Source organism: Streptomyces coffeae, assembly GCF_016741875.1.
Lineage (GTDB): Bacteria > Actinomycetota > Actinomycetes > Streptomycetales > Streptomycetaceae > Streptomyces > Streptomyces coffeae.
In genome coordinates this window covers 115,343-230,685 of the sequence record NZ_JAERRF010000007.1, presented here as the reverse complement: position 1 = coordinate 230,685, position 115,343 = coordinate 115,343, and the positions used below count along the sequence as shown (strand labels likewise).

At 70.0% G+C, this 115,343-nt stretch carries 89 protein-coding genes and 4 pseudogenes (2 of these 93 running past the window's edge); 54 read left to right on the top strand and 39 right to left on the bottom strand.

All coding sequences use genetic code 11. The annotated features are described in order from the left end of the window. The 3 genes in view from JK363_RS14200 to JK363_RS14190 are tightly spaced (at most 7 nt apart) and all read left to right on the top strand, a layout consistent with a single transcriptional unit that may run on beyond the window. Positions 1-1,103: the 3' portion of a polysaccharide pyruvyl transferase family protein gene (locus tag JK363_RS14200; protein ID WP_201875223.1), read on the top strand. The gene continues 145 nt to the left of window position 1, outside the view; 1,103 of the gene's 1,248 nt are visible here — the last part of the coding sequence; its start codon lies beyond the left edge, outside the window; its stop codon occupies positions 1,101-1,103. After that, positions 1,100-1,651 (top strand): dTDP-4-dehydrorhamnose 3,5-epimerase, encoded by a 552-nt coding sequence (gene rfbC / locus JK363_RS14195; protein WP_201875222.1) that lies wholly within the window; start codon positions 1,100-1,102, stop codon positions 1,649-1,651. The genes JK363_RS14200 and rfbC overlap by 4 nt, the downstream gene beginning before the upstream one ends. A 7-nt stretch (positions 1,652-1,658) precedes the next feature. Then, the gene (locus JK363_RS14190) at positions 1,659-2,984 is read left to right on the top strand and encodes a glutamate-1-semialdehyde 2,1-aminomutase (RefSeq protein WP_201875221.1); all 1,326 of its coding nucleotides are present in this window, start codon (positions 1,659-1,661) and stop codon (positions 2,982-2,984) included. A 17-nt stretch (positions 2,985-3,001) separates the two neighbouring features. On the opposite strand, the gene JK363_RS14185 is transcribed toward JK363_RS14190, so the two are convergent. Next, positions 3,002-3,688, bottom strand: a complete 687-nt coding sequence (locus tag JK363_RS14185) for a phosphatase PAP2 family protein (RefSeq protein WP_201875220.1) — start codon at positions 3,686-3,688, stop codon at positions 3,002-3,004. 248 nt (positions 3,689-3,936) lie between these two features. On the opposite strand from JK363_RS14185, the gene JK363_RS14180 reads away from it, so the two are divergent. Next, complete coding sequence (locus tag JK363_RS14180) at positions 3,937-12,105, top strand: type I polyketide synthase (protein WP_201875219.1); 8,169 nt, start codon at positions 3,937-3,939, stop codon at positions 12,103-12,105. Between the two features lie 83 nt (positions 12,106-12,188). Here JK363_RS14180 and JK363_RS14175 read toward each other — a convergent pair whose 3' ends face one another. Further along, the gene (locus tag JK363_RS14175) at positions 12,189-13,409 is read right to left on the bottom strand and encodes an FAD-dependent monooxygenase (protein ID WP_201875218.1); all 1,221 of its coding nucleotides are present in this window, start codon (positions 13,407-13,409) and stop codon (positions 12,189-12,191) included. After that, positions 13,406-14,803 carry an MFS transporter gene (locus JK363_RS14170; protein ID WP_201875376.1) on the bottom strand — a complete coding sequence of 466 codons (1,398 nt, stop codon included), beginning with the start codon at positions 14,801-14,803 and terminating at the stop codon, positions 13,406-13,408. The genes JK363_RS14175 and JK363_RS14170 overlap by 4 nt, the downstream gene beginning before the upstream one ends. Positions 14,804-15,084: 281 nt before the next feature. On the opposite strand from JK363_RS14170, the gene JK363_RS14165 reads away from it, so the two are divergent. The 4 genes from JK363_RS14165 to JK363_RS14150 all read left to right on the top strand — a co-directional run bounded on the left by JK363_RS14165 (position 15,085) and on the right by JK363_RS14150 (position 19,434). Continuing rightward, a complete protein-coding gene (locus tag JK363_RS14165; protein ID WP_201875217.1) occupies positions 15,085-15,717 on the top strand; it encodes a TetR/AcrR family transcriptional regulator in 633 nt (210 codons plus the stop codon). Between the two features lie 388 nt (positions 15,718-16,105). Further along, on the top strand, positions 16,106-17,245 hold the full coding sequence (locus tag JK363_RS14160; RefSeq protein ID WP_215910906.1) for an FAD-dependent monooxygenase: 1,140 nt from the start codon (positions 16,106-16,108) through the stop codon (positions 17,243-17,245). 246 nt (positions 17,246-17,491) lie between these two features. Next, on the top strand, positions 17,492-18,433 hold the full coding sequence (locus JK363_RS14155) for a VOC family protein (protein ID WP_201875216.1): 942 nt from the start codon (positions 17,492-17,494) through the stop codon (positions 18,431-18,433). 20 nt (positions 18,434-18,453) lie between these two features. After that, entirely contained in the window at positions 18,454-19,434 is a 981-nt protein-coding gene (locus JK363_RS14150; protein WP_201875215.1) for a helix-turn-helix transcriptional regulator, read from the top strand. A gap of 706 nt (positions 19,435-20,140) precedes the next feature. Here JK363_RS14150 and JK363_RS14145 read toward each other — a convergent pair. Beyond that, positions 20,141-20,353, bottom strand: a pseudogene (locus JK363_RS14145) (transposase); the annotation flags it as partial. Between the two features lie 190 nt (positions 20,354-20,543). Here JK363_RS14145 and JK363_RS14140 point away from each other — a divergent pair. Next, complete coding sequence (locus JK363_RS14140) at positions 20,544-21,047, top strand: SgcJ/EcaC family oxidoreductase (RefSeq protein ID WP_201875214.1); 504 nt, start codon at positions 20,544-20,546, stop codon at positions 21,045-21,047. Positions 21,048-21,059: 12 nt separating this feature from the next. Here JK363_RS14140 and JK363_RS14135 read toward each other — a convergent pair whose 3' ends face one another. From JK363_RS14135 to JK363_RS14115, 5 genes are all read right to left on the bottom strand, one after another. Next, on the bottom strand, positions 21,060-22,451 hold the full coding sequence (locus JK363_RS14135) for a sensor histidine kinase (RefSeq protein WP_201875213.1): 1,392 nt from the start codon (positions 22,449-22,451) through the stop codon (positions 21,060-21,062). After that, positions 22,448-23,149, bottom strand: a complete 702-nt coding sequence (locus JK363_RS14130; RefSeq protein ID WP_201875212.1) for a response regulator transcription factor — start codon at positions 23,147-23,149, stop codon at positions 22,448-22,450. Before JK363_RS14130 ends, JK363_RS14135 begins: the two co-directional genes overlap by 4 nt. A gap of 212 nt (positions 23,150-23,361) precedes the next feature. Next, positions 23,362-24,033, bottom strand: coding sequence for a trypsin-like serine protease (locus JK363_RS14125; protein WP_201875211.1), 672 nt, complete (start codon positions 24,031-24,033; stop codon positions 23,362-23,364). Between the two features lie 627 nt (positions 24,034-24,660). Continuing rightward, positions 24,661-26,001 (bottom strand): sensor histidine kinase, encoded by a 1,341-nt coding sequence (locus tag JK363_RS14120; protein WP_201875210.1) that lies wholly within the window; start codon positions 25,999-26,001, stop codon positions 24,661-24,663. A 16-nt stretch (positions 26,002-26,017) separates the two neighbouring features. Further along, positions 26,018-26,671: a response regulator transcription factor gene (locus tag JK363_RS14115; protein WP_201875209.1), complete on the bottom strand. Its 654-nt coding sequence runs from the start codon at positions 26,669-26,671 to the stop codon at positions 26,018-26,020. A 266-nt stretch (positions 26,672-26,937) separates the two neighbouring features. Here JK363_RS14115 and JK363_RS14110 point away from each other — a divergent pair, with 266 nt between their 5' ends. The 8 genes from JK363_RS14110 to JK363_RS44185 all read left to right on the top strand — a co-directional run bounded on the left by JK363_RS14110 (position 26,938) and on the right by JK363_RS44185 (position 37,159). Continuing rightward, a complete protein-coding gene (locus tag JK363_RS14110) occupies positions 26,938-27,381 on the top strand; it encodes a hypothetical protein (protein WP_201875208.1) in 444 nt (147 codons plus the stop codon). Between the two features lie 209 nt (positions 27,382-27,590). Next, entirely contained in the window at positions 27,591-28,730 is a 1,140-nt protein-coding gene (locus JK363_RS14105; RefSeq protein ID WP_201875207.1) for a peptidoglycan-binding protein, read from the top strand. Next, positions 28,727-29,464, top strand: a complete 738-nt coding sequence (locus JK363_RS14100) for an ABC transporter ATP-binding protein (protein ID WP_201875206.1) — start codon at positions 28,727-28,729, stop codon at positions 29,462-29,464. Before JK363_RS14105 ends, JK363_RS14100 begins: the two co-directional genes overlap by 4 nt. Positions 29,465-29,466: 2 nt before the next feature. Further along, positions 29,467-30,690, top strand: coding sequence for an ABC transporter permease (locus JK363_RS14095; RefSeq protein ID WP_307821729.1), 1,224 nt, complete (start codon positions 29,467-29,469; stop codon positions 30,688-30,690). Positions 30,691-31,244: 554 nt separating this feature from the next. Next, positions 31,245-33,899, top strand: coding sequence for an AAA family ATPase (locus JK363_RS14090; protein WP_201875205.1), 2,655 nt, complete (start codon positions 31,245-31,247; stop codon positions 33,897-33,899). Between the two features lie 23 nt (positions 33,900-33,922). Next, positions 33,923-34,075, top strand: a complete 153-nt coding sequence (locus JK363_RS44655; protein ID WP_201875204.1) for a helix-turn-helix domain-containing protein — start codon at positions 33,923-33,925, stop codon at positions 34,073-34,075. A gap of 333 nt (positions 34,076-34,408) precedes the next feature. Next, the gene (locus JK363_RS14080) at positions 34,409-35,515 is read left to right on the top strand and encodes a nitroreductase family protein (RefSeq protein WP_201875203.1); all 1,107 of its coding nucleotides are present in this window, start codon (positions 34,409-34,411) and stop codon (positions 35,513-35,515) included. 141 nt (positions 35,516-35,656) lie between these two features. Beyond that, positions 35,657-37,159: a SagB family peptide dehydrogenase gene (locus JK363_RS44185; protein ID WP_201875202.1), complete on the top strand. Its 1,503-nt coding sequence runs from the start codon at positions 35,657-35,659 to the stop codon at positions 37,157-37,159. 62 nt (positions 37,160-37,221) lie between these two features. Here the strand turns inward: JK363_RS44185 and JK363_RS14070 are convergent, their stop codons facing one another. From JK363_RS14070 to JK363_RS14055, 4 genes are all read right to left on the bottom strand, one after another. Then, positions 37,222-39,213 carry an ATP-binding protein gene (locus JK363_RS14070; RefSeq protein WP_201875201.1) on the bottom strand — a complete coding sequence of 664 codons (1,992 nt, stop codon included), beginning with the start codon at positions 39,211-39,213 and terminating at the stop codon, positions 37,222-37,224. Between the two features lie 465 nt (positions 39,214-39,678). Then, positions 39,679-40,683: an ABC transporter permease gene (locus JK363_RS14065; RefSeq protein ID WP_201875200.1), complete on the bottom strand. Its 1,005-nt coding sequence runs from the start codon at positions 40,681-40,683 to the stop codon at positions 39,679-39,681. Between the two features lie 4 nt (positions 40,684-40,687). Then, the gene (locus tag JK363_RS14060; RefSeq protein WP_201875199.1) at positions 40,688-41,569 is read right to left on the bottom strand and encodes an ABC transporter ATP-binding protein; all 882 of its coding nucleotides are present in this window, start codon (positions 41,567-41,569) and stop codon (positions 40,688-40,690) included. 17 nt (positions 41,570-41,586) lie between these two features. Beyond that, on the bottom strand, positions 41,587-41,991 hold the full coding sequence (locus JK363_RS14055; RefSeq protein WP_201875198.1) for a GntR family transcriptional regulator: 405 nt from the start codon (positions 41,989-41,991) through the stop codon (positions 41,587-41,589). Positions 41,992-42,564: 573 nt separating this feature from the next. Here JK363_RS14055 and JK363_RS42370 point away from each other — a divergent pair. The 3 genes from JK363_RS42370 to JK363_RS14040 are packed head-to-tail and all read left to right on the top strand — an operon-like array spanning position 42,565 to position 47,688. Next, positions 42,565-42,771 (top strand): SseB family protein, encoded by a 207-nt coding sequence (locus JK363_RS42370; protein ID WP_307821719.1) that lies wholly within the window; start codon positions 42,565-42,567, stop codon positions 42,769-42,771. Next, positions 42,758-43,315, top strand: a complete 558-nt coding sequence (locus JK363_RS14045) for a hypothetical protein (RefSeq protein ID WP_201875197.1) — start codon at positions 42,758-42,760, stop codon at positions 43,313-43,315. The genes JK363_RS42370 and JK363_RS14045 overlap by 14 nt, the downstream gene beginning before the upstream one ends. Continuing rightward, on the top strand, positions 43,312-47,688 hold the full coding sequence (locus tag JK363_RS14040; protein ID WP_201875196.1) for a DUF6531 domain-containing protein: 4,377 nt from the start codon (positions 43,312-43,314) through the stop codon (positions 47,686-47,688). Before JK363_RS14045 ends, JK363_RS14040 begins: the two co-directional genes overlap by 4 nt. 302 nt (positions 47,689-47,990) lie before the next feature. Here the strand turns inward: JK363_RS14040 and JK363_RS14035 are convergent, their stop codons facing one another. Beyond that, positions 47,991-48,215 carry a hypothetical protein gene (locus JK363_RS14035; protein ID WP_201875195.1) on the bottom strand — a complete coding sequence of 75 codons (225 nt, stop codon included), beginning with the start codon at positions 48,213-48,215 and terminating at the stop codon, positions 47,991-47,993. Between the two features lie 447 nt (positions 48,216-48,662). Between JK363_RS14035 and JK363_RS14030 the strand changes: the two genes are divergently transcribed. The 7 genes from JK363_RS14030 to JK363_RS14000 all read left to right on the top strand — a co-directional run bounded on the left by JK363_RS14030 (position 48,663) and on the right by JK363_RS14000 (position 57,254). Further along, positions 48,663-50,093: an MFS transporter gene (locus tag JK363_RS14030; RefSeq protein WP_201875194.1), complete on the top strand. Its 1,431-nt coding sequence runs from the start codon at positions 48,663-48,665 to the stop codon at positions 50,091-50,093. 136 nt (positions 50,094-50,229) lie between these two features. Further along, complete coding sequence (locus tag JK363_RS14025; protein ID WP_201875193.1) at positions 50,230-51,807, top strand: FGGY family carbohydrate kinase; 1,578 nt, start codon at positions 50,230-50,232, stop codon at positions 51,805-51,807. A 73-nt stretch (positions 51,808-51,880) separates the two neighbouring features. Then, a complete protein-coding gene (locus JK363_RS14020) occupies positions 51,881-53,554 on the top strand; it encodes a glycerol-3-phosphate dehydrogenase/oxidase (protein WP_201875192.1) in 1,674 nt (557 codons plus the stop codon). Further along, positions 53,551-55,104: an FAD-binding oxidoreductase gene (locus JK363_RS14015; RefSeq protein WP_201875191.1), complete on the top strand. Its 1,554-nt coding sequence runs from the start codon at positions 53,551-53,553 to the stop codon at positions 55,102-55,104. Before JK363_RS14020 ends, JK363_RS14015 begins: the two co-directional genes overlap by 4 nt. A gap of 42 nt (positions 55,105-55,146) precedes the next feature. After that, on the top strand, positions 55,147-55,809 hold the full coding sequence (locus JK363_RS14010) for a glycerol-3-phosphate responsive antiterminator (protein WP_201875190.1): 663 nt from the start codon (positions 55,147-55,149) through the stop codon (positions 55,807-55,809). Positions 55,810-55,815: 6 nt separating this feature from the next. Beyond that, positions 55,816-56,118 (top strand): putative quinol monooxygenase, encoded by a 303-nt coding sequence (locus JK363_RS14005; RefSeq protein ID WP_201875189.1) that lies wholly within the window; start codon positions 55,816-55,818, stop codon positions 56,116-56,118. Further along, a complete protein-coding gene (locus tag JK363_RS14000) occupies positions 56,115-57,254 on the top strand; it encodes a zinc-binding dehydrogenase (protein WP_201875188.1) in 1,140 nt (379 codons plus the stop codon). Before JK363_RS14005 ends, JK363_RS14000 begins: the two co-directional genes overlap by 4 nt. Positions 57,255-57,333: 79 nt before the next feature. Here JK363_RS14000 and JK363_RS13995 read toward each other — a convergent pair whose 3' ends face one another. From JK363_RS13995 to JK363_RS13955, 9 genes and pseudogenes are all read right to left on the bottom strand, one after another. Then, positions 57,334-58,167 carry an MBL fold metallo-hydrolase gene (locus JK363_RS13995; RefSeq protein WP_201875187.1) on the bottom strand — a complete coding sequence of 278 codons (834 nt, stop codon included), beginning with the start codon at positions 58,165-58,167 and terminating at the stop codon, positions 57,334-57,336. An 85-nt stretch (positions 58,168-58,252) separates the two neighbouring features. Continuing rightward, positions 58,253-59,584 (bottom strand): MFS transporter, encoded by a 1,332-nt coding sequence (locus tag JK363_RS13990; RefSeq protein ID WP_201875186.1) that lies wholly within the window; start codon positions 59,582-59,584, stop codon positions 58,253-58,255. 64 nt (positions 59,585-59,648) lie between these two features. Then, positions 59,649-59,891: pseudogene (locus JK363_RS13985) on the bottom strand (4-hydroxy-2-oxovalerate aldolase family protein); the annotation flags it as partial. A gap of 32 nt (positions 59,892-59,923) precedes the next feature. Then, the gene (locus JK363_RS13980) at positions 59,924-60,949 is read right to left on the bottom strand and encodes an amidohydrolase family protein (RefSeq protein ID WP_201875185.1); all 1,026 of its coding nucleotides are present in this window, start codon (positions 60,947-60,949) and stop codon (positions 59,924-59,926) included. A gap of 41 nt (positions 60,950-60,990) precedes the next feature. Next, positions 60,991-61,566 (bottom strand): 3-hydroxyanthranilate 3,4-dioxygenase, encoded by a 576-nt coding sequence (locus JK363_RS13975; RefSeq protein WP_201875184.1) that lies wholly within the window; start codon positions 61,564-61,566, stop codon positions 60,991-60,993. 3 nt (positions 61,567-61,569) lie between these two features. Beyond that, a complete protein-coding gene (locus tag JK363_RS13970) occupies positions 61,570-62,019 on the bottom strand; it encodes a RidA family protein (protein ID WP_201875183.1) in 450 nt (149 codons plus the stop codon). After that, the gene (locus JK363_RS13965; RefSeq protein WP_201875182.1) at positions 62,016-62,822 is read right to left on the bottom strand and encodes a 2-keto-4-pentenoate hydratase; all 807 of its coding nucleotides are present in this window, start codon (positions 62,820-62,822) and stop codon (positions 62,016-62,018) included. The genes JK363_RS13970 and JK363_RS13965 overlap by 4 nt, the downstream gene beginning before the upstream one ends. Further along, complete coding sequence (locus JK363_RS13960; protein WP_201875181.1) at positions 62,822-63,628, bottom strand: 2-keto-4-pentenoate hydratase; 807 nt, start codon at positions 63,626-63,628, stop codon at positions 62,822-62,824. Before JK363_RS13960 ends, JK363_RS13965 begins: the two co-directional genes overlap by 1 nt. Further along, the gene (locus JK363_RS13955; protein ID WP_201875180.1) at positions 63,628-65,112 is read right to left on the bottom strand and encodes a 2-hydroxymuconic semialdehyde dehydrogenase; all 1,485 of its coding nucleotides are present in this window, start codon (positions 65,110-65,112) and stop codon (positions 63,628-63,630) included. The genes JK363_RS13960 and JK363_RS13955 overlap by 1 nt, the downstream gene beginning before the upstream one ends. Positions 65,113-65,261: 149 nt before the next feature. On the opposite strand from JK363_RS13955, the gene JK363_RS13950 reads away from it, so the two are divergent. The 11 genes from JK363_RS13950 (at position 65,262) to JK363_RS13900 (ending at position 77,515) form a co-directional block, all read left to right on the top strand. After that, positions 65,262-65,411, top strand: coding sequence for a LysR family transcriptional regulator (locus JK363_RS13950; protein ID WP_201875179.1), 150 nt, complete (start codon positions 65,262-65,264; stop codon positions 65,409-65,411). Between the two features lie 465 nt (positions 65,412-65,876). Further along, positions 65,877-67,913, top strand: a complete 2,037-nt coding sequence (locus JK363_RS13945) for a S53 family peptidase (RefSeq protein ID WP_201875178.1) — start codon at positions 65,877-65,879, stop codon at positions 67,911-67,913. A gap of 221 nt (positions 67,914-68,134) precedes the next feature. Continuing rightward, positions 68,135-68,659 (top strand): SigE family RNA polymerase sigma factor, encoded by a 525-nt coding sequence (locus JK363_RS13940; protein WP_201875177.1) that lies wholly within the window; start codon positions 68,135-68,137, stop codon positions 68,657-68,659. Beyond that, positions 68,646-69,383: a hypothetical protein gene (locus JK363_RS13935; RefSeq protein WP_201875176.1), complete on the top strand. Its 738-nt coding sequence runs from the start codon at positions 68,646-68,648 to the stop codon at positions 69,381-69,383. Before JK363_RS13940 ends, JK363_RS13935 begins: the two co-directional genes overlap by 14 nt. Positions 69,384-69,547: 164 nt before the next feature. Next, a complete protein-coding gene (locus JK363_RS13930; protein ID WP_372444751.1) occupies positions 69,548-70,207 on the top strand; it encodes a L,D-transpeptidase family protein in 660 nt (219 codons plus the stop codon). A 405-nt stretch (positions 70,208-70,612) separates the two neighbouring features. Then, positions 70,613-72,193 carry a sensor histidine kinase gene (locus JK363_RS13925; RefSeq protein ID WP_307821718.1) on the top strand — a complete coding sequence of 527 codons (1,581 nt, stop codon included), beginning with the start codon at positions 70,613-70,615 and terminating at the stop codon, positions 72,191-72,193. Next, positions 72,190-72,867: a response regulator gene (locus tag JK363_RS13920; protein ID WP_201875175.1), complete on the top strand. Its 678-nt coding sequence runs from the start codon at positions 72,190-72,192 to the stop codon at positions 72,865-72,867. The genes JK363_RS13925 and JK363_RS13920 overlap by 4 nt, the downstream gene beginning before the upstream one ends. A 257-nt stretch (positions 72,868-73,124) precedes the next feature. Next, complete coding sequence (locus tag JK363_RS13915; protein ID WP_201875174.1) at positions 73,125-73,901, top strand: ABC transporter ATP-binding protein; 777 nt, start codon at positions 73,125-73,127, stop codon at positions 73,899-73,901. A gap of 53 nt (positions 73,902-73,954) precedes the next feature. After that, entirely contained in the window at positions 73,955-76,525 is a 2,571-nt protein-coding gene (locus JK363_RS13910) for an ABC transporter permease (protein ID WP_201875173.1), read from the top strand. A 202-nt stretch (positions 76,526-76,727) separates the two neighbouring features. Then, positions 76,728-77,282: a DUF2975 domain-containing protein gene (locus tag JK363_RS13905; RefSeq protein ID WP_307821717.1), complete on the top strand. Its 555-nt coding sequence runs from the start codon at positions 76,728-76,730 to the stop codon at positions 77,280-77,282. After that, positions 77,282-77,515, top strand: a complete 234-nt coding sequence (locus JK363_RS13900) for a helix-turn-helix domain-containing protein (RefSeq protein ID WP_201875171.1) — start codon at positions 77,282-77,284, stop codon at positions 77,513-77,515. Before JK363_RS13905 ends, JK363_RS13900 begins: the two co-directional genes overlap by 1 nt. A 146-nt stretch (positions 77,516-77,661) precedes the next feature. Here JK363_RS13900 and JK363_RS13895 read toward each other — a convergent pair whose 3' ends face one another. Further along, positions 77,662-78,339 carry a GntR family transcriptional regulator gene (locus JK363_RS13895; RefSeq protein WP_201875170.1) on the bottom strand — a complete coding sequence of 226 codons (678 nt, stop codon included), beginning with the start codon at positions 78,337-78,339 and terminating at the stop codon, positions 77,662-77,664. A gap of 222 nt (positions 78,340-78,561) precedes the next feature. Between JK363_RS13895 and JK363_RS13890 the strand changes: the two are divergent. The 5 genes and pseudogenes from JK363_RS13890 to JK363_RS13870 all read left to right on the top strand — a co-directional run. Beyond that, positions 78,562-78,781: pseudogene (locus JK363_RS13890) on the top strand (formate dehydrogenase); the annotation flags it as partial. 192 nt (positions 78,782-78,973) lie between these two features. Continuing rightward, positions 78,974-80,656: a thiamine pyrophosphate-binding protein gene (locus JK363_RS13885; RefSeq protein ID WP_201875371.1), complete on the top strand. Its 1,683-nt coding sequence runs from the start codon at positions 78,974-78,976 to the stop codon at positions 80,654-80,656. A gap of 12 nt (positions 80,657-80,668) precedes the next feature. Then, the gene (frc, locus tag JK363_RS13880; protein WP_201875169.1) at positions 80,669-81,916 is read left to right on the top strand and encodes a formyl-CoA transferase; all 1,248 of its coding nucleotides are present in this window, start codon (positions 80,669-80,671) and stop codon (positions 81,914-81,916) included. A 2-nt stretch (positions 81,917-81,918) separates the two neighbouring features. Next, complete coding sequence (locus JK363_RS13875) at positions 81,919-84,054, top strand: acetate--CoA ligase family protein (RefSeq protein ID WP_201875168.1); 2,136 nt, start codon at positions 81,919-81,921, stop codon at positions 84,052-84,054. A gap of 76 nt (positions 84,055-84,130) precedes the next feature. Further along, a complete protein-coding gene (locus tag JK363_RS13870; protein ID WP_201875167.1) occupies positions 84,131-85,522 on the top strand; it encodes an OFA family MFS transporter in 1,392 nt (463 codons plus the stop codon). A gap of 472 nt (positions 85,523-85,994) precedes the next feature. Here the strand turns inward: JK363_RS13870 and JK363_RS13865 are convergent, their stop codons facing one another. The 6 genes and pseudogenes from JK363_RS13865 to JK363_RS13840 all read right to left on the bottom strand — a co-directional run bounded on the left by JK363_RS13865 (position 85,995) and on the right by JK363_RS13840 (position 92,729). Beyond that, on the bottom strand, positions 85,995-86,921 hold the full coding sequence (locus JK363_RS13865) for an aminoglycoside phosphotransferase family protein (RefSeq protein ID WP_201875166.1): 927 nt from the start codon (positions 86,919-86,921) through the stop codon (positions 85,995-85,997). A 472-nt stretch (positions 86,922-87,393) separates the two neighbouring features. After that, a pseudogene (locus tag JK363_RS13860) lies at positions 87,394-87,711 on the bottom strand (transaldolase family protein); the annotation flags it as partial. A gap of 12 nt (positions 87,712-87,723) precedes the next feature. Then, positions 87,724-89,805 (bottom strand): transketolase, encoded by a 2,082-nt coding sequence (gene tkt, locus JK363_RS13855; RefSeq protein ID WP_201875165.1) that lies wholly within the window; start codon positions 89,803-89,805, stop codon positions 87,724-87,726. 104 nt (positions 89,806-89,909) lie between these two features. Next, positions 89,910-90,374 carry a ribose 5-phosphate isomerase B gene (gene rpiB, locus JK363_RS13850; protein WP_201875164.1) on the bottom strand — a complete coding sequence of 155 codons (465 nt, stop codon included), beginning with the start codon at positions 90,372-90,374 and terminating at the stop codon, positions 89,910-89,912. Positions 90,375-90,456: 82 nt separating this feature from the next. Further along, complete coding sequence (locus JK363_RS13845; protein WP_236075760.1) at positions 90,457-91,281, bottom strand: triose-phosphate isomerase family protein; 825 nt, start codon at positions 91,279-91,281, stop codon at positions 90,457-90,459. Between the two features lie 173 nt (positions 91,282-91,454). After that, positions 91,455-92,729: an MFS transporter gene (locus JK363_RS13840; RefSeq protein ID WP_236075759.1), complete on the bottom strand. Its 1,275-nt coding sequence runs from the start codon at positions 92,727-92,729 to the stop codon at positions 91,455-91,457. 337 nt (positions 92,730-93,066) lie between these two features. On the opposite strand from JK363_RS13840, the gene JK363_RS13835 reads away from it, so the two are divergent. The 4 genes from JK363_RS13835 to JK363_RS13820 all read left to right on the top strand — a co-directional run bounded on the left by JK363_RS13835 (position 93,067) and on the right by JK363_RS13820 (position 98,025). Beyond that, the gene (locus JK363_RS13835; protein WP_201875162.1) at positions 93,067-94,863 is read left to right on the top strand and encodes a dihydroxyacetone kinase family protein; all 1,797 of its coding nucleotides are present in this window, start codon (positions 93,067-93,069) and stop codon (positions 94,861-94,863) included. Between the two features lie 46 nt (positions 94,864-94,909). Next, on the top strand, positions 94,910-95,920 hold the full coding sequence (locus JK363_RS13830; RefSeq protein ID WP_201875161.1) for a zinc-dependent alcohol dehydrogenase family protein: 1,011 nt from the start codon (positions 94,910-94,912) through the stop codon (positions 95,918-95,920). Between the two features lie 95 nt (positions 95,921-96,015). Further along, positions 96,016-96,852, top strand: coding sequence for a DeoR/GlpR family DNA-binding transcription regulator (locus JK363_RS13825; RefSeq protein WP_201875160.1), 837 nt, complete (start codon positions 96,016-96,018; stop codon positions 96,850-96,852). A gap of 147 nt (positions 96,853-96,999) precedes the next feature. Beyond that, on the top strand, positions 97,000-98,025 hold the full coding sequence (locus JK363_RS13820; protein WP_201875159.1) for a proline racemase family protein: 1,026 nt from the start codon (positions 97,000-97,002) through the stop codon (positions 98,023-98,025). A gap of 25 nt (positions 98,026-98,050) precedes the next feature. On the opposite strand, the gene gap is transcribed toward JK363_RS13820, so the two are convergent. From gap to JK363_RS13790, 6 genes are all read right to left on the bottom strand, one after another. Beyond that, a complete protein-coding gene (gene gap, locus JK363_RS13815; protein ID WP_201875369.1) occupies positions 98,051-99,049 on the bottom strand; it encodes a type I glyceraldehyde-3-phosphate dehydrogenase in 999 nt (332 codons plus the stop codon). A 108-nt stretch (positions 99,050-99,157) separates the two neighbouring features. Further along, positions 99,158-100,114, bottom strand: coding sequence for a GlxA family transcriptional regulator (locus tag JK363_RS13810; RefSeq protein ID WP_201875158.1), 957 nt, complete (start codon positions 100,112-100,114; stop codon positions 99,158-99,160). 327 nt (positions 100,115-100,441) lie between these two features. Next, entirely contained in the window at positions 100,442-101,158 is a 717-nt protein-coding gene (locus JK363_RS13805) for an acetate uptake transporter family protein (protein WP_201875157.1), read from the bottom strand. A gap of 75 nt (positions 101,159-101,233) precedes the next feature. Then, a complete protein-coding gene (locus JK363_RS13800; RefSeq protein WP_201875156.1) occupies positions 101,234-101,848 on the bottom strand; it encodes an FMN reductase in 615 nt (204 codons plus the stop codon). Then, positions 101,845-102,942: an LLM class flavin-dependent oxidoreductase gene (locus JK363_RS13795; protein WP_201875155.1), complete on the bottom strand. Its 1,098-nt coding sequence runs from the start codon at positions 102,940-102,942 to the stop codon at positions 101,845-101,847. Before JK363_RS13795 ends, JK363_RS13800 begins: the two co-directional genes overlap by 4 nt. 273 nt (positions 102,943-103,215) lie before the next feature. Next, positions 103,216-103,794 (bottom strand): Dps family protein, encoded by a 579-nt coding sequence (locus JK363_RS13790; protein WP_201875154.1) that lies wholly within the window; start codon positions 103,792-103,794, stop codon positions 103,216-103,218. Between the two features lie 239 nt (positions 103,795-104,033). Between JK363_RS13790 and JK363_RS13785 the strand changes: the two genes are divergently transcribed. Together JK363_RS13785 and JK363_RS13780 are read left to right on the top strand one after the other, a co-directional pair. Beyond that, positions 104,034-105,401: a dihydrolipoyl dehydrogenase family protein gene (locus JK363_RS13785; protein ID WP_201875153.1), complete on the top strand. Its 1,368-nt coding sequence runs from the start codon at positions 104,034-104,036 to the stop codon at positions 105,399-105,401. Between the two features lie 50 nt (positions 105,402-105,451). Continuing rightward, positions 105,452-106,579 carry a low temperature requirement protein A gene (locus JK363_RS13780; protein ID WP_215910903.1) on the top strand — a complete coding sequence of 376 codons (1,128 nt, stop codon included), beginning with the start codon at positions 105,452-105,454 and terminating at the stop codon, positions 106,577-106,579. 166 nt (positions 106,580-106,745) lie between these two features. Here JK363_RS13780 and JK363_RS13775 read toward each other — a convergent pair whose 3' ends face one another. Next, positions 106,746-107,717 carry an alpha/beta hydrolase gene (locus tag JK363_RS13775; RefSeq protein WP_201875152.1) on the bottom strand — a complete coding sequence of 324 codons (972 nt, stop codon included), beginning with the start codon at positions 107,715-107,717 and terminating at the stop codon, positions 106,746-106,748. Positions 107,718-108,146: 429 nt separating this feature from the next. Here JK363_RS13775 and JK363_RS13770 point away from each other — a divergent pair, with 429 nt between their 5' ends. From JK363_RS13770 to JK363_RS13750, 5 genes are all read left to right on the top strand, one after another. Next, positions 108,147-110,033, top strand: a complete 1,887-nt coding sequence (locus tag JK363_RS13770; RefSeq protein ID WP_201875151.1) for an amidohydrolase — start codon at positions 108,147-108,149, stop codon at positions 110,031-110,033. A gap of 129 nt (positions 110,034-110,162) precedes the next feature. Next, complete coding sequence (locus JK363_RS13765) at positions 110,163-110,825, top strand: hydrolase (RefSeq protein WP_201875150.1); 663 nt, start codon at positions 110,163-110,165, stop codon at positions 110,823-110,825. A gap of 48 nt (positions 110,826-110,873) precedes the next feature. Then, a complete protein-coding gene (locus tag JK363_RS13760) occupies positions 110,874-111,398 on the top strand; it encodes a DoxX family protein (protein WP_201875149.1) in 525 nt (174 codons plus the stop codon). Next, a complete protein-coding gene (locus JK363_RS13755; RefSeq protein WP_201875148.1) occupies positions 111,379-112,116 on the top strand; it encodes a YoaK family protein in 738 nt (245 codons plus the stop codon). The genes JK363_RS13760 and JK363_RS13755 overlap by 20 nt, the downstream gene beginning before the upstream one ends. A gap of 180 nt (positions 112,117-112,296) precedes the next feature. Then, the gene (locus JK363_RS13750) at positions 112,297-113,955 is read left to right on the top strand and encodes an MFS transporter (protein WP_201875147.1); all 1,659 of its coding nucleotides are present in this window, start codon (positions 112,297-112,299) and stop codon (positions 113,953-113,955) included. Between the two features lie 102 nt (positions 113,956-114,057). Here JK363_RS13750 and JK363_RS13745 read toward each other — a convergent pair whose 3' ends face one another. Together JK363_RS13745 and JK363_RS13740 are read right to left on the bottom strand one after the other, a co-directional pair. Further along, on the bottom strand, positions 114,058-115,086 hold the full coding sequence (locus JK363_RS13745; RefSeq protein WP_201875146.1) for an AraC-like ligand-binding domain-containing protein: 1,029 nt from the start codon (positions 115,084-115,086) through the stop codon (positions 114,058-114,060). Between the two features lie 128 nt (positions 115,087-115,214). Next, positions 115,215-115,343 carry the final stretch of an ATP-binding protein gene (locus JK363_RS13740; protein ID WP_201875145.1) on the bottom strand. Its footprint extends 2,619 nt past the window's final position, so only the last 129 of its 2,748 coding nucleotides appear in the window; its start codon lies beyond the right edge, outside the window; it ends in the stop codon at positions 115,215-115,217.

Below are 115,343 nucleotides of genomic sequence, written 5' to 3'. Positions count from 1 at the left end.
GCGGACCCGAGGCCGTGACGACCCGGTTCGGGATCCCCGCGACGCGGCTGCACTGGTACCGCGGGGAGTACCGCACCGCGTCGCGTGCGGGCGCGATCGCGGCGAAGGGTCTGGGCAAACTCGTCGACGCCGTCCGCACCGCTGCCTGGGTACGCCGGCACGACGTGGTGATCGTGCCGGGCATGGGCGTCCTGGAGGCCACGCTGCCGCTGCGGCCGTGGGGCTTCCCGTACTCGCTGTTCCTGCTCTGCGCGACCGGCCGGCTGTTCGGCACCCGGGTCGCGCTGGTCGGCGTCGGCGCCGCCGCGATCGGCAACCGGCCGACCCGAACCCTGGTGCGCTGGTCGGCGCGGCTGGCCGCGTACCGGTCGTACCGGGACGCCCCGTCCCGCGACGCGATGCGGGCGATGGGCGTGGACACCGCGCGCGACGAGGTCTACCCGGACCTCGCATTCGCCCTGCCGACGCCGCGGGCAAGCGCGCCCTCGGACCCGTCGGCCCCGCCGGGCCCGGTCTGCGTCGGCGTCATGGACTTCCACGGCGGCAACGACGACCGCGCCCGGGCCGATGAGATACACCGGCGCTACCTCGACGGGACGATCCGATTCGTCCGCGCGCTCGTCGAGGAGGGCAGGGCTGTCCGGCTGCTCACCGGTGACGCGTGCGACGCGTCGGTGGTCGCCGCGATCCTCGACGCGGTGGACTCGCCGCTGGTCACCGCAGCCGAGCCGTCCTCACTGGCCGACCTGATGAAGGAGATGGCGGCTGCCGACACCGTGGTGGCGATCCGATACCACAACCTGATCTGCGCGCTGAAGACCGGTACGCCGGTGCTCGCTCTCTGCTACGCGGCGAAGAGCGACGCGCTCATGGCGGAGATGGGCCTTGGCGCGTACTGCCACCCGGCGCGGGAGGTCGACGCCGACCGGCTGCTCGAGCAGTTCCGGGCACTGGAGAAGAGATCGGCGGAGCTGCGGCGGACCCTCACCGAGCGGAACCTGGTCGCCGTCCGGCAACTTGAGCACCAGTTCACCGCCTTGACCTCGGCCCTGTTCCCGGCGACCGACGACGCCAACGCCCACGCCCGGCAGGAGGCTTCATGAAAGCGACCGCAGTCCCGGAGATCTCCGGCGCGTACCTGTTCGAGCCGACGCCGTACGCCGACGAGCGCGGCTTCTTCTGCCGCACCTTCGACGCCGACGTGGTCCGCTCGGTGGGCCTCGACCCGGACGCCTTCGTTCAGGACAGCCTGTCCCGCTCGGTCCGGGGCGTGCTGCGCGGCCTGCACCTGCGCTCCGGCGCAGGCGAGGCCAAGCTGGTGCGGTGCTCGTACGGGAGGATCTTCGACGTCGTCGTGGACCTGCGGCCCGAGTCGCCGACCTACCGCAACCGGGCCTTCTTCGAGCTGTCCGGCGAGACGCAGGTGACCCTGTACATCCCGGCGGGGTGCGCGCACGGTTTCCAGGCGCTGACCGAGACCGCCGACACCTCGTACCGGATCGACCGCCCGCACGATCCGGCCGAGGACGTGACGATCGCCTTCGACGACCCGGAGCTCGCCATCCCCTGGCCGCTGCCGGTCACATCGATGTCCGAGCGGGACCGGAAGGCGCCGGGACTCGCCGAGGCCCTGAAGCAGAAAGAGAGCTGAAGTCAGCGTGGACACCGAAGAGTTCCGGCTGCCCCGGTCCCGGACGGCGAACGAGCGGCTGCACGCCATGATCCCCGGGGGCGCGCACACCTACGCCAAGGGCGACGACCAGTATCCCGAGGACCTGGCCCCGGTCATCAGCCACGGCCGCGGTGCCCACGTGTGGGACATCGACGGCAACCGCTACATCGAGTACGGGTCCGGCCTGCGGTCGGTCAGCCTCGGCCACGCCCACCCACGCGTGATCGAGGCGGTACGGCGGGAACTCGACCGCGGCAGCAACTTCGTCCGGCCGTCCATCGTGGAGGTCGAAGCCGCGGAACGCTTCCTGGCCACGGTGCCGACCGCCGAGATGGTGAAGTTCGCGAAGAACGGCTCCGACGCCACCACCGCCGCGGTGCGCCTCGCCCGCGCCGCCACCGGGCGCCCGCGGGTGGCCATCTGCGCCGACCATCCGTTCTTCTCCGTCGACGACTGGTTCATCGGTACCACGCCGATGTCCGCCGGTGTTCCGGCGGCGACCAACGAGCTCACCGTGGCGTTCCCTTACGGGGACCTGGCCGCCACGGAGGAGCTGCTCACCCGGTACCAGGACGAGGTCGCCTGCCTGATCCTCGAACCCGCCACCCACACCGAGCCGCCGCTCGGGTACCTCGCCGGCCTGCGCGAGCTGGCCGACCGGCACGGCTGCGTACTGATCTTCGATGAGATGATCACCGGCTTCCGCTGGTCCGAGGCGGGCGCCCAGGGCCTGTACGGCGTCGTCCCCGACCTCTCCACGTTCGGCAAGGCGCTGGGCAACGGATTCGCCGTCTCCGCGCTGGCCGGGCGCCGCGAACTGATGGAGCGGGGCGGGCTGCGTCACTCCGGCGACCGGGTGTTCCTGCTGTCCACCACGCACGGTGCGGAAACGCACTCCCTGGCAGCCGCGATGGCCGTGCTCACCACCTACGTCGAAGAGGGCGTCACCGCGCGGCTGCACACCCTCGGCGAGCGGTTGGCCGCCGGTGTCCGCGCCGCCGCGGCCGACATGGGCGTCGGCGACCACATCGTCCTCCGGGGCCGGGCCAGCAACCTGGTCTTCGCCACCCTCGACGAGAACCGGCAGCCGTCGCAGCAGTACCGCACCCTGTTCCTGCGCCGACTCCTCGCGGGCGGGGTGCTGGCCCCGTCGTTCGTGGTGAGCAGCGCGCTCGTCGACGCCGACATCGATCACACCGTCGACGTGGTGGCCCAGGCATGTGCGGTGTACCGGAAGGCGCTGGACGCCGCTGACCCCACCCCCTGGCTGGCCGGACGACCGGTGAAGCCCGTATTCCGCCGCTTGGCGTGACGTGACGTGACGTGACGTCAGCGATGCTCCCGCCGACCGGCGTCGGCCGTCCGATGGACCAGCCGGTCAGCCATCCGGTCGACCAGCCACGCGGTCACCGGTACCACTGCCAGCGCGGTGCACCAGCCGCCGAGGACATCGGTCGGATAGTGCGCGCTCAGGGCAACCTGCGCCCAGCCCATGGCGGCGCCGGCAACCAGCGCCGCGGCGAGCACGAGTAACGTGCCGGCCGTCCTGCCGAGGCTGAGCCGGCCGGTCGCGAGCAGCGCCACCACGAGGGCGAGCGCGGTGACGAAGGCGGTGTGCCCGCTCGGGTAGGACAGGTTGTCGGCGCCGTGGATAGTGCGTCCCACCAGGGACTTGAGCAGCGTCGCCGTCACCACGGAGATGCCGGCCCCGGCAACGACGAACACCGCCGCGCGAGGACTCCGAAGCAGCAGGCAGCCTGCCACGGCGGCCACGACCAACATCGCCGCTCCGGCGGGCTCCCCCAAGAAGTCGATGGTCAGAGCGACGTTCCGCCACGGCGGCCGCACACTGTCCGCCGTCGGCTGGATGATCCACCTGTCCACCCTGCCGGGCCGGCTGTGGCCGGCATACAGGACCCCGAGCACGATGACCGCCAGCGTGGCGAGGGCCGCGATCAGCCCGAGCCACGCGCGCAGCGATGGGGGCAGCACCGCGGGCGCCGACCGGCCGGTCACACGCCCACCGCGTCCGGTCGGCCTGCGGTGCTGTGCCGTGATCGGTAGATGGTGTTCCGGATCTTCCTGTCCAGCACTCTGGCCAAAGGCATGTGAAATCAACCTACTTGCCACCCTAACCAACAATGCGGTCGCGGCAAACCGCGCCCCCTTGGCCCCCACGAACACCGTCCCCGCGGACTGCGGCGGTCGGTACAGTGTCCTGGCGGGAGCGCTGCCGTTCGCTCCGGGCCCGAAGGTGGTGGCGGATGGCCGAGGTTCGCGGCGAGCTGGTCCGGGCGCTGCCCGGCGTATTGCGGGCCCACGCGGTGCGACGAGGAGGAAGGACCGCGTTCCAGGATGCCCGGCGGACCGTGACCTACCGCGAGCTGGAGCAGCGCACCGGGCGGCTGGCCGGCCATCTGGCGGCGCTGGGCGTCCGGCGTGGGGACCGGGTGGCGCTCCATCTGGGCAACCGCGTGGAGTCGGTGGAGAGTTGCCTGGCGGTCCTGCGGGCGGGGGCGGTGGGGGTGCCGCTCGACCCGGGGGCGGCGGACGCGGAGCTGGCGTACTTCCTCGACGACAGCGGCGCGGTCGCGGTCGTCACCGAGGAGGCGCTGCTGCCCCAAGTGGCCCGGCTGGCCGCCGGACGACCTCAGTTGCGCATCGTGGTGGTGGCGGGCACGGACGCCGTGCCGAACGGGGCGCCCGCGGGTACGGTCGCGTTCGAGAAGCTGGCCCGGACGGAACCGGACCTTCCGCCCCACGACGACCTCGGCCTGGACGAGCCGGCGTGGATCCACTACACCTCGGGCACCACCGGGGCCAGTAAGGGCGTGGTCTCCTGCCAGCGCGCCTGGCTGTGGTCGGTGGCGGCGGCCTACGTCCCGCTGTGGGGGTTGGGAGCGCAGGACCGGTTGCTGTGGCCGCTGCCGGTGTTCCACGCCTACGCGCACTCGTTGTGTCTGATGGGCGTGGTCACGGTGGGGGCGGGCGCGTACCTCCTCGACCGGGGCGCGAGCGTCGCGGAGGCGCTCGCCGAGCAGCCGTTCACCGTCCTGGCCGGGGTGCCCGCCACGTACCACCTCCTGGTGGAGTCGGTGCGCGAGGGTCGAGGGCCGCTGCCCGGCCTGCGCCTGTGCGTGACGGCGGGCGCGCCGTGCCCGCCGGCACTGCGGGCGGACGTCGAGGAGTTGCTCGGCGCGCCGCTGCTCGACGCCTACGGCTCCACCGAGACCTGCGGGAAGATCGCGGTCAAGGGGCTCGGCGGACCCGGGGGCGACGACTCCAACGGCCCGCCGGTGCCCGGAGTCGAGGTCCGGCTGACCGATCCCGGCAGTGGTGAGGAGGTCGCCGACGGGGACGAGGGAGAGATCTGGGTCCGCGGTCCGAACCTGATGATCGGGTACCACCGCCGCCCGGACGAGACCGCACGGGCGTTCCGGGACGACTGGTACCGCACCGGGGATCTCGGCCGCCAGGTCCACCACGGCCACCTGCGGGTCACCGGCCGCGTCAAGGAACTGATCATCCGCGGGGGCGAGAACATCAACCCGGTCGAGGTCGAGCAGGTGCTGCTGGCCTGCCCCGGCGTCGCGGACTCGGCCGTCGTCGGCAGGCCGCACGACGCGCTGGGCGAGGTACCCGTCGCGTTCGTGGTCCCCGGCCCACACGGCGTCGACACCGATCGGGTACGCGCCCTCTGCCAGGAGCGGCTGTCGGGCTTCAAGGTGCCCGACGAGGTGTACGAGACCGACGCCGTGCCCCGCATGGCCACCGGCAAGACCGACCGCCCTGCGCTGGCCCGGCAGTTGGCCGAACGGCTGGCGGCGGAGCGTGTGGCCGCCGCATCCGCTCTGCGCGGGCGGCTTCTGGACCTGGCACCGTCCAGGCGGTACGACGCCGTACTGCGCATTGTCCTCGACTGCACGGCCCGGACGTGCGGTGAGCCGGCGCGGACCCTGGAGTCCGGCAGACCCTTCACCTCCTTCGGGCTCACCTCTCTCGGGGGCGTCCTGCTGCGCGACCGGCTCGGTGCGGCCACCGGTCTCGACCTGCCCGCGACCTTGGTGTTCGACCACCCGACACCCGCCGCCGTAGCGGAGTTCCTGTCCACCGCGCTGCTTGGCGGCCCGGTCCCGGCAGCCCGTACGAGCGGCACCAGCCCGCGTACGCCCTCCGAGGAGCCGGTGGCCATCGTCGCCATGGCGTGCCGCTACCCGGGGCACCCGGAAGACGTGGCCTCCCCTGAGGACCTGTGGCGGCTGGTCGCTGACGGCACCGACGCGACCTCGGACTTCCCCGCGGACCGCGGCTGGGATCTGGCCGGGCTCTTCGACCCCGACCCGGACCGGCTCGGCACCTCCGTCACCCGCCGCGGCGGCTTCCTGCGCCGGGCGGCCGACTTCGACGCCGCCTTCTTCGGGATGTCGCCGCGGGAGGCGCTGGCCACCGATCCGCAGCAGCGGCTGCTGTTGGAGACCACCTGGGAGCTCTGGGAGCGGGCGGGCATCGACCCGGCGGCGCTGCGCGGCAGCGACACCGGCGTCTTCGTCGGCGTGATGCACACCGACTACGGCGGGCGCCTCCTGCACAGCGGACCGCACGAACTGGAGGCGCATCTCGCGCTGGGCTCGGCGGGCAGCGTGGCGTCGGGCCGTATCGCGTACACCCTGGGCCTGTGCGGGCCCGCCGTCACGGTGGACACCGCGTGCTCGTCGTCGCTGGTGGCGATGGACTCGGCCGCGCGGGCGCTGCGGTCCGGCAGGTGCGCGCTGGCCGTGGCCGGAGGTGTCACGGTGATGGCCACCCCGGCGCCGTTCGTCGCGTTCAGCAGGCTGCGCGGGATGGCGCCGGACGGCCGGTGCAAGCCGTTCTCCGCCACGGCCGACGGCACCGGCTGGGCCGAGGGCGTCGGAATGGTCCTGCTGGAACGGCTCTCCGACGCCCGGCGCAACGGCCACCCGGTGCTGGCGCTGCTGCGCGGCTCGGCCGTCAACTCCGACGGCGCTTCCAACGGGCTGACCGCGCCCAGCGGCCCGGCCCAGCAACAGGTGATCCGCCAGGCCCTGGCAGACGCCGGGCTGTCCCCTGCCGACATCGACGCGGTCGAGGCGCACGGCACCGGTACCGCGCTCGGCGACCCCGTCGAGGCCCAGGCGCTGCTGGCCGTGTACGGGCGCGAACGGCCCGCCGACCGGCCGCTGTGGCTCGGCTCGCTGAAGTCCAACATCGGGCACACGCAGGCTGCCGCCGGGGTCGGCGGTGTCATCAAGACCGTCCTGGCCATGTACCACGGACGGCTCCCGCGCACCCTGCACTGCGAGGAGCCGTCGCCGCGCGTGGACTGGTCCTCGGGCACCGTACGGCTGCTGACACGGGAGCGGGAATGGGGCCCGGCGCCCGGCAGCCCGCGCCGCGCCGCGGTCTCCGCGTTCGGCATCGGCGGGACCAACGCCCACGTCATCCTGGAGCAGGCCGCATCCGAACCAGCCCCCGACGCCCCCGCTCCGTGGAAGGCGGCGCCTCCGCTGCTGCTCTCCGGCGCGGACCCGGAAGCTCTGCGCGCGCAGGCCCGGCAGACCGCGTCCCTGTTGCGGAGGCAGCCCCAACTGTCCCCGTTGGACGTCGCGTTCTCCCTGGCCACGACCCGTGCCGCGCTCGCCCACCGGGCGGCGGTGCCCGTCGGCGACCGCGCGTCGCTGCTGACCGCCTTGGACACATCGGCGGCGACCGGAACCAGCGGCATGCCGGAAACCACCGAGGCGGTCGCGCCCGCCGGGCGGCTGGCCCTGCTGTTCACCGGCCAGGGCGCGCAGCGGCCGGGCATGGGCCGGGAGCTGCACATGGCCTTCCCCGCGTTCGCCGCCGCCTTCGACGCCTTGTGCGACCGGTTCGATGCGTACGACGGGTTCGGCGGCAGCCGCCTGGACCGGCCGCTGCGCGCGGTGCTGTGGGCGGAGAAGGGCACGCGCGAGGCCGCCTCGCTGGACCGGACGGATGTCGCGCAGGCGGGCTTGTTCGTCTTCGAGGTCGCGCTGTTCCGGCTGCTGGAGTCGTGGGGAGTGCGGCCGGACGTGCTGGCCGGGCACTCGGTCGGCGAGCTGGCGGCGGCCCACGCCGCGGGCGTCCTGTCGGAACGGGACGCCGTGGAGCTGATCGCGGCCCGGGGCCGGCTGATGCGTCAACTGCCCGGGAACGGGGCCATGGTGGCCCTGGACGCCACCGAGGACGAGGCGGCGGAAGCACTGGCGGACGTCTCCGATCCGGCGGACCGGGTCGGGGTCGCGGTCGCGGCGGTGAACGGCCCGCGGTCGGTGGTCGTCTCCGGGGAGGAGGCCGCCGTACTCGCCATCGCCGACCGGTTCGCCGAGCGCGGCCGCCGCACGACGCGGCTGCCGGTCGGCCATGCCTTCCACTCGCCCCTGGTGGAGCCGATGCTCGCCGAGTTCGGTCGCGTCGCGTCACGGTTGGTGTACCAGGCGCCGCGCATCCCGGTGATGTCGGCGCTGACCGGGCGTCCGGCTGTCGGGGACGACCTGCGCTCGGCCGCGTACTGGGTGCGGCACGCCCGCGAGACCGTGCGCTTCGGGGACGCGCTGCACCGGCTGGCGTACGACGAGCGGGTCACCGCCTTCGCGGAGGTCGGGCCCGGCGCGCAGCTCACCGCGGCGGCCGTGGCCGACCCCGGCCTGGCCGGGGAGGGCGAGGGGCCGCTGTTCACGGCCGTCGTACGCGCCGGGGAGCCGGAGACGGAGACGGCCCTGACCGCGCTCGCCCGGCTGCATGTACACGGCCTGCCGGTGGACTGGCAGCGGGTGTACGCGGGCAGCGGAGCCCGGCGGGTGGAGCTGCCGACCTACCCCTTCCAGCGGCAGCGCTACTGGCTGGCCCACACCACCGCCCCCGCCCCGGCCGGGGACGGCCGCGGCCACCCGCTGCTGACCCAGACAACCACCGTGCCCGGTACGGAACGCCTGCTGTGCACCGGCCACTTGTCCGACGCGGCCCAACCGTGGCTGCGCGACCACGTCGTCGCGGGGCTGACGCTCGTACCCGGCGCCGTGTTCGCCGAGATGGTGCTCCACGCGGGCGAGGCGTGCGGGCTCGAGGTGCTGGAGGACTTCGCACTGGTGACTCCGCTGGTCCTGCCCGGCTCCGGCCGCCGGGTCCAGGTACAGGTGGTCCTCGGGGAACCGGACGGCGCCGGCCGCCGCACCGCTGACGTCCACACCCGCCCGGAGGAGTCGGGTGCGCTCGGCGCCTGGGCGCACCACGCGACCGGGCGGCTCGGCCCCGCCGCCGGTCGGCGGGGCCAGGACGCCGACACCGCCGCGTGGCCGCCCCCGGGTGCCTCGCCCGTGGACCTCACCGGTGCCTACGAGCGCCTGGCCGGCGCCGGTTACGCGTACGGCCCGGCGTTCCAGGGCGTCGCCGCCGCCTGGCGGCTGGACGAGGAGCTGTTCGCCGAGGTGCGGCTGCCGGAGGCGGCGACGGCCGACGCCCGGCGGTACGCCATCCATCCCGCGCTGCTGGACGCCGCGTTGCACGCCGAAGTGCTCGCCGACCCACCCGCCGGTCCCGCCCGGCTGCCCTTCGCCTGGCGCGGCGCGACCGTCTACGCCACCGGCGCCATGGCGCTGCGCGTACGGCTCCGCGCGACCGGCACGGACACGGTCACGGTGAACCTCGCCGACCACACGGGCAGGCCGGTGGCCCGGGTGGAGTCATTGACCACACGGCCGGTCCCGGAATCCATCGACGCCGTGGCCAGGGGACTGGTCGCGGCCGGAGGGCTGTACCGGCCGCGGTGGACCGGCATTCCGGTCGGCGGGGACGGTCCGGCGCTGACCGTGGCCGTGCCGGACGATATGGGTCTGCGCGCCACGCTGCCCTCCCCGCCCGCCGACGCAGGCGCCGCCCGCGAAACGGTCGTCGTCTCCCTGTCCGCCCCGTCCGCAGCCGCCGAATCCACCGATCCGGCTGCGGACACCCACACCATGACCACGCGCGCCCTGGAGCTGCTGCGAACCCGGCTGTCCGGTCCGGCGGCGCCCGGAGCGCGCCTGGTCGTGGTGACCCGTGGCGCCACCGGCCCGGTGCCGGACCTGCCCGCCGCCGCGGTGTGGGGCCTGATGCGCGCCGCGCAGTCGGAGTATCCCTGCCGCCTCACGGTGGTGGACACGGACGGCAGCCCCGAGTCGCTGCGCCTGCTGCCCGCCGCCATCGCCACGGGCGAACCCCAACTCTCCGTCGCGGAAGGCGCGGTGCGCGTCCCCCGGCTGGCGGTCGCCGAGGCCCTGTCCGGCGTCGGTGACGGTTTCTGTGAGGGCTTCGCGGGCGGCGGCACCGTACTGCTCACGGGCGGCACCGGCGCCCTCGGCAGCCTGCTGGCCCACCACCTGGTCAGTAGGCACAAGGTCCGGCACCTCGTCCTCATCAGCCGTCGCGGCCCACGGGCGGCGGGGGCGCGGCGACTGCGGACCGCGCTGGAACAGGCCGGTGCCCGCGCGGACATGATCGCGTGCGACGCCGCCGACCGCACCCGGCTGGCCACCGTCGTCAGTAAGTACGCGCCCGGCCTGACCGGCGTCGTACACGCCGCCGGGGTTCTGGACGACGGTGTACTGGAGGCGCTGACGCCCGAACGGCTCGCGGCGGTGCTGCGGCCGAAGGCGGACGCTGCCTGGAATCTGCACGAGCTGACGAAACATCTGCCCCTGTCGCACTTCGTGCTGTTCTCCTCGGCGGCCGCCATGCTGGGCCATCCCGGCCAGGCCAACTACGCCGCCGCCAACGCCTTCCTGGACGCTCTCGCGTACCACCGCGCCGCCCTGGGCCTGCCCGCGCTCTCCCTCATCTGGGGGCCGTGGGCGGACCGGGACGGGATGGCGGCCCGCACCGACCGGGCCCGGGCCGGCGTGCTGCGCGCGGTCTCCCCGGAGCAGGGCCTGGCGATGTTCGACGCCGCGCTGGGCAGCGGCGAACCGGTACTCGCCCCGCTGCTGCTCGACCATTCCCGGCCGTTGGCCCCCGCCGGCCCGCCGGTTCCACCGCCGCTGCTCGCCCTGCTGCGCCCGGCCCGCCCGACCGTCCGGTCCGAGGACGACGGCGGCATCAGGGCAACGGGGACCACGGCCGACAATCCGGGGAGCGCGACCGGGACCTGGCGGGAACGGCTGGCGGCGCTGCCCGCACCCGACCGTGCGCCCGCCGTGCTGGAGCTGATCCGCGAGGAGGTCGCCACGGTGCTCGGCCACCCGGACGCGACCGCCGTGGCCCCCGGCCAGCCCTTCACCGCGCTGGGCTTCGACTCCTTGACCGGGGTGCTGCTGCGCAACCGCCTGAGCGCGCTCACCGGCCTACCGCTGCCCGCCACCGTCGTGTTCGACCAGCCCAGCGCCGCGCAGTTGGCCGCCCATCTGTACGAGGAACTGAACGCGGCACTCCCCGAAGGCGCTGCCGCCGAGCCGGAACGGCCCGAGCCCGAGCCTGAGCCCAGGCCCGCGCCCGCGCCCGCGCCCGCGCCACACAGCACGACACGGCCACCGCAGACCCTCGCCTCCCTCTACCGGCGGGTGTGTGAGACGGGCGATGTCATATCGGCGATGCATCTGCTGGTGACCGCCTCGCTCGCGGTGCCCGCCTTCGACCGCGCCGACAGCACCCGGCACACGCTCGCGCCGCTGCGCCTGGCCGAAGGCGCCGGCAATCCCGCGCTCGTGTGCTTCCCCGGCTTCGCCACCAACCTGGGCAGACCCTGGTACGCGGCGATGGCCCCCTTCTTCGGCGGCGAGCGGGACGTCTTCGAGATCCAGCACCCCGGCGTCGACCACGGGGACACCGTCCCGCGCGACTGGGGGACACTTGTGGACCTGCACGCCGCCACCGCGCGGGAGCACCTCGGCGACCGCCCGTATGTCGTCCTCGGCTATTCGATGGGCGGCTACCCCGCCCACTCGGTGGCCGCCCGGCTCGCCGCGACCGGCACGCCGCCGGCCGGCCTCGTCCTCGTCGACACCTACCACGTCACGCCGGACCGCGAGGACGAGCCGTGGCTGCTCGCCCTGCCCGCCCGCCTCCCCCTCCAGATGGGCGAGCGGTTCGACACGGCGGTGGACGACATGTCCATGGCCGCACTGGGCGCCTACACCCGCATGGCCCGCGGCTGGCGACCGGAGCAGACCGACGTCCCCACGCTGCTGGTCCGTGCCACGGAACCGGTGCCGCAGATGCGGACCCACGGCGGGCGCGAGGCACGGGGCGGCGGTGACTGGCGGACCTCCTGGCTGGAGCCCCACGACACCGTGGACGTCCCCGGCAGCCACTGGAGCATGAACGAGGAGCACGCGGGCACGACGGCGGAAGCGATCCGGGCATGGCTCGGCACGCGCGCTGACCGGACGGGCCCTCGCATGCCGGACTGCGGGGGCGGCTGACGGACCGTCTGCTCATCCTCGGCCGTCACCAGCGCCGGGTCCGGCCCGCCGGTGACGCCCGTCATCGGCGGGTGTGCCCGGGCTCACGTCATGGGCATGAATTCGGGCAGGGTGAGGGCCGAATGGGCCGGTCGTCCCTCCGCGGAGGGCATGGCGCTGAGATTGCGCAGCATGTCGTTGCGCTGCTCCAGGGCCCGAGCGGTGGTCGGGAAGAGGGTGGCATCGCCCTCGCCGACCTGCTCCTGGTTCACGGTCACAAACTCACGGGTGTGGTGTTCGTAGGCAGCGAAGCCCGCGGCGTGGTCCCCGTCGGCCAGGGAACCGGCGAGCATGTACGCGCCGACGAGCGCGAGGCTGGAGCCCTGTCCGGTAAGGAACGAGGGCGCGTACGCGGCGTCGCCCACCAGCGCGACCCTGCCGCTGGACCAGCGGGGCATGCGGATCTGGCTGACCCCGTCGAAGAACAGGTCATCCGCGTCGCGCATGGCGGCAAGCATGCCCGGGACCTCCCATCCCGCGTCGGCGAAGGCCGCGGCGACCAGGTCCCGTTGGGCTTCCGGGTTCCGGAACGCGTCGAACGGCGGTTCCGGGTGGGCGAAGTTCAGGAAGGCGTGCACGTCGTCGTTGTCCCCCACGGCGTAGAGCGCCGCGGCCCTGCCCGGGGTGTTCCACATCATGGTCTCGTGGGAGAGCCCGAAGGTGTTGCGCATGGTGAATCCGGCGAAGCAGTAGCCGAGGTATCGGTGGAACCGCTCTTCGGGGCCGAACAGGAACTCGCGGGTACGTGAGTGCAGACCGTCCGCGCCGAACACCATGTCGAACGTACGCCTGCTGCCCCCGCGGAAGGTGACGTCGACGCCGTGGCCGGACTGGTCGAGGGTGTCGATGGAGTCGTTGAACAAGAACTCCACGTCGTCACGGACCGCCGTGTAGAGAGCGCCGGTCAGATCCCCGCGCCGCACCTCCAGGTCCCGTCCCGCGACACCGCCGGTGACGGTGTGCGGGTTGACCGAGGCCACCTCGCTGCCGTCCCCGTCGAGGAAGGTCAGCCGGCGCAGGTCGATGTGCGCGTCCCGCAGCCGCGGCAGGATTCCCATCCTCCGGACGACCTCGAGTGCGGTGCCGCGCACGTCGATGGGGTAACCACCGTCACGAAGTGTGCGCGCCTTCTCGACTACCGTGACCGCGAATCCGTAGCGGTTCAGCCAGAACGCGAGGGCGGGCCCCGCGACGCCGGCCCCGGATATCAGGACCTTGCGCCTCGGCGCGGTACGGATATCCCTCAACAGATCAGTGCGGGTCATTCCTTGACTCCTTTGCTCATGGTGCGGGCGACAAGCAGGGACAGCGCCGTGACGGCGCCGGCTATGACGAAGCCGGTGACGAAGGCCGATTCGGCCGGGACATCCGACCCGGAAGGGGTCCCGGCGGTGAGGAGCGCACCACCGACCTGCGAACCCACGGCGTAGCCGATCACGCGAGTCACCAGGACCAGGCTGGTGGCGATGCCGGTGTCACTCTGATCGACGGAAGTGGCGGTGCTGGTCACCATCGCCGTAACGCACAGGCCGTTGGCGAGCGAGATCATCACCTTGCCGACGATGAGGTGCCAGACCTCGGTGTGCACGGCTGCCAGGGCGATCAGGGCGGCGGCCATGATGAAGATCCCGGTGGTGACCACGGCACGCGAGCCGAAACGCCGCGCCCCGATCCCACTGATCGGCCCGGCCAGCGACGCGGCCACGGCGCCCGGCAGCAGGAAGAAGCCGATCTCGGTGGCGCCGGCCCCGAAACCGTACTCGTCGGCGGACACCGCGAACAGCTGCGGGACGAGATAGACCGCCACCGAGGTACCGACACACATCACGAACGTCAGCACACACGACTTCCACATCGCAGGCCGTGCCAGCATGCGCAGATCGACCATCGGCGAGGCCGCACGACGCTCAACGGCTGTCCATCCGGTCACGAAGGCGGCCAGAACCACGATGAGGGCGCCGAGTACGAGTGGCTGCGAGCCGATGTCGGGCGCCAGCGCGAGCACGAGCATGAGCGTGATCAGCGTCCCGCTCAAGAGAACCAGCCCGGGCCAGTCGACCCCGGCGCCGTCCGACCGGTCCGGCGGATCATGCGGCATCAGCCTGTTCACCAGCACGGTGGACCCGATGACCGCGATCGTCGGCAGCGCGAACATCCAGTGTCGGGACAGCCCTTCCGCCACGGGCCCGGCCGACAGCGTTCCCGCCATCCCGCCCCCCACGAATAACCCGCTGACCACCCCGATGGCCACCTTCGACTCTCCCGCGGGGAGGTGTTTGCGCACCAGGATGAACGACAGGGGCAGCGCGCCCACCATCGCCCCCTGCAGTACCTGACCGAGCAGCAGCACCGGCAGGTTCGGCGCCAGGGCGGACACCAGACCACCGGCACAGACCACGGCCATCAGCCGGATCAGGACCCGTTTCCCGCCGTAGCGGTCGCCGAACTTGCCTGCGACCGGTGTGACGAGCGCGCCGGTGATGAGGAGCACGATGCTGAGTAACGCCCCTTCGGCGGGGCTCATATCCAGCTCGCGTTGCAGGAGCGGGAGCGTCGGCGTCACCACCGACTCCAAGGCACCGGTGGCGACTGCCAGCATGCCGAGGGCCCCGACAGCGGCATTCCCGATGCGGACCGGGGGAGCCAGAGTTGCGGTCATGGTCGTCCTTTCCGTCATTTCCGGGCGAGTAAGGAGTCGGCCGTACGCGTAGCGCCGCCGCCTTGCCGGCCCGGCGCGGACACGGCGGCCATTCACGCGGGGCGCGGCGTGCATGGTGCTTCGTGGACAGGTCCGAGGTCGTCCGGCGGGGTGAACCCGGGGAAGCGGTACCCGAGGTGGCGCATGCACGGCTCCGCCGGGCTGAGCGGGTGTACGAGTGCGGGCCGTGGCAAGCCGATACTACACTACACCGTGCAGTGTAGAACGGTTAAGATGTGCCCATGCCGACCACGAAGACACTGCGCGAGGGGTCCACGCGGAAGCGGGCCGCCATCCTCTCGGCGGCCCGGGAACTGTTCCTCGCCGACGGCTTCGACCGGACCAGCGTCGACGCGGTCGCCGCCCGGGCCGAGGTGTCCAAGCGGACGGTCTACGACTACTTCGGCGACAAACAGACGCTGCTGCAAGCAGTCGTCGACGCCATCGGCCAGTCACTGATCACCACGATCCGGCACACCCTCGACGACACCCTCACCGACCTCACCGAGGTCGCCGACCTCGAGGACGCCCTGGTCACGTTCTCGATGCGCATCGCGACCGACATGCTCGACTCGGCGGAGTACGCAACGCTGCAACGACTGGTCCGGGCGGAATCCGGCCACCTGCCGCACCGGGGCTACAACTCCATGGCCGACACCCCCGACGAGGCACTTGCCGAGCGGTTCGCCGCCTTCGCCGCGGCCGGGCTGCTCGACGTCCCCGACCCCCGACTCGCGGCCGACCAGTTCATCGCGCTGACCTTCGGCGTCGCACTGGACAGGCTCGGTTCCGCGAATGCCGCGGAGGACACCCGCGTCCGGCCACTCGTCGTCGAGGGAGTGCGGACCTTTCTCCGGGCATACCGCACCATGTAGGGCTGGGGCAGCACGAAGGAACAGTGCGCCGTCAGCCCACATTCCTCCCTCTTCTCCTCCCCCTCCGCGAGTATGAGTTCATCTCAGTGGCGCTCGCGCCAGGGCTCGGCGGTCTGGCGTTCACCAGGATTCCGGTCCGGATCGTTGATCGGCGGGGGCCGTGGTCCCAGAGGTGAGCCCTGGGCGAGGACGCGGTGCGGGCGATGGGTGTTGTCCATCACCGATCCGGCTCATGCGCGCACACAAAGAGAGTTGACGTCGCCCAGCAGCTCCCGCGCCGGAATGTGGCAGCCGATTGCCGACGGCGGATGGTCACCGCCCGATTCGGATATGACCCAGTGCCGACGGAGCCTACGGTTTCGAAGAAGTCAGCGCTCTGGAGGCGTACATGAACAGGTGTCGCACTGCGCGGACGGCCGTGATCGTGGGTGCGGGCGTCGCTGGGCTCATAGCGGCCACTGCCCTGGCACGCGCGGGATGGCGGGTTGAGATCGCCGAGGTCAGCCCGTCAAGGGCGACGTCCGGCTGGGGGTTGTGCCTGACCGGTCCTGCGCTGCGCGCGCTGAACGAGCTGGGTCTCGCGGACGCCTGCCTGGCCGCGGGCTACGGCATGACCGGGATCACACACGTCGACGTGCGGGGCGAACCCGCGGGCGAGGTCCCGTTGCCGCGCCTGCTCGGTGCGGGGCAGCCGGGGATGGTCGGCATCGCACGCCCCGTACTGCACCGCGTCCTGCACGCGGAAGCCGAGCGGTGCGGTGTGGTGGTGCGCCACGGACTGACCGTCGTGGCCGTGGACCAGGACGGGGAGCTGGTCCGCGTGCGGTTGTCGGACGGGACGGCCCGGCAGGTGGCGCTGTTGGTGGGCGCGGACGGGATCCGCTCGTCGACACGGAGCCTGCTCGGTCTGAAGACCTCGCTCGACTATCACGGTCAGATGGTCTGGCGGGCACTGGTGCCCCGCCCGCGGTGGGCCACCGGGATCCATCACTTCGCCGGGATGACCGACACCGCGGGCCTCGTGCCCATCTCGACCAGGCAGGCGTACGTGTTCCTGACGGAGAACGGAGTGGAGCAGAGCGTCCTGCCCGAGGCCGACCTCGCCCCACGCCTGCGGCAGTTGCTGGAGCCCTTCCCCGGCCGGGTGGAGGAGATCCGGCCTCTGGTGTCCGGAGCGGAGTCGGGGGCGCCATCGGTGGTGCGGCGTCCGGTGCGGACGACATTTCTGGAGGGCGCCTGGAACCGGGGCAACGGCGTGGTCATCGGTGACGCCGCGCACGCACCCGCGCCACAGATGGCCAGCGGCGCGGCCTTGGCCATCGAGGACGGTCTGCTGCTGGCCCAGGAGCTTGAGCGGCACGAGTCGGCCGGGTCGGGGCTGGAGGCGTTCATGAGCCGGCGCGCGCAGCGGTGCCGCACGCTCGTGGAGACCTCGGTGGCCATCGCGGGCCTGGAACGGGCGCAGCGCCACCACGATGCCCATCCGCTGGTCGATGCCTGTCACCGGCTGATGGCCGAGCCCGCGTGACCATCCGGCGCGAAGAGACGACCGGCAGCGACCGGTGACGGACGAGGAGAGACAGGTGCCCGCCATGAGTTCCATGACTTCCCGCACCCTGCCCGAGGCGCGGCAGTGGCAAGACGGCCCGGATGTTCCCCGGCGGCAACATGGGCGAGGGACCCGTGCTGCCCACTGTCCTCGACTGGCTGACCGAACGACGGAGCTGAACCACTCGCCTGGCCGAGCTGAACCCCGTACCCAAGGGAGTGCCCCATGAGCAACAGCAGTCTGATCACACACCTGCGGCACATCGACGTTGCCATGCCCAACTTCGCCGAACAGCGCCGCTTCTACACCGAGTTGTGGGGCTTGACGGAGACCGCCGCCGACACCGGAGTCTCGTTCCTGGCCGCCGAAGGCTCCCCGGAGCAGTACGTCGTGCGGCTGCGCGACGACGCCCACAAGCGCACCGACCTCATCGCCTTCGGGGCCGCCGGCGCCGACGATGTCGACGCCCTGGCCGTGCAACTGATCGCCCAGGGCGTGACGTTGGTCCATGAGCCGAAGCCGCTGGACACACCCGGAGGCGGCTACGCGGTCCGCTTATTCGACAACGAGGGCCGTGTGGTCGAGGTCTCCGCCGACGTCACCGCGCGTCGGCACCGCAAGGTCGAGGCCCGCGAGTCGGTCCCCGTGCGCCTCTCCCACGTACTGATGAACTCCCCCACCCCCGAGACCACGGTGGCCTGGTACATCAAGCATCTGGGCTTCCGCCTCTCGGACACCATGTGCCTGGGCGATCGCGGCGAGATCATGTGGTTTCTGCGGTGCAACACCTTCCACCACAGCTTCGGCATCGTGCGCGGACCGCACGCGGCCTTCCACCACGCCTCCTTCGAGATGCGCGGAATCGACGAGTTCATGCGCGGCACCGGAAGGATGCGACGCCTGGGGATCGAGCAGCTGTGGGGGCCGGGGCGGCACCGTGCCGGTGACAACTCCTTCAGCTACTTCCTCGACCGGGCGGGCAACACCGTCGAGTACACCACCGAGCTGGAGATCCTGGACGAGGACACCTGGCACCCCCACCTCTACGACCTGCGCGACCCCGCCAACGCGGATCAGTGGGGCACGGCCACACAGATGGACGAGTGCATCGCGGCCAAGTCCCACAACGACGTCGACCCCGGACTGTTCGTCGCCCCACCCATGTGAGCGAAGGTGAACCCGACAGCGTGCCGACGCCCCTGCGCAACCACCTCATCACCACGTCCCAGAACCCCGCCGACCTGCTCAACGCCGCCACCCGTCTGTTCGGCGGCGCGATCACCACATCACCCCTGGACGAGCTGTGCGGTGGAGATCACGAACTGCGCGGCGTCGCCGCTCACGACTTCGCGGTGGGCTACTTCGCCTCGCCGCTCGATGTGCGCGTCGCCTCGGCCAAGGGCCGTGGCCGCGGCTCCTACTTCGTCAATATCGGTGTATCCGGTGCGATCTCGGCAGCGTGCGGCGGCCTGCGGGCGACCCTCGACGAGGCGACGGCAGGCGTCGTCAACCCCGGTGATACCCAGGAGCTGCGGCCTCTGCGCGGCCGGAGGACGCGGTTCTTGGGGCTGCGGATCGACGCCGCCCTGGTCGACGAGGCATTCGCCGCGCTGACCGGGCATCCGCCGGTGTCCACCGTGTGCTTCGATTTCGCCCTCGACCTGGCCGAACCCAAGGGCCGGGCCGTGCGGCTCCTCGTCCGTTCCCTCCTGGAGCAACTCGACTCGGACGACCCCCTGTTCCAGCGCACAGAGCTGCAACGCAGCCAGCTGCGATCCATCGTCACCGCCCTGCTCCTGGCCCAGCCGCACTCACACACCGGCGAGCTGCGGGACGGTCCGCCACCCGGCCATCCGCGCCCTTTGCGCGCGGCCCTCGCGTTCATCGAGGCGAATCTCACCGAGCACATCAGCCTCGGCGACATCGCTCGTGCGGCCACCTGCTCCCCCAGGACCGTCAGTTCCGCATTCCGCGACCGGCTCGGCCTGTCGCCCATGTCGTACGTACGCAACCTGCGGCTCGACCGGATCCGTGCGGACATCCTCGCCTCCACGGACCCCGTCGGCGAGATCGCCTACCGGTGGGGCGTGGTCCACCTCGGCCGCTTCGCCGCCGCATACCGCCACCGCTTCGCCGAACTCCCCTCCGCCACAGCGGCCCGAAGGTGACCCCGGAGGCCTGACAAGGCTGACGCGCGGACGAGTCACATGAAGCGTATGGTCGTATACGGACCTTCGGAGGGTGGATGCCACGCTGCTCCGCTCTCGGTTTCGGGACGGACAGGCGGAGGGCCTGGCGTGTTGCCTTCCAGCCTCCCACCGACATCCGATGGTCGAGAATGGCATGGTGACGGGCGGCGCACCGCCCCCTTCGGGATCGAAGCGCAATGCCCGTTCGCTGCGCTGCTGGAACACCGCGGCTGACGTGCTTTCGCGGCTGCCTTGATCAGAAGACAAGCGCATAACTTGCCGGCTCCGGCCAACTCCTCAGCTGATTACCCCTGTCGCCACGCAGGCGGTCACCACGTCACCAGAGAGGTCACTTCTCGCCATCAGCAAGAACGCCTTCGATGCTGCACCCCAGATCGCCGAGCGGGCACTGCGCCCGCCGGCAGCGAATGGCCGCCGCACCAGTGCAACCGCCGCGAACAACGCCGAGATCCTCGCGCTTCGTCATGAGGTCGCCGTACTCCGCCGACAGGTCGAGCGGCCGCGACTCTCGTGGGCCGATCGTGCCCTGCTCTCCGCTCTCGCTCGGCACCTGCCATCCGCACTTACGCCGCCACCGACTGGTCACCCCGGGCACGCTGCTGGTCTGGCATCGGCGTCTGGTGCGCTGGAAGTGGCGCCACACATCAGCCGGACCTGGCCGGCCACCATTGCCGGAGCGAACGCCGGCTATCTCCACCGGGCCGACGTCAGTCAATACGGTCTTGCTGCGTTTGCCGTTGCGGGAGTTGCCGCCGTTCTTGCCTGCCGGGTCGTGCTTGTCGTAGCCGAGGTGGTCGGTGATCTCGCCCTCGAGAGCGGACTCCAGCAGCCGCTTGGTCAGTTGCTGGAGCAGCCCGCCCTCGCCGGTCAACTGAAGGCGAAAGCCCTCAAGATCCCCACGCGTTGGGTTACGCCACCGGCGCGCAGCGTGATTTGGATGTGCCCTAACTCTGCCCTGTACCGGACATGCACGGGCCTTAACCAGCGCGAAGAGAGTCTGGAACCACTCCGCACAGCACGGCACGCGGAGCAGGAGAAAGACAGATCACGCGAAACTGGAGACAGTGATGACCCGTCGTTCCATATCCAAGCGCGCAGCCGTCGTGACCGCCGCGGCCGTCGTCACCGTGGGGACCGTCGCTGTCGGCGTCAGCCTGGCCGGGCCGCAGTCCGCAGGGAACCGGCCCACCCAGAAGCAGATTGCTTCGCTGTTCGACGACTGGAACGCCGCGCTGCAGACGGGCGACTCGGCCAGGGTGGCGGACCTGTACACGCAGGACGCAGTCCTGCTGCCCACCGTCTCCAACGAGGTACGCACCGACCGCGCAGGCATCGTCGACTACTTCGACCACTTCCAGCAGGGCAAGCCGGTCGGCAAGAAGGTCCAGACGATTGTCAAGGTTCTCGACCGCAACTCCGCGATCGACACGGGCGTGTACGCGTTCAGCCTCACCGACCCGAAGACGGGCAAGGAGCGGGTCGTCGAGGCCCGGTACACCTACGAGTACGAGAAGATCGACGGCGAGTGGCTGATCACGAACCACCACTCCTCGGCGATGCCGGAGGGCTGACCGCCGGGCCGGTCAGCCGCCGGCCCGCAGGCGAATCCTCACTTCCAACCCCCCGCCGGGAGCGTCCCGGAGCGTCACGGATCCGCCGTCGTCCATCACCAACTGCCGGACGACGGCGAGGCCGAGCCCGGAGCCGCCCCGGCCGGTGAGGCCCTGGCCGCGCCAGAAGCGGTCGAAGGCGCGGGACTTCTCCGGGCCGGACATGCCCGGCCCCTCGTCCAGCACCGAGAGCACCACTTCGTTGCCCTGCGCGTCTGCCCTCACGGTGATGGTGCCGTCGTCGGGAGACACCTCCAAGGCGTTCGAAAGCACGTTGTCCAGGACTTGTTCCAGGTGTCCGGGGCTGGTCAGCACCAGTTGCCGGCCGCCGACGCTCTTCCTGAGCACGATGGTCACCCCGCGCTCGTCGGCGGCCGGCCGCCACACCGCGAGCCGCTCCTCCACGATGTCCCGCAGCGACAGCGGCTCCGCGGCCGTCCCCTTGGCCTCGGCCCGGGCCAGCACCAGCAGGCCGTTGACGAGGCGGCTCATCCGGACCACCTCGGCGGTGGCCTGCTCCACGTCCTCCCGTACGAACTCGTCGTCCACACCGTCTGCGATGTTGTCCAGCGACAGCCGCAGCGCTGTGAGGGGAGTGCGCAGCTGGTGCGAAGCGTCCGCCACGAAGATGCGCTGTGCGGCGACGAGCGTGTCAAGGCGTTCCGCGCCCTGGTTGAGCGTGCGCGCCAACGTCTGGGTCTCCGGCGGCCCCGTCACCGGGGACCGTGCGGTGAGGTCCCCGTCGCTGAATCTGCTTGCCATGCGATTCAGTTCGCGCAGCGGCCGGGTGATCCGGCGGGCGACCACCGCCCCGATCGCGGCAGCCGCCGCGAGGACGAGCGCCGCGAGCCCGGCGCGGAAGCCCCAGATCAGCCACAGCCGGTCGGTCATGTCCGAGGTGGCGTACACGACCCGGACGGCACCGACCACGGGCCCGGCTCCGGGCTCCTCCCCGGCCTGCCGTCCGGCGGCGGGCTGCCCGTGCGCGGGGACCGTGACCACCAGGTGCTTTCCCCAGATGAAATCGGACCCCCAGTCGTTCGCGGGCGTGCCCTCCCGCAGGGCCCGGGTCAGGTCCGTGCCCGCCGCCGGCGCCGGGAGGCCGGGGTGGCAGGCACCCACGGGGGTCACCTGCACCTTGCCGGGGGTCTCGCGTCCGTAGGCCCGGGCCATCCGCTCCAGCGCGTCACACGACGTGCGGTCGCCGTTGCCCAGCAGCAGCGCCATGGTCTTCGCCTCGCGCTGCACGGACAGCAGCGTGTCCCCCCGCAGCTGGCTCGTCAGCGTGAACGCCACCGGCACGGTGAACAGGAAGATGGCCACCGCGACGAGCAGGATGTAGCTGCGGATCAGCTGGCGGTTCACGGGGCGTCGTCACCGCTTCCGCCGGGCACGACCTCCAGCCGGAAACCCACTCCGCGCACGGCGTCAATGATGATCGCGTCCTTCAGTTTCCGCCGCAGCGCCGACACATGGACGTCCAGCGTCTTCGTCGGGCCGAACCAGTTCGCGTCCCAGACCGCCTCCATGATCTGCTCGCGGGATATCAGCGCGCCGGGCTCCTCGGCGAGGAAGGCCAGCAGGTCGTACTCCTTCGGCGCGAGCACCACCTCCTCACCGCCCAGGTAGACGCGGGCGGCCTTTCGGTCGATGGTGAGGCGGGGGCCGTAGCGGTCCGGGCCCTTTTCCGCTTCCGCCCCGATGGGGCGGGCCTGCGCGCGCCGCATTACCGCCCGTATCCGCGCGATGACCTCGCGCACCCCGAACGGCTTGGACACGTAGTCGTCAGCCCCGAGTTCCAGCCCGACCACCCGGTCCGTCTCGTCACTCCGCGCGCTGATCACGATGATCGGCACGGTGCCTTGCTCCCGCAGAGCCCGGCACACGTCCAGGCCGTCTGTGTCGGGCAGGCCGAGGTCGAGGAGCACGACGTCGTAGGGTTCGCAGTGTTCCAGGGCGGCGGCACCCGTCGTGACCCAGGCAACCTCGAAGCCGTAGCGACTCAGGCCCCGCCGCAGGGACTGAGCCACCGGTTCATCGTCCTCAACCAGAAGTACGCGCACGGACGCACTTTAGCTATAGCTAAGCCAGGGCGACCACAGCAACCGGAAGCATCCCCCGCCTCGCCCCGCCAGAGCTTCCACAGGCCGTAGATGACGGGTGGTCGGCGTGGGTGCTCGGCGGAGTGTAGTGGTAGATGCGTGCGAGGATCGCCCAGGCATGCGATGCGCGTGACCACCGGTGGCCAGGGTATGCCCTCGCGGATGGAGCTCTCTCAGATCCCGGTCGCCTTCTTGATCCAGTCCCGGTTGATGGCTCCGTTGCTGTCGGTGCTCCAGATGGTGGGGCCACCCGCGAACCACATGCACAAGTCGCCTTCCGTGTAGACGGTGCCACCGCTCACGACGCCGATCAGCGTCAGACCGCTCTTGCCGTCTGAGCGGAGGACAGGCCCGCCGGACTCGCCTACGAAGGCGACGGCTTTGCCGAGGGCAGATGCCGACCCGGTCATGCCGTAGCTGCCATCGGGGCCGTACGAGGTGATCTGCTGTTCGGCGACGACTCCCAGCCCTCCCCGGCCGTAGCCCATGGCATACACGACATCGCCGGCTTGGGGCGGCGGGTCGGTGCCGGCGGCCAGCTGGACGTACCCGTCGATCACGCTCCCGGTCTTTGCTCCGTCCAGAGGCGAGGCAAGGTGAAGCAGCGCCATGTCGCCGGCCGGAGCCTTGTACTGCTGGTCGACTCGGACGCTCTTCCCGTCACCCCGCTCGACGCTGTACCCCGTGTCCCCAAGGCAGGGGTTGGCGGTCAGTACCCAGCGCGAGCCGATCAGGGCTCCCGAGAACCTGTAGCCATCGTCGGCACCGATGCCTACGACAGAGCTGGGGACGGGCTGCGAGTTGAGGCTGCCGCGGGGTGCATACGCAGTCTCGGTGGAAGCCATCGGGACGGCGTCGGCTCCGGCTGCTGCCGGCGCAGCCCCTCGTGCTGCTCGCCTTGTCCTTCGCGGTGGCGGTGTCATGTGTCTGTTCCTTCCAACGTGCTCTACCACTCCTCGAGTCGAGGGGAACTGGCGGAGCGCTGGGCGTGTTGAGTCCGGTCAGTTCGATGTCGTCGATCCTGGCGGAGCCGCCGGAGATCAACGGACGTCGGCGGACCTTTCCAGCGTGGGTCGGGGACCGAGCCGTCCGGTCATACCCGGGAGGGAGATGACCTGACGCTGTGTCCGTTTCGGGTCGGCGGTGACCGGCTCCTTACCGGCACATCCGGCTCATCCGGCTCATGGGGCAAGCCCGACCGGTTTCGGCACCTGTCTGGTGCTCCATGCCGTCGGCCCGCGTCCGCGGCCGTCACTCGCCACCTGTACCGCGCGGCACGTGGGATGTGTGGCACCAAGAGTGCTCTGTGTTGTGAGGTCCGGATAGCGTAGAACTACGCGCATCTGTGCGGTATTTGCGCCAGACCGGCAATCGGCGTTCTACGGAAGGGCGGCCGAGATGACGCCGACGATGCGCGCGGGGCGGCGCTGTCGGGACAGGGCGCGGGGCAGGGAAAGGAGGGGCAGGGGATTTCACCGCCATCGCGATGCCCAGGAGGGCGCCCCGGCGGGACCCGGTGGTGACGGTGCCGACGGCGAGGACGGTGAACAGGACGCCGGGGGTGTGGATGTGGGCGTTGTTGACGGCTTCGAAGGAGACGGCGGGCTCGGCCGTTGCCGTGCGGTGGGGAGTTGGGGCAGGGTGACGTGGATCTCCAGACCGCCGCCGCTGGGGTTGGGGCGCGCGGTGACCGTTCCGGCGTGGGCTTGGACGATGGAGCGGACGATGGACAGGCCGAGACCGGCGCCTTCGGCGGAATCGATGCGTTCGGTTCCCATCCGCCGGAACGGCTCGAACAGGTTCGGTATCGCCTCTGCCGGCACCAGTGGTCCGGTGTTGCGGATGACCAGTCCGGCGCGTGCGGAGGTGTGCAGGTGTATGTCGCCGCCGGGGCGGTTGTGTCGGCCGGCGTTCTGGATGAGGTTGGTCAGGAGCTGGGTGAGGAGTACGGGGTCGCCCAGGACGGTGACCGCGTGCAGGTCCAGGTGGAGCGTGATGTCGGCGGCTTTGGCGTCGGCCGCGTGCTGGTCGGCCACCGCCTCCGCCATCTCCCGCAACGCCACCGGTTCGCGATGGAGAAGGCCCCGGTCGCTCTGTGCGAGCAGCAGGAGCCCGTCGATGAGCCGCTCGGCGCGGCGGTTGGCGTCGAGGAGTTGTTGGCGGACCGTGGCGAGTTTCTCGGGGGAGGTGGTGGCACCGCCCAGTCCGATCTGAAGGGTGGCGCGTTGGATGGTCAGGGGGGTGCGCAGCTCGTGGGAGGCGTTGGCGATGAATCGGCGTTGACTGTCGAAGGCGCGTTCCAGCCGGGCGAGCAGCGCGTCGAAGGTGTCGGCGAGTTCCTTGAACTCGCCGCGGGGGCCGGGCAGTGCAATCCGTTCGTGCAGGTTCTCCCAGGAGAGCCGCTGGGCGGTGGTGGTGATGCGGTGCACCGGGCGCAAGACGTGGCCTGAGAGCCACCAGCCCACCAGGACCGCGGTCAGGGCCAGGACGACCACTGCGATGACGGAGATGGTGAGCAGCTCTGCCAGCATGGCGTCCTGGGCCCGGGAGACGGCCTTCTCCAGCTCGGGCGGCAGTTTGTCGGTCACCCCTGTGCTGGGTGGCCCGGTGCCGGCGGGGGGCTGGGCGCCGGGCGGCAGTATTCTGTCGCCACCGGTGACGGTGACAGGCTGGCCCATGCTCTGCCGGGTCCACAGGTAGGTGACGGTGAGCAGGATCGTGCCGGAGAGCAGGAGCAGCCCGCCGTAGAGAGCGGTCAGCCGGACCCGCACGGTGGGCGGCAGTCGGCGGGAGCGTGGGCCGGCGGGGTGCATGGATGGGCGCTCCTGGTCAGATGCGGTAGCCGACGCCGGGCAAGGTTTCGATCACCGGAGGCCGGCCGAGTTTGGCGCGCAACCGGGAGATGGTGATGCGGACCACGTTGGAGAACGGATCCGCGTTCTCGTCCCAGGCACGTTCCAGCAGTTCCTCGGCGCTGACCACGGCGCCGCGGGCGCTCATGAGGACGTGCAGGACGGCGAATTCCTTGCGAGACAGCAACAGGTACCGTCCGTTGCGGTGTGCCTGCCGCTTGGGAAGGTCGATCACGATGCCGTTGCTTTCCAGGACCGGCGGCAGGGCCGGGTGGGCACGGCGGGCGAGTGCCTGGATGCGTGCGACGAGTTCGTCGTACTCGAACGGCTTGGGCAAGTAGTCGTCGGCGCCGAGGTGCAGGCCCTCGACCCGGTCGGTCAACGAGGCGGCGGCGGTGAGCATGAGGATGCGGGTACGCACCCCGGCCTCGGCCAGTTCCCGGCAGATCTGGTCGCCGTGAACGCCAGGAAGATCCCGGTCCAGTACCAGGACGTCGTAGTCATTGACCGCCAGGCGCTGCTGTGCGGCGGGGCCGTCGTAGGCAACGTCGACCGCCATCGCGTGGTCGCGCAGGCCGACGGCGACCAGATCGGCGAGGACCCGTTCGTCCTCGGCCACCAGTACGCGCATCCTGGCTCCTTTTTTCGTGCCCGGCGATTTTTTTCGTGCCCGGCGATCCCCGATCGTTCCAGGAGTACCTGAGACGTGCTTTCACGGGCGTAACAGCATTCTGTGACGCCCGTGAAAGGCCGGGCCGCGTACTTCTGGATGCCCGGCGGCCGACACCGGCCGCCAGGCGAGAAGGGTACGAAACTGTGAAGAACGATGCATTCAGTCGCCTCGGCCGCCCAACACCACGCATCCGCCGGCCAGTCCTGGCCGGTGCGGGGGCGGCCGTGGCGATCGCCCTGCTGGCCTCCTGCGGCGGGGCGGAGTCCACGAGCTCGACGGGCGCGAAGTCCGCGGACTCCGATGATCAGAGCCTCAAGCACACCCGCTGCATGCGTGAACATGGCGTGGACATGCCCGACGACCCGGCCAATCAAGGCTCGGCGAGCACCCTGAGCGGAGACAAGGACACGATCGAGGCGGCCCTCAAGGCATGCCAGAAGTACGCGCAGCCGTCCGGCATGGACCCCAACGATCCGAAGCTCAAGGACGATCAGCTCAAGTTGGCCCGCTGCATGCGTGAACATGGCGTGGACATGCCCGACCCGGGCCCCGACGGCGGGGTGAGCTTCAAGGACACCGACAAGGAGAAGGTCGACACGGCGCTCAAGGCATGCAACAAGCCGGCCAAGGTCGGCAAGAGCGGCCAGAGCGACGAGGGTGCCGGATGAACAGGGGACCTGCAACGGACAGCACACAAGAGGTTCACGACGAGCTTGGGGGTGCCCGGTCTGCGGACGGGCTCCAAGCCGGCAGCCGGGGACCGCGGGACGAGACGTCCGGAGCCGGTGCGGCATCCCGGGCGCCGGCGCGTTCGCGGCGACGGGTCCGGGGCTGGCTGATCGGCGGTACTGCCCTGGTCGTCACCGGCGGCTGCACGGTGGCGCTGCTCACCTTTGCGCGCCAGGAGCCCGAACACGCCGTCCAGACCACCGGCAGGGCGACCGCTCCGGTCACCCGGACCGACCTGGTGGAGCAGGAGAAGGCCGATGGAAAGCTCGGCTTCGCCGGCTCCCGCACCATCACCGCCGGCTCCTCGTCGTCCGGCGCCTCCTCGTCCGACTCCTCCAGCAGGACCAGCCAGGCGGGATCCCAGGCCACACCGAGTGGTACGGCCGGCACCGGGAAGGACAACGCCTCCCAGGGGGGCGCCAACATCCTCACCTGGCTGCCGTCGGACGGGCAGACGATCAGGCGTGGCAAGCAGGTCTACGGCCGTGACGGCCGGCCCGTCCCGCTGTTCTACGGCTCCACCCCGTTCTGGCGCGAGCTGAAAAGCGGCATGACCGACGGAGTCGACGTGCAGCAACTGGAGAAGAACCTTCAGGCCCTCGGGTACGGCACCGGCCTCACGGTTGACAAGCACTTCAGCGATGCCACATCCCAGGCCGTCAAACGCTGGCAGAAGGCACAGGGCCTGGCCAGAACCGGGGTGGTCACCCCGGGTGACGTGGTGGTCCAGCCCTCCGCCATCCGGATCACCAAGGTCGAGGCCGCCCTCGGCGCGACCGCGGAGGGCAGCATCCTGCAAGCCACCGGCACCGGTCGGTTGGTCACCGTCGAACTGGCGGCGAACCAGGCGACGCTGGCCAAGCGGGGCGCCTCGGTCGAGGTGCAGCTGCCGGGTGGAAAGACCACCTCCGGCCACGTGAGCCATGTCGGCACGGTCGCCAAGGCGGACAGCGACACCGGTGGTCAATCCGGCAACGATCCCGGTGCCACGACGGACAAAGCCACCATCACCGTAAAGGTGACCCTCGACACACCGCAGGAGGCAGGCAAGCTCGACGGGGCACCGGTCACCGTTCTGTTCACCAGCGCCGAGCACAAGGGGGTGCTGGCCGTCCCCATCACCGCGCTGCTCGCCACACCCCAGGGCCCCTACGCCGTCCAGGTTGTGCGCGAGGACGACACCACCCGTATGGTCACCGTCGAGCTCGGCGCCTTCGCCAACGGCAAGGTGGCCGTCTCCAGCCCCCACCTGCGCGAAGGCATGAAGGTGCAGGTGCCCTCGTCATGATCCCCGTCATCGAGATGGACGGCGTCGGCAAGTCCTACCCGGGAGGCGTTCACGCGCTGAGGGAGGTCTCACTGCGGGTGTGGCCCGGAGAACTGCTGGCCGTGGTCGGCCCCTCCGGATCCGGCAAGTCCACGATGTTGCAGCTGATGGGCACATTGGACCGGCCCTCCACCGGAACCGTCCGGCTACGCGGCCATGACATCGCCCAGCTGGCCGACCGCGACCTGTCAGCCATACGCAGTCGGTGGATCGGCTTCGTCTTCCAGCAGTTCTTCCTCACCAGGCACCTGTCGGCGCTGGAGAACGTCGCCACCGGTCTGCTCTACCACGGTGTGCCCCTGCGGCAACGCCGACAGCTCGCCGCGGAGGCACTGAACCGTGTCGGACTGGGCCACCGGCTCACCCACCGGCCACACCAACTCTCCGGCGGCGAACGCCAGCGGGTGGCCATCGCCCGCGCTCTGGTGGCGAAGCCGGCGATCGTCCTGGCCGACGAGCCCACCGGCGCGCTGGACTCCCACTCCGGCACCGGGGTGATGCGACTCCTGCGCGAACTCAACGCCGAGGGCACCACGATCGCCGTCATCACCCACGACCGCGCCATCGCCCGCTCGCTCCCGCGCCGGGTGGAGATCCTCGACGGCCGTATCCAGTACGACACCGGACCGGTCACCCAGGGGCCCGCCGACACTCCGCGGCTGCCGGTCGGAGCCGGAGCTGAGGAGGGACCGTGACCATCACCAGCAATGCCCCCACCCGAACACCGGCCCGGCTGCCGCGGCCGACCCGTCTGACCCCCGGCGACGTGATGCGGGTCGGCCTGGTCGGCGTACGCGGGCGGCCCCTTCGGGCCTGCCTGTCGGCCCTGGGCATCGCCATCGGGATCGCCGCCATGGTCGCCATCTTCGGCATCGCCGCCGGCAGCAAGGCAGAGGTAAGAGCCCAACTCGCGAAGGTCGGCACCAACCTGCTCACCGTCAGCGCCGGACAGAGCCTGTTCGGGAACCAGTCCAAACTGCCCGCCGAATCCGTGGAGATGGTCCGCCGGGTTGCGCAGGTGCAATCCGTCTCCGCCGTCGGCAGCGTCTCCGGAGCCACCGTGCACCGCACCGACAAGACCGACCAGCGTGACACCGGCGGTATCACGGTCCAGGCCACCCGGCTCGACCTGCCCACCACGATCGGCGCCACCGTCGGCAAGGGCACCTGGCTGAACAAAGCCACCGCGAAATATCCAGCGGTCGTCCTCGGAAGCGTCGCGGCCGACCGGCTCGGCATCGACACCCCCGGCACCCCGGTCTACCTCGGCGGACAGTGGTTCACCGTGGCCGGCATTCTCCAACCCGTCCCCCTGGCACCGGAGATCGACCGCTCGGCCCTGGTGGGCTGGGAAGCGGCGGCCACCCGGCTCCACTTCGACCGCCACCCGACCACGATCTACACCCGGTCGGCCGATGAGGCGGTCACCGATGTCCGCGCCCTCCTGGGCCGTACAGCCAACCCCGCTCACCCGGAGGAAGTACAGGTCAGCCGTCCCTCCGACACACTGGATCTCAAGCAGGAGATCGACTCCACCCTGGAGAACCTGCTCCTCGGCCTGGGAGGGGTGGCCCTGTTGGTCGGCGGCGTCGGCGTCGCCAACACCATGGTGATCTCCGTACTGGAGCGACGATCGGAGATCGGGCTGCGCCGCGCCCTGGGGTCCAGCAGCGGCCAGATCCGACTGCAGTTCCTCACCGAATCGGTCGTGCTGTCCGGCCTCGGCGGGCTGACCGGGGTGGCACTCGGCCTGACCGTCAGCGTCGGCTGGGCACTGGACCGGAACTGGCCGGTCACACTCCCGGCCCAGGCCGTCCTCGCAGGCGTCGCCGCAGCAGCAGCGACGGGAGCATGCGCCGGCCTGTATCCAGCGGCCCGAGCCGCCCGCACCCCACCGGCCGAAGCCCTCGCATCCGCCTGACACACCGCCCACAACCGAACACCGATCAAAGGTCCCGCCGTGCGGACTGACCGAGGCTCAGCAGCATCTCATCCACAACGTCGACGCTGCCGCTTCTGCCCAAACGGGGAAGGTCGACCGCGTACCGTCCACTCCATCAGGACCCTGGTACTGCGTCTGGCCAAAGAGAATCCGAACTGGGTGCCATCGGCGCATGTCACGCATGAAAGCACGTACTTCTACCCTATGCATCGTAGTTCTCATGAAGCACCCTGGAAGTGGACGCCATGTCAGTTCCTCTCCGAGGCGAAGCAGCGTTGATGACGCGCTACAGAACTATCCCTTGTCCCTTGCCGAAAGCCTCAAGACGAGCTCTCGGGTGCCACGACTCAACGACTCAGTCAGATCCAATGCCCCACGCTCGTGTGCAACGCCGCCGAGGATGACCTTGTGTGAGGGAGACTTCACCCGCACCCAGGCGCAAGGCGTATATGACCGACCAGGATAAAGAATTTCCCACTTGTGGACCTGTAAAGGGCACAGTCAGCAGCTTCGCTGGAATGGAAGGGGGACCGATGAGCAACTCGGCGTCGCACCTTCTGGATCGAAATGCTGAGCTGACTCGAGTGGAGAGTCTCCTGGACAATACCGCTCGCGGAGTCTCCGGTCTGCTCGTCGTCCGGGGGCTCGCCGGTACCGGGCGGACCACCGTGCTGAGCAGAGGCTGCCAATCGGCACGCGATCGAGGTTTTGTGGTCCTGTCGGCGTGCGCCAGCCCGTGCGATCGTGACTTCGCTCTTGGTATCGTCCGGCAGCTCTTGGAACCGGTGTGCTACGCCCCCTCGGGGCCGGACCGGGACGCGCAGCTGGGGGAAACGGTCGCCGAGGCGATACAGGTGCTCGAGGCAGAGAGCCTGGATGGCAAGGGAGACGCGAGCCGTGGCGAGTTGCAGACGTTGCTTCGCTTGGTGGCCATGGTCGCTGTGCGCCGGCCTGTGCTCGTCGCGGTCGATGATCTGCAATGGGCCGACGTGCCGTCGTTGCATTGGCTGAATTGGTTGCTCTGCCCGGGCAAGGACCTGCCTGTCGCCGGGCTGATCAGTATCAGCGAAAGTGAACGGAGCGCCGATACCTCTGTGATCGACGAGATCCTGAGCTGCGCCCAGCAGCTGCGGCTGGGTCCGTTGACCGAGGTAAGTACTGGGTCCCTGGCAGAGGCTTTCCTGGGCGCTGCCCCCGACGAGGCGTTCGCGCGGGCCTGTCACGTGGCAACGGGCGGCAACCCGGCCACCGTCCGCACGCTGCTCGCCGCGCTGGCTGATGACGGGGTGAAGCCGACGGCCGCGGTGGCGCCCACGCTTCGGGATCTTGATGTACCCCAGTTGCTTCCTTCGCTGTACTCCCGAATGCGTCGTGTATCGCCGTATGCCCCGAGTCTGGCCAGGGCGGTTGCGGTGCTGGGCGATCAAGCCCGTCTCGATTGGGCTGCGGCGATAGCGGGTGTGGAGGGCGCCGTCGCGGCAGAGGTGGTGTCTTCGCTGACCCGGGCGGGTGTGCTCAGTGGCACACCTGATGCGCTGACCTTCACCTGCGCATTGGCGAGAACAGCACTGCTGGGTGACTTCGCGGAAGTCGACAGGGCCGTTGCCCATTCGCGTGCGGCCTGCCTGCTGTACCAGGACGCGGCATCGGCGGAGAGTGTCGCCTCCCACCTCCTCCAGAGCCCGGCATTGGATGCCCCCTGGGCCTGCGACGTCCTCCATGCCGCGGCCCGGACAGCAATGATCGAGGGCAGGCAGCGGACCGCCGTCTCGTACCTTCGCCGGTTGCTCCGCGGTTCGCTCGACAACAATCGTCGTGCGACCGCTCTGATCTCGCTCGGCCGTACGGAGCTGGGAGTCGAGGTTCCCTCAGCTGTGGAGCACCTCGTGAGCGGTCTGGAAAAGCTGGACGACCCACGTATGTGGGTCGAGACCGCCCGCACGGCTTCCCAGGCGCTGGGGCTGACCGCCGGATACGACACGGGTATCGCTCTGCTGAAAGAAGCAAGGGCCAAGATCGGGCAGGAACACCCGAGCCAGGCGGCCGTCGATTGTGAGAGCGACCTCGTCGCCCTCGAGGTCTCTCAGATCTCCAGCGCTGGGGACGGGTGTGCACGGCTGGCCAACCTTGAGTCGGTGGACCGCGCCGGGGAGCCTGCACAGACTGTCACTGCCTTGCGCAGCTATCAGGCAAGCCAGCTCGGTGAGTCGGCTGAGACGACGGTACATCTTGCTGAACTGGCCCTGGCCGGAGGGGACTTGGGCGACGGAGCCCTGCCGCCCACTCTCGCCTTGCTCGCGCTGATCCGCGCGGACGCGCTGGCGTCGGCTCTGCGCCATTGCGACGACGGTCTTCGGGACGCTCAGTGCGCGGCGTTTCCCCCGATGCTCGCCGTGATGCGGTCCCTGCGTGCGCAGGTCGCGCTGCGGCTCGGCCGGGTAACGGACGCATGGGCCGACGCTCAAACGGCCGTGGAGTGTTTCGACAGCTTGGGACTGGGATTCGTGCCCGGCGCGGTCAGCTGGGCCGTTGCTCCCCTTGTGGAAGCTCTTGCCGAACGAGGCGAGTTCTCCAACGCCCTCGCATTGCTCCAGGCCAGAGGGCTCGCCGGACCCCTGCCCGAATCGTTGCCGTCCACCTACGTGCTCTACAGCCGAGGCCGGCTGCATGCGGCCCTGGGAGACGCTCGGCGGGGCCGCGAAGATCTGCTGCTGTGCGGGAGGTGGTGGCACGCGTTGGGGGCACGCAGTCCCTCGGTCGGCCCCTGGCGTTCGGAGGCAGCCCTGGCTGTCGCGGCGCTTGGTGACGGCCCGGAAGCCTGTCGGCTGGCTGAGGAGGAACTGGAGCTTGCGCGGCGATGGGGGACACCCGGAGTGGTTGGCAGGGCCATGCGTGCCGTCGGCGCTCTGACCGGTGGACGCATGGGCATTGAATTGCTGACGGCGTCGGTGGACGTGCTGGAGGGCTCTCCTGCCCGGCTCGAGCTGGCCCGCGCGCTCGGCGACCTCGGCGCGGCCCTCCGCCATGCGGGAAGGAACTCACACGCTCGCGAGCGGAGCGGCTCCACTCTGCGCTCGACCTCGCCCGCGGCTGCGGGGCCGACGCACTCAGCGATCGACTCCGCGACGAGCTACGCGCCGCCGGCGGCCGTAGCCGTTGCGCCCAGGGGGCACGCGCGGCCGGGCTGACCCCGGCCGAGACCCGTGTCGCCATGCTGGCGGCGCGGGGACATACCAACCGGGACATCGCCAAAGCCCTCCACATCACCCAGCGAGCCGTTGAATTCCATCTCACCAACGTCTACCGAAAGATGCGCATCGGCGGGCGCTCCGAACTTGGCGCGCTGGGCACATCCGTAGATTGACTCCGGGACACCGCCGGCCGACACCTCCGACCTCAGGGCCGCGGCCAGGTGGACGGTGTCCTCGGCGAACCCGAACCGGTGCCCCACGACCGCCCGCGGGTTGTCATCGCCGCCGATGCCGGTCAGTCCGGCCGTGAAGAGGTGCCGCTGCGCGGTGCGTTCGGTGGGCGACCACGATCGCTCAGCCTATGGACAGCCCACCTCGCGACAGCGCGACGTTAAGTCTTCGGTGCCGTCCGTAGGGCCACATCGCCTCACTGCTATCTCATCACCCTTGGAGCGTCGGGCCTGTCTGGGGGTGTCCGCTACTACGACCCGGACGAGCACGCACTGGTGACGTTGACAGAGTTCAGCCGCGAGAAGGTGTGCCAGACGCGTCAGGCGCTCGGCACGGCGGAAGACATGTTGGTCGTCCTGACCGGGGAAATGACCCACGTCAGACCGGACGGGCTCGCGCCCGCCCTGCGCACGGGCATGATCGATGCGGGGGCGGCGGTGCACCGCATCGCACGGACGGCTGCCTCCGTGGGGTGGCGGGCTACGCTCAGTGAGCAGGCTCCCTTCCTCAGGGTGAGTCGACTGCTGGGGATGGACCCTGCCCGCGAACCGGTCCTGGCCGTCGTGGGCCTGGCCGGTACCGAGCAGCCGTCAGTGGCGGTGGCGCCCGGCGGCAGCACCAGGAATCTCAGCGGCGGTGCCGATGCGGCGGACGGTGCGGACGAGTGGGCCGAACGCCCGGTGGAGGCGGATCCGCAGAGTCTCAGTGCACTGGTCACCGATCTCCTGACCGAGCTGCATGAGAACGCACCCGCACCGACGCCGGAAGCTCCCGGGCCATTGCTCGGCATGTCTCTCCTGCCCCGCGAGGTGACCGTCGGGAGGCGGCGGCAGCCCGCCCGTCACCGAACCGGATCGGTTGCCCTGACGGGCGAGGTGCTGGTGGGCATGCTGGCGAGGGCCTCTCAGGCGTCCAGCCAGGGCTGGCCGGACGCCGAACAAGTCCCGTTGTCCTTCGTCGTGCTGGTGTACTGCGTCGCCGGGCTCGAATCCGGGGTCTACCGTTACGGCCCCCTCCCCACCGAGCGACTTCTGCGGGTGCCCGGTGCTCTTCCTCCCACCACCCTGGCGCCATGGACCGGCCGTGCCGACGCATCCGCGCTCGTGACGGTTTTGGGACCGTTGCCCCGAGCCGTCAGCCGGGACGGCGCCCACGGATACCGGCGATTGCTGCTGCGCAGCTCGGCAGCTGTGGCGGAGGCGTCACTCGTAGCGGCTGAACGAGATCTGACGGGCTATCACGTGGCCGCTGCGCCGCCCGAGTACGTCCGGCAGTGGGCAGGAATCGACCCGGGCACGGCCGTCCCACTGACCGCCCTGGCGGTCGGCCCTCCGCTGAGGAACGGGGGAACGCACCGTGAAACGGCAGATGGCGGCAACTGACGACGGACAGCTCGACGAAAGGGGCATCCGATGAAGACCAACTCCGCCGCCACGCAGGTAGCCACGGCGACGTCCGCCACGGGGCCGTCCCGATTGCTGGCCTTCCGGAACGGTGTCGAGGTCGTCCCGGAGGAGAAGGGGGTGAAGCTCGTCGGCGCGGTTGAAGTGGTGCGGACGACGCGGGCCGGTACGGCGCTCCGCACGGTCCTCCGAGCCCTCGCTGCCGGTCCGGTGGCGATCAGCGAGCTGACGGACACGCTCCGCACCCGCGACGGGAAGGGCGACGACAGCGAGAACGACGAGATCCAGTTCGCCTCGTTGCTGAAGCGGCATGCTCATCTGTTCGCCTGGTCCGTGGCTTGCGACGCAGCCCCGTTGGTCACGGTCGAGCCGATCAGCAGATGGAGCCGCTTCGACCTGCAGTTGCCGGATGACACCCTTCCCCTGCGGCTGTCCCGGTTCGCCTACGCGCGGCGCCAGGGCGACCAGTTGGTCGTGGAATCGCCGCTGTCGCTCTTCCGGGTGCGGCTGCAGTCACCGCTGGCACGAGAGGTGGTGTCGGCCCTGGGGGAGGTCACCTCGGTCACAAGGCTCGCCGCTGGGCAGGCATCCGGTCCGGGATTCGAAGCCGTGCGCATGGTTGTGGGGCACCTCGTTGCCGCGAAGGTGGTCGATGTCGGCACGAAGTCCGGCGTCGGCGCCGGTGGGGAAGTCGGTGAGCACAAGGCCAGGTTCGCGGAAGACGGGGACGATGTTCTGCGCCAGTGGGCGTTCCATGATCTGCTGTTCCACGCACGGAGCCGCTTCGGACGACACGACGAGCCGTTCGGCGCCACGTTCTCCTTCATCGGCGACATCGAGCACGAACCTCCGGTGAAGCAGCGCCCCGTCGGTCCCACGACGCCGCTGTACCGCCCGGATCTGGACGACATCCTCGCGCACGATCCTCGGTTCACCGCAGTCATGGAGTCACGGCAATCCATCCGAGCCTACGACGAGCAGCCCATGACGGCGCGGCAACTCGGGGAATTCTTGTACCGGGTTCAGCGCGTGCGCGCGATCTATGGGCCGGACGAGCTATCGGGAGTTCCCTACCAAGGAGTGGACCGGCCCTATCCGACCGGCGGCGCCACAGGTGACCTCGATGTCTACGTCACCGTCAACCGGTGTGCGGACCTTCCTCGCGGGGTCTACTACTACGACTCCGCCGCTCATCAGCTCGTTCTGATCGACAAAGAAGAGAAGGCGCTGCAGACGATGCTGGGGATGGCGTACCGGGCCTGCGCGGGCGCGGTCGTCCCGGACGTCCTCCTGACGATCACTGCCCGGTTCCAGCGCATGGCGTGGAAGTACAGCAACATCGCCTATGCGAGCACTCTCAAGCACGTCGGGGTTCTCTATCAGACGCTGTACCTGGTTGCCACGGCCATGCAGCTGGCTCCGTGCGGTCTGGGCTCCGGTGACATCCAGACTTCTGCCGACATCTTCGGTCTGGACTGGCGCCGCGAGTCCTCGGTCGGCGAATGCATGCTCGGCAGCCGTCCTGCCGAGTACGGCTCTCGTGGTGCGAGGAGGGTTGAGTTCGCTGGATGGCAGCACATGAACGATCCTCAGTGGGCGACCGAGGCCCTCCGAGACGTCTGAATCGGCGACCGACGAGACGGACTTCTTCGGTACGGTACTTGCGCCAAACGGCAATCGGGGTTCTACGGCGCTTGGACGAGGTGGGCCATAGCCCAGGTGGCGACCTGTGTGCGGGTGGAGACGCCGAGTTTGGCCAGGATGCGGTGGACGTGCCCTTGGGCGGTGCGGGGGGAGATCACCAGCTTGGCGGCGATTTCCTTGTCGGTCAGGCCGCGGGCGAGCAGTGCGGTGACTTGTTGTTCCCGCCGTGTCAGGCGGGGCCCCGCGGGTTCGGCAGGTGGTGTGGCTGCCTGGGTGCGGCCGAGCGCGTACGCAGCCGCCTGGCTCAGGCTCAGCTCTTCGCCCGCCCCTACGGCGGTGGCGTATGCGGCGTCACCCAGAGCGTGCCGCAGCCGCCCCTCGCACGCCGTGTGATATCCCATCAGGCGGCCCAGGCCGGGGAAAGCGATCCCCACCGAACGCCAACGCGCCTGGGCGGCCCCGAGAAGGGTGGCGGCCGGTTCCCAGCGTTCTTCACTGGCCGCGGCCCAGGCCAGAACTTCCAGACACTGGGCAGCGCTCAAAAGGTCGCGCGAGGTCCGGGCCAGGCGGAGGCCGTCATGAAGGAGGGGGATCGCGCGGGCGGAGTCCCCGTCGAGCCAGTGGTGCAGGCCCAGCAGCCACAGCGCGTAGGACCGCGACCAGCGGGCATCGTGGGCATCGCACCGAGCGAGGCAGTCCTCGGCTGCCGCGCGGGCCTGGGAGCTGCCGGCCAGGGCGAGCAGGGAGGCCGCCGCCTCCAGGTCGTCTTCGAAGAGCGCCAGCAGGCCGCTGGACTGTACCGTGTGCGCCACTGCTTCCGGGCTGCCGAGGTGTTCTGCGAGTGCCCGGCATTCGGCCGGCCGGCCTCTGCCGGTGGTGGTTTCACCTCGCAGAAGCGCCAGCCATCCGTCGATCCACAGGGCCTTGGCTCTGGCCGGGCTCGGTTGGTGGTCCAGCGCGAGGGCCTGGCGGAGCCAGGGGCGTTGCTCCTCCAGGTTGCCCGTGCTCAGTACGTAGTTCCACAACGAGGTGAGCAGTTGCAGGCCGGCGCGTGCCGGTAGGTAGTCGCGGTGGCGGCGGCGCAACGCGGTCTCCTCGGCCTCCTCCCGTAGATGTGCCCGCCCGTACTGGCGTATGGTCTCCAGCATGCGGTAGCGCGCCGTGTCGTGATGTTCCTCCCGGGTCAGGATCGACTTGTCCACCAGCCCGGTGATCAGTTCCAGGACGTGGCCATCGGCGTGGTTCTCTTGGCCGCAGATGGCTTCCGCCGCCGCCAGGTCGAAACCACCGCCGAACACCGAGAGTCGGTCCCATCCCTGCTGCTCGTCGGCCGTGCACAGGCCGTAGCTCCAGTCGATCGCCGCGCGAAGGGTCTGCCGGCGCTTCGGCGCGGCCCGGCTGCCCCGGTTCAGCAGCGCGAAATGGTCGTCGAGACGGTCGAGGATCTGCTGCGGGCACAGCACCCGGATCCGAGCCGCGGCCAGCTCGATCGCCAGCGGGATCCCGTCCAGCCGCCGGCAGATATGGGCGATGACGCGATGGTTGTCCTCGTTGAGCGCGAAACCGCCGATCACCGCTGAGGCCCGGTCCACGAACAGTTGCACCGCCTCATAACGCGCCGTCATCTCCACGGACGGCGGTTGGCCGGCATAGGGAGACCTCAGCGGCGGCACGGTCATCAGTCGCTCGCCCTCAACCGTCAGGACCTGCCGGCTGGTCGCGAGCACCCGCAGGCCCGGCGCCACGGCCAGCAACGTCCGGGTCAGCGCCGCGCATTCGTCGAGGAGATGTTCGCAGTTGTCCAGCACCAGCAGCAGCCGCTGGTCCGCAAGGTGATGGGCCAGCACGGACTGCGGTGGCCACCCTGCGCGCTGATCGCGCCCCAACGCCGCCAGCACCGTCTGGGCGAGCAGAGCGCCATCCCCCACCGCGCTCAGATCCACCACCCAGACCCCGCCGGGGAAGGAACGCCGCACCTCACCGGCGATTCTGAGGGCCAGCCGGGTCTTGCCGATACCGCCGGCGCCAGTCAACGTCAGCAGCCTCGTCCGAGCCAGTATCCGCCGGGCCTCAGCCACCTCGTGCCGTCGCCCCACGAAGTGCGTCACCTCAGCCGGTACATACCCGCTACCGCGCTTAGAACCTGCCATGACCCCGTCCTGTCCCCCGGACTCTCCGTGCTCGATCACCAACGACGTGCATACGACCAGCCGTGTTGCCCCATCGGGGCGACGCTCGCGCTCTCCCCCGAGTCGCGAACCCGGGCGTTGCTGCGCTGCAAGCGGCCCGGCGAGCCTTGGACGGCACCCTTCCGGATCCGCTCCCGCACCTCCCGGCGAAGGTCAGCACGCCGCGCTGCGAACCGTAGCGCCACAGTCAGAGCAGCGGCGCCGTAAGCCCGTGCCTGCGGGGGGGAGCCCGGAGTGACATCACGATGAGGAACTCCTGCCTACCTGGTCGTTGTCCTGGTCCTGGTCTGCGCGCTGGTAGCCACTCGGTCAGGCGATCAGGCGGAGGCGGCGGACGGCCAGGTAGAGCAGGAGCGCGGCCAGGGCGAGGAAGGCGACAGTTTCGATGGTCTGGAAGGCCCAGAAGCGATCGGCGGGCTGGTACTGGATCCAGTTCTTGAACGGCGCGGGGCCCAGACCCTGCTGGACGAGGTTGCTCCCGCACGATGCGGCTCCGTGGGAGGCGTGTGCGCTTCCAGGAGGGGCGCCGCAGGTGTATGTGGTGTTGGGTACGACGAGTTTGCCGTTGGCGTTGATGACGCCCTGGGAGTAGATCCAGTCGCCGGAGAGGGTGTTGAACTGCTGGTTGCTGGTGATGGGAACGCTCAGTGTTCTGGGGGCCAGGTAGCGGGGCCGGGCCAGGGTCTCGATCAGGATGCGCACGAGGGCGTATCCGGCGAGGGTGACGCCCATGGCGGGCAGGACCTTGCGGCAGACGGTTCCGGCGAAGATACCCAGGGCCAGGGCGAACAGGGAGTAGCCGATCGGTGCGATTCCCTGTATGTCGAAGGCGGTGTAGGACAGGCGTCCACCGCCGGCGGCGGCCAGGGGCGCGAACCACCAGGACACCCCGAGCGCGTAGACCACGGCGAGGACGGTGACGAAGGTGCCGACCAGTCCGAACGTGACCAGCGCCCAGCGCAGGCGGGTGACGCCCTGGGTCCATATCAGCCGGTGGGTGCCGTGCTCGAATTCGCGGGCGAACAGGGGGGCGCCGAAGAACATGCCGACCAGCAGCGGCAGGAAGACGAACAGGATGCCGACGTAGGTCATGCCCTGGTACTGGTTATCGAACTTCTGGCCGAGGGTGACGCAGGCGTCCATCGACGTCAGTGTGGAGGTGCCGAGCTTGTCCAGGCAGGCGGCCAGGCCGGAGTCGGTGAACGTGCGGTGCATCGCCACTCCGGTGGGCACCGTGACCGCGGCCAACGCGGCCAGGGCTATGACGGTGACCAGGGCCTGCTTGCGGTGCTGGCGCCAGGTGAGCCAGATCATGCCGTCACTTCCCCATACAGGTGGGGGCTGTGGGAGTGTCGGCGGCGGCGAGGTAGGCCAGGACGAGGTCTTCGAGGGTCACCTCGTGCTGCGCCCACGCCGGGTTCTCGATGGGGCGCGCGATGCGCGCGAGCAGGGTGGACTGCCGGTCGGTGTGGCTGGCGCGGATGACCTGTGCGCCGCCGGGGAGCGCGCCGGATGCGGTGCGGGGGCCGACCAGGGTGCGGTGTTCGGCGAGCAGGTCGTCGACCGCGCCCGCGAGCTGGACGTGGCCGGTTTGCAGCACGATCAGGTAGTCGCAGACCCGCTCCAGGTCGGCCATCAGGTGAGAGGAGAGCAGGACGGTGGCACCGGTATCACCGACGGCGCCCATCAAGGTTTGGAGGAACTCGCGGCGCGCCAGGGGGTCCAAGGCGGCGGCCGGCTCGTCGAGCAGCAGCAGGCGGGGGCGTTTGGCCAGTGCGAGGGCGAGTGCGACTTGGGCGCGTTGCCCACTGGAGAGCTTGCCGACCGGCCTGTCGGCGGGGATGCCGAGCTGGGCGAGCCGGCTGCGGGCGAGCTCGACGTCCCAGCGCTGGTTGAGCTTGCCGCCCAAGGTGATCAGCTCGGTGGCGGTGAAGTCCCGGTACAGCGGGGTCTCCTGGGCCACGAACCCGATGTCGGTCAACACCGCGGTGCGCGGGTCCTGGCCGAAGATGCGCACCTTTCCCTCGTCCGGCCTTAGCAGGCCCACGGCCAGGTGCAGCAGCGTGGACTTGCCTGCACCATTCGGGCCGACCAGCCCGGCAATCTGCCCGGCCGGCAGGTGCAGCGTGCATCCCCGCAGCGCCCAGGTGCGCCCGTAGCGTTTGCCGAGCGCGCCGGTTTCCAGTGCTATGCCTGTCATGTGTGCTCCCGCGCTGTTCACAGGATGTGCTTCACCGCTGGACTGTCGAGGGTGGCCCGCACGGTGGTGTCGATCAGGGCTGTGATGTCCTCCGGAGCGAGCCCGGCGACCTGAGCCTTGTGCAGCCAGGCCACCAGTTGCTCACGCAGCTCGGCCTGATTCGCCAGCGACGGGCCGGCGAGGGTGCCCACGAGGAAGGTGCCCACCCCCGGTCGGCCTTCGGCAAGGCCCTCGATCTCCAGTACCCGGTAGGCCTTGAGGACCGTGTTCGGGTTGATCGCCAACGTCTGTGCCACGTCACGCACCTTGGGCAGCTGGTCACCGGGCTGCGCTAGACCGACCCGCAGCGCCTGTTTGACCTGCAGCACCAGCTGCGTATAGGTGGCCCCCTTTGAGCGGCCGTCGAGCACGAACTCGATCATCTCTCATCTCCTACTGTCCTAGGACAGTAGGACAACTGTGTGTGGCACTGGCCAGCCTGTCAAGACCAACCGGCCTGCCCGCTGTGCAAGGGTTCGACCGAGGCGGCATGATCGACGAGTACAGATACGCTGCCTGACCACCAGCGACGGGTTTCCGAACAGCACAGGCTCGGCCGCCCTCGCCCGCGGCAGCAGCACAGCCGCCTCCCCCGTCCACAGCGGCGCCGCCGTTCAACGCCACCTGCTCCCAGACCGTCGCCGTCAAGCCCGGCTCGACCTACCGGCTCAGCGCGTACGTCCAGGTGATGCCCTCTGCTGAGGGGATACGAAGAGGTCGATCGCCCAGAGTGTCGCTTGCCCGTGCGAAACTTGCTGTCATGTGCAGGGGAGGGGGGGACACCTTGGGTACGTCAGAGCGCGACGGCAGGCCGACGCTGGTCGACTTAGCGTGGCAGGAAACCGCAACGCAGGTGTCAGAGCGGGAAAAGCCGGCGGGGTTGGCTTCCGCGCGTCTGTAACTTCGAGCGGCCGGACGAACTGGGCTTTCTGGTCTCCGAGACAGAATGGGGCCCGGTGGTGCCGGTCTTCACCTCAGTGGAGCGGCTTGCTCTGTTCGCGGGTGTGTGCGCGTGGGCGTCGACGACGGTCGAGGACCTCGTCCAGCTGTTGCCCGCGGGAGCGCGTGCGTTGGTGGATCCGCTGGGGCCACGGATGTTCATGCTGGATGCGGTGGCCCTGAGGGCCGCCGGGAAAGCGGGGGAAAAGCATGTCGGGGGATGACAAGGGTGGTTCGGCGGCGGATGGGCCGAAGCCCGGTGATGGCTACCGGGTCGAGATCGCTTCGGTGCGGAAGGTGCTGGCGCCGCTGGAGGAGTCAGTCGTAGCCGCACGGAAGATCAAGAAGGACTGGAAGACACTGGCCGACAGCATCGGGAACTCCGCGGACTTCGACATCTACGACTCCTCGGAGAAGCTGCTCTCGGCCTGGGGGTTCGGTATGGGCCGGGTGGCCGACCACGCCGGCGTCGTGGTGGAGACACTGCGGCAGGTGATCGCCGCCTACATGCTCGCCGATCTGCTGCGCATCAAGGACTTTGCGCCGACCGAGGACAACATGGCCAAACTCCCCTTCGGCGAACACGGCCTGAAGGCGTGGAAGGACGGCTACCGGCCGAAGTTCGACCCGCCACCGGAGATCTACCGGGAACCCTGGCTCGACGACGATGACGGCGGCACCTACACCGGAGACGTGCCCACCAACCCGCGGCTTCGCTACGACGGCGGCTGGGAAGTCGACGGCGGTTCCAAGGGAGTGACCGCATGACCCAGAAGGACGCGACCGAGGGCGGCACGACCGAGCGCATACCCGCCAACGCCAAACCCTCCGACGTCATCCCCGGCAGCCCCACCAGTATCGAGGACTTGGCGGTCAAACTCCGCGCGTACGCGGGGGCGTTCCAGGACGGGGTGGACCAGCTCGACGTCCTGTCCCTGATGAACTGGACCGGCGCCGCGTCGGAGGGCTTCCAGGGCGCGACGGAGAAGCTGCCCAAGGAACTGGGCTCGGCCAGGACCTACTTCACCTCCGCCGCGAGCGCACTGGACTCGTACGCCGCGAAGCTGCGGTCGGTGCAGAAGCGCGTCAAGCCGATCATCGACGACGCCGATGAGGCGCGGGCGGCGTCCAAGCGCCACTGGCAGCGGTGGAAGGATTACAGCGAGGCGGATGACCGCAAGGACGATCCCCTGCCGGAGAAGCCACCGGAGGACGATCCGGGGATGGCAGCGCTGGACGCCTGCTACAAGCGCCTGGACAAGCTGGAGAAGGAACTCAAGCTCGTCGTCGACACCGCCAAGCGCACACTCGACACCGCCAAGGAGAAGGCCCCGGACAAGCCCGCGGCCCCCGAGGGCGTGGACTACCTCAAGCAGAAGTGGGGGGACTTCTTCGGGGGAGCGAAGGACACCGCCCACGGTTGGTACAAGGAGTTCGAGTATCTCGTCGAGGACGGGCCCCAGGGGGCTGGGCTGCGGCTCGCGGGCATGGCGGACGGTGTCGCCTACGCCGTCGACCACCCCAAGGAGTTCGCCAAGGCCGTCGTCAACTGGGACGAGTGGCAGCGCAACCCCGCCCGCGCCGCCGGACAACTCACCCCCGACCTCCTCCTGGCACTGGCCACCGGCGGCACCGGCGCCATCCGCCGCGGCGGCAACGTGGCCAAGAACGCCGCGCAACGCCTCCTCAACCGCGAACGCGCCCTCGGTCGCGACGGCAGCGCCCGCAAACGCACGGACAGCGACCCGGACAACAACAACACCCCCAACGGCGAGCGCCCCAAAAAGGGTGAACCGATCGACGTCGCCACCGGCGAGATGGTCATGTCCGCCACCGACGTCACCCTGCCCGGACTGCTCCCGCTGGTCCTGGAGCGGCACTACGTCTCCGGGCACCCCTGCGGTGGCTGGCTCGGCCGCACGTGGGCGGGCACCCTCGACCAGCGCCTGGAGATCGACGACGCCGGCGTCATCTACATCACCGACGACGGCATGCTCCTGGCCTACCCGATCCCCGAGCCCGACATCCCCACCCTGCCGGTCTCCGGGCCGCGCTGGCCGCTGTGCTGGGACGGCAAACCGGACAGCACGTTCACCATCACCGCACCGGAACACAACCGCACCCTGCACTTCGCGCCACTCCCGGCGGGCGGTCGAGAGCTGGTCCTGACGGCGATCACCGACCGCACCGGCGAAGGCGACCGCATCTCCATCGCCTATGACGCACAAGGTGCACCGGCGGAGATCAGCCACTCCGGCGGCTACCGCATCGCCATCGACACTGATCCGCAGGCGCTGCGCATCACCGCCCTACGGCTGCTCCACGGCGCAGGGCACCAGCGCAGCACCACCTTGATCTCCTACGACTACAGCGAAGCCGGAGACCTGAGCAAGGTCATCAACTCCACGGGAATGCCACTGCGTTTCCAGTACGACGACGCCCACCGCATCACGTCCTGGACCGACCGCAACGGCACCTCCTACGCCTACGTCTACGATCACCGTGGCCGTGTTCTGCGTGGCATCGGCCCGGACGGCATCCTGTCCGGCCGTATGCACTACGACAACGAGACCCGCACCAACCGCTACACCGACTCCCAGGGCAACACCACCACCTACGTCTGCAACGAGGCATACCGGGTCATCGCAGAGACCGACCCACTGGGCAACACCACCCACACCGAGTGGGATGCCAACAACCGCCATCCCATCGCGGTCACGAACCCGTTGGGCCACACCACCCGCTACCGCTACGACGATCAAGACCGCCTGATCGCCATCGAACGCCCCGACGGAAGCGTGACGGAGGCGGCTTACGACGACCAGGACCTCCCCCTGGAGATCCGCGAGCCGAACGGCGCCCTATGGCGCCACACCTATGACGACCGCGGTGCGCGCACCTCGACCACTGATCCCAACGGCTCCACCACCCGCTACACCTACAACGCGTCAGGGCATCTCTCGACGATCACCAACTCTCTCGGCCACACCACGCAGGTCACCACCAACGCGGCCGGCCTCCCCATGGCCATCACCGATGCCCTGGGCAACACCACCCGTGCCCGCCGCGGTCCACATGGCCGCGTCATCGCCATCACCGACCCCTTGGGCAACACCACCCGACAGGGCTGGACCATCGAAGGCCAACCAGCCTGGCGTGAGGGCCCCGGTGGTGCCCGTGAGGTGTGGCGGTGGGACACCGAAGGCAACCTCGCCCGCCACACCGACCGGGCCGGACACACCACCGCCTACACGCACACCCACTTCGACCAGCCCGCCACCCGCACCGACCCCGACGGCGCCCACTACACCTTCGCCTACGACACCGAACTGCGCCTGACCGAAGTCACCAATCCCCAGGGCAGGCAATGGCACTACACGTACGACGCTGCGGGCCGTCCGACCGCGGAAACCGACTTCAACGGCGCCAGGCGCACCTACGAACGCGACACGGCGGGCCGCCTCACCGCCCGGACCAACGCACTCGGGGAAACACTGCGCTACACCCTGGACACAGCGGGGCGCGTGGTCGCCCAGCACGACGAGTCCACCGGCGAGGTGGCGAACTACACCTACGACGCGAACGGCGCCCTGTCCCAGGCGTCGAACGTGGGCACGGAGCTGACCGTAGAGCGCGATCCACTCGGACGCATCATCGCTGAGACGGTCAACGGCCGTACATCCACGTATGTTTATGATTCAGTGGGCAATCAAACCCACCGCACCACCCCGTCCGGTCTCACTTCCGCCTGGACCTACGACGCGACGGGCCGCCCATCCACCCTTGCCACGGCCGGCCACACCCTCACTTTCACCCATGATGCGGCGGGCCGGGCAATCCAGCGTGTCACAGGAGACGTCGCCCTCACCCAGGACTGGGACGAGGCGGGCCGTCTGGCAACCCAGACTCTCACCGCCTCCTCCGAGGAGCACCTGCTCCAGCACCGCGCCTACACCTATCGTCCCGACGGCTATGTCACCCAGATCCGCGAACTCACCACCGGAACCCGCCGGTTCACTCTCGACACCATGGGGCGGGTGACGGGCGTTCAGGCACATGGCTGGACGGAGAAGTACACCTACGACCCAGTGGGCAACCAGAACCATGCCGCAGCGCCGGACCACCCCGCGGCGGGTGAGCGCACCTGCGACGGCACCCTCATCCGCCACGCCGGCCGGACCAGGTACCAGCACGACGCGGCAGGCCGCCTGATCCGCAAGACCCGCAAACTCCTCAACGGTCAGACCCGCACCTGGACCTATACCTGGGACGCCGAAGACCGCCTCACCAGAGCCACTACTCCGGACGGCCAGGAGTGGACCTACACCTACGATCCACTCGGCCGCCGCACAGCGAAGAGCAGCCAGGGCAAAGTCGCCCTCACCTTTACCTGGGACACCAGCCGCCTGACCGAACAGACCACCCACGACGGCCTGACGACGAGCTGGGACTACTCCCCCGACACCCACCGCCCTCTGACCCAGGCCGACCAGGAACTGGGGTCGACCCGCTTCCACGCCATCGTCACGGACCCGATCGGCACACCCACTGAACTCATCACCCCCGACGGCGACCTGACCTGGCAGCACCGCACCACCCTCTGGGGCACTCCCCTCCCCGGCCCACCCGGCACCGCCACCTGCCCCCTCCGCTTCCCCGGCCAGTACGCTGACCCCGAAACCGGCCTGAACTACAACCATCACCGCTACTACGACCCCGAAACCGCTCACTACCTCACGCCCGACCCCCTCGGCCTCGCCCCAGCACCAAGCCCCCACGCCTATGTGCACAACCCCCAGACCTGGCGGGACCCACTCGGTCTCGAAGGCTGCTCCGAGGATTCCTACTCCATCGAAGATCACGTCATTCCTCGTCATACGAGAGGCGGTGCCGAAGCAGATGCAACGAAGTCTCTCTTTGAGGATGGCGCAGACCTCGCGGAGTTGGCCACGGGGAGTGCCGGGCAGATCGGCCATTATCAAGCCGCCACGGGAAACATTCGGTACTTCATTACCGCCAGAGAGATCGTAGGGACCGACCGGCACGGTCTCGCGACGAAGACCTATACAATCATTCGTGATGGCATAGATGGAGAATTGATCACCATGCATCCAGGACTCCCTCGTGACTTGGACCCCTGATGATTAGGGTCGACGTAAGGTCAGGCAAAGGGGATCTCGTGACATCCGTTGCCGCAGACCCAGAATTTGATCCAGTTCTCAGTGGTGTGGATCGTAAGAGGTACCCGATGCTGGGTCACTTGGATCCGTATGGGGATACGGTACTGAACCGGCTCCAGGTGAAATCCTTGCTGGAAGAGCTTTCCGAAGTGAGATCCAATCCGGAAATCGTGTCGGAGGAGTTTGCAGACACGCTAGTGATGTTGTGTCACGAGTGCCTGCTGCGAGCCCATCGATTTCTGCGGTTTGTAGGAGAGTAAGAATCAGAGATTGACGTGCAGCAGCCCTGCCAAGATTCGCTTGGCGGGGCTGCGTGTCGCGGGCGTCATGGGGAACACGTTCGCCCACCGGCACCGGGGGATCAGCGACGACAGCGCCGCGAACCACAGCCGATCCGCCGGCTCGTACCGCACAGGCCTCGTGAGATGCAGCAACGCCGGGAACGCAAGTAGCTTCCCAGCCACTTGGTACACCAGAGAGACGATCATCCGGACAAGGTTCCAGCAGACCGTGATGGACCGCCAGACCCGCTCCGAGCAGCAGCGATGAGTTTCCGAACGGCACAGGTGCGGCGCAGCTCGCCGCTCCGGCCCGGTACCGGATACTCGGCCACGGTCATGCCGGCCGCCACCCTCAGCTCGGCGTCCCGCTTCGTACACAGCGCCTCCGCGCCGGTCAACAGCCCCTCCAGCTCCCGCAGGCCCCCCTGAGCCCAGCCCGTCACGTTTCGGTAACCTGGCCGAAGCCCTTGACGTTCCTCATGGCTGGTTCCTAATCTCGCTGCACCGCGTAGTTGGCAGTTCCAGCAGTTCACGTGCTGCGGCGCTTTCCGCAGTGTTTTGGCAGGCACAGACATAGACCACCTGTCGGTGGCTTCGTCGTGCCCTTTTCTGTGCTCCCCGTGCCGCCGGTAGGTCTTCCTCGAAGGCGGATTCATGGCACAACGTCCGAGCGTCAGAGGCGTCGCCGACGTCGTTGCGCTCATCGATGGGCTGGGAAAGATCACCGGCCGGGCGCAGATCATCTGGTTCCTCGTGTTCGGCGGGCTGTTCCTCGACGCCTACTCGAACGCGGCGCTGAGCGCCGGTCTGGGGCCCATGACGACCCAGATGGAGCTCACCACCACCCAAGTCTCGATCCTCACGGCCACCGCTCCGGCGCTGGCCATCATCTTCAACCCCCTCGGTGGCTGGCTCGCCACCCGCATCGGCCGGGTTCCCCCGCTGCTCATCGCCAAGGTGTTCGCGATCGCGGGTGGCCTGCTCGCCGCGTTCGCCGGTGACTTCACCGTCGTGTGGCTCGGCCGGGTCCTGGTGGGCGTCGCGTACGGCATCGACTTCGCGGTCGCCATGGCGCTGCTCGCCGAGTACACGCCCGCGAAGCTGGGCGGCCGGCTCAACCTGTGGCAAGCCGTCTGGTACATCGCCACCACCAGCAACCTCGCCCTGGCCCTGGTCTTCTTCAACCTGGACGTCGGCGCCGACATCTGGCGCTGGTCGGTCGGCTCGGCCGCGGTCATCGCCGTCGCGCTGCTGCTGAGCCAGGCGCTGATGCTCAAGGAGAGCCCCACCTGGCTGGCCAGCAAGGGCCGACTGGACGAGTCCGTCGCCAACCTGGACCGGATCTACGGGATCGAGGCCGTCGTCGGTACGCCCGACGCGATGACCCGCACCGTGGCTGAGGCACCGGTCATCGGGTTCCGCCAGACCGGGCTTCTGTTCAAGGGCGCGTACCTGCCGCGCACGATCCTCTCATCGGTGATCTCGCTCGCGCAGGCGATGCAGTACTTCGCCGTCGGCTGGTACCTCCCGCTGATCAGCCTGACGATCTTCGGCGAGAGCTTCGAGAAGGCCACCATCGGCTCGATGGTGTTCAACGCCTTCGGTATCGCGGGCGGGCTGCTGTCCGCATACTTCGGCCGCCGCCTCGGGCTGCGGCTCAGCTCCGCCGCCGGTTTTGCCGGGGTCTTCGTGGCCCTGGTGGCGATGGGGCTAACCTTTGAGAAGGTGCCCACGGCCGTGGCGTTCCTGCTGCCGGTGCTGTTCATCCTCTGCCATTCGGCGGGCCCCGGCGCCAACGGCAAGTCCATCGCCGCGCTCTCCTACACCAGTGACGTCCGCGCCCTGGGCACCGGTGTCACCGGGATGGTCGGCAGCTTCGGCAGTGTCGCCGGCCTGTATGTGTTTCCGCAGATCAAGGACTCGCTCGGACTCGCCGACACCTTCCTGACGCTGTCCGTCGTGCCGCTGCTCGGCCTGATCACCTGCCTGGTGATCAAATGGGATCCGATGAAGGCCGCCTCGCCCGACGAGGTCGCCGGACAGGACCGCGACGCCACTGCGGCGCCCTCCGTGCCCGCGCACTGACCCGCCGCCGGACCTGGCGCACCGCGCAGTGGTCCCCTCCCCTGCGTGTGCGTCCTTCCGTATCCGTCCCTCCGCATCCGTCCCCTCCCTATCCCTCCGCACGGCTCGCTCGCGGTGCTCGAATGAAAGGGCTGCCATGACGCAGACGTTCCCCGGCGCCTTCCCACGGCGCGGTGTGCTGTCCATCGACGAGGGCACCACGGGCACCCGGGCCGGAGTCGTGCTCGACTCGGGCGCCACCTACGAGGTGTTCTACCGGCCGATCAAGGTCAGCCATCCGAATGACCTCTCGGTCGAGCAGGACCCGATGGAGATCTGGACCGCCACCCTCGAAGTGGCGCGCCGGGCCGTCGGCGGGGCACGCGAGGACGGCATCGAGATCACCTCGGTCGCGCTGTCCACACAGCGCGCCACGGCGATGCTGTGGGACCGGGTCACCGGGCAGCCGCTCCTGCCCGCGGTGGTGTGGCAGGACCGCCGGTATGCCCATGAGCTCACCGCCTACGAGGCGGAGTGGGACGCCGTCCTGCTGGCCCGGCAGGGCCGGCCGGTCGGCGCCCGCGCCCCGTTCCTCTGGGCCGCCCGGCAGATCGCCGAGCACCCCGAGGTGGCCGCCGCGTACCGCCAGGGCCGGCTGCTCTTCGGCACCGTCGACACCTGGCTGATCTGGCGCCTCACCGGCGGCGCCGTCTACGCCACCACGCCGACCAACGCCGCGTCCACCGGTGGCTATCTGCTGGAGCGGCACGCCTGGGACGAGGCATGGATCAGCCACCTCGGTTTCCCCCTCGACCTGCTGCCGGAACTCCGCTCCGACGACACCGGATTCGGTACCACCGACCCGGCCACCCTCGGGATCGCCGTCCCGCTGGCCGCCTCCATGGGCGACCAGCACGCCGCACTCGTCGCGCTCGGCGGTCTCGCCGCCGGGCAGGGCATGTGCATGTACGGGACCGGCGCCTTCGTCGACGCGGCGACCGGCACCACGCCCGCCCTGCCCCGGCCGGACATCTCCGGGGTGCTCGCCCAGCCCGGCCGGCGGCAGGGCGACATCAGCCACTACAGCCTGGAGGCATACACCTCCACCGTGGGTTCGGCGCTGCGCTGGCTCTGTGACGATCTGGGCCTGTTCGCGTCGCCGAAGGAGCTCGGTGAGGAAGCGGGCCGGGTCCCCACCCGGCCAGGCCGCACCCCGCGTTTCGTCCCGGCGCTCGCCGGGGTCCGTACGCCGGTCTGGCACCCGGAGGCCACCGCGTCCCTCACCGGGCTCACTCTCGCCACCACTCGCGCCGATCTCGCCCGCGCCGTGCTCGACGGGATCGCGCACTCGGTGTGCGACCTGATCGACGGGGTCGCCGACACCATGGGCACCCCGTTCACCCGGCTCCGGCTCGGCGGCGGCGTCTCCGGCAGCGACCCACTGATGCAGATCCAGGCCGACCTGACCGGCCTGCCGCTGGAGCGGGTCGCCGACTCCGCCACCGCGAGCCTGCGCGGCACCGCCTATCTGGCGGGTGTCGCCCAGGGCCTGTGGCCCTCGCTCGAAGAGGTCGTCGAGGCGCAGCCACAGGGCCGGGTATTCGAGCCGTCGATCACGTCGGCCGAGCGCACCGAACTGCGCACCGCCTGGCGCGATGTGCTGATCGCCCATCTGAACGACCCCGCGCTGCTCCCCCTGCGGGAGGGTCCGCCCGAACCTCACACCCCCCACTGACGGCGCACTGACCGTCGCACTGGCGGCCCGCCGACCACGCGGCCGCCGTACCGAAACACCAGGAGTTGATGTTGTGATCACCATGCCCGCCCGGAAACCGCGGCGCACCGCCGCGGCGACCCGTCGGACGCCGCTGCTGCTCGACCGGGCCGCCATCAAGCGCCAACTGGCCGACGACACCTACGACGTGCTCGTCATCGGCGGCGGCATCACCGGGGCGTACGCCGTGCTCGACGCCGCCTCGCGCGGGCTGCGCGCAGCCCTGATCGAGAAGGACGACTTCGCCTCCGGCACCTCGTCGAAGTCGTCGAAGATGGTGCACGGCGGCCTGCGCTACATCGAGCAGGGCAACGTCAATCTGGTCCGCCACTCGCTCCTGGAACGCCACCGCTTCCGGAAGAACGCCCCGCACCTGGTGCACCGGCTGCCCTTCCTCTTCCCGATCCTGGAGAAGGAGGGTGTCTTCGACGCCCGCCTCGCCAAGGGCTTCGAGGGCCTGCTGTGGACGTACGACCTGGTCGGCGGATGGCGGATCGGCAAGCTCCACCAGCGGCTCACCGTTCCCGAGGTGCTCGCCCAGGCTCCGACGCTGCGCGCCGAGAACCTCAAGGGCGGGCTGATGTACTTCGACGCCCGCACCGACGACGCCCGGCTGGTCCTCACCATCGTCCGCACCGCCGCCGCGCTCGGCGCGACGGTCCTCAACGGGGCCAGGGCAGAAGGCCTGCTGATGCAGACGGGCAAGGTGTCCGGTGCCCGGGTCTCGGCGGACGGCGACACCATCGACATCCGCGCGCGGGCCGTCGTCAACGCCACCGGGGTGTGGACCGACGAGCTGGACGCGAAGGCGGATGAAGGTCACCGGCCGCAGGTCCGGCCCGCCAAGGGCGTCCATATCGTGGTGCCGTGGGACAAGGTGCGGATCAACTGCACCGTCACCGTGCCGATCCCCGGCCGGGCCCGCCGCGCGACCTGCACCCGCTGGGGCAACAATGTCGTGCTGGGCACCACCGACGAGGACTACCAGGGCTCCCCGGACGATGTGCACTGCACCCGCGAGGAGATGGGCTTCCTGCTGGAGGGTGCCAACACCGCCTTCGACGGAAAGCTCACCGCGGACGATGTGGTCGGCTCCATCGGCGGTCTGCGCCCGCTGGTCGGCGGCAAGGAGGGCGCCACCCTCGATATGCGCCGCGACCACCACATCACCGTCGGCCGCACCGGCATGGTGACGGTGACCGGCGGGAAGCTCACCACCAGCCGGCACATGGGCGAACTCGTCATCGACAAGGTGATGACGGTCCTCGGCCGCAGAGGGAAGAGCCGCACCACCGACCTCCCGCTCCTCGGCGGCGCAGGTTACGACGCCGAAGCCGTCGCCGCGTCCGGTGGCATCGCCGCCCACCTGGGCGAGCGCTTCGGCACCGAGGCCCGCTTCGTCGGCGACCTCATCCAGGACGACCCGTCGCTGGCCGAGCCGATCGTCGCCGGACTCCCGTACACCAAGGCGGAGGTCGTGTACGCGGCCCGTTCCGAGCTGGCCCGGTCGGTCGACGACGTCCTCTCCCGCCGCACGCGCGCCCGGCTGTTCGCCCGGGACGCCTCCGTCGACGCCGCCGAGGCCGTCGGCGCGCTCCTCGGCCAGGAACTGAACCTCACGGAGGCGGAGGTCGAGCGCTCGGTCGCCGAGTACCTCTCAGCCGTCCGTCACGAAAAGTCCGTACTCCTCGAAGGGGCAGCAGCATGATCAGCCGTCAGACCATCACCCACCCGTTCAACCGGGGTAACTACACCGTCGGCGCCCCCAGCTTCGCCACGTGGGCGCGGAACACCCCGATCGGTGACGGCGAGGCCGCGCTCCAGGTGAACCCGGTCGAGGTCCCCGAGTCCGTGGTCGAGGCGCTGCGCGAGGCCGCGCACGCGGTGCACACCTCCCGCGACGAGGTGGTCACCCGGACCCGTGACTGGTGGGCCGGTTCGATGATCGGCGAGACCGAGGGCCGTCCCGCCACCCCGAACGCCGTGATCGTCGAGGCCGCCGACGCGGAACAGGTCGCGGCCGTGCTGCGGATCTGCCACGAGGCCGGCATCCCTGTCACCCCGTCCGCGGGCCGCTCCAACGTCACCGGTGCCGCGCTCCCCGTCTTCGGCGGCGTCGTCCTGGACGTCTGCGGGATGAACCAGATCACCGGCTTCGACGCCGAGTCGAACATCGTGGACGTCCAGGCCGGCATGTTCGGCGACCTCTTCGAGAAGCAACTCCAGGAGGAGTACGGCGTCACCACCGGCCACTGGCCGTCCGCGTTCGCCGTCTCCACCGTCGGCGGCTGGATCGCCTGCCGCGGCGCCGGTCAGCTCTCCACGCGTTACGGCAAGATCGAGGACATGGTCATCGGCGTCGACGTCGTCCACGCGGACGGCACCCGGGCCACGTACGGCGACTACGCCCGCGCCGCGGTCGGCCCGGACCTGCGCCAGCTGTTCGTCGGCTCCGAGGGCACCCTCGGTGTCATCGTCTCGGCCCGGCTGCGGGTCCACCCGCTGCCGGAGTATGCGAGCGCCGTCGCGTACGGCTTCACGACCTTCGCGGAGGGCCTGGAGGCCTGCCGCAGGATCATGCAGCGCGGCGCCACCCCGGCCGTCCTGCGCCTGTACGACGCTCTGGAGTCGGGCAACCACTTCGGCCACCCGGAGACCAACCTCCTGCTGATCGCCGACGAGGGCGACCCGGTCATCGTCGACGCGTCGATCGAGGTGGCGAAGGAGGTCTGCGAGGAGTACGGCCCCGAGCTGGACAGCCAGGCCGTCTTCGAGCGCTGGCTGGACGAGCGGATGCTGGTCGGCAAGTCCGCCGAAGGCTTCAAGCCGGGTCCGGGCTTCGTCGCCGACACCCTGGAGATGGCCGCGTCCTGGACCGACCTCCCGGTGATCTACGACAAGGTGGTCGCCGCGATCCAGGCGGTGGACGGCACCCTGGCCGCCTCGGCCCACCAGTCCCACGCGTACACCGACGGCGCCTGCGTCTACTTCTCCCTCCGCGGAAACGTGGCGCCCGAGTCGCGCCGCGACTGGTACCGCGCGGTGTGGGACGCGGCCAACTCCGTACTCATCAAGCACGCCGCGGCGCTCAGCCACCACCACGGCTGCGGTCTGCTGCGCGGCCCCTACCTGGAGGAATCCCTCGGGGCGGGCTTCCCGACGTTCGTCGCGGTGAAGAAGGCCCTGGACCCGGCCGGCATCCTCAACCCTGGCAAGCTGGGCCTTCCCAGCCGCTTCGGTACGTCTCCGCTGAGCTGACCTCAGCAGCCACAGACCCTTGACCCCAGGTAGGTCCTTGCCATGACTCCTTCGCCGTCCCGGTCCGGCGCCCCACTCGATGCCCGGCTGGCCTCCGCGCTGGCCGAGGTCCCGGTCATCGCGTCGGTCGTCACCACCCAGCCGCTGCGGCAGTTCCTGACCGCACCGGCCAAGGTGTGCATCGTCGCGTCGCTCACGGTGGGGCAGCTGCCCCAGGTCGTGCCGGCGCTGGTCCGGGCGGGGAAGACCGTGTTCGTGAACGTGGACAGCAGCCCCGGTCTGGCCCAGGACCGGGGCGCGCTGGAGTTCATCAAGAACATGGGCGCGCACGGCGTGGTCAGCACCCGGCTCTCGCTGATCGAGAAGGGCCGGCCGCTCGGCCTGCTGACGATGATGAAGGTGTTCGTCACCGACCGGTCCAATCTGCGCCGCTCCACGGACGCGGTCTCGCGCGGGGCGCCGGACCTGGTCGAGATCATGCCTGCCCCGATCGTCGCCCGGATGAACGAGCAGGCACAGCGTGCGATGTCACCGTCGGTCGCCGCGGGCTTCGTGGAGACCCCCGCGGACGTGGCGCTCGCGCTGGCCCTCGGGTCCGTTGCCGCCGCCACGTCCGACCCCCGCCTCTGGCACCTGCGCCGGGACCAACTGCCGCCAGTTCCGCCCGCCGCACGGAAGCGACCTGCCGCACCCTCCCAGGAGTAAGCCCCCATGTCATACGTCGTCGTCGCCCGCTACCGCACCAAGGAGGGCGCGGAGAACACCGTCCTCCCCCTGCTCGACACGATGGCCGCCGCGTCCCGCCAGGAGCCGGGCAACCTCGCCTACCGCGTCCACCAGGGCACCGAGGACCCGCGGACGATCGTGCTGTACGAGGAGTACGTCTCCGAAGCCGACTTCACCGCGCACTGCGCCACCCCGCACTTCCAGGAGATCGTGCTCGGCACGGTCGTCCCGCTGCTGGAGAGCCGTGACGTGCTGCGCTGCGCCCCGCGTCCGGAGGTGCGGGCATGAAGACCCGTGCGGTGGTGCTGCGCGGCATATCGACCGCCCGCCCCTACTCCGAGACCCGCCCGGTCGAGGTGGAGGAGCTGGAGCTGGGCGCCCCGCGCGAGGGCGAGGTGCTGGTCCGGATCGCGGCCGCCTCGCTCTGCCACTCGGACCTGTCGGTGGTCAACGGCGACCGGGTCCGCCCGCTGCCGATGGCGCTGGGGCACGAGGCGGTGGGCATCGTGCAGGAGACCGGACCGGGCGTCGCCCGGGTCCGCCCCGGTGACCACGTGGCCCTGGTCTTCGTGCCCAGCTGCGGCTTCTGCGCCGACTGCGCGGCCGGCCGGCCCGCCCTGTGTGCACAGGCCGCCGCGGCGAACGGGTCGGGAGCACTGCTGCACGGCCCGTCCCTGCTGACCGACGCCTCCGGCAACCCGGTCCACCACCAGCTGGGCGTCTCCGCGTTCTCCGAACGCGCGGTGCTGGCCCAGGAGTCGGTGGTACCGATACCGCAGGACATCCCGTTCACGGTGGCCTCGATGTTCGGCTGTGCGGTCCTGACCGGCGCCGGAGCCGTCATCAATACGGCGTCCCTGCGCCCCGGCCAGTCGACGGTGGTCTACGGCCTGGGCGGCGTGGGCCTGGCCGCGGTGCTGGGTGCCCGCGCGGCGGGCGCGTACCCGGTCATCGCGGTCGACCCGGTACCGGAGAAGCGCGAGCTGGCCCTCCATCTGGGCGCAACCCACACGTACGCCCCCGGCGAGGCGGTCGAGGCGATTCATGACCTCACTTCCGGTGGTGCCGAGCTGGCGGTCGAGGCAGTGGGCAGCCCGAAAGTGATGGCCGAATGCCTGACGGCCGTGGCCCGGGGCGGCACGGCCGTCTCGGTGGGCCTGCCCGCCCCCGACCGGGCGCTGGAGGTCCCGGCGCTGACGTTCGCGGGCGAGGGCAAGTCCCTGCTGGGCTCGTACATGGGCGACGCGGTGCCACGCCGCGACATTCCCCGGTTCCTGGACCTGTGGCGGGCGGGCCAGCTGCCGGTGGAGCGGATGCACACCGGCACCCTGCCGCTGACCGGAATCAATACGGCGATGGAGGAGCTGGCCTCGGGCCGGGCGATCCGTCAGGTCATCGACACATCGGGAATGCTGGACGGCTGACCCCACCCGCCGCGCCGACAGAACGCCCGACGGCGCCCCTGCCCAGTTGTGGGAGGGGCGCCGTCACCGGTCCGAAGAGTCAGACGGGAATGCGCTGGAGGTCGTGCGCCACGACGATCTCCCCGTCGAAGGTCCGTGCGGCCTGGGCGGCGTACTCCTCGTCGGAGAGCTGCCACGGGATCAGGTGCCACAGGACGAGGGTGCGCACTCCGGCCTCGGCGGCGACCCGGCCCGCGTCCTCGGCGCTGGTGTGGGCCTGCGCGAAGTGCTGTCGCAGGCGCTCGATCTTGGTGTTGGAGCCTGCCATGAACTCGCCGAGGTGGTCCGGGGAGTACGCCTCGTGGACGAGGACGTCGGCGCCCCGGGAGAGTTCGACCACCTCGTCGCAGCGGGCGGTGTCGCCGGAGACGACCACGGAGCGTCCGTGAGCGTCGACGCGGTAGGAGAACGAGGGCATCGGCGGATGTGTGGCAACGGCGGCGCTGATCCGTACGCCGTCGGCCTCGTGGACGGTGCCGGGCCCGGCGACCTCATGGGGCCGGAAGACACCGGCCAGGGCCGGCCGGCCGAGGCCCTCGCGGTGGCTGATGTCGGGCTCGTTGAGCTCGAGGTACTGCTTGATCATCGACTCCAGCGGGGCGGGCCCGTAGACGTCGACCGGCTCGCACCGGGCCGCGGTCCATGCCAGGTGGACCAGGGCGCCGAGGTCGGCGTTGTGGTCGACATGGTGGTGGGTGACGAGGACCGACCGCAGATCGGTCAGCTCCAGGCCGGCCGAGACGATCTGCCGTCCCACACCATTGCCGCAGTCGATGACGTGGATGTCGCCGTCGACGACGACCGCGGTGGCCGGGGCAGCCTTGCCGGGATGCGGCTGTGGGCCGCCGGCGCTGCCCAGAATGACAAGCTCCATGATTGCCCTTTCTTCTGCCTCAGGGGCTGGTCCGTCCGCCGTACCCCGATGGTCGCCCACCGGGGTACGGCGCCCCTGGCGGCCATCAGACCTTTTGCGGCTGCAGTTTCTGCTCGGCGGCGCTGACGCCCTCGCCGACGTCGTCCCTGGACAGCCCCTTGGTGGCGGCGAGGCTGATCAGACCGACGGCCAGGAGGTACAGGGTGATGCTCATCGAGGTACCGGTGGCTTTCATCAGGGAGGCGGCGACGAGCGGGGTGATGCCGCCGCCGAGCAGCGAGCCGATCTGGTAGGCGGCGGAGGAACCGGTGTAACGGATCTTCAGCGGGAACATGGTGGCCGTCATCACGCCCACCGAGGCGTGGGTCATCGACAGGACCACGCCCATCGACAGCATGAACACGAAGATCAGCGGCTTGTTCCCGGTGTCCACGACCGGCAGGAACGCCAGCGCCCACGCGACCCGGACGAACCCGCCGATCAGGAACAGCCTGCGCAGTCCCCACCGGTCGCCGAGGCGTCCCCAGAACGGGGCCGAGACCAGCCACATCACGGCACCGCCGGTCACGCTCAGCAGCAGGAAGGTCGCGTCGATGTGCAGGGTCTGCTTGCCGTAGGACAGCACGTAGGTCATGAAGACGTACGCCACGCTGGAGTTGCCGACGATGACGAAGCAGGCGCGCAGGACCGAGCGCCAGTGTTCCTGAAGGACTTCGGCGACCGGGAGCTTCTTCTGCGTTTCGGGCTCGGCGAGTTCGCTGTAGGCGCGGCTCTCCTCGATACGCAGCCGCAGGTACATGCCGACAGCGACCAGAAGGAGGCTGAGCAGGAAGGGAATGCGCCAGCCCCAGGAGTTGAAGGCGTCCTCGCCCAGAGCGCGGGTGAGCCCCAGCACTGCGAGGTTGGCGGCGATCAGGCCTGCGGGCACACCCATCTGCGGGGCCGCGCCGTAGAGGCCGCGACGGTTCTCCGGTGCGTGCTCGAGGGTCATCACGACCGCTCCGCCCCATTCGCCACCGAGGCCGATGCCCTGGATCACCCGCATCAGCGTGAGCAGGATCGGCGCGGCCACGCCGATGCCCGCGTAGGTGGGTAGCAGGCCGATGGCGGCCGTGCACAGACCCATGATCAGCAGAGAGGCGATCAGGGTGTTCTTGCGTCCATAGCGGTCACCGAAGTGGCCCATGACCAGACCGCCGAGCGGCCGGGAGACGAAGCCGGCGGCGAGCGTGCCGAAGGCGGCAATGGAGCCCACGGCCGGGTCCGCGGTCGGGAAGAACTGCACGTTGAAGACCAGCGCCGCGGCGGTGGCGTAGAGAAAGAAGTCGTACCACTCAATGGTGCTTCCGATGAAGGCGGCCCAGGCGACACGTCTCGCCTGAGATGTACCGGAAGTTCTGCTGTCGGTCGGAGTCATGTGGGCTTCACCTCGGGGGACGGGCACCCGCCCGTGGGGCGGGGTGCGGCGAGATGTGGGGGGCTTACTGCGACTCGGACTTACCTGCTGCGAGGTCGAGAGCGATGTCGGTGATCATGTCTTCCTGACCGCCGACCATGCCACGGCGGCCGACCTCGACGAGAATCGATCGGGTGTCGAGGCCGTACCGTGCGGCGGCCGTCTCGGCGTGCCGCAGGAAGCTGGAGTGCACCTCGTCGTGACGGCGGTGGGCGCCGGCCGAGGTGGCGTCGAAGACGATGTCGACATCGGCGAACTCGTCCACGTTGCCGGACCCGATGATCGCGGCTTTGGTCTTGCTCATGCTTGCGTCTCCGTCATGCCGTCGCGGGGGCCGCCGATACCGAAGAACTTCAGGGCGTTCCGACCGAGGATCAGGTCACGGTCCGCACGGGACAGATCGCTGCCGCGCACGAGGGCGCCGTGCTCCTCCTCGCCGAGGGGGAAGGGGTAGTCGGTGCCGAGCATGATCCGCTCGGGGCTCATCACGTCGACCAGGAGCCTGAAGGCGCCGGGGTCGAAGACGGCCGAGTCCAGGTAGAACCGGTCGAGGTAGGCCGACGGCGGTTGGGGCGAGTCCGTGCGGACGATGTCACGCCGGTGCCAGGCGTTGTCGGCCCGGCCGAGCAGGTACGGGAAGCTGCCGCCGCCGTGGGCGAAGCAGAGCCGGAGGTTCTGCGGCAGTTCCTCGAAGGCGCCGGAGAGGATCAGTCCGAGGATGCTCAGCTGGGTCTCCGCTGCCATGCCTACGAGCCACGGCAGCATGTACTTCGGCATCCGCTCCGGGGCGAGCATGTCCCAGGGGTGGACGAACACCGCGGCATTCTCGCGGGCGCAGTGCGCGAGGAATTCACGGAGTGCGCCGTCGTCGAGATTCCGGTCGCCGACGTGGTTGCCGATGTGAACGCCCGCGTGGCCCTTGGCCATCGCCCGGGTGACCTCCTCGCAGGCCGCCTCGGTATCCTGCAACGGCACCTGGCACAGCGGCACGAGCCGGTCGGGGGCGTAGGAACAGAGGCCGAGAATACGGTCGTTGACGAGTTGGCACCATTCGGCGGCCCGGGACACGTCGGCGTTGTAGCCGAACATCAGCGGGGTCGAGGACACCACCTGGATGTCGACGCCCTGGCGGTCCATCTGCCCGATCCGCGTTGCGGCGTCCCACAGTTCGACGCGGACCGGGCGGTAGTCGGTGGTCCCGCTCATCATCATCCCGGCCCCGCCCTCGTCCTCGCGCAGCCAGGGGCCGTTCTCGGCGTCCAGGATGCGGGACTCGGTGCGGGAGATGCGCGGGAAGACATGCGCGTGGACATCGACGACGGTCACTGGTGCTCCGTTCAGTCTCAATAAATGGTGGGGGGTGGTGGTCACCGCTCTGGGGCGCGCGGCACGGGACGCATGCGCTCGGGCCATTCCTTGCCGGGGTGCAGGGCCCCGCAATGCCCGCAGGTACGGAGCTTCTCGTCGCCGTAGAACGCGGCGAACACCGGCGGCAGGTCCTCGACGATGGAGGTCAGCGCGATCTCGGAGCGGTGTACCAGGTGGTGGCACTCGGTGCAGTACCACTCGGAGCCGTCCAGCGCGCCCTCGGGGCGGGTCTGCTCGACGACGAGGCCGATGCTGCCCGGCTCGGGACGCTGCGGGGAGTGCCGCACGTGTGCGGGGAGCATGAAGACGTCGCCCTCACGGATCTGCACATCGACGGGGGGCTTGCCTTCCTCCTCCATCACCCGCAGCACCATGTTGCCCTTGAGCTGGTAGAAGAACTCCTCGATCGGATCGTCGTGGAAGTCGGTGCGCTGGTTGGGACCGCCGACGATGGTGACCATCAGGTCGGCGTCCTCCCAGATCTGGACGTTGCCGACGGGTGGCTTGAGCAGGTCCTGGTGATCGTCGATCCACTGCTGGAGGTTGAACGGCTTGAGGACGTTCTTGGAGACCATGTGTCAGCCTTCCGTGCGGGTGTGGGGCAGGTACGCAACGCAGGAGATCTCGATGAGGAGGTGGGGGTGGGGAAGCTGGTGGACGGCCACGGTGGTGCGGGTGGGGCCGTTCTCGTCGAAGAACTCGGCGTAGACCTCGTTGTAGCCGCCGAAGTCGTTCATGTTGACGAGGTACGTGGTCACGTTGACCACGCCGGCGAGACTCCCGCCGGCGGCTTCGAGGAGGTCGCCGATGTTCTCGATGACCGCGCGGGTCTGGGCGGCGATGTCCAGCCGGGCGGTGCCGAGTTCGTCGACCTCGACGCCGACGAAGGTGTTGTCCGGGCGGCGTGAGCTCGTCCCGGAGACATAGACGAAGTCTCCGGCGCGGCGCACATGCGGGAAGCGTCCGCGGGGGCGGGCCTTGCCGGTCACGGTGATGGCGCCGGTGGACGCGGTGTTCTGCTCGCTCATCGGCCCTGCTCCTCCTCGGTGGTGATGTCGACAGATCCCAGTCGCCCCGCGTTCACCCTCACGTGACGGCCGGCTTCCAGGGGCACGGCGGCGGTGGCGGCTCCGGCGAGCACGACCCAGCCCTTCTCCAGCACGAGGCCGGCGTCCGCGGCCAGCCGGGCGGCGGCGGTGATCGAGCGCAGCGGATGGCCGAGGATGGCGGCGGAACTGCCGGTCTCAACGGCGCGTCCGTCGACCTCGAGGGTCATGCCGAGATGGGCGAGGCCGGTCACGAGGTCGAAGGAGCGCACGTCGCGCCAGGGTCCGACGCCAAAGCCAGAGGAGGAGGAGTTGTCGGCGACGACGTCCGGCAGGGAGAAGCGGAACCCCTCGTAGCGGGAGTCGATGATCTCGTACGCGGGCGCCACGGCCGTCACGGCGGCGACCGCCTCCTCGCCGGAGATGTCGCCGGTGAGCGGCCTGCCGAGCAGGAAGGCGATCTCCGGCTCGATGCGCGGGTGGACGAACCGGTCCAGACGGACGGTGGCACCGTCGGGGAAGCGCATCGCGTCGGTGAGCCGACCCCAGATCAGATCGTCCACACCCATCTGGCGCATCTTGGCCTTGCTGGTGAAACCGAGCTTGATACCGGCCATCCGCTCGCCGCGGGCCAGACGCCGCTCGACCAGGGCGCGCTGCACGGCGTACCCGGCCTCGACGTCGAGGTCGGCCGTGTCGGTCAGGCGGGGGACGGCACGCGCCCGCAGGGCCGCGTCGTCAAGAGTGCGCGCCAGGGCGGCCACGTCCGGTGTCACGGTGCTCATCAGCTCTCCTCCCAGGCGAAGGCGGCGCGTACGCTGCCGAGCCCCTCGATGTGGGCTTCCAGAACGTCTCCGGCGGTGACCGGCACCATCGGGCCGAGCGCGCCGGTCAACACGGTGTCGCCCGCGAGCAGGGGGCGCCCGAGGCGTACCAGCGTGTCAGCGAGCCAGAGCGCGGCGTTCAGGGGGTGTCCGAGGCAGGCCGCCCCGGTGCCGGTGGAGACCTGGTCGCCCCGGCGGTCCATGATCATTCCGGCGGTGCGCAGGTCACCGGCGCGTTCCAGCGGGGTGGGTGTGGCGCCGAGGACGTACAGGCCGCAGGAGGCGTTGTCGGCGACGGTGTCGGCGAGGGTGATGTCCCAGTCGCGGATGCGGCTGCCGACGACCTCGATGGCGGGGACCACGTAGGCGACCGCGCGGAACAGGTCGGCGACGGTGTGCCGCTCGTGCGTGAGGTCGGAGCCGAGGACGAGCGCGATCTCGGCCTCCGCCTTGGGCTGTAGCACCGCGCCGGCTGGGATCTCGGCGCCGTCGGGGACCGCCATGTCGGCGAAGAGCATCCCGAAGTCGGGTGAATCCACGCCAAGTTGGCGTTGTACGGCGGTAGAGGTGAGGCCGATCTTGCGTCCCACCAGACGGCGGCCCTCGCCGAGCCAGCGGTGAGTCAGCCTGTCCTGCACCCGATAGGCGGCGTCGACGTCGGTGACGAGGTCGCGTACCGGTTCGACGGGAACGCCGTCGGCATGGGCGCGGGCGAGGCGATCGGCCGCCGCCCGCACCGCGTCGGTCCTCGTGTTCTCGGCGGTCATCAGAGCTTCACACACACATTCACGGGCTCGGAGAAGAAGTCGAGGGAGTGCTCGCCGCCCTCGCGGCCGATGCCGGACGCCTTGACACCGCCGAAGGGAGTCCTGAGGTCACGCAGGTTCCAGCAGTTCACCCAGACGACTCCGGAGTGCAGGCGGGGCGCTACGCGGTGGGCGCGGGAGAGCGAGGTTGTCCACACGGTGGCGGCGAGCCCGTAGGGGCTGTCGTTGGCCAGGCGTACGGCCTCGGCCTCGTCGTCGAAGGGTGCGATGTGGCAGACGGGGCCGAAGATCTCCTCGCGGACGACGCGAGCGTCCTGGCCGAGGCCGGTGAGCACGGTGGGCTCCACGAAGAAGCCCCCGTCGCGTTCGTCGCCGAAGGCCGGCACGCCGCCGCCGGCATGGATCTTCGCGCCCTCCTCCGTGGCGAGGCGGTAGTAGCCGAGGACCTTGTCCCGGTGGAGCGCGGAGACCAGCGGGCCCATCTGGGTGTCGTCCTCGTAGGGCAGGCCCAGCCGCAGCTCGCGGGTACGCTCGGCGACCGCCTGGACGAAGTCGTCGTAGATGCCGCGTTCGACGTAGACCCGCTCAGTGCACAGGCAGACCTGGCCGGCGTTGGTGAAGGACGAGCGGACCGTCCCCTCGACGGCGGCCTCGAAGTCCGCGTCGGCGAAGACGATACCGGCGTTCTTTCCTCCGAGTTCGAAAGAGACGGGGGCGAGGCGTTCGGCGGTGGCCCGCATGATGGCGGTACCGGTGGCGGACTCCCCGGTGAAGGCGACCGCGTCCACGTCGGGGTGGGCGGTCAGGAAGGCGCCCGCGCTGTTCTCGCCGAAGCCGTGGACCAGGTTGAAGGCGCCCGCGGGGACGCCGACCTCATCCATGACCTCGGCCAGCAGGGTGGCGGTGGAGGGGGTGAGTTCGGAGGGCTTGGCGACGACCGCGTTGCCCGCCGCGAGCGCGGGGGCGACCTTCCAGGTCAGCAGCAGCAGCGGAAGATTCCACGGCGAGACCACGGCGACCACGCCGAGGGGGCGGCGCACCGTGTAGTTCAGGGCGCCCGCGCCGTCCGGGGTCGGCGTGGCAAACGACTGCTCGGGGCGGCCCCAGGCCAGGTCGGCGTAGGCGCGGAAGTTGGCGATGCCGCGGGGGATGTCGACACTGCGGGCGAGTGAGGCGGGCTTGCCGGTGTCGGCGACCTCGGCGGCGACGAACTCCTCAAAACGAGCTTCCATGCCGTCGGCGATACGACGCAGTACGGCGCACCGCTCCTCGGCCGTGGTGTCGCCCCACGGGCCGGCAAGAGCCTCACGTGCAGCACGGACAGCGCGGTCGACGGTAACGGAATCGGCCTCCGGGACGGAGCCGATCACTGTTCCGTCGGCCGGTGACACGAGCGGGAAGCGGGCTCCCGAGTCGTCGAACCGTCCGCCGACATAGTGCGCGGGCCCTTGCCCCTGCCGGGGTGCGGGCTGTACGTCGTTCATGTACCGATGACCTCCAAGCGTTCGCCGTCGGCTGCGCCTTCCGGTGAACAGAGCATTGCCGGAACGCGACATGCCTGGATAATGCCTATTCGGCTCGGAGGTATGCCCGACTGATATAGGTGCTGGTCACGAGGGCGAGGAAGACACCTATGCAGCCCGACGACCTACTCACGGGGAGGCTGAAGCTGCGCCACGTCGTCATGCTCACCGCGATCGACGACCAGGGCAGCCTGATGCGCGCCGCGGAGCGTCTGCACGTGACGCAGCCGGTGCTCACCCGCAGCCTGCGCGCGGCATGACGCCGACGCCCAGACGGTCGGGGTGACCGCACCCGTCGGGCCGAATCCCCACGTCGACCGCCCGGTTCGCCCTGCACCACCTGCGGACGGCTGCGGCCCGGATCCGGGAGTCGCTGGACACAGCGGTGTGAGCGAGAGCGATAGCGGAGAAGTTGTTGACGGTGCTGGTTGCCAACAACAGCAGCACCGCCGACACCGAGGCCGTCCCGGATCCGCGCGGTACGGACGCGCAGTCGACGCCCCAGGGTGCGGCGAAGTACGGCCGCCGGCGCGACCCGCGCCGGCGCTCACCTGCGGAGTGGGTCCCAGGTGTCAACGGGCGAGCGCACACCTTCCACGGATCCCGCCGCGGTCGCGAGCCATCGCAGGGCCGTGGGCAACCCGAGTCGCCCCCCGACCGGTTCTTTGAGTACCACTCACCGTTTTCGGGGCGGTTGAAGGTCGCCGCCCGGGAGGAGCTACTCCATGACAAAACCGCGTAGCCGACGACGCAGTAGCCGACGACGAACAGCGCTGGTGATAGCGCCGCTGCTGGCCATAGGTCTGGGCGGGATCGCCGCGCCGGCCCTCGGCGCACTGGTTGACTCAGACGCCCCGGCCGTCCGTCGTGTACCGGGTGGATTCCCCGAGGCGGATATCACCCACGCGTTCGGGAGTGCCAAGGTCGGCGGCCGGGTCGATCCCAAGAAGGAGGTGGAGTTCCGGGTCTATCTCGCCGGGCGGGACAAGGACGGGCTGGAGCGGTACGCGCGTCAGGTGTCGGATCCGCATGACACGGCGCACTACAAGAAGTATCTGACGGCAGCCCAGGCGCGGGAACGCTTCGGCGTCGATGACGCGCAGGTGAAGCGCGTGCGGGACTGGCTCCGCGGGGCCGGTCTCAAGCCCGGCTCCCCGACCGCCCATTACCTACCGGTCTCCGGTCCGGCACAGCAGGTGGAGAAGGCGCTGGGCACAGTCCTCAAGGACGTCAGGAACGGCCGGGAGAAGCCGGTACACGTCCCCACGGCCGTCACACCCGTGACCGTGCCGAATGCCGTTGCCCCGTCAGTGCTGGCAGTCGGCGGGCTCGCACCCGTCGCCTTCCAAGGCGACGCGTTCGAGGACGACCCTTCCGCTCCCGCCCGCGCTCACGCGCCCGCGCAGGCGTCCCGCGAGCCCGGGGCCGACCCGGTACGTCGTCCTGTCAGGGCCGTGGGAAGCAGCAGCGGGGACCAGTACTGCTCGGCGTCGTTCGGGGAGAAGCCGGCCACCGTCGTCAAGCCGTACGGGCAGACGTTCCCCTGGGCGATGTGCGACGGATACACCCCGCAGCAGATGCGCAAGGCGTACGGGCTGGACACCGCCTCCGCCACGGGCAAGGGCCAGACCGTCGCGGTGGTCCTGAATGGTGCCCGCAAGAACGCGGCCGCGGACCTGGACGCCTGGGCCCGCCACGAGGGCGTTGCCCCGCTGCGTGCGGGCCAGTACAAGGAGTACCTGCCGAACCCGCCGGCGCGGGAGACCCCGGACGGGGAAACGGAGCAGATCCTGGATCTGGAGTCCGTGCGCGCGATGGCTCCGGATGCTGATCTGGTCTATGTGGCGGCGTCGAAGGCGAGCCCCACCCCGGGGCCGATGTTCGACGCGACGGCGAAGGTGGTCGACGGCCGTCTGGCGGACGTCGTCTCCAACTCCTGGTATCTGGGGGTGGAATCGCAGATGTCGGGTGACGTGACGGCGAGCATGCACCACCTCTTCGCCCTGGGCGCGGTGGAGGGCATCGGGTTCACCTTCGGCTCCGGCGACGAGGGCAATTCGACGGGCCCCCGGGGCGACATCCCGCACGACCGTCCGGCCGTCGAGTACCCCGCATCGGATCCGATGGTGACCTCCGTCGGCGGTACGAGCCTGATCCTCGACCGGAACGGACGCTACCGATATGAGACCGGCTGGGGAACCACCATGAGCTGGTACGACATCAAGGCGGGCACCTGGGACCCCAAACTGCCGGGCCTCCACGACGGCGGCGCGGGAGGGGGCACCAGCGAACTCTTCCATCGGCCGTCCTACCAGGACGGGATCACCCCGGCCGGTGGCCGCTCAATGCCCGACATCAGCGCCGACGCCGACCCGCAGACCTCGATGAACATCGGTTACCTCAACACCTCGGACGCACCGGGGCGTTACGAGCCCGACCAGGCCGGCGGCACCAGCGCCTCGGCACCGCTCACCGCCGGAATGCTGGCCGTCTTGAACGAGCGGAACCATGCGCCCACGGGCTTCGCCAACCCCTACCTCTACTCGCTGCACGGCGGTCCCGAGCTGCGCGACGTCACCGACACCCCGCTCGGCCCCGGCGAAGAGACCGGCGTACTGGTGCACGTGGATGACACCCCCGGGAAGGTCATGGCGCGCACCTTCGGGAAGGACCTCGGACTGTCCGCGACGCGCGGTTACGACCACGTCACGGGCCTGGGTTCGCCCACGTCCGCGCTCTTCTCGGGAGCCAGGCGGCGCTGAGGCACCTGCTTCGTCCCGGGTAACGCCGTACGCAGGGGGCGCTCCCCTGACGGCTCCGCTCCGGCCCCCCAGGGGCGGGGCGTCAGGCCCGGAACCCTCGCCGTCCTCGCCGCCCTCGCCGAAAAATCCGCCCGGGTGAGGCAACCGCGTAGGCACACCACCCGGTTTCCCCTGTGTGACAGGTAGGAAATCGACGGGAATCCCATGGCAAGGACACAAGAGTGACGGGTGCAACGCCGGGCTTCGAGGAATTCGTGGCTGCCCGCGGGCCGCGGCTGCTGCGGATCGCATGGCTGCTGACCGGCGACGCCCACCAGGCGGAAGACCTTCTCCAGACCGTCTTCGCCAAGGTATGGCCCAAGTGGCGGCGCATAGCGGCGGGCCATCCGGAGGCGTACATCCGCAAGGCCCTGGTGAACACGCACGCGTCGTGGTGGCAACGCCGGTGGCGCGGCGAGGTCCCGTGTGGGGAGCTGCCGGATCGGCCGGCCTCATCGGACCCCTTCGGCGAAGTCGACCTGGAGAGGGCACTGGGGGCGGTGGTGCGGCGGCTTCCGCCACGTCAGCGCGCGGTCATCGTGCTGCGCTACTTCGAGGACCTGAGCGTCGAACAGACCGCCGCGACCCTCGGATGCCAGCCGGGAACGGTCAAGAGTCAGGCGGCGAAAGCCCTCCGCTCTCTCCAAGCGGAGCTGGGGACGTCCAAGATGCCGATCCGGACAGGGGCGGACCGTGAACAGTACTGACGACGAACAGGAATGGCGCACGCTACTGGAGCGGGCCGTCCCGGACCTGCCCGCGCCCGACGACCGGCTCCGGCAGGTCCGGTGGCGGATCCGACGCCGGCGGCGCCAGAGGGCGGCTGCCTGCTTGGGAGCGCTGGCCGTGGCCGCCGTGGCGACGATGGTGTCGCTCATCCGCATGCCCGCCGCACCCGACCGGCCGACCGCACCCCGCCCCGCGGTGTCGCACGACAGCCGGACCACGCACTACCGCGAGCTGTCCGGCCTGACCGTGCGACTGCCGCAGGGATGGAGCGCCAGGAGCGCGGAGGACCCCTCGACCGGCGAAGCGCTCGGTTTCGCCTCCACACAGCCGATGGCCGGAGAGCTCACCTGCTCCAAGGACCGGCCGAAGGACTCACCGTGCGCTCCCCTGGCGGCGTTGGGCCGGGGCGACGCGTTGATCGTCTTCCGCACGGGGGCTCCCGCGGACGCCACGGCCACCGACGGGCCCCGGCTCCGCAGGTCCAAGACGCTCGGCAGCCTCTGCCGGACGCTCGGCGCGACACAGCAGTGGGACGTCGGCCGCCCGCTCTCCCCGGGTGGTGGCCGCAAGCCGGTGACGGTGCATGCCTCGGTGTGCCTGCGCGACGCCCCGGCCGAAGTCCGCACCGCGGCCGAGGAGATCACCAGCTCCGCGCGCCTCGGAGACGATTCCCGCACAGCCGGCCCGAGCACCGCCCGCTGACCCCACGGGACGGGCACTCGCACTCCGTCCTGCACGTACCCCCCACAGAAAGGACGCCGACGGTGCGCATGGGCAACCGCCGCGCAGTTCTGACCGCAGCGGTGTTGACCGCTCTCGTGACGACCGGCGGATGCGGTACCTCCGCCGAGCCCCGGACCACGAAAGTGTCCGTTCCCCGGGCCGGAGGGGAGACCTCGCACACCACAACCGCGGGCGACCGCGCTCCCGGGGAACAGCGGGACGTGCTTCCCGGCCTGGGGTCCCGGACCCGCGCCGAAGTCCCGGACGACACCCGGCAAGCGCTCGTCGTCACGGGATCGGGCAGGAACTCCTCGACGTCCAAGGCCGTCCTGTACGAACGGACGGCCACCGGTTGGCAGGCCAAAGCCTCCTGGCCGGCGCGCAACGCCCTGCGCGGCTGGACCGCCGGCCACCGGGCCGGCGACCTCCGCTCCCCCATCGGCGTCTTCACCCTCAGCGACGCGGGCGGACGGCTCGCCGATCCCGGCAGCGCACTCCCGTACAGCCAGTCGCCCAACTTCCGGATCGGTGGCACGGGCTTCGCCGGCGAACCGCTGGTCGGCTCGTTCGACTACGTCATAGCCATCGACTACAACCGCGAGCGGGGCACCTCCCCGCTCGATGCCACCAAGCCCCTGGGCGCAGCGAAGGGCGGGGGAATCTGGATCCACGTCGACCACGGCGGTCCCACCCACGGCTGCATCGGCCTCGCGCGCCCGCACGTGGAGCGGCTGCTCCGCGTCCTCGACCCGGCGCGCCATCCGGTCGTCGTCATGGGCGATGCCGCGTCGCTGGCCACCTGAGCGGCCGGGCCCCGCCGTCCGCAATCGCCCCCTGGGCCGCACACTCCTCTTCCACGACCACCTCACGTCGGTCCTCCTACGGGACCGCGAGCCCCAGTACGTGAAGTGGGAAGGCACCACCTGGCACAGCACACGCACCGACGACCAGATGAAGGAACAAGTCGCGAAAGTACGCCGAGCACTGGAACGAACAGACCCTCCTCAACGTTTGTCATCCAGCTCATCACCATCTCTGTCGAAAGGCAGAGTCCCGGATCGGTCCTGAGGCCCACGTCCGCCCGCCCGACGCGATCGATACTGGACCATGTGCCTCTCCTCAGCCGTTTCCGTCGTTGCGTCCAACCCGGGCGGGATGCTCCGGCGCGTCCAAGCGGATGTGGCAGGGGCGTTGGAGAGACGGCCGGTGTGGCGGTGGCCGCCCTGTGTCTGTGGGCGGTCGCCCTGCGGCTATGGGACCTGCCGCACGCCACGTTCCAACTCTTCGTGATCCCGGTCGCCCTCGCGATCTTCCCGCTGCGGCGGCGTTGGCCCGAGGCCACGCTCCTGGTCCTCGCTGTCCTGGCCGGGGCGGCGCCCGTCGTCGGCCCGGTGACGGCAGCCGCCGCGTACACGGTGGCGATCGGTACGGTCCGTCCGCGCCATCGTGTCCGGCTGCTGGGCGGCGCGAGTCTGCTGATCATGGCGTCCGCGACCGCGGCCGGCCCCTCACTCGGCGGCGGTTCGGCCGCTTACGGGCTGGAGCTGGGGTTGGTCCTGGCAGTGACCGCCGTGGTCGTACCCGGCCTGGTCGGGACGGTGTACGGGCAGCAGGCCCGGCTGCTGCGGGCGCTGCGCGAACGCGGGGACGCGGCCGAGCGAGCCCGTCGGTTCGCGGACAGCGAGGCCCGCACCCACGAGCGGTCCAGGATCGCCGCGGAGATGCACGACCTGGTGGGCCACCGACTCAGCCTCATCTCGCTGCACGCCGGCGGTCTGGAACTCGCCCTCGACAAAGCCGACTCCGAGTTGTGCGAGGAGGCCGTCCTTGTCCGGCGCACCACCGGGGACGCGATGCGCGAACTGCGTCAGGCGCTCGGGGTTCTCGGTCCGCTCGGCCGGGACACCGGGCCGGACGCGTTCACCGACGCCACCGGCACCCGGGCCGACGTCGAGGCGCTGGTCGCGGAGTCACGCGACGTCGGGATCGCCGTGCGGCTGGAATGGAGCGGCCCCGACCTCGACCTGCGCCCGGCGCAGGTGCGGCGCGCGGTGCACCGGGTGGTGCGGGAGGCCCTGACAAACGTGCACCGGTACGCGGCGGCCTCCCATGTCACCGTGCGGGTCGAGCACGACGACCGGACCGTGCGTGTGACGGTCCGCAACGGCGCGTCCCCCGCCCCGGCCACGACGCCGCGCGAGGCCGGGACGGGGCGCGGCCTGCCGGGCCTGCGCGAACGGGTCGAGCTGCTCGGCGGCACCTTCGAGGCAGGCGCGCTGCCGTCCGGCGGGTTCCAGGTGGTGGCGGCCGTCCCTGCGGAACCAGCCGACGCCGTCGCGAGGAAACCGGCCGCAGGCGACATGGCAGCCTCCCCGGCGGACGGGTTCGACGATGACGCGGCGGCGCTGTCGCGCGGTCCGCGAACCGCCAGGGCGTTGACGTTCGGTCTCGGGGCGGCGGCACTGTGGGTGCTGATGACGCTCGCGATCGCCATGGTCTACAGCCAGCCGAGGGACACGGTCCCGCCTCCCGAGCCGCGCCTCGGCATGAGGTACCAGGACTTGAAGGGGGTCTTCGACATGCCGGCCGAGCGCGCCGCGGCCACCGGACACGAACCGCCGCGCCCCGCCGGCACGGTGGGCTGCGTCTACCCAGCCGCCGGCCGTGGCCCCCGGCCCGGCGTCTTTGCCATCACCCGCTACTGTTTCGACGCCTCGCAGCGCCTGATCTCCATCGACCGCTTCACCGTCCCGTCCGTACGGGACGCCCCGCCCTGGGAGGACCGATGACCCAGCCCACCGAGCCGATCCGTGTCCTGCTCGCCGACGACGAGGCGATGATCCGGTACGGGGTCCGCCTGATCCTGCGGCACGCCGAGGGCATCGATGTGGTCGCCGAAGCCGCCGACGGCCACGCGGCGGTCGAGGAGGCCGCCGCGCACCATCCGGATGTGGCGCTGGTGGACATCCGGATGCCGGTGTGCGACGGGCCGGCCGCGATCGCGCCGCTGCTCGCTCTCGACCCCGCGCCGCGTGTGGTGATGCTGACGACCTTCGGTGATGACGACAACGTGGTGCGGGCGCTGCGGGAGGGTGCCGCCGGGTTCCTGTTGAAGGACGAGGGGCCGCAGGAGCTCATCAGCGCGGTACGGGCGGCCGCTGCCGGTGACGCGGTGCTTTCGCCGGGCGTGACCGGGACGGTGATCTCCCGGATGCTGCGTTCCGGTACTCCGCAGGGCGCCGGGGGTGCGCTCACGGACGAGCGGATCGCCCGGCTCACCGGCCGGGAGCGGGAGGTCCTGGCGATGCTCGGCCAGGGTCTTTCGAACCAGAACATCGCCGGGCGGCTCGGTATCGGGGTCGGCACGGTGAAGACCCACGTGGGCGCGATCCTGGACAAGACCGGTTCGGCGAGCCGGGTCCAGGCCGCACTGCTGGCTCACCGCACCGGCCTGGCCTCCTGACGCAACCGCCCACCGGGCCATCTCGCATCCACGCCCGGGGCGCCGGTGACGTTCCCGCTCCGTTCCTCCCCCAAGGCAGAGCTCCCCCGGCCGGGTCCCTGACCTTTGGCAGAGAAAGGCCAGGGGAAGCCGGCCCTTCGACAGAGGCCAACTCCCGCCTCCAGCACGACGTTTGCGCAGTTCAGGCCCGTGAGGATGGATACGTCCACCGGCTCGCCGAACTCCTCGCGGGCCGTCGCACTCCATGCGGAGCTTCCATGTCACACGCGTTCCCTTCCCCCAGCGCAACCCTCGCCGAGCCGGCCGCCCGCGCGTCCGGCCTGACCAAGACGTACGGAAAGGGGGAGACCCGGGTCACCGCGCTGGACGCGGTGTCCGTGGAGTTCGCGCGGGGCCGGTTCACCGCCGTCATGGGCCCCTCCGGCTCCGGCAAGTCCACGCTGATGCACTGCATGGCCGGCCTGGACCCGGTGACCTCGGGATCGGCCCGGATCGGCGGTGTCGAACTGTCCGCCCTGAACGACCGGCAGCTCACCGAACTGCGGCGGGAGAAGGTCGGCTTCGTCTTCCAGGGCTTCAACCTGCTGCCCACCTTGACCGCGCTGGAGAACATCACCCTGCCGCTACGGCTGGCCGGCCAGCGGCCCGACGCGGCGTGGCTGGACACCGTCGTCGCCACCGTCGGCCTCGCGGGCCGGCTTGAGCACCGCCCGACCGAGCTCTCCGGCGGCCAGCAGCAGCGCGTCGCCGTGGCCCGCGCCCTGGTCTCCCGCCCGGAGATCGTCTTCGCCGACGAGCCGACCGGCAACCTCGACTCCCGTTCCGGTGCGGAGGTGCTGGGCTTCCTGCGCGGCTCGGTGTGGGAACTGGGCCAGACCGTGGTGATGGTGACCCACGACCCCGTGGCCGCCGCCTACGCGGACCGGGTGGTCTTCCTGGCCGACGGCCGGCTCGTGGACGAGCTGGACGGCCCGACCGCCGATGCCGTACTCGAGCGGATGCTCGCGTTCGAGGCCCAGGGCCGCGCCACCTGACCGTATCCATCAGCCCACCACCGCCCTCCCCCACCACCCTTCGAAAGCTCACCATGCTGCTGATAGCTCTGCGCAACGTCCTCGCGCACAAAGCCCGTCTGATCATGACCGTGCTCGCGGTCTGCATCGGCGTCGCGTTCATCACCGGCTCCCTGGTCTTCGCCGACTCCACCACCGCCGCCTACCGCGCCGCCATGTCCCGCAACTATGCGGACATCGCCGTCAGCGTGACTCCGAAATCCCTTCCGGGCGCCTCCGGCAAGGAGCAGTACGGCGCCTTGGACGACGCCCTGGTACGAAAGCTGTCCACCGTTCCAGGCGTCGCCTCCGTCCGCCCGGCAGCCGACAGTTCGGTCACCTTGTCCGCCAAGGACGGCACACCGATGCGGGCCGACAGCATGATGGGCAAGTTCGGTGCCACCTACGTCCCGGGTGCCGACGGCAAGGACAGCCGCTACCCGCTGACGGCCGGCCGCGCCCCCCGCAACAGCGGCGAGGTCGCGCTGAACAGGGGCACCGCGGCCGCCGGCGGCTACGCACTCGGCGACACCGTCACCCTCGCCAAGGACGGACCGGTCCTCAAGAAGCGCCTGGTGGGCCTGGTGTCCACCAACGACAGCCGAGTGAACGCCGGCGGCACCCTGGCCGTGTTCGACAAGACCACCGCCCAGAAGCTGTTCGCCGCCCCGGAGCACTACAACCAGATCGACCTGACCGCCACGCCGGGCACCAGCCAGTTCGAACTCGCCGACCGGGTCACCGCCGTCCTGCCCGCCGACCGCGCCGAGGCCACCACCGGTAGCGCCCAGGCCGACCAGCAGTCCGTCTTCATCAACTCCAGGACCCACAGCTACGAGCGGCTGCCCCTGCTCTTTGCCGCCGTCTCGCTGTTCATCGGCACGTTCCTCATCATCAACACCTTCACCATGCTCATAGCACGCCGCAGCCGCGAGATCGCCCTGCTGCGGGCGATCGGCGCCACCCGGCGCCAGGTGGTCCGCTCGGTCCTCGCCGAGGCGGCCCTGGTCGGTCTCGCCGCGTCCGTTCTCGGGTTCCTGCTGGGTCTGGGAGTGGCCACGGTGCTGCCGAGCGTGCTGGACACCTCCGGTGACCTGCTGCCCAGCGGGCCGCTGGTGATCGGCCCGATCACGATCCTCGCCGCGCTCGCCGTGGGTGTCGGCGTCACCGCGCTCGCCGCCTGGCTGCCCTCGCGCCGCGCGGCGCGGATCGCCCCGATCGAGGCGATGCGCACGGCCGAGCAGCCACCCTCCGCCACGGTCTCCCGCGTCCGCGGCATCGTCGGCCTGGCCATGACCGTCCTCGGTGCCGGCTTGTTGTTCTCGCTGAGCGACGCGACCAGCGCCACCGACGACAACCTGCAGACCGCGCTGTTCGGGGCCGGTATCCTCGTGGTCGGCCTGATCGTGCTGGCCCCGCTGCTCGCCGGTCCGGTGATCCGCCTGCTCGGCAAACTCACCGCCCGCTTCGGCGTCGTGGGCGAACTCGCCCGCGAGAACACCCTGCGCGACCCGCGCCGTACCGCCGCCACCGCCGTCGCACTGATGATCAGCACCGCGTTGGTCTCCGGTCTCGCGGTCATCAACCAGTCCACGAGCCAGGCCCTGGATGCCCAGGCTGCCGCCGGACTGAGCGCCGACTACGTCATCAGCACCCGCGACGACACCACGACCGCCATCGATGCCGCCGCCATCCAGCGCGTCGCCGACGTGCCCGGTGTGCGGACCACTTCCGCCGTGGCGGACTCCACCATCGCTGCCGGCCCCAGCGCCCTGTCGATCTCCGGGGTCGACCCGAAGACTGTGGACGACGTGATGAAGCTCCACTTCCTCAGCGGTTCCGCCAAGGACCTCGGCCCCGGCAGGGTCGCCGTCTCCCACAGCTTCGCCCGCGACCACCGCGTCACCACGGGCGAGCAGATCAAGGCGAACATCGGCCCCGGAACCGGCGACCGCGGCCGGCCCTACACCGTCGTCGGCGTCTACCAGGACAACCCCACCGCCCAGGACGTCCTCGGCTACCGCACCGAGGTGCAGAAACACAGTTACCTGCGCGACTCCGTGCAACGCATCCTGGTCCGCACCGCCGACGGCGCCGTATCCAAGGACCTGGAGAAGCACCTGCGCGCCGCCGTGAGCGACAGCCCGCTGCTGAAGGTCCAAGACCGCGACCAACTCGTCCAGGAGCAGGCCGGCGTCGCCGGCGAGTTGATGACCATGGTGTTCGGGCTGCTCGCCATCGGCGTACTGATCTCCGCACTCGGCATGATCAACACCCTCGCCATGTCGGTCTCGGAACGCACCCGTGAGATCGGTGTCCTGCGCGCCATCGGCATGGACCGCTCCGGCATCCGCCGCATGATCCGCCTGGAGGCCGTCTGCGTCGCCGCCTTCGGCACCCTGCTCGGACTGGCCGGCGGGCTGTTCGGGGCGTGGAAAGTCAGCGGACTGACCAACGGCGCGATCCCGCAGTACTCCTTCTCCTTGCCCTGGTCCACCCTCACCCTCGTGGTCCTGCTCTCCCTCGCCGTCGGCGCGGTCGCGGCCGCCTTGCCCGCCCGACGAGCCGCCGCGCTCACCCCCCTGCGAGCCGTCGCCGACGCCTAGCGCGCGTCATGCCAGTCATGGACATTCGCTCCGCGTAAGCCGCCCCCGCCTCGGCGGGAGCGGCCCGCTCAGCGCGCCAGGGGCGGCCTCGTCGGCGGCCATGAACTTGTCGAATATCGATATGCTGCTCTAGGCTCGGGCATATCGATAATCGATGGGAAGGGATGCGGTGAACACGCGACTCACGAGGACCCTGGCCTCGGTGACCTTTGTGCTGGCGGTGCTCTGCGGGCTCGCCTTCATCGGCACGGGGGTCACGCACGTGCTCGACGACGGGGCGGTCTGCGCGCAGACGGGCTTCTGGCGCAATGCCTCACTGGCGCCGGACAACCTGCCGGTTGGCAAGGGCGTGGAAGCGTCCAGCAGTGCCACGCGTCTCTGCCAGGACAGTCCCTCGGTGGGGCAGCGCGCTGCCGACCTCGGGGGCGAACTGCCGTGGCTGCTGTTCGGTTCCCTCGCGCTGTTGCTCTTCTCCCGGCTGCTGAAGGCCGTCCTGCTGCAGGGGCCGTTCACCGATGCGGTGTCGCAACGGCTCTCCGTTCTCGGCTGGTTCGTCGCCGTCGGCACGCCGCTGGCCGGCCTCGTCGTCGGCTGGTCGCAGTCCTGGCTCGTCGGGAGCATGGCGCCGGTCGCGGGTTCTGGGCCGACGGTCTCCGGGCCGCAGGTGCTCGTCCTCGCCGGCCTCGCCGCAGTGATTATGGGGAAGATCATGCGCGAGGGTGTGCGGATGCGAGAGGACCTCGAAGGGACCATCTGATGCCCGATGAGGAACTGCATGCGATCCGGATCCACCTCGACCGGCTTCTTGCCGAGCGCGGTATGACGCTCACCGAACTGTCCGCGCGAGTGGACATCACCGTCGTCAACCTGTCCGTGCTCAAGAACGGGCGGGCCAAGGCCATCCGCTTCTCGACCCTGTCGAGGATCTGCGATGTCCTCCAGTGTCAGCCAGGAGACCTGATCACCCATGACCCCGCCGGGCCGGCCTAGCCACTTGCTCCTGTCATGAGTGCCCGACTGCTCACCGGCTCCCACCCACCCGAATACTCGACGGCGTGATCAACGAGTACAGATACGCTGCCTGACCACCAGCGACGGGTCTCCGAACGGCACAGGCAATGAGGCCGAGGGGAAGGTCAGGACCGCTCGCGCTCGTGGTAGGTGCGGCGGGTGTGCTCAGTGTGGGCGCGCATGACGGCCGTGGCGCGCTGTTCATCACCGGCGGTGATGGCCGCGATCAGCTCGCGGTGCTCGGTCCAGGACTGCTTGCCGCGCTGCCGGGCGACCGGGGTGTAGTACCAGCGGACCCTTCGGTCCACCTGGGCAGCGAGCTCGGACAGGACCGCGTTTCCGGCGAGCTCCATGACCTTGGCGTGGAATTCGGCGTTCGCCGCGACCGCGCCGTCCACATCGTCGTCCAGCACCGCACGCTCGCCCTTCGCGCACAGGTCCTCCAGCGCCGCGACCCCGGCCTCATGGAACCCGGCGGCGGCCAGGCGGGCGGCCTCGGCCTCCAGGAGGGTGCGCACCGTAAGGAGCTGATCGGCCTCCTCCTCGGTGGGCTCGTGGACGAACGCGCCCTGCGCGGGCCGCAGATCGACCCAGCCCTCGGTGTTGAGCCGCTGGAGGGCCTCGCGGACCGGCTGGCGGGAGACGCCGAGATGACCGGCGAGCTCGCTCTCCACCAGGTGCTGGCCGGGGCGGAGGGCGCGAGTGGTGATGAGTTCGAGCAGCGCCTCGTAGACGCGCTCGCGGAGCGGACCGGGCCGCTCCAGCTTCGGCACCGCGCCCTGCGGCAGACCTCTGGACAGCATCGCGCCCCCCTTGGCTGGCCTTCACCGGATTCTTGAATTGGTTATTGTCTACAGTTTACCCATACTGTCCACGCACCGGGCGCATCCAAGCCGCGGCCCGCGCTGGGCGATGTTCGTCTCCCTGGTCCGCTTCTCCTCCGGCTTCCTCATCGCCTCGCCCGGCGCCGCCACCGACGGGAAGTTCGGGGGCGCGGAGGATGTCTGGGACGAGCTGCGCGCCGTCTCCAGTGGCCCTGCCCCAGCACCGACCGCCTCGAACCCAGCTCTCTGCACGGCCGCCTCTGGGAGGGCGATCCGGCGCGGCGCCCTCGCGCTCTTCGGCCCGGTGAAACACGATCCGCCGGTCGATCTGACCGATGACACCTATCCGCTCCGGCTCACCACCGTGCGGCGCCTGGACTCGTACAACACCAGGGTGCAGAGCGGTGGTTTCGCCGCGCCTGATGTCCGTACAGGTCCAGTGCCAGCTCTCTGATGGCCCGTCATCAGCGTTTGAGGGCTGGCTCGAACGAGTCGCGCACGCCCCCTGGACACCGCTCCTCCGACGGTGGGATAAAAGTTCATACAGGATAACGTCGACTGTATGCAATCCAAGCGAGACCGCACCGACCCCTACGAAGGGACGCGATTCGCCATGCCCGACGACAGCCAAGGCCTCATATCCGGCGGGCACTTGGTCGCCAAAGCACTCAAGGCAGAAGGCGTCGAGGTCATCTACACCCTCTGCGGCGGCCACATCATCGATATCTACGACGGCTGTGTCGACGAGGGCATCGATGTCATCGATGTACGCCACGAACAGGTCGCGGCCCACGCCGCCGACGGCTACGCCCGGATCACCGGCAAGCCCGGCTGTGCCGTCGTCACCGCCGGCCCCGGCACCACCGACGCGGTCACCGGCGTCGCCAACGCCTTCCGCGCCGAGTCACCCATGCTGCTCATCGGCGGCCAAGGCGCCCACACCCAGCACAAGATGGGGTCCCTCCAGGACCTTCCGCACGTCGACATGATGGCGCCGATCACCAAGTTCGCCGCCACCGTCCCGGACACCGCCCGCGCCGCCGACATGGTCTCCATGGCCTTCCGCGAGTGCTTCCACGGCGCTCCCGGCCCCTCCTTCCTGGAGATCCCGCGCGATGTGCTGGACGCCAAGGTGCCGGTGGACACCGCGCGCGTCCCCCGGGCGGGGCACTACCGCGCCTCCACCCGCGCCGCCGGCGACCCCGAGTCCGTCCAGAAGCTGGCCGATCTGCTGGTCCAGGCCGAGAAGCCCGCGATCCTGCTGGGCAGTCAGGTGTGGACGACTCGCGCCACCGGCGCGGCCATCGAGCTGGTGCGCACCCTCAACGTGCCCGCGTACATGAACGGCGCGGGGCGCGGCACACTGCCGCCCGGCGATCCGCACCACTTCCAGCTCTCCCGCCGATACGCCTTCTCCAACGCCGATCTCATCGTCATCGTCGGCACACCCTTCGACTTCCGGATGGGCTACGGCAAGCGGCTCTCCCCCGACGCCACCGTGGTCCAGATCGACCTCGACTACCGCACGGTCGGCAAGAACCGGGACATCGACCTCGGCATCGTGGGCGACGCGGGGCTGATCCTCTCCGCCGTCACCCAGGCCGCCTCTGGCAGCATCAATGGCGGCGCGGGCAAGCGCAAGGAGTGGCTGGACGAGCTGCGGGCCGCCGAGCAGAAGGCGATCGAGAAGCGGCTGCCCAACCTCCGGTCCGACGCCTCCCCCATCCATCCGTACCGCCTGGTCAGCGAGATCAACGACTTCCTCACCGAGGACTCGATCTACATCGGCGACGGCGGCGACATCGTCACCTTCTCCGGTCAGGTGGTCCAGCCCAAGTCGCCCGGCCACTGGATGGACCCGGGCCCGCTGGGGACGCTCGGCGTCGGCGTGCCGTTCGTGATGGCTGCCAAGCAGGCCCGTCCCGACAAGGAGGTGGTGGCGCTCTTCGGCGACGGCGCGTTCTCCCTGACCGGCTGGGACTTCGAGACGCTGGTCCGCTTCGACCTGCCGTTCGTCGGGATCGTCGGCAACAACTCCTCGATGAACCAGATCCGTTACGGCCAGAAGGCCAAGTACGGCGAGAAGCGCGAGCGGGTCGGCAACACCCTGGGCGATGTGCCCTACGACCAGTTCGCGCGGATGCTCGGCGGCCACGGCGAGGAGGTCCGCGACCCGGCGGACATCGGCCCGGCACTGCGCCGCGCCCGGGAGTCCGGCAAGCCGTCGCTGATCAACGTCTGGGTGGACCCGGACGCCTACGCCCCCGGAACCATGAACCAGACCATGTACAAGTAGGGAGCCGCCACCATGTCCCAGGCTCTTGAGGCCAATCAAGCTCTGACGGGCATTCGCGTCCTCGACATGACGCATGTGCAGTCCGGTCCCTCCGCCACCCAGCTGCTCGCCTGGCTCGGCGCGGATGTGATCAAGCTGGAGAACGTCACCGGCGACATCACCCGCAAGCAGCTGCGCGATCTCCCGGACGTGGACTCGCTCTACTTCACGATGCTCAACTGCAACAAGCGAAGCATCACCCTCAACACCAAGAGCGAGCGCGGCAAGGAGATCCTGACCGAGCTCATCCGCCGCAGCGATGTGCTGGTGGAGAACTTCGGTCCGGGCGCCGTGGACCGCATGGGATTCACCTGGGAGCACATCCAGGAGATCAACCCGCGGCTGGTCTACGCCTCGATCAAGGGGTTCGGCGAGGGCCCGTACACCAAGTTCAAGGCGTACGAGGTGGTCGCGCAGGCCATGGGCGGGTCGATGTCCACGACCGGCTTCGAGGACGGACCGCCACTGGCCACCGGCGCCCAGATCGGCGACTCCGGCACCGGGGTGCACTGCGTGGCGGGCATCCTCGCCGCGCTCTACCAGCGCACCCACACCGGACGCGGCCAGCGGGTCAATGTGGCGATGCAGCACGCGGTGCTCAACCTGTGCCGGGTCAAGCTGCGCGACCAGCAGCGGCTGGAGCACGGGCCGCTGGCCGAATACCCGAACGAGGACTTCGGCGACGAGGTGCCGCGCAGCGGCAACGCCAGCGGTGGCGGCCAGCCCGGCTGGGCGGTCAAGTGCGCGCCCGGCGGGCCCAACGACTACGTCTACGTCATCGTGCAGCCGGTCGGCTGGGAGCCCATCACCCGGCTCATCGGCCGCCCCGAACTGACCGAGGACCCGGAGTGGGCCGCGCCCGAGGCGCGGCTGCCGAAGCTGGCCAAGATGTTCCAACTGATCGAGGAATGGAGCAGCACCCTGCCGAAGTGGGAGGTGCTGGAGCAGCTCACGGCCCACAACATCCCGTGCGGGCCGATCCTGTCCACCAAGGAGATCGTCGAGGACGCGTCGCTCGCGGCCAACGAGATGATCGTCGAGGTCGACCACCCCGAGCGCGGCTCCTTCACCACGGTCGGCTCCCCGCTGAAGCTCTCCGACTCCCCGGTCCGGGTCGAGCGCTCCCCGCTACTGGGTGAGCACAACGAAGAGGTGTACGTCGGCGAGTTGGGGCTCGGCGACGAGGACGTGCGGCTGCTCAAGACGAACGGAGTGATCTGACGGTGACGTATGACAACGATGCCGTGCGCGTGGTGCTGGACGCAGCCCGCGCCGAGGGGCGCACGGCACTGACCGCTCCCGAGGGGAAGCGGATCACCGACGCGTACGGCATCCCGACCCCGGCCGAGGGGCTGGCGGAGTCCGCCGACGAGGCGGTGGCGCTCGCCGACCGGATCGGCTTCCCCGTCGTCCTCAAGATCGTGTCCCCGGACATCCTGCACAAGACCGACGCGGGCGGGGTCCGGGTGGGGCTGACGTCCTGCGCCGAGGTGCGGGGCGCGTTCACCGCGATCGTCGACAACGCCCGTTCGTACAACGCCGAGGCCCGGATCCAGGGCGTCCAGGTGCAGCAGATGATCCCGGACGGCGGCCAGGAGGTCATCGTCGGCGCGGTCACCGACCCCACCTTCGGCAAGGTGGTGGCGTTCGGGCTCGGCGGGGTGCTGGTGGAGGTGTTGAAGGACATCACCTTCCGGCTGGCCCCGGCCACCGAGGACGAGGCGCTGTCGATGCTGGACGGGATCCGCGCCGCCGAGGTGCTGCGCGGGGTGCGCGGCGGGGAGGCGGTGGACCGCACGGCGCTGGCCGGCCTGATCGTGCGGATCTCCCGGCTGGTGACGGACTTCCCGGAGATCACGGAGGTCGATCTCAACCCGGTGTTCGCCACCGCGAGCGGGGTGCTCGCCGCCGATGTGCGACTGCTGATCGGGGACCCCGCCCCGCAGGAGCGCCGCCGCTACTCGCGCGAGGAGATCCTGCGCGCGATGCGCCGGCTGATGCAGCCGCGCTCGGTGGCGGTGGTGGGCGCCTCCAACGAGCAGGGCAAGATCGGCAATTCGGTGATGCGCAACCTCATCGACGGCGGCTTCTCCGGGGAGATCCACCCGGTGAACCCCAAAGCCGATGACATCCTGGGCCGTAAGGCGTACAAGAGCGTCACGGACGTCCCCGGCGAGGTGGATGTGGCGGTCTTCGCGATCCCCGCGAAGTTCGTGCCCGCCACGCTGGAGGAGGTCGGCCGCAAGGGCATCCCGAACGCCGTGCTGATCCCGTCCGGCTTCGCCGAGACCGGTGAACACGAGCTTCAGCGGCGGATCGTGGAGATCGCCGAGGAGCACGGGGTGCGGCTGCTGGGGCCGAACATCTACGGCTACTACTCCACCTGGCAGGACCTGTGTGCCACCTTCTGCACCCCGTACGACGTGAAGGGGCCGGTGGCGCTCACCTCGCAGTCCGGTGGCATCGGGATGGCGATCCTGGGCTTTGCCCGGACGACCAAGACCGGTGTCTCGGCGATCGTCGGCCTCGGCAACAAGTCGGATGTGGACGAGGACGACCTGCTCACCTGGTTCGGCGAGGACGACCGCACCCAGTGCATCGCGATGCACCTGGAGGACCTCAAGGACGGCCGCGCCTTCGTGGAGGCGGCGCGGGCCACGGTGCCCAGGAAGCCGGTGGTGGTCCTCAAGGCGGGCCGTACGGCGGCGGGCGCCAAGGCGGCCGGCTCCCACACCGGCGCGCTGGCCGGGGATGACGCGGTCTACGACGACATCCTGCGGCAGGCCGGGGTGATCCGGGCGCCCGGTCTCAACGAGATGCTGGAGTACGCGCGGGCGCTGCCCGTGCTGCCCACACCACAGGGCGACAACGTTGTCGTCATCACCGGCGCCGGGGGCTCGGGGGTGCTGCTGTCAGACGCGATCGTCGACAACGGGCTGTCCCTGATGGAGATCCCCGCGGACCTGGACGCCGCCTTCCGCCGCTTCATCCCGCCGTTCGGCGCGGCCGGGAACCCGGTGGACATCACCGGCGGCGAACCGCCGTCCACCTACGAGGCGACCATCCGGCTGGGCCTGGCGGATCCGCGGATCCACGCCCTGGTCCTGGGCTACTGGCACACCATCGTCACCCCGCCGATGGTGTTCGCCGAGCTGACCGCGCGGGTCGTCGAAGAGTTCCGCGCGCAGGGCATCGCCAAGCCGGTGGTGGCCTCGCTCGCGGGCGACACCGAGGTCGAGGAAGCGTGCGCATACCTCTTCGAGCGCGGGGTCGTGGCGTATCCGTACACCACCGAGAAGCCGGTGGCCGTCCTGGGCGCCAAGTACCGCTGGGCCAGGTCCGCGGGGCTGCTCACATAGCCACCCACGTTTCCCGGAGCACGAAGAGATTGGACAGGGGGCGCTGGCCGGGCTCCTTCGAAGCCAAGGGGACGACATGAGCACAGCAGAACAACCGGAAGGGGTCCTCCCCTTCCGTGAAGTGCAGGACAGCAAGGGGCGCACGTACCGCATCGGCGAGACCGACCGCGACATCCTGGGCCATAGCCGGAAGCTGATGGTCTATCTGCCGTGGATCGCGATGATGGCCATCAGCGTGTCCGAGTACGCGTACGGCTCGGCGGAGGACACGCTCTCGGAGGCACACGGCTGGACCCAGAGCAACACCTTCTGGATCCTGAGCGTCTGGGTGTTCTTCCAGGCAGGCATCGCCTTCCCCGCCGGGTGGCTGCGGGAGAAGGGGATCCTGACCGCCCGCAGAGCGATGTTCCTGGGAGCCGGACTGTGTCTGATCGGCTTCCTGGCCCTCTCCCACGTCGACAACGTCTTCGGGGCGATCCTCGGCTTCGGCGTCGTCGGCGGGCTCGGATCCGGGTTCGTCTACGCCACCTGCATCAACATGGTGGGCAAGTGGTTCCCGGAGCGGCGCGGGGCGAAGACGGGGTTCGTCAACGGAGGGTTCGCCTACGGCGCGTTACCGTTCATCTTCATCTTCAACTACTGGTTCGACACGGGGAACTTCGACGAGGTGCTCGACCTCATCGGGGTCTATGTGCTGATCATCGTGGCGGGCTGCGCCTGGTTCTTCAAGGACCCGCCGAAGAACTGGTGGCCCGCCGGCATCGACCCACTGAGCTACAACGGCAACGCCAAGAGCGCGGCGAGCCTGACGAAGAACCCGCCGGCGGTGCGGCAGTACACGCCCAAGGAGGCCATCAAGACCGGGATGTTGCCACTGATGTGGGTCTCCCTGGTGCTCACCGCCGGGGTGTCGATCTTCGGGATCTCCTTCCAGGTCGACTACGCCAAGGACGTGGGCTTCGGCCCGCTGGTCGCGGCCTCGTCCATGGGCATCATGTCCGTCATCAACGGTGTCGGACGCGGTGTGGTGGGCTGGCTGTCGGACCTGTGGGGCCGGAAGAGGACCCTGGTGTTCGTCATCGTGGTGCTGGGCCTGGCCCAGTTCGGGGTGATCTGGGCCGGCAACATCCACAACGAGGCGCTGTTCCTCTTCTTCGCCTTCCTCTCCGGATTCGGCGGCGGCGCCTTCTATCCGATGTTCGCGGCGCTGACCCCGGACTACTTCGGTGAGAACTACAACGCCACCAACTACGGCCTGGTGTACAGCGGAAAGCTGATCAGCGGGCTGTTCGGCGGCGGCCTCGGCTCAATGGTGGTCGACGCCTGGGGCTACGACGGCGCGTACGCGCTGGCCGGCGGCATCTCCATGGTGGCGGCCGCGGTGGCCCTGCTGCTGCGGCAGCCCGGCCGGCCGCGGATCCAGGACATCGCCCCGAACCCGCAGCCGATCAGCCGCGAGGCCGTCTAGCCCCGCCGCGAGGGGCCCTCGCTCGGCCTCGTCCGCCGCACCGCCGCGACCGCAGACAGCGGGCGGAGCGGCGGGCGGTGGTCAGCAAACCGGCGGGCTCGTCGTGCTCCACCAGCCAGTGGTGGTCACGGCGGACGCCGTGGGTCCTGCCGACCGCGGTCAAGAAGCGGCGGTAGTCCATGCGACCGTCCCCGACGTCCACCATGGGGTAGCCGTCGGGGACGGTCTCGTCGTGTTCGCCGTCCTTGACGTGGAAGGGCCGGCCATCCGGCCGGTCAGCGGCTCGGCCCAGGCGACATCGAGTTGACCCACGAAGCCTTCCGTCATCTCCTGCCTTGGCGGGCAGCCGCCCTCCTGCGGGAACTCCTCATGACCTGCGGCCACTGGCGGTCACCACCAGGCTGGCCCCTCGGAGAACTGGTGACAGTTGACGCGAGCCCACCAGTGTCACGCCCGGAGATGGGAGCGGGGCCTATGCCGGAGAGGGCCAGCCCAAGCTGGATGTCAGAACACGATCGAGCGCCGCCCGGCCTGCGGGTCCCCATGTCGGCTTGCCGCCAGGAAGGCCCCGTTCCCCGTTCTGGCCCATAAGGATGAGGAAGAGGCTTTTCAGAGCAGCCAACCCTCGGGCGCGCCGGATCGTCGCCTCGTCCGTATGCGCGTACACCTCGAAGAACCGTGAGGCCGCGCCCGCGGGAAGGAGCAGCCACGCGGCCGCGAGGTCCCACGCCGGATCGCCGGCGAACATGTCACCGAAATCGATCACGCCCGAGAGCGTCCCGTCCGAGACGACGACATTCGCGGCATGGAGGTCACCGTGCAGCCATACCGGCGGGCCCTCCCACTCGGGAGCCGCAACGGCATCGTCCCAGACGGCCCGGACGGCCCGGACGTCGGCGACCATGCCGCCAGGGGCAACGGCTTGCAAGAACTTCTCGAAGCCGTCCGTGCACTTCTTGGGGTGAGCGCCGCGGTCCGAACTGGTCGGCGCCTCGGCGGGCGCCTCCACATGGAGCGCCCTGAGGAAGCCCGCCAGAGTGTCGGCCGCGTGCTCGCCGCGACTGATCGAGGCGTAGTCGAGTGGCTCGCCGGGAACCCACGTCATAATGCTCCAGGGCCTCGGGAAACGCGCTGACGGTTCGCCGATCCGCACAGGGGTCGGAACCGGGAGCGGAAGGCGCGGGGCCAGAACGGGCAGCCACCGGCGCTCCTTGCGCTGGAGATCCGGGGCACGTTCCGTGCGCGGCATGCGCACGACCAACTCATCCCCAAGCCGCCACATTTGGTTGTCCCAGCCGCCCGTTACCTCGCGGATAGCCAACCCTGCAAGGTCCGGATGCTGGCCCTTGAGAAGATCGTGTACCAGCTCTGCGGTGATCTCGATCTCGGAGTCGGTCATGCGAAGCCACAGTACGTGAGACAGGCGGAACCGACTCTCACGCTCCGGAATGCCCACCGCCACGCCCGTTCCGTCAGCGGGCCTCTCCAGAGCAAAAGGACGTCACGCTACCCGCAGCCTGCTTCGCGGCTGGTGTCTGAGTCAGGGCACCGGGCTCCCAGTTCGGGAACGGCAAAGACCGGCGGGTTGTTTATGAGCGTCGGGTGGTAGCTGGTTGCGGGCCTGGTGAGAAGCGCCAGGACTCGATCGGGAGTCTGTGCTCCGGCTACGGCGGCCCGGACCTCGGGGTCCACGCCGCCCTGGCGGCACCCTTGCCTGGCACGCCGAGACCGATTCGTGGCGTCCCGGATCCAGTCCCACCACTGACCGACCGTGCCCAACCTCGGCGACATCACTGCCGTAAAGGCCCGTTTCTCCTGTAGCTACGGCGGTCAGTCACCCGTCACGCCGGTCAGGGAGCGGGCCAGCGCGGCTCGACCAGCCACCACAGCTGCTCGGCCTCGGCGATGGTGGCCTCCGTGCGGTGGGCCAAGCGCGGGTCGACTTCGATGGATACCCAGCCGTCCCGCCCGCGGGTGGCCTCGTACACCGGGCGCAGGATGTCGCACGCCGCGCGTACGTCCGCGGTGGTGATGGCAGCCTGGAAGATGGAGGGGTTGGTGGTGACTCCGGTGACGTTCTTGGCCACCATCAGCTCGGCGAGGTTGCCGGAGGTGATGCGGTCGCGGGACAGGTCGTCCAGCCAGATGGAGAGCGCGTGGTCGCATAGGCGGTCGAGTGCGTCGTTCACGGGGTTGCTCCTTCAGCTTCCGGCGGCGGCGAGGGAGGCTCGGGCAGCGTCGGCCACGGCCTGGGCGGTGATGCCGAACTGCTCGTACAGGAACCGGTGGTCCGCGGAGGCGCCGAAGCGCTCCAGGCTCACGCTGCGTCCGGCGTCGCCGATGTAGTCGCGCCAGCCCTGGGCGACGCCGGCCTCGACCGAGACCCTGGCCCGGGCCGACGGCGGCAGCACACGGTCGCGCCACTCCTGGTCCTGCTCCTCGAACCACTCCCGGCAGGGCATCGACACCACGCGCGCGGGGATGCCGTCGGCCTGGAGCTCGGCGCGGGCGGTGACGGCCAACTGCACCTCCGAGCCGGTCGCGATGAGGATGACCTGCGGCGCGCCGCCCTCGGCTTCGAGCAGGACGTAACCGCCCCTGGCCGCCTCCTCGTTCGCCCCGTGGATCGGTACGCTCTGGCGGGTCAGGCACAGTCCGTGCGGGGCGGGGCGGGCGCTGTGGCGACGTACGATCTCGGCCCAGACGATGGCGGTCTCGTTGGCGTCGGCCGGGCGGACCACGTTGAGTCCGGGGATGGCACGCAGGGACGCCAGGTGCTCGACCGGCTGGTGGGTCGGGCCGTCCTCGCCGAGGCCGATGGAGTCATGCGTCCACACATAGGTCACGGGCAGCCGCATCAGCGCGGCCATCCGCACCGCCGGGCGCATGTAGTCGGAGAAGACGAGGAAGGTGCCGCCGTAGATGCGGGTGTTGCCATGCAGCACGATGCCGTTCATGGCCGCGCCCATGGCGTGCTCGCGGATGCCGAAGTGGATCGTGCGGCCGTACGGGTCGGCGGTCGGCAGCGGGTTGTCTGCTGGGAGGAAGGACGACAAGGCGTCGATGGTGGTGTTGTTGGAGCCCGCGAGGTCTGCGGAGCCACCCCACAGCTCGGGCAGGACGGGCCCGAGGGCTTTCAGGACCTCGCCGGACGCCTTGCGGGTCGCCATGGCACCACCGGCTGGGAACCGGGGAATCGCCGCCGCCCAGTCGGTCGGCAGCTCTCCCGCTCGTATGCGCTCGAACTCGGCGGCGCGCCTGGGGTGTTCGGACTGCCACTGCTGGAGCTGCCGCTCCCAGTCAGCGCGTGCTGCGTGGCCGCGCCGACCGATGTCCCGGGTGTGTGCCAGTACCTCCTCGGCCACCTCGAAGCTGTGCTGCGGCTGGAATCCGAGGAGCTTCTTGGTGGCGGCGACCTCGTCGGAGCCGAGCGCGGAGCCGTGGGAGGCGGCAGTGTTGCGGGCGTTCGGCGCGGGCCAGGCGATCACGGTGCGCACGGCGACGAGGGAGGGCCTGCCGGTCTCCGCACGCGCGGTCTCCAGGGCCTCGTGCAGGGCCGTTTCGTCGACATCGCCGTCTGGCCGGGCAGCAACGTACTGGACGTGCCAGCCGTACGCCTCGTAGCGTGCGAGGACGTTCTCGCTGGTGGCGGTGTGCGTGTCGCCCTCGATGGTGATGCGGTTGTCGTCCCAGATCAGGACCAGGTTGCCCAGCTGCTGATGGCCGGCGAGCGCGCTGGCCTCGGCGGCCACGCCCTCGGCGAGACAGCCGTCGCCCGCCAGAGTCCAGACGGTGTGGTCGAAGGGCGAAGCGCCCTCAGGCGCCTCGGGGTCGAACAGCCCACGCTCGTAGCGGGCCGCCATTGCCATGCCCACCGCGTTGGCAACCCCCTGACCGAGCGGGCCGGTGGTCGTCTCCACGCCGGCGGTGTGGCCGTATTCGGGGTGGCCCGGGGTGCGGCTGCCCGCCTGTCGGAAGGACTTCAGGTCGTCCAGGGTGAGGCCGTAGCCGGACAGGAACAGTTGGATGTAGAGAGTCAGACTGGAGTGGCCGGCGGACAGCACGAAGCGGTCCCGGCCGGACCACTCCGGGTCCGCCGGGTCGTGGCGCATGAGCTTTTGGTGCAGCAGATACGCCACGGGTGCCAGGGCCATGGCGGTGCCGGGGTGTCCGTGGCCGGCGCGCTGGACGGCGTCCATGGCCAGGACGCGGCCGGTGTCGATGGCTCGGCGGTCCAGATCGGACCAGATGAAGGGCTTCGGGGCGGTGGTCGGGGTGCTCACCGGTGACGCGGTTCCTTCCGGATGCGGGGCGGGTCGTGGGGGTCCGGCGCCGTGCGCGGCAACCGCATACGGCGGCGCGGCGTGGCTCGGTGCGGTGACGTCGGTCAGGCGGTACGCCGCAGGTTGCGCGTCTCGACCTCCCGGATCTTGTCGACCTTGCGGGTGGAGCCGCCGCCGGCGAAGTCGGAGACGAGCCAGTGGTCGAGGCAGACGAGGGCCGCCTCGATGCCCATGGTGCGGTTCCCGAAGCAGGCGATCTGGGCGTCGTTGGACTTGCGGGCCCGCTCGGCGCTGTAGCTGTCCGGGATCTGCGCGGCCCGGATGCCGGGCACCTTGTTCGCGGCGATGGCCATGCCGATGCCGGTGCCGCAGATGAGGACGCCGCGGACGTGCTCGCCGCGCGCGACGCTGTGCGCGACGCGCTCGGCGACGTCCGGGTAGTCCTCCTCGTCGGCGGCGCTCAGATCGGTGACGCGAAGGCCGCGCTCGGTGAGGTGGTGGATCATCGCGTCCTTCATGGCGATGCCGGCGTCGTCGCATCCGATGGCGATGCTGAGGGGCTGCTGCATGGTCGTCTCCTCGGATTCTCTGGGGAACTTCTCGGGGCGCTTCGATGGTGCTGAGGCTGCGTCAGGTGGCGCTGAGGCCGCGTCAGGAGGCGGTCGTCGCCTTGGGCCAGAACCCTGCGACTTCGTCAAGGATCTTGCGCAGGTTGGCGGGGTCGTGCGCGAGCCGGCCGAGGAACAGGCCGTCGAGGCCGGTCCAGCGACCGCCGTCGGTCAACTCTGTGAAGGTTCCGGGACCGGCCGTGCCGCCGTAGATGATCCGGCCCTGGACGTCGTATGCGCGCAAGGTCTCGCCCATGGCCTCGACGACTGCGCGGACGTGCGGAGCGGGCGCCGGGGTGTCGGCGCCGATCGCCCAGACCGGTTCGTAGGCGATCACCACGTCGCTGCCGGGCTCGGCCCCGCGCAGCGCACTGTCCACCTGCACGAGAGTCTCCTCGACCGCGCGGCCGAGGTCTTCGCCGTGCTGCTCGCCTACGCAGATGACGGGGGTGAGGCCGGCGCGGGTGGCGGCGCGGGCCTTGGCAGCGACCGCGGCGTCGTCCTCGCCGAAATGGAGGCGGCGCTCAGCGTGGCCGATCTCCGCGTAGTGGGCTCCGGCCTCGACGAGCATCGATGCCGAGACCGCGCCGGTCCACGCGCCCTTTCCGGCCCAGTGCACATCCTGAGCACCGAAGGTGATGCCGCTCCCCGCGAGCAGAGAGCGGGCTTCGGCCAGCGCGGGGAAGGACGGCAGGACGGCCACGTCGACCGGGCGGGGCAGGGCGCTCAGGTGGTCGGCCAGCGCGGCAACTTCGGCGAGCCAGCACCGGGTCTCCGCCAGACCGAAGTAGAGCTTCAGGGAGACTCCGACGAAGGGCGTCCGGAGGGCCGGAGCAGGCCGCGGCTCCTCGTGCATCACATGCGGCATGAAATTCTTCCAACAGGGTTTCTGTGGATTCCCCGGTGCAAGCCGTGAATCCTCGTGGATCGGGAACGTGTCCAGCGGTCGCCGCAGCCCGGGGGCGGTCGGGGTGTCCCCCGGGCTGCGGGACCCCGTGACGGCTCGTGGGATTCCGCCGCACGGAGACAGGCCGGGGACGGTCAGATGCGAGCGCTGTCGACGGGCCCCGGGACCTCGGCCTCCTCCGCGGGCGCCGACACAGCCGGGGAGGACTCCTCCGGAAGCTTGAGGAAGAGGGTCAACAGGGCGGCGACCACGTACAGCCCGGCGAAAATGACGACCACGCCGCCCGGGCCGAGCGGGCCGAGGAAGACGCTGACGATGGCGGGGCCGATGAACGCGGCGCCGCCCGCACCCAGGTTGAGCAGGGCCATCGCGCCGCCTTTGTTCTCCGGGGCGAGCGAGGGGATGAGCGCGGAGATGGGGACGAACCCGGCCAGGGTGATGCCGTAGAGCATGCCGACGACGACCGCGACCCAGTAGTGGTCGCCGACGGCCAGCGGCACGAAGTACAGCAGGAGGATCGTCAAGGCGCACCCGAGCCCGCCGAAGGTCGCGATGGTCTTCTGCCAGCCGATGCGGTCGCCGATCGCGCCGAACACCACGTTGAACATCACGTTGGTGCCGAAGATGATCGCTACCAGGGTCAGCCAGCCGCCCTCTCCGAAGCCGATCTCCTCGGCGAAGATGGTTGGGAAGAAGACGAGGAAGCCGAACATCGGAGCGGTGTTGATGATGCGAACGACGCAGCCGACACCGATCTTGGGGTTGCGCCAGGCGATCGACAGGCTGGCAAGCAGGCTCTGGACCGGCTTGACCTCCGGGGGCGCCAGGCGGGCGTAGCCGGTGCGCTCGCGCACGCCGAGCAGGCAGAGCGCGCCGCCCGCGAGGATCATGCCGAGCGCCACCCACAGGGTGCCGAAATGACCGAACAGAGGGTTGGCGAAGCTGGCAACCAAGGACCCGAGGGTGGGAAGTCCGCCGGTGAAGGCGACGTAGAACCACCCGACGGCCGTGCCGAGGCGGGCGAACGACGCCGTGGCGGTGATCCACACCAGGAAGCCGAAGGCGAACAGCGGGTAGCCGAAGCCCCGGATGCCGTAGAAGACGAGCATCAATACGTAATTGCCGGGTGCGAGGGCGAGGACCAGGTAGAGGACATCGAAGACGGCCCAGATCGCGAGCCCCAGCTGCATGACACGGCGCGGCCCCCACAGCTGGGACAGGGCTCCCGACAGCCAGGACGCCAGCATGACGGCGACGCCATAGACGGTGATCACATACGAGGCGCGGAGTTCGGTGCCGGCGCCGTGATGCGCCATGTACGGCGCGATGAACCCCGACTCGACGCCGTCGCCGACCATGAACAGCAACAGTCCGACGTAGCCGAACACGAGGGGTCTGGGGATTCCCATGCGGTCGAGGAGCGACCGATGGGTGCCTGCAGGTGCCTGGATATGGGCCATGGCGGCCTCCAGTGGTGCGGTGGGCGGGGGAACGCCATCATCATGTTGGATGTGGAATCCACACGCAAGATGTGATTGAAAGATTCCTCAGCCGGACCCATCCGTCGCCTGCGAATCGACTGGCCCATACCTTCCTACCGGCAAATGCGCAGCTCAGATGCGCCATGAGTCTCTTTCCGAGTCCACGGAAGCCGGTCTTGGCGTCACCAAATTTGCAACAGGGGAGTGACAGATTCCGCATCCAGATGTTAAATCAAACAGGGACGACGTCTAGGAGTGAGACCCGATGATCAATTTGTCCACCGGCCCCTCCCACTGCGCCTCCACATTCCGTGAGGACTGGATCGAAGGCTTGGCCACCGCGTATGCGCGCACGGTGCGCAGGGTCCCCGGGGCCTTCGGGGTCGTCCGCCGCAACGCTCCCCACCCCGGCAAGGTGGCCGTGGTCATCGGCGGCGGCTCCGGGCACTACCCCGCCTTCGCCGGCCTGGTAGGACCAGGTCTGGCCGACGCGGCCGCGATCGGTGACGTGTTCGCCAGCCCGAGCGCCGAGCAGGTCTACCGCACCGCCCGAGCCGCCGACAGCGGCGCCGGGGTGCTGTTCAGCTACGGCAACTACGCAGGCGACGTCATGCACTTCGGCCTCGCCGCCCGCCGCCTGGCCGCCGAGGGCGTCGAGACGCGCACCGTCATCGTCACCGACGACGTGGCCAGCGGGCCCGCCCCGGTGGAGGGTGCGCGCGTCGACCCCTCCCGCGACCGCCGCGGTGTGGCCGGTGACTTCTTCGTGTTCAAGGTCGCGGGCGCGGCCGCCGAGCGGGGCGACGACCTCGAAGGCGTCGCTCGCGCCGCGCAGCACGCCAACGCCATGACTCGCACCTTCGGCGCAGCCTTCGCCGGCTGCACCCTCCCCGGCGCGAGCGAGCCGCTGTTCACGGTCAACGAGGGCACGATGGAGCTGGGGATGGGCATCCACGGCGAGCCCGGCCTGCGGGCGACGAAGCGCCTGAACGCCGTGGAGCTGGCCGACGAGCTGGTGGACAACCTGCTGCCGGAACTCCCACAGACAGCGGACGGTCGCGTTGCCGTCCTGCTCAACGGCCTCGGCCGGACCAAGTACGAAGAGCTGTTCGCCTGTTACCGGCATGTGCACCGGCGGCTGCTGGACGCGGGGCTCCGGCCGCACCGACCGGAGGTCGGCGAGTTCGTCACCTCCTTCGACATGGCCGGCCTGTCCCTGTCCGTGATGGTCCTCGACGACGAACTGGCCGATCTGTACGACGCCCCCTGTGACACCCCGGCCTTCCGCAGCCTGCCTGCCCCGAGCACCGACGCCGTCGCCCACGACGTCCGGCCGGCAATCGACGAGCACGCCGCTGAGCAGCCGGACAGCGCCCGGCCCTCGGGCGAGGACCTCCCGGTCACCGCCGCCCTCCAGGCCGCCTTGGAGCTGGTCACCGCCAACGAGGAAGAGCTCGGCCGGCTCGACGCGGTTGCCGGTGACGGCGACCACGGCATCGGCATAGTCCGCGGCCTGCGCGCTGCCGTCGCCACCGCCCGCTCCACCGAGCCCAGTCATGCGAAGCCGGGCAGTCCGTCCGCCGTGGGCACCACCCTGCTGTCAGCCGGTCTGGCCCTCGCCGACGCCTCCGGCGGCGCCTCCGGAGCGCTCTACGGTGCCCTGCTGACCGAAAGCGGCGCTGGACTCATCAGGGCCGCCCGCACCGGACAGCAGCAGGTGACCCCGCTCCTGCTCGCCGACGCCGTCGACGGCGCCTTCGACGCGATCGTCGAGCTTGGCGGCGCCCGCGTCGGGGAGAAGACCCTGCTCGACGCCCTCGACCCGTTCCGCAAGGAGCTCCACCACCAGTCCGGCACCGGCACCGGCACCGACCTCGTCACCGCCTGGTCGGCCGCCGCCAGTGTCGCCACCCGGGCAGCCGCTGACACCGCCGGGCTCACCCCCGCCCGCGGCCGCGCCGCCCGGATGGGAAACCTCGGCTACGGCCACCCCGACGCCGGCGCCGCCTCCCTCGCCCTCATCCTCACGGCGGTCGGCGAGTCGCTGACCGCCTGCCGATGACCACATTCCGCCCGGCCCTCCCCCTTTCGAAAGGCAGGCACACGCCATGCGAGCCGTCGTCATTGAAGCCCCCGGCAAGCTGAACGTCACCACCCTTCCCTACCCGAACCCCGGCCCCGACGAGGTCGTCGTGCGCGTCGCCGCCGTGGGCCTGTGCGGCACGGATGTGCACATGCTGGCTGGTGAGTTCGGCCCGACCCGCTACCCGGTCGTACCCGGCCACGAGTTCTCCGGCGAGATCGTCGAGCTCGGCTCCCACGTCACCGGCCTGGCCACCGGCGAACTCGTCGGTGCTGACCCGGCCATCTACTGCGAGGCCTGCCACTACTGCGCCATGGGCCGCGGCAACCTCTGCGAGAACTGGCGCACCATAGGCATCACCGAGAACGGCGCCTGCGCCGAATACGTCAAGGTCCCCACCAAGAACCTCTACCGGCTGCCGGCCGGCCTGGAACCCCGGCACGGCACTCTGATCGAGCCGCTGTCGACCATCGTCCACGGCCTCGACATCGTCCGTCCCCGCCTCGGCGACAACTTCCTCATCTACGGCGCCGGCACCATGGGTCTGCTCTACCTGCAGACCGCCAAGCGGGCGGGCGCCGCGTCCGTGGAGGTCGTCGACCTCAACGAGGGCCGGCTCGCGGTCGCCGGCAAGCTTGGCGCGGACAACGTCGCCACCAGCGCCGACGACCTGCCGCGGGCCCAGCGCGGCGGCTGGGAAGTGGTCGTGGACTGCACAGGTGCGGTCCCCGCGATCGAGGACGGTCTGGGGCGCGTACGCCGCGGCGGCACCTTCCAGCAGTTCGGTTGCGCCCCCGACCAGGACACGGCCTCCTTCTCCCCGTTCCGGATCTACAACGACGAGATCACCGTCGTCGGCAGCATGGCCATCCTGCAGAGCTACGGGCGGGCCCTGGAACTCGTGGGCCACGGCGTCATCGACTGCGACACCATGATCACGCACGGTTTCTCCCTGGACGAGTACGAGCAGGCTCTGGAGACCTTCCGCAAGGGCACGGGACGCAAGATCCAGATCCTGCCCGGCGGCGCCGGCTGAACCGCCGTCCCGCCCGCCCTCGGCTGACGGGGCGGGCGGGACGACACGCCGCCGTAGACTCGGCATGTCGTCCCCGACCAGGGAAGGAAGAAAAGGTGACCGACACCAGCGGAGCGCCGGACCGCCGGGGCGACGGCGACCGGGCACCATCGAAGCTCAGCCCCAAGGGCCGCCGTGAGAAGATCGCGGACCAGGTGTTCCAGCAGGGCCAAGTCTCGATCGAGGACCTGGTACAGGACCTCGCGGTCAGTCAGATGACCGTCTACCGCGACCTGGACATCCTGGAGCGGCAGGGGTTCCTCCGCAAGGTCCGCGGCGGCGCCACGGCCGCGCCCAGCGCCCTGTTCGAGAGCAACCTGCGCTGGCGCAGCAGCACCATGCTCGAGGAGAAGCAGGCCATCTGCGAGGCGGCGCTGGAGGAAGTCGAACCCGGCCAGGCCATCATCGTCGACGACTCGAGCACCGTGCTGCCGTTCATCACCGAACTCCCCTCCCGCGGTTCGTTCACCGTGATCAGCAACTCCCTCCAGGTCATCAACAAGCTCGCCGACGAGCCAGAGGTCCAGGTGATCGCCCTGGGCGGGGTCTACCAGGCATCCTTCAACGCCTTTGTCGGGATGTTCACCGCCGACATGGCCCGTTCCCTGCGGGCCGACGTCGCCTACATCTCCGTCTCCGCCGTCGACAGCGGCCACTGCTACCACCAGTCCCAGGAAGAGGCCCTCGTCAAGCGCGCCCTGCTCGCAGCGGCGCGCCGCAAGGTCCTCCTCGTCGACCACACCAAGTTCGGCCGCCAAGCCCTCTACCAGCTCGGCCCGCTCTCCGACTTCGACCTGGTCATCTCCGACCGCAAACTCCCCAAGGACGAACAGGACGCCCTGCACGCAATGGGCGTACGGCTGCAGTTGGCCCCCGCGGAATCGTCGGAGTAGGCCGCCGGTCCCTCACGGACGGCCTGACGCGGCCGTCAAGGACGGCCGTGGGGAAGGGCCTGCTCGGTCCAGATACGCCACCGTTTCCGGCACCCACAGGGTGGGCAGATCCTCATCGGTTACTTCGGCCGGTACACGAGGAGCACCATGGCGAGCCAGTCCGAGGCGATCAGCACCGTCGACTACCACACCGGCGGCGAACCGTTCCGCATCGTTCCCCGTCCTCCTGTCGCCATCGAAGGGGCCACCGTCGCCGGACGCCGCATGTTCGCCATCAGCAACCCCGACGTGGACGACCTGCGCAAGCTGCTGTGCTGCGAACCCCGCGGACACGCCGACATGTACGGCGGGTTCATCACCCCGCCCGACGACGAGGGCGCCCACTTCGGCGTGCTGTTCTGGCACAAGGACGGCTTTTCGACCGCCTGCGGCCACGGCTCCATCGCGCTCGCCATCTGGGCCGTGCAGACCGGCCGCGTCGCCCGCGACCCATCCGGCAGCACCACGGTCGTCATCGACGTCCCCTCGGGACGGGTCACCCTGCGCGTGCACACGGCCGGCCAACGGATCTGCGGCGTGGACTTCGTCAATGTCCCCAGCTACCGGCTCGCCGAGCGCGTCACCGTCGCCACCTCGCGCGGGGACGTCGTCGTCGACATCGGCTACGGCGGCGCCATCTACGCCCATCTGAAAGCAGCAAGCGTCGGGCTGACCGTCACACCCGAGCACTACTCCGACCTCATCGTGATCGGGCGCGAGGTCAAGTGGGCGCTGAACGAAACCGAGTACGCCCGTCACCCCGTCGACGACCGCCTCAGCGGCATCTACGGCACCATCCTGTACGACGACCTGGGCACCGACGAGAACGGCAACCCGCACCAGCGCAATGTCACCGTCTTCGCCGACGGCCAGGTCGACCGCTCCCCGTGCGGCTCCGGTACCTGCTCACGCGTTGCCGTGCTCGCGGCTGCCGGTCACCTCAAGCCGGGGCAGACCCTCGTCCACGACTCGATCGTCGGCACCCGCTTCCACGCGCGGATCATCGAGGAGTTGACAGCCGACGGCTTCCCGGCCGTCGTTCCCGAGGTGACGGGAACGGCGTACCGGACCGGTGAGCACCGCTTCGAGCTCGATCCGGTGGACGACCTCGGCACCGGGTTCGTCCTGCGCTGACCGTCCTGCCGGCCCCGGCGTCCGGTCAGTGGGTGGCGAGGAACTCGAGCGTGTCGATCACGCGGTTCGAGAAGCCCCACTCGTTGTCGTACCACGCGACCACCTTGACGTGGCGGCCGTCGACGCGGGTGAGGGCCGAGTCAAAGATCGATGATGCAGGATTGCCCGTGATGTCGGACGACACGAGCGGGTCGTCCGAGTACTCGAGGATGCCGGCGAGCGGTCCCTCCGCTGCGGCGCGGTACGCCGCCAGCACGTCGTCGCGCGTCACGTCGCGGGCGACGGTCGTGTTGAGTTCGACGATCGAGCCCACCGGCACCGGTACGCGGATCGAGTCGCCCGACAGCTTGCCGTCGAGTTTCGGCAGCACCAGGCCGATCGCCTTGGCGGCGCCGGTCGTGGTCGGCACGATGTTGACGCCGGCGGCCCGGGCGCGACGGGCGTCGCGGTGCGGACCGTCCTGCAGGTTCTGCTCCTGCGTGTAGGCGTGTACCGTCGTCATGAACCCGTGCTCGATACCGGCGAGTTCGTCGAGGACCGCGGCCAGCGGCGCGAGCGCGTTGGTGGTGCAGGAGGCGTTCGAGACGATCGTGTGCATGGCCGGGTCGTAGGCGTCGGTGTTGACCCCGAACGCGAGCGTGACGTCGGCGCCGTCTGATGGCGCGCTGACGAGTACCTTCTTCGCGCCCGCGTCGAGGTGGGCGCGGGCGGCCTTGGCCGAGGTGAAGCGGCCGGTGGCTTCCAGGACGATGTCGACGCCGAGTTCGGCCCACGGCAGCTGCGCCGGTTCGCGCTCGGCCAGCACCGTGATCCGACGGCCGTCGACGACGAGGGCGTCCCCGTCGACGGTCACCGGGCGCCCGAGCCGGCCGGCCGTGCTGTCGTAGGCGAGCAGCCGGGCGAGAGTGGCGGGCTCCGTCAGGTCGTTGATGGCGACGACCTCGAGGGCGCTGTCGCGCTCCAGCAGTGCGCGCAGCACATTGCGTCCGATGCGGCCGAATCCGTTGATGGCGATGCGAGTCATGAGTGATGTCCCTTCCCTTCCGCACCAGGCTCGCCCGCGGCTGGCGCCGCTGACAGTGGCGGGATCGCCATGGTTCAAAAGGATCCCGCCACGCGGGGCCGGGCGGGGCTATTCGCCCCGGGTGAAGGTGCGCCGGTACTCGCTCGGTGTGGTGCCGAGGATGCGCTGGAAGTGCAGGCGCAGGTTCGCACCGGTGCCGAGCCCGACATCGGCGGCGATCTGTTCGACGCTGCGCTGTGAGCGCTCGAGCAGTTCGCGGGCCAGGTCGATGCGGGCGCGCATCACCCACTGCATCGGCGTGTAGCCGGTCTCCTCGACGAAGCGCCGGGAGAACGTGCGCGGCGAGACCTCGGCCTGCCGCGCCAGTGTGTCGAGGGTGAGGGGCTCGCCGAGCCGGTGCAGCGCCCACTCGCGGGTGGCGGCGAACCGCTCGCCGAGTGGCTCGGGGACGCTGCGCGGCACGTACTGGGCCTGGCCGCCGCTGCGGTAGGGGGCGGCAACCAGACGCCGGGCCGCGTGGTTGGACGCGGCCACTCCGAGGTCGCCGCGCAAGATGTGCAGGCACAGGTCGATGCCGGAGGCGGCGCCGGCCGAGGTGAGCACGCTGCCCTCGTCGACGAAGAGCACGTTCTCATCGACCTGGATGAGCGGGTGCCTGGCCACGAGTGCCCGCGTGTAGTGCCAGTGCGTCGTGGCGCGCCTGCCGTCGAGCAGGCCCGTGGCGGCGAGCGCGAAGGCGCCCGTCGAGATGGCGGCGAGCCGCGCGCCCCGGGCGTGGGCGGCGATCAGTGCGTCGACGACGGCCTGCGGCGGGTCGTCGCGGTCCGGGAACCGGTAGCCGGGGACGAAGACGATGTCGGCCCACGCAAGGGCGTCGAGGCCGTGGTCGACGTAGTACGCCAGGCCATCGCCGCCGGTCACAAGACCGGGTGTCACCCCGCACACCCGCACCTCGTACGGCATGCTCGCGCGGGTCGTGAAAACCTGCGCGGGAATTCCGACATCGAGCGGCTTCGCACCCTCGAGCACGAGGACGGCGACGCGATGCAGGCGGGAGGCTGGCACAGGAAGAGGTTACGTGGGGCGCCGGCTTGCGCGAGAGACGACTACCTCATCCCGTCGTGACTGTGCGTGACTGGCTCGCTACATCGCGAGCGTCGTTACCTTCCGCCCGGCTCACCGCACGCCACGACCACGCCGCACAGGTTAAAGATCAAGCTAAAGCAGGCTCCATTTGACGGCTTACCAGTGTTCAGCGGCCACGATGTTCAACGTGAGCAAGCCGACGGTCGATGTAGCAAGTTCGAGCAGTGCGGGTGCCGATACATCATCCATGCAGGTGGGGGCTTGATCAGTAAGTGAGCGTGCCTCCCCCTCGATGCGTTCACACACTCACAGGGTGCGCCGGACGCCCGCCTGACGTTCGAGGTTGCGCAGCTGCACGGCCAGGTCCCCTTCCACTGCGTCGTACGCCGGGCCCCGACGTCCGACGGGTAGGACCTCCTCGCCCCTCATGTCCTCCAGCATGAGCGCGAACGCGGCATACATGGCCACACCCGCGAGGAGCAGTCCGAGGGCCCCGGACACGTAGCCGAGCCAGGCGACACCGGTGAAGTTGAAGAGCGCCGCGACCGCGAAACGCGGCACGGCCACGCACAGCACGAACCACATCACGCGCTTGCGGTGCGCGACGGTCGCCATCAGCAGGGCGAAGACGGCGAACACGAGGTTGAGCAAGCCGAGCACCTCGATGCCCGACGGCGGTTCGAGGCCCAGCACCAGGGAGTTCGCCAGCCAGGTTCCGGAGAAACACGCCATGAGCGTCGCAGCGAGCACGTCCCTCGCACCGAACGCCAGGATGCTGACGATCAGTTGCAGGATGAAGGCCGGCAGGATCGTCAGGGCGACCGCCCGATGGGCGCCGTCACCGAAGAAGCCCAGTTGCAGCCCTCCGGCGATGACGGAGGCGATTGCCACCGCGAAGAAGCCGACCGGCATCGGCGAGGCGATGGGGCGGAGATTGATGCGGGTCATCGCACGCAGGTCCGGTTCGAAGTGCCGGCCCGTCGGCTCGGCCCGCTCCGGGGATGATTCGGGACTGGTGCTCATGGTGAACTCTCCTGTGAGTCGGGCTTGCAAGGGGGCAGAGGGGCGAGCCGGGTCCTGGTGTAGGCCTTGGCGCTCTCAGTCGACGCGCAGATCGGAGAGCTGCTTCTCGAACGAGGTGATGTCGTCTTCGGGTCCCGGATCGGCGGCCCTGGCGGCCAGGAGCGTGGCCAATTCCCCGCCTGCCCGGCGTATGCGTGCGGGCAGGCCCTGCGTGTATGCGTCGCCGCCGGAGCCCCAGTCCTCGGACGCGGCGTAGACCGCCGTGGGGACGACGACGGCGCGCAGGTAGGTGAACAGCGGGCGCAGGGCGTGTTCCAGGACCAGCGAGTGGCGGGCCGTGCCACCCGTTGCTGCGATCAGGACCGGCTTGCCGGTGAGGGCCTCCGGATCGATCAGGTCGAAGAAGGACTTGAACAGCCCGCTGTACGAGGCGGTGAACACCGGAGTCACGGCGACCAGGCCGTCGGCGCCCGTGACCGATTCGATCACGGTGGCCAGCTGTGGCGGGGGGAAACCGGTCACGAGGTTGTTGGCGACGGCGACGGCCAGGGCCCGCAGCTCGATGACGTCGACCTCCACCGTGTGGCCCCGGTCGGCGAGGTCATCGCGGACCGCATCGGTGAGCCGGTCGGCGAGCAGCCGCGTGGAGGACGGGACGCTCAGCCCCGCCGAGACGGCAACGAGCTTCATGTGGCGGTCACCTTCTCCGGTTCCGAGGCGGCGGCGAGCAGGGACTCATGGGTGGGCCCGTCCGGCACCCCGGCCGCGCGCCCCTTGGCGAACTCCTCGCGCAGCACGGGCACGACCTCCTCGCCGAGCATGTCGATCTGCTCCAGGACGGTCTTCAGCGGCAGTCCGGCATGGTCCATCAGGAACAGCTGGCGCTGGTAGTTGCCCGCGTACTCCCGGAAGGACAGCGTCTTCTCGATCACCTGCTGGGGGGAGCCGACGGTCAGTGGCGTCTGATCGGTGAAGTCCTCGAGGGACGGCCCGTGCCCGTACACGGGCGCGTTGTCGAAGTACGGCCGGAACTCGCGCACCGCGTCCTGGGAGTTCTTCCGCATGAACACCTGCCCACCCAGGCCGACGATCGCCTGCTCGGGCGTGCCGTGCCCGTGGTGCGCGTACCGGGTGCGGTAGAGCTCGACCATGCGCTTGGTGTGGTCGGCCGGCCAGAAAATATTGTTGTGGAAGAAGCCGTCGCCGTAGAAAGCGGCCTGTTCGGCGACCTCCGGCGAGCGGATCGAGCCGTGCCAGACGAACGGCGGGACCCCGTCCAGCGGCCGAGGCGTGGAAGTGAAGCCCTGCAACGGGGTCCGGAACTTCCCCTCCCAGTTCACGACGTCCTCGCGCCACAGCCGGTGCAGCAGCGCGTAGTTCTCGATCGTCAGGTTGATGCCTTGCCGGATGTCCTGCCCGAACCAGGGGTAGACCGGGCCGGTGTTGCCGCGCCCCAGCATCACGTCGACCCGGCCGTCCGCGAGGTGCTGGAGCATTGCGAAGTCCTCGGCGATCTTCACCGGGTCGTTGGTGGTGATGAGGGTGGTGGAGGTGGAGAGGACCAGCTTCTCCGTCCGCGCCGCGATGTAGCCGAGCATCGTGGTCGGCGAGGAGGGCACGAAGGGCGGGTTGTGGTGCTCGCCGGTCGCGAAGACGTCGAGGGCGACCTCCTCGGCCTTCAGCGCGATGGCGACCATGGCCTTGATGCGCTCGCGTTCGGTCGGCGTACGGCCCGTGGTGGGGTCCGGTGTGACGTCGCCGACGCTGAAGATCCCGAATTGCAAGGTTCCTCCAGTTATCAGGTCATTGAGTGCTTCTCGAACGGTAGGAGTCCACGGCATGACTGGGATGACTGTGCGTGCACGGGAAGTGGTCCCACAGCGTTCTGCTCTCCTGCCCTGGTCATCGGCGGGAGGTTCCGCATCGCATGCCGTGCGTTGCGACAAGCGAAGGCAGCTGCCCGGATGGCCGAGAGGCGCCCGGTCGCCGTCAGGTGATGACGTGCCGTAGCAGCGCGGCGACCACCGGGGGTGCCTCGCCGGGAGGTCTGCCATTCTTCACGCGCGGACCAGCGGGGTGTCGACCAGATGCTCGGCCAGGAACCACGCCTGCCGTTCACCGGTCCGGATCACCTGTGACACCAGCAGGTCGATGGTGCCGTCGTCACCCCACTCGGCGGTTCGGGCGGCGGCGTCGTGCGCGGCGATGAGGATGGCCTCATGGGCCGCCAGCAGCCGTGACAGCATGGCCGGCACCTCCTCCACCCCGTCCGGGGGCCGCGGAATCGACGTGATCTCCGCGACGTGCCGGGGGTCCCCCACCGCGACGCCGCCCAGGGACTGGACGCGTTCGGCGATGGTGTCGACGATTTCGAGCTGCTCCCCCGCGTGCTTGTCCAGTACCAGGTGCAGCTGATAGAAGGTCGCGCCGCGCATCAGCCAGTGATGCTTCTTGTAGAGGCCGTAGAGGATCTGCGTATCCGCGAGGACCTTGTTCAGGCGCTGGCACGAGTACATCCGTGCCTCGTAGGTCAGGCCGACCGGGAACTGCTTGACGGTCCCGAACTCCTGGATCACCTCGCCCTTCTGGTGCAGCCATGGCTGGCTGCTTTTCACGGGCTTGGAACTAGTGGTCATGGTCCGCCTCCTTGCGGTGCCGTGCTGTGCGTACCCCGATGACGCTAGGTGCCCGGTCGGGGGACGGCTTGACCGGCAGCGCATGCGGTGGTGCCCGCCAGCGCACTGTGTCCGGTGCCCATGCCCGGCGTTCGCTCTTGGACAAGCCTCCGTGCGCTGGCGGACTCGGGCCGTCGTCCGGTCGCTCTAGCCTCGGCGGGACAGTCCATGCCCGGAGAGCCGGCGGAACGAGGAGAGGCATGAGCACGAACGAGCAGGCGGATGTGGTGGTTGTCGGGCTGGGGCCGGGCGGCGAGTACATCGCCGGCACGCTGGCCGAAGCGGGACTGGACGTGGTGGGGGTCGAGGCGGAACTCGTGGGAGGGGAGTGTCCGTACTGGGGGTGCGTGCCGAGCAAGATGATGATCCGGGCGGGGAACCTGCTCGCCGAGGCGGGCCGTGTGCCCACCCTCGCAGGTGACGCGGTCGCGACTCCGGACTGGGGCAGGGTCGCCGGGCGTATCCGCGGCGAGGCCACCGACGACTGGAACGACCAGATGGCCGCCGACCGGCTCGCGGCCAAGGGCGGTCGGCTCATCCGGGGGAGAGGACGCCTCGCCGGGCCGCGCCGGGTGACGGTCGGTGACCGTACGTTCGAGGCCCGGCGAGGTGTCGTGCTGGCCACTGGTACCCGCCCTCGGATCCCCCCGGTGCCGGGTTTGGAAGGAACGCCGTACTGGACCAATCGGGACGCCGTGGCTGCCAAGGAGCCGCCGGCGTCGATGGTGGTGCTCGGCGGGGGCGCCATCGGCGTCGAACTTGCCCAGGTCTTCGCCCGTTTCACGTGCGCGGTCACAGTGATCGAGGGGCAGGACCGGCTGCTGGCGCAGGAGGAGCCGGCGGCAGGGGAGTTGGCCGCGCAGGTTCTGCGCGCGGACGGTGTCACCGTTCTCACGGGTGCCCGGGCGCGGCAGGTCAGCCATGACGGCACCGAGTTCACCGTCCGCCTTGAGGGCAATGAGCAGATGCTGAGTGCTGAGCGGCTCCTGGTCGCCACCGGACGTCACACCGACCTGACCACGCTGGCGGTCGACACGGTGGGGCTCGATCCGACGGCGGCAGTCGTGCCCACGGACGGGCAGATGCGGGCCGGGGAAGGGCTGTGGGCGGTCGGCGACATCACCGGCCGTGGCGCCTTCACCCACGTGTCGATGTATCAGGCGGAGATCGCCGTCCGGGACATCCTCGGGCAGCCCGGCCCCGATGCCGACTACCGGGCGCTGCCCCGCGTCACGTTCACCGATCCGGAGATCGGGTCCGTGGGGTTGACGGAGCGTCAGGCACGGGAGCGAGGACTGCGGGTGCGCACCAGCATGGTGACCATCCCTTCCTCCACGCGCGGCTGGATCCATGGGCCGGGCAACCAAGGGTTCATCAAACTCGTCGAGGACGCCGACCGCGGCGTGCTGATCGGCGCGACCTCGGCGGGGCCGGCGGGAGGCGAGGTGCTCTACGGGCTGAACGTGGCCATCCATGCCGAGGTCCCCGTCGACCGGCTTCAGCACATGATCTACACCTATCCCACCTTCCACCGGACGATCGAGGCGGCCCTGGGAGCCCTCCGCTGAGCCACGTCCCGATCACGAGCACGGGCCCGGCCGTCCGGCGGTGGCGCGGCATGGTGGGCCGCGACCCCGGCGAGCCGCACCGGGCCGCCACCTCGCTGGAGCTCTTCTTCGACCTGTGCTTCGTGATCGCGGTGGCGCAGGCGTCCGGGAGTCTGCGCGGGGCACTGACAGACGGGAACTACGCCACCGGCTCGCTGCGCTTTGCGCTGGTCTTCTTCACCATCTGGTGGGCGTGGATGAACTTCACCTGGTTCGCCTCCGCCTACGACCCGGACGACGTCCCGTACCGGCTGACGGTGTTCGCCCAGATCACGGGCTCGCTCGTGCTCGCCGCCGGCGTTCGCCGCGCGTTCGAGGACGGCGATCTGCGCGTCATCACGCTCGGATACGTCGTGTTGCGTACGGCGTTGGCCGGGCTGTGGCTGCGCGCCGCACTGTCCGATCCCGCCCGGCGGAGAACCACGCTGCGTTTCGCCACCGGGGTTACGGTGTGCCAACTCGGATGGGTTGGCCTGCTCTTCCTCCCCGCCACCCTGCGGCTGCCCGGTATCGTGGTGATGATCGTGGCCGAGCTCTCAGTCCCTGTGTGGGCGCAGTCCGCTGGGATGACGCCATGGCATCCGCACCACATCGCGGAGCGCTACGAGCTGTTCACCCTTATCGTGCTCGGTGAGTCCGCCGCGGCCGCCACCGTCGCTGTCCGGAACGCCTTCGACCGGCACCATGCCACCGGTTCGCTCTACGCGGTAGCGGCCGGCGGCCTGCTCATGGCCTACGCCATGTGGTGGCTGTACTTCGCCAGGCCCGCGCACACCCTGCTCGCGACCACGCACCAGGCCCATCGCAGGAGATTCCCCTGGGCCTACGGCCACTACCTGATCTTCGCCTCGGCGACCGCCGAGGGAGCCGGCCTGGCCGCGTACGCCGATCACGTCACGCGTCACTCCGGCGCCTCGTCGCCGGCCGCCGGTGCGGCGGTCTCCGTCCCGGCGGCCGTCTTCCTGATCACGCTGTGGGCCGTGCACCTCCGGCCCCACCAAAAGAGCGCGGCCGAGCGGATTCCGTACCCCGTCGCCGCGGTGGGCATCCTGCTGGCTGCCTGGTCCCCGGCGCCTGCCCTGGCCGCTGGTGCGCTGCTGGCGGTCCTGGTCGCGGTGGTCACGGTGCGGCGCCGGTGAAGAGGCCCGCCCGGGACGGACGAGCCGCGCGGACGACCCCGTACGGGGAGTTCGTTCGCGCGGCTGTGCACGCTGCCGCTCGCCGCCTTGGCACCGAAGCGCTGGACCCCGGGGTTGATCGCCTCGTCGGCGCCGGCCACGAGCGCCGGCTGCGCGGAGCGCGGTGTCAGCCGGCGTGGAGCACGGTGCGCAGGGTGCCGGTGGCCAGCGTGATGGCGGCCTCGGCGGCGTGCGTGCCGCGCAGAGAGTTGAGCATCACGAAGTCGTGGATGATGCCCTGGAAGCGCACGGCGGTGACCGGGACGCCGGCCTCGCGCAGCTTGTTGGCGTACGCCTCGCCCTCGTCCCGCAGCACGTCGGCCTCGCCGGTGACGACCAGGGCCGGCGGCAGATCCCGCAGCTGCTCAGTGGTGGCCCGCAGTGGGGAGGCGGTGATCTGGGCGCGCTCGGCCTCGTCGGTCGTGTACTGGTCCCAGAACCACTGCATGCCGTCGCGCCGCAGGAAGTAGCCGGTGGCGAACTGGTGGTAGGAGCCGGTGTCGAAGCTCGCGTCGGTGACCGGGTAGAACAGCACCTGCTGCACCAGTGGGACGTCGCCGCGCTCCTTGGCCATCAGCGTCAGCGCGGCGGCCATGTTCCCGCCGACGGAGTCACCGGCCACCGCCAGCCGCGAGCCGTCCAGGTCCTTGGACGCGCCCTGCTCCACGACCCACCGGGCCACCGCGTAGTTCTGCTCGATGGCGACCGGATAACGGACCTCGGGAGAGAGGTCGTACTCCGGGAACACCACGGCGGCATTTGCGCCGGCGGCGAGCTCGCGCACCAGGCGGTCGTGGGTGTGAGCGTTGCCGAACACCCAGCCCGCGCCATGGATGTAGAGAACAACGGGAAGGGTGCCCTCGGCGCCGGCGGGCTTGACGATGCGTGCCCGGACGCTGCCGGTCGGGCCGCCCGAGATGGTGATCCACTCCTCGTCGATCTGCGGCTTGGCGATCTCGCCGGACTGCACCTCGTCGACCGCCTTGCGGCCCTCGGCGGGCGGCAGGTCGAAGAGGTAGGGCGGGTTGGCGGTGGCCTCGGCGAACGCGGCTGCCGCCGGCTCCAGGACCGGCTGGACCGGCTCGACGGCGTCGGACATGTGATTCTCCCGAGTTTCCTGTGCTGCGCCGGTCTCTCCGGCGAGGGAAGGCGACTCCGGGCCAGACGCAGCGATCTGCGGAGTCGTCGGTCACCACGCTAAAACCGCGCAGGCGACGGAAATTGACCGCCAGCGCACCGGCGCTGACCTCGCAGTGCACGGAAAGGGAGGCAGTGCACTGTCGGAACATATCCGGTGCACTGCCGGGATACACAGCTGCTTCGGCTCGAAATAGCCTGGCGGCGAAGCAGTCGCGGGTCGCCGGGGTTCGGGTCTGTGCATCGCACAAAAGCCCACTCGGAATGAAGTTCGATGGAGTGCCGGAGCGCAGCGCGTACCCCACGCCTCCCCACCAGCCACGGTCGACGCACAGGGAAGTCGATCCAGATCGAACTCGACGCTGTTCACACCGAAGGAGGTTGTCGAAAGGTGTCCACCATGCCGGTCGGTGGGCTGGTTCCCAGCTCCACCGACAACGCCGCGGACCTCGTGGTCCGCAACGCGAAAATCCATACCGGAGACCCGGGCCTCCCGCAGGCCGAGGCGATCGCCATCCGCGACGGTGTCATCACCGTCGTCGGTGACGACAAGGACGTGGCCCCTCATGTCGGCCCGGCCACGAAGGTGGTCGACGCCCTCGGCCGCCGGATGGTCCCCGGCCTCAACGACTCCCATCTGCACGTCATCCGGGGTGGGCTCAACTACGTACTGGAGCTGCGCTGGGACGGCGTCCCCACACTGCGTCAGGGCCTGGCGATGCTGCGCGAGCAGGCCGCCCGCACGCCGAAAGGACAGTGGGTTCGGGTGGTCGGTGGTTGGTCGGCCGAGCAGTTCGCCGAACGGCGGCTGCCGACCGTCGCCGAGCTGAACGCCGCCGCGCCGGACACCCCGGTCTTCGTGCTGCATCTGTACCAGTCGGCCATCCTCAACCGGGCGGCGCTCAAGGCCGCCGGATTCACCAGGGACACCCCCGACCCCAAGGGCGGCCAGATCGTGCGGGGCCGGGACAGTGAGCCCACGGGCATGCTGCTGGCCGCCCCCAGCGCCCTGATCCTCTACTCGACCCTGGCCAAGGCGCCCGTACTGGAGGGTCAGGACAAGAAGACCTCGACCCGTCACTTCCTTCGGGAACTGAACAGGTTCGGACTCACCTCGGCGATCGACGCGGCCGGGGGATTCCAGAACTTCCCCGACAACTACAGCACGGTCGTCGAACTGGCCAAGGCCGGCCAACTGTCGCTGCGTATCGCCTATCACCTCTTCCCGCAGACAGCGGGCCAGGAAATCGATGACCTGGCCCGCTGGATCGAAATGGCCCGCCCCGAGGACGGAGACGAATGGCTGCGACTCAACGGCGCCGGCGAGAATCTCACCTGGGCGGCGGCGGATTTCGAGAATTTCGCCGAGCCGCGCCCGGAACTCGCCGACTACGAAGCGGAATTCGAGAAGGCGGTACGTCTCCTCATGGAGAACGGCTGGGGATTCCGGCTGCATGCCACCTATGACGAGACCATCCGCCGCGATCTCGGCGTATTCGAGAAGCTGGCCGCGGAAGGACTCTTCCCGGCCGGGAACCGGTGGTTGTTCGACCATGCGGAGACGGTCTCCGCGGACAGCCTCGACCGCATAGCCGCCCTCGGCGGCGCCATGTCCGTGCAGAACCGGCTGTCCTTCCAGGGCGAGGCGTTCGTACGCCGCTACGGCCCCGGTGCCGCCGCAGACGCCCCTCCCATCCGGGCCATGCTGGGGCGCGGCCTGACGGTCGGCGCCGGCACCGACGCCACCCGGGTCTCCAGCTACAACCCGTGGGTCGCCCTGCACTGGCTGGTCACCGGCCGCACCATCGGAGACCTGGTCGTCCGCCCGCCGCAGAACCGCGTCGACCGGCGTACGGCGCTCGCGATGTTCACTGAGGCGGGTGCCGCGCTGACCGGCGAGCAGGGCGTCAAGGGAGTTCTGCGCCCGGGCTTTCTCGGCGACCTCGCGGTCCTGTCCGAGGACTACTTCACCGTCCCTGAGCCGGACATCGCGCATATCGAGTCCCAACTGACGGTCGTCGGCGGCCGGATCGTCTATGCCGCCGCCGAGTACGAGGGCCTTGACGAGGAACTGCCGCCGATCAGCCCCCAGTGGAGCCCGGTGGCGCACTTCGGCGGCTACCAGGCCACGCCCGGCACCGGCCTTTCGGGTGCCCGCCAGGCCGAGTTGCTCGGCCAGGCCGTCGCCGAGTCGGAACAGCACCGCCAGTGGCGCGCGCGACGCGGCCTCGCCCCCGAATCCGCGAGCACGTTCTTCGACCCCTGCTTCTCCCTCTGATCTCCAGGGAGGGGCCCGGTCACGAGCCGCCCCTCCCTGGACAGCACCCCCCTCGCGCCGTCCACCCGACGGCTGATGTCAACAGCGGACATCCGTCCGTGATCACCACACACATGGAAAGGCTCTCTCATGGTCAACATCTCCGAGGTCACCGCGGCCCCCAGCCCCGACCTGCTGACCCCCGACAACTGCGCAGTGCTCTTTGTGGACCACCAGCCGCAGATGTTCTTCGGCACGGGCAGCGGCGACCGTACCGCGATCATCAACTCCACTGTGGGCCTGGCCAAGGCCGCGAAGGCGTTCGACGTCCCGGCCGTGCTGAGCACTGTGGCCGCCGAGTCCTTCTCCGGCCCGATCATGCCGCAGCTCGCGGACGTCTTCCCCGACAACAAGATCATCGACCGCACCACGATGAACGCATGGGAGGACCCCGCCCTCGTCGAGGCCGTCAAGGCCACCGGTCGCAAGAAGCTCGTCCTGGCCGGTCTGTGGACCGAGGTCTGCGTCGTACTGCCCGCCCTCTCGGCCCTCGCCCAGGGCTATGAGGTCTACGTGGTCACCGACGCCTCTGGCGGCGTCAGCCCGCAGGCCCACGAACACGCTGTCCAGCGCATGATCCAGGCCGGGGCCGTCCCGGTGACCTGGGTTCAGGTGCTGCTCGAGCTCCAGCGGGACTGGGCCCGAGGCGAGACCTACGGGGCCGTCATGGAGGTGGTGAAGGAGCACGCCGGCGCCTACGGCCTCGGCGTCGTCTACGCGCAGGCCGTCATCGGCGCCCACGCCGCCGGCTGATCTCTTCACACGGTCATCGACGGAACGTCAGGAACAGGTAGGAACAGCATGGACTCCGGACTGTTGGTCCTCCGGCTGGTGGCGGGCCTTCTCATCGCCGGGCATGGAGTGCAGAAGGTCAGTTTCCGGCTGGGGGGCAACGGCTTGGCGGGCGGAACCGAGGAGTTCCGGCATGACGGTTTCCGCGGCGGCCGGCTCACCGCGCTCGCCGCGGGCGGCAGCCAGATCGGCGCCGGTCTGTTCCTGGCGGCCGGCCTGCTCACGCCCGCGGCGGCGATGGCCGCGATGGGGGTGATGACGGTCGCGAGCACCGTCAAGTGGCGCAATGGGCTGTGGGTCCAGAACGACGGTTACGAGTATCCGTTGGTCCTCGTCATCGTCTGCGCGGTGCTGGCGCTGACCGGTCCCGGCCACTGGTCGGCCGACCACGCCCTCGGGCTGACCCCCTGGCCGCTGTGGGTCTCCGTTGCGGCCATCGTGCTCGGCCCGGCCAGCGGACTGCTCACCCGAGTGGTACTGCACCGCCCGCCCGCTCCCGGCGGGAGGACTGCCTGTGCACAAGCCACTGACTGACGCGGCCCGTACCGTGGCCCCGTCCAGGGGAGACCGGCACGGCCCTCTGCCGCCGCTCATGCTGACGCTGACGGTGGTGACCGGCCTGGTCGACGCCGTGAGCTATCTGTCGCTGGGGCACGTCTTCGTCGCCAACATGACCGGCAACGTCGTCTTCCTCGGGTTCGCCCTGGCCGGCGCCGACGGGCTGTCCGCGCCTGCCTCGGTCGTATCGATGGTCGCGTTTCTCGCCGGTGCGCTGGCGGGAGGGCGGTTCGGCACCCGGTTCGCGGCACACCGCGGGCGGCTGCTGACCCTTGCCACAGCGCTCGAGGCGGTGCTCGTCGCCGGGGCGGTCATCGCGGTCGCGGCCTCGCACGGAAGGGTGACCACCACGGTCCAGTACGCCCTGATCGTGCTCCTCGGCTTCGCCATGGGTCTGCAGAACGCGGTCGCCCGGCGCCTCGGCGTCCCGGACCTGACCACGACCGTACTGACTCTGACCCTGACGGGACTGGCCGCGGACTCCACCCCGGCCGGTGGGTCGGCCCCGCGGCCCGGACGGCGGATCCTGTCCGTGCTGGCCATGTTCCTCGGAGCCCTCGTCGGTGCGGCGCTGCTGCTGCACGCCGAACTGGCCCTCACCCTGGGCCTGGCGCTGGTGTTGCTCGCGGTGACCTCCATAGTCACCCATCGCCTCTCGGCATCCGACGGCGCCTGGATCAGGCCGCAGTCCTGAACGTGGCGTCGGCCCCTCATGCAGATCGCGGGTGAGGGGCCGGCGCTTTCCACCGGCCGCGAGGCCGCGCACCGGCTTCCGCCGACCGCCCGCAGAATGGCCATCGACTATGCCCGCACGGCACCTGAAAGACACTGCCGGATGCAAGGTGCGCGCGCCCTCCTTCCGGCATGGACCAGCATGAGTGCCACACCACCACCCAAAGACCCCCGCCCCGCGCCGGATTCGGCCTGGGCCCCGCTCGCGGCGCGCGTCTTCCGCGCGCTGTGGATCGCGCAACTGGTCTCCAACATCGGCAGCTGGATGCAGACCGTGGGCGCCCAGTGGCTGCTGATCGGGCACGACGCTGCCCTGGTGACGCTTGTGCAGACCGCCTCCAGCCTCCCCGTCGTGCTGCTGGCCCTGCCCTCGGGCGTGCTGGCTGACCGTTACGACCGCCGTAGGGTGCTGCTGGCCGCGCAGTTCGCCATGCTCGCCGTCTCCACCGGGCTGACCGTGCTGGCGTTCGCGGACGCGCTCACTCCCCAACTGCTGCTCGGCCTCACCTTCCTGCTGGGATGTGGCACCGCTCTGATGGGTCCGGCCTGGCAGGCGATCCAGCCGGAGCTCCTGGAACGCCGCCAGTTGGGACAGGCGGCCGCGCTCGGCGCCGTGAACATGAACCTGGCCCGCGCCCTCGGCCCGGCACTCGGCGGAGCGGTGGTCGCGGCAGCGGGCGCAGGCTGGGTCTTCGCCTTCAACGCCGCGTCCTACCTCGGCATCGCAGCCGTTCTCACGCTCTGGAGGCGGCCCCCGACCCAGGCGCCCACGGCTCAGGGCGAGAAGCTCCTGACGGCTCTGCACGACGGCCGCCGCTACGTGTGGTACGCGCCCGGCGTCCGTCGAGTCCTGCTGCGTACGGTGCTGTTCATCCCCGGCGGTGCTGCGCTGTGGTCGCTGCTTCCTCTGGTCGCGAGCCGCTCCCTGGGCCTGGGCTCGGGAGGGTACGGGCTGCTGCTCGGCGCGGTCGGTGTCGGTGCCGTGGGCGGGGCGTTCGTGCTGCCCGCCATCCGCCGCGCCCTCGGCGCCAACGGCACTCTCGCCGCAGGCGCCGTCGTCTTCGCCGGAGTGCTGGCGGTGCTGGCCACGGCCCGGATCCCCTGGCTCGCGGTGGTCGTGCTGCTGCCGGCCGGAATGGCCTGGATCGGCGTGCTGTCCACCCTCAACGCGGCCCTCCAGACACGGCTGCCCGGCTGGGTCAGGGCACGGGGACTCGCCGTCTATCTCCTGGTATTCCAAGGCGGGCAGGCGCTGGCGGCACCCGTGTGGGGTGCGCTGGCCGACGGGCTGGGGCTGACCGTCTCCCTCCTGGTCGGCAGCGGGCTGCTCCTGGCCGGCGCGGTGAGCGTGCGCCGCTGGCCGCTGCACGGCATGGACGGCATCGATCCGACCCCGTCCGACCACTGGCCCGTTCCACCCCTGGTGTTCGAGCCCGGACCGGCCGACGGCCCCGTGCTGGTCTCCGTCGCCTACCGGGTCGGCCCCGGGAACAGGGCCGCCTTCACCGACTGCATGGACCATGTGGCCCGTTCCCGCCGGCGCACGGGAGCCCTCACCTGGGGGCTCTACCAGGACGGCAACGATCTGGAGCGGTTCATCGAGAACTACCTGGTCGCCTCGTGGTCGGAGCATCTGGCCCAGCACCACAGCCGGCTCACGACCACCGACCGCCGTTACGAGGAGCGGGCACGCCGCCTGCTCGTCAAGGGCACCGCACCGGAGGTGACCCATGCCTTCGATGCCGCCGCGGGTCCCGTGGTGTCCGGGACGGAGGAGACGGACGACGCGATGAGCACGTAGGGGCGCCGACGCTCAGCGGAGGACCGGGCGGGGACGGACGCGACCGCGTCCGACGACGCCAACGCCCCCGGAATGCGGTCCGAGAAAGAACGAGCACCGCGTTCAGGCATCGAGGAGCCGCGTGGGTGACGGGGTGTACTTCGTCAAGCCTTGGGTGTCGCGCCATTCACGTGGGGAAATCCCGTAGGCGGCCCGGAACACCCGGCTGAAATGCGCGGCGCTGGTGAAACCCCATTGGTGCGCCACCGCGGCGATCGTGGAGCCATTCGCGTGGCGCGCCAGATCGCGTCGGCACTCCTCCAGGCGACGCCGCTGGATCCACCGGCCGACAGTGGCGTCTTCGCTCTCGAACAGCTTGTGCAGATAGCGCAGGGATATGCGGTGGGCTCGGGCGATGGCCTGCGGGGTCAGATCGGGGTCCGCGATGTGACGGTCGATGAACGCCTGGATCCGCAGCAGCAGTGCCCGGTGTCCGTCGGGCGTGTCCGCGCTCGTCCGGCCGAGCCGCTCGTCGGCCAGCACGCCAAGCAGATCCACGAGGTTACGGGCCATCAGCTCGCTGACGCGTGGCGGGTAGGTTCCCGCGCCGTCCACGAGCCCGGCCAGGAAGGGCGACAGCAGCCCGCCCAGGGGCGTGTCGGGGCCGAGCGGGGAGGCCGTGACGTGAGCCATGTCGGACTCGCGCAGCCCCAGAACGTCTCTCGGCAGGACAAGGGACTTCGTCCGGAAGGGCTGGGGAAGGTCCAGCCGACCGGGACGCGTCATGTCGTAGACGAAAACGTCCCCCGGCCCAAGGAGTGCTTCACGGCCGTCCTGCTCGATTCGGCCGACTCCTCTGTCCAGCAGTTTGACGACCACGTAGTCGTCTTCGCCGCCCTGCGCGACGTGTCGCCGGGTGCGCAGGGCGGACAGGCAGTCGCCGTCCACGGTGACGGCCTGGAGCCGGCCGAGCGGTGTCGTACGGATCGTGCCGGAACACACCTCGTCGGGGACGGTCATGTCCACAGCGCCGAACGTCCGGGACAGGGCTTCGCGCCAGTACGCCCGTCTGCGGTGGGCGGGCACCGAATCCGTGGTGTTGAGGGTGCACGGGACCTGCCCAGGCTCCAGTATCGAGGAATTCGGCGACATGATCTCCGCCCTTCAGCTGGTGTGCTTGCTGAAACACCGTGCCAGCGGGCCTGGGGCAGCACATCGCGTGAATCCGCTAGATCAGGGATGCAGGAGGCGTAGGCCGCTGGGGCGGCGAGCCCGTCCGCTCAGTTGTCGGGCAAGGCCATGACCAGGTTGGCGAGCTGAACCCGTGAGTTGACCGACAGCTTGCGGAAGGCGGAGGTCAGGTGAGTGTTGACCGTGTGCGGGGAGACGACGAGCAGGTCGGCGGCCGA

Bases quoted from the DNA above. Each gene is read 5' to 3' on its own strand.
- JK363_RS13780 (WP_215910903.1), top strand. From the start codon at position 105,452: ATGGTGGGCCGCGACCCCGGCGAGCCGCACCGGGCCGCCACCTCGCTG.
- rpiB (WP_201875164.1), bottom strand. From the start codon at position 90,374: ATGCAGCAGCCCCTCAGCATCGCCATCGGATGCGACGACGCCGGCATC.
- JK363_RS14120 (WP_201875210.1), bottom strand. From the start codon at position 26,001: ATGCACCCCGCCGGCCCACGCTCCCGCCGACTGCCGCCCACCGTGCGG.
- JK363_RS14030 (WP_201875194.1), top strand. From the start codon at position 48,663: ATGGCACAACGTCCGAGCGTCAGAGGCGTCGCCGACGTCGTTGCGCTC.
- JK363_RS14100 (WP_201875206.1), top strand. From the start codon at position 28,727: ATGATCCCCGTCATCGAGATGGACGGCGTCGGCAAGTCCTACCCGGGA.
- JK363_RS14160 (WP_215910906.1), top strand. From the start codon at position 16,106: ATGAACAGGTGTCGCACTGCGCGGACGGCCGTGATCGTGGGTGCGGGC.
- JK363_RS13945 (WP_201875178.1), top strand. From the start codon at position 65,877: ATGACAAAACCGCGTAGCCGACGACGCAGTAGCCGACGACGAACAGCG.
- JK363_RS13970 (WP_201875183.1), bottom strand. From the start codon at position 62,019: ATGAGCGAGCAGAACACCGCGTCCACCGGCGCCATCACCGTGACCGGC.
- JK363_RS13950 (WP_201875179.1), top strand. From the start codon at position 65,262: ATGCAGCCCGACGACCTACTCACGGGGAGGCTGAAGCTGCGCCACGTC.
- JK363_RS14000 (WP_201875188.1), top strand. From the start codon at position 56,115: ATGAAGACCCGTGCGGTGGTGCTGCGCGGCATATCGACCGCCCGCCCC.
- JK363_RS13760 (WP_201875149.1), top strand. From the start codon at position 110,874: ATGGACTCCGGACTGTTGGTCCTCCGGCTGGTGGCGGGCCTTCTCATC.
- JK363_RS13895 (WP_201875170.1), bottom strand. From the start codon at position 78,339: ATGCTGTCCAGAGGTCTGCCGCAGGGCGCGGTGCCGAAGCTGGAGCGG.
- JK363_RS14015 (WP_201875191.1), top strand. From the start codon at position 53,551: ATGATCAGCCGTCAGACCATCACCCACCCGTTCAACCGGGGTAACTAC.
- JK363_RS13885 (WP_201875371.1), top strand. From the start codon at position 78,974: ATGCCCGACGACAGCCAAGGCCTCATATCCGGCGGGCACTTGGTCGCC.
- JK363_RS14165 (WP_201875217.1), top strand. From the start codon at position 15,085: ATGCCGACCACGAAGACACTGCGCGAGGGGTCCACGCGGAAGCGGGCC.
- JK363_RS13870 (WP_201875167.1), top strand. From the start codon at position 84,131: ATGAGCACAGCAGAACAACCGGAAGGGGTCCTCCCCTTCCGTGAAGTG.
- JK363_RS13745 (WP_201875146.1), bottom strand. From the start codon at position 115,086: ATGTCGCCGAATTCCTCGATACTGGAGCCTGGGCAGGTCCCGTGCACC.
- JK363_RS13845 (WP_236075760.1), bottom strand. From the start codon at position 91,281: ATGCCGCATGTGATGCACGAGGAGCCGCGGCCTGCTCCGGCCCTCCGG.
- JK363_RS14060 (WP_201875199.1), bottom strand. From the start codon at position 41,569: ATGACAGGCATAGCACTGGAAACCGGCGCGCTCGGCAAACGCTACGGG.
- JK363_RS14155 (WP_201875216.1), top strand. From the start codon at position 17,492: ATGAGCAACAGCAGTCTGATCACACACCTGCGGCACATCGACGTTGCC.
- JK363_RS13820 (WP_201875159.1), top strand. From the start codon at position 97,000: ATGGCGAGCCAGTCCGAGGCGATCAGCACCGTCGACTACCACACCGGC.
- JK363_RS13995 (WP_201875187.1), bottom strand. From the start codon at position 58,167: ATGGAGCTTGTCATTCTGGGCAGCGCCGGCGGCCCACAGCCGCATCCC.
- JK363_RS14115 (WP_201875209.1), bottom strand. From the start codon at position 26,671: ATGCGCGTACTGGTGGCCGAGGACGAACGGGTCCTCGCCGATCTGGTC.
- JK363_RS14055 (WP_201875198.1), bottom strand. From the start codon at position 41,991: ATGATCGAGTTCGTGCTCGACGGCCGCTCAAAGGGGGCCACCTATACG.
- rfbC (WP_201875222.1), top strand. From the start codon at position 1,100: ATGAAAGCGACCGCAGTCCCGGAGATCTCCGGCGCGTACCTGTTCGAG.
- JK363_RS14170 (WP_201875376.1), bottom strand. From the start codon at position 14,803: ATGACCGCAACTCTGGCTCCCCCGGTCCGCATCGGGAATGCCGCTGTC.
- JK363_RS13910 (WP_201875173.1), top strand. From the start codon at position 73,955: ATGCTGCTGATAGCTCTGCGCAACGTCCTCGCGCACAAAGCCCGTCTG.
- JK363_RS13785 (WP_201875153.1), top strand. From the start codon at position 104,034: ATGAGCACGAACGAGCAGGCGGATGTGGTGGTTGTCGGGCTGGGGCCG.
- JK363_RS13840 (WP_236075759.1), bottom strand. From the start codon at position 92,729: ATGGGAATCCCCAGACCCCTCGTGTTCGGCTACGTCGGACTGTTGCTG.
- JK363_RS14180 (WP_201875219.1), top strand. From the start codon at position 3,937: ATGGCCGAGGTTCGCGGCGAGCTGGTCCGGGCGCTGCCCGGCGTATTG.
- JK363_RS13865 (WP_201875166.1), bottom strand. From the start codon at position 86,921: ATGACCGACTCCGAGATCGAGATCACCGCAGAGCTGGTACACGATCTT.
- JK363_RS13965 (WP_201875182.1), bottom strand. From the start codon at position 62,822: ATGAGCACCGTGACACCGGACGTGGCCGCCCTGGCGCGCACTCTTGAC.
- JK363_RS14045 (WP_201875197.1), top strand. From the start codon at position 42,758: ATGTCGGGGGATGACAAGGGTGGTTCGGCGGCGGATGGGCCGAAGCCC.
- JK363_RS13955 (WP_201875180.1), bottom strand. From the start codon at position 65,112: ATGAACGACGTACAGCCCGCACCCCGGCAGGGGCAAGGGCCCGCGCAC.
- JK363_RS44655 (WP_201875204.1), top strand. From the start codon at position 33,923: ATGCTGGCGGCGCGGGGACATACCAACCGGGACATCGCCAAAGCCCTC.
- JK363_RS13920 (WP_201875175.1), top strand. From the start codon at position 72,190: ATGACCCAGCCCACCGAGCCGATCCGTGTCCTGCTCGCCGACGACGAG.
- JK363_RS13765 (WP_201875150.1), top strand. From the start codon at position 110,163: ATGGTCAACATCTCCGAGGTCACCGCGGCCCCCAGCCCCGACCTGCTG.
- JK363_RS14125 (WP_201875211.1), bottom strand. From the start codon at position 24,033: ATGGCTTCCACCGAGACTGCGTATGCACCCCGCGGCAGCCTCAACTCG.
- JK363_RS14005 (WP_201875189.1), top strand. From the start codon at position 55,816: ATGTCATACGTCGTCGTCGCCCGCTACCGCACCAAGGAGGGCGCGGAG.
- JK363_RS14025 (WP_201875193.1), top strand. From the start codon at position 50,230: ATGACGCAGACGTTCCCCGGCGCCTTCCCACGGCGCGGTGTGCTGTCC.
- JK363_RS13975 (WP_201875184.1), bottom strand. From the start codon at position 61,566: ATGGTCTCCAAGAACGTCCTCAAGCCGTTCAACCTCCAGCAGTGGATC.
- JK363_RS13900 (WP_201875171.1), top strand. From the start codon at position 77,282: ATGCCCGATGAGGAACTGCATGCGATCCGGATCCACCTCGACCGGCTT.
- JK363_RS13800 (WP_201875156.1), bottom strand. From the start codon at position 101,848: ATGAAGCTCGTTGCCGTCTCGGCGGGGCTGAGCGTCCCGTCCTCCACG.
- JK363_RS13960 (WP_201875181.1), bottom strand. From the start codon at position 63,628: ATGACCGCCGAGAACACGAGGACCGACGCGGTGCGGGCGGCGGCCGAT.
- JK363_RS13915 (WP_201875174.1), top strand. From the start codon at position 73,125: ATGTCACACGCGTTCCCTTCCCCCAGCGCAACCCTCGCCGAGCCGGCC.
- JK363_RS14010 (WP_201875190.1), top strand. From the start codon at position 55,147: ATGACTCCTTCGCCGTCCCGGTCCGGCGCCCCACTCGATGCCCGGCTG.
- JK363_RS13835 (WP_201875162.1), top strand. From the start codon at position 93,067: ATGATCAATTTGTCCACCGGCCCCTCCCACTGCGCCTCCACATTCCGT.
- frc (WP_201875169.1), top strand. From the start codon at position 80,669: ATGTCCCAGGCTCTTGAGGCCAATCAAGCTCTGACGGGCATTCGCGTC.
- JK363_RS13750 (WP_201875147.1), top strand. From the start codon at position 112,297: ATGAGTGCCACACCACCACCCAAAGACCCCCGCCCCGCGCCGGATTCG.
- JK363_RS13830 (WP_201875161.1), top strand. From the start codon at position 94,910: ATGCGAGCCGTCGTCATTGAAGCCCCCGGCAAGCTGAACGTCACCACC.
- JK363_RS13790 (WP_201875154.1), bottom strand. From the start codon at position 103,794: ATGACCACTAGTTCCAAGCCCGTGAAAAGCAGCCAGCCATGGCTGCAC.
- JK363_RS13775 (WP_201875152.1), bottom strand. From the start codon at position 107,717: ATGTCCGACGCCGTCGAGCCGGTCCAGCCGGTCCTGGAGCCGGCGGCA.
- JK363_RS14140 (WP_201875214.1), top strand. From the start codon at position 20,544: ATGACCCGTCGTTCCATATCCAAGCGCGCAGCCGTCGTGACCGCCGCG.
- JK363_RS13990 (WP_201875186.1), bottom strand. From the start codon at position 59,584: ATGACTCCGACCGACAGCAGAACTTCCGGTACATCTCAGGCGAGACGT.
- JK363_RS13805 (WP_201875157.1), bottom strand. From the start codon at position 101,158: ATGAGCACCAGTCCCGAATCATCCCCGGAGCGGGCCGAGCCGACGGGC.
- gap (WP_201875369.1), bottom strand. From the start codon at position 99,049: ATGACTCGCATCGCCATCAACGGATTCGGCCGCATCGGACGCAATGTG.
- JK363_RS14035 (WP_201875195.1), bottom strand. From the start codon at position 48,215: ATGATCGTCTCTCTGGTGTACCAAGTGGCTGGGAAGCTACTTGCGTTC.
- JK363_RS14065 (WP_201875200.1), bottom strand. From the start codon at position 40,683: ATGATCTGGCTCACCTGGCGCCAGCACCGCAAGCAGGCCCTGGTCACC.
- JK363_RS14090 (WP_201875205.1), top strand. From the start codon at position 31,245: ATGAGCAACTCGGCGTCGCACCTTCTGGATCGAAATGCTGAGCTGACT.
- JK363_RS14175 (WP_201875218.1), bottom strand. From the start codon at position 13,409: ATGACCCGCACTGATCTGTTGAGGGATATCCGTACCGCGCCGAGGCGC.
- JK363_RS14040 (WP_201875196.1), top strand. From the start codon at position 43,312: ATGACCCAGAAGGACGCGACCGAGGGCGGCACGACCGAGCGCATACCC.